This is a genomic window from Vibrio penaeicida (assembly GCF_002933855.1).
In the GTDB taxonomy this organism is placed as follows: domain Bacteria; phylum Pseudomonadota; class Gammaproteobacteria; order Enterobacterales; family Vibrionaceae; genus Vibrio; species Vibrio penaeicida_A.
This window is the reverse complement of record NZ_BFAQ01000022.1, coordinates 1-115,343: the sequence shown is the minus strand read 5'-3', so window position 1 is coordinate 115,343 and position 115,343 is coordinate 1. Positions and strand designations below refer to the sequence as shown.

Here is a 115,343-nt window from a genome sequence, read left to right as displayed (position 1 = left end):
AGTATACATTGTGAAAGTACCTTACTGCTTGCGTGTTTCGGAAGAAGTTAAAATCTACAAAAAACTGTTGGATCACAGTGAGCTTTCAAAAGCGCCATGTTCTCCAAGCACATTGGACATTTTGGCTCAATTCAGCATTCTTTCTCGTATGAAAGATCCAGAGAACTCATCCATTTTCTCGAAAATGCGTGTTTACGACGGTGAAACCCTGAAAGATACCGATCCAAAAGCAAAAAGCTACCAAGAGTACCGAGATTTTGCAGGTGTCGATGAAGGCATGTCGGGTCTTTCTACTCGTTTTGCATTCAAGATCCTTTCTCGCGTATTTAACTTCGATCAATCCGAAGTGGCGGCAAACCCTGTGCATCTTTTCTATGTTATTGAACAACAGGTAGAAAGAGAACAGTTCCCACAAGACATGGCAGAGCGTTACTTAGAGTTCTTGAAAGGCTATTTAGTACCTAAATATGTCGAGTTTATCGGTAAAGAAATTCAAACCGCTTACCTCGAATCCTACTCTGAGTACGGTCAGAACATCTTCGACCGTTATGTCACCTATGCCGATTTCTGGATTCAAGATCAAGAATATCGCGATCCGGAAACAGGGCAGTTATTCGACCGTGCCGCTCTTAATAATGAGCTAGAGAAAATTGAGAAAACGGCAGGTATCAGTAATCCGAAAGATTTCCGAAACGAGATCGTTAACTTCGTATTACGTGCTCGTGCAAACAACAAAGGGCAAAACCCCGTTTGGACCAGTTACGAGAAACTCAGAACGGTCATCGAGAAGAAAATGTTCTCGAATACGGAAGAACTGCTTCCTGTTATTTCCTTCAATGCGAAAACTTCAACTGATGATCAGAAAAAACACGACGACTTTGTCGCTCGTATGATGGAGAAAGGCTACACCAAGAAACAAGTTAGATTGTTGTCGGAATGGTACCTACGAGTACGTAAATCCTCTTAGTACCAAGTGTCTTAGATATGGGGACTGGCAGATATTGCCAGTCACTCATGACACACAGTTCGACACTTTGACGTTTCAGAGGGACTAACGTATGGCGCAATTTATCGACAGAAGGCTCAATGGCAAGAATAAGAGCACAGTCAACAGACAACGCTTTTTACGCCGCCATAAAGAGCAAATTAAGGAATCGGTAGCCGATGCCGTGAATCGCCGATCTATCACCAATACAGAGACAGGTGAAGATATATCGATTCCACATAAAGACATCAAAGAGCCAATTTTTCATCAAGGACAAGGAGGCGTCAGAGAACGCGTTCATCCAGGCAATGATCAATTCATCACTGGAGATAAAATTGAGCGACCAAAAGGCGGTCAAGGAGGCGGCTCTGGCGAAGGTGATGCAAGTGCTGATGGCGAAGGCCAAGACGACTTTGTTTTTCAGATCTCAAAAGACGAATATCTCGATATTCTATTTGAAGATCTGGAGTTACCTAACCTTCAAAAAAACCAAATCAATAAGATCACAGAATGGAAAACCCATAGAGCTGGTTTCCAAACAGCAGGCATTCCAGCCAACATCAGTGTGGTGCGCTCTCTTCAACAATCACTTGCAAGAAGAACAGCATTAACCGCGGGCAAAAAGCGCCTACTGACAGAGCTGGAAGAAGAGTTAGAGCGAATTGAAAACAATGAACCCGCTCAGCCTTTAGAGGAGAAGAAACTTCAAGAGGAAATCATAGAACTTCGCCAGCGTATTGCGCGCGTTCCGTTTATTGATACTTTTGATTTACGTTTCAAAAATTACGAAAAGCGCCCTATTCCTTCGAGCCAAGCAGTCATGTTCTGTTTGATGGATGTGTCAGGCTCTATGGACCAAGCAACGAAAGACATCGCAAAACGCTTTTATGTGCTTTTATATTTATTCTTAACAAGAACTTACGAGAACGTCGAAGTCGTCTTCATACGCCACCATACTCAAGCGAAAGAAGTCGATGAACATGAGTTTTTCTATTCGCAGGAAACGGGCGGCACCATCGTATCCAGCGCTTTGAAATTGATGAATGAAATCGTAAAAGACAGATACCCAACTAACGAGTGGAATATCTACGCAGCACAAGCTTCAGATGGGGATAACTGGGCAGATGATTCCCCTCGTTGTAAAGAGCTATTGGTGAACAATATTTTACCTGAATGTCAATATTACTCCTATATCGAAATAACAAGAAGAACCCACCAAACCTTATGGCATGAATACCAAAAACTCGAAGAAGCATTCGACAATTTTGCCATGAAAAATATTCGTACTGTGGATGATATTTTCCCAGTATTTAGGGAACTGTTTCAAAAAGAAACGGCATAGGGAGGCGCGCTATGGCGACTAAAGCAGCTAAAAAAACAGCGACAAACAGCAAGCGCTTGCCAGATGGTCCGGATTGGACATTCGAGCTTCTGGAGCGTTACCACAAAGAAATCAAAAGGGTAGCCGAACACTATCGATTAGACACCTACCCTAACCAAATTGAAGTGATCACAGCGGAACAAATGATGGACGCATACTCAAGCATTGGTATGCCCATTAACTATAACCATTGGTCATTTGGTAAAAAATTTATCCAAACCGAGCAAAATTACAAACACGGTCAGATGGGTCTTGCGTATGAAATTGTCATTAACTCAGACCCATGTATTGCGTACCTAATGGAAGAGAACACCGTAACTATGCAAGCCTTGGTTATGGCTCACGCTTGCTATGGTCACAACTCTTTCTTCAAAGGCAATTACTTGTTCCAAACTTGGACGGACGCAAGCTCCATTGTCGATTACCTATTATTCGCTAGAAACTACATTACCGAGTGTGAAGAAAAGCACGGCGTAGAAGAGGTTGAACAACTCTTGGATTCCTGCCATGCGCTGATGAATTTCGGTGTCGATCGATACAAACGCCCAGAAAAAATCTCCATTGTGGAGGAAAAGGCGCGGCAAGAAGCTCGTGAGGAATACCTTCAATCTCAAGTTAACGAGCTTTGGAAAACGGTTCCTAAAAGTGAGGAGAAGGAACAATCTCAAAAAATTCGTTTCCCAACGGAACCTCAAGAAAATATCTTGTACTTCATTGAGAAACACGCCCCACTTCTAGAGCCTTGGCAGAGAGAGATAGTACGTATTGTCAGAAAAGTCAGCCAGTACTTCTACCCTCAGAAACAAACACAAGTCATGAACGAAGGTTGGGCAACATTCTGGCACTATTCCATACTGAATCATTTGTACGATGAAGGTTTGGTGTCTGAGAAGTTTATGCTTGAGTTTTTGCATAGCCACACCAATGTTGTCGCCCAGCCTCCATACAACAGCCCTTACTTTAGTGGCATCAATCCCTATGCGCTGGGTTTTGCTATGTTCCAAGACATTCGTAGAATGTGTGAAGACCCAACCGATGAAGACAGGGAGTGGTTCCCAGATATCGCAGGCGCAGACTGGCTGGATACATTACACTTTGCCATGGCAAACTTTAAAGATGAAAGCTTCATCAGCCAATACTTGTCGCCTAAGTTAATGCGTGACTTTAAACTCTTTGCTATTAGCGACGACGACAGAAAAAACCACATAGAAGTCAGTGCAATACACGATGAAGTAGGTTATCGCCAAATCAGGGAAAAACTGGCAGCACAGTATAATTTAAGTAACTTAGAGCCAAACATTCAGGTGTGGAATGTAGACGTACGCGGCGATCGTTCGTTGATCTTGCAATATGTCCCTCACGATAGGATTCCATTAGGCGACAGCCATCAAGAAGTATTGAAACACCTTTATAGGCTTTGGGGATTTGATGTCATTTTGGAGCAACGGAATGAATCTGGAAGAAAAGAGATTCTAGGCAGTTGCCCTGAGCGTGAAGACTACAACTCCGAAATCTAAGCCAATAACTCGAACTTACCAACCCTCCTATTTGCCCACGAAGTCTGTGGGCTTTTTTGTGTCTAGAAAAAGAAAAGCCAGCTTAACAAAGCTGGCTGAATTGTTGCGGAATTTTAAGTTACTTAAACACAAACTCGATTGTTTTGGCTTTTGGTCCCTTAGATGAAACCGTCATCTCAATGTTATCAATGGTGTAGATACCATCAGTAAATAGAGACTTATCCGTTTTTAGTGAATGAAGGTTGTTTGGGGTTGAGAACGAATAGTCATTAGGGATAATAATGACCGTTTCATCTCCATTTGTGGAAACGGATGCCAAAGTTATACCCGTTCCAAACTCTGGAGTACCTGGCGCGCTCAGCTTAAGATCATTAACAAGTGTCGGGCTTTCCATCATCCAGTCAAATCGGTTATTTTCCGTATTAAACCACAGCCAAAAATGACCGTTCTTGGTATTCAAATGAATCAATTGCAAAGTATTTTTAGTTGGTTCGAACCCATTGAGCACAAGCGTTTTAGATCCGTTCACTACAGAAACTTTACTTGAATTTACTCGACCTAGTCGATACTGAAAGTATGGTAATACTTCTTGACCAATTTCGCCTTTTCCGCCCATTACGCCGTTGTATACGCCATAATTGAATGCTGAATATTTATCGAACTCTTTATGAATTTTTTCCATTACCTCTTTGTTTAATTTTTCAGTTTTATTCCAATCGCAAGATTGACCAAAATTAAACGGGTTACCATTATTTGAGAAATGCTTGTAGGAGCAAGGAGAGACAGACGCATGCCCCAAACCTAAGCCGTGTAAATATTCATGCGCAAACAAAACCTGATCAGGCGACAAACTCTTGTTTTCGCTGTCCAGACCAAGTGTAGAAACGCGTGATTGACTTGCGAGGTCACTGTTGATTAAAAAGCGATTTTTAAGAACAGTTCCATCCTGTAGAGTAACTGTCTCATAGATGTTTCCATAGTTGCTCAAACCTGGGTTGTTCTTTGCAATGTAAACAAATGCCAATTGGTCATACTGAGTTATATCAAGCTTAGAACCATCTTCAGCAAGTATCGATTGGTAAAAAATTTGGTCTTTATAAGGCAGTAGAACTTTATTGCCATTGTTTGTCTCTAGACCTGTCACTTTCAGTTCAGCAGCGACAGTTAACTTCACATCTTTTGCTAAGGTCGATTCTAGATACTTATCAACGTTTGACTGCTCACCAAATCTAGCAACAACTTCTTGGCGGATGCTATTCGACGGCAGTGTATAACCATCAACAACAACAGGGATAACCGCTATGTTGATTTGTGGTTTGGTCACGCGGCATATCATACGAATGCGGTCATCATCAGAACGATACACTTCCGTTAGTGCCGATTTCACATCACCAGCGCAATTTGAAAAATCATGGACAGTGTTTGATGTTGTTATAGACGAGCACTGCTTTATGTCTGCTTTCAAGCTTGCACTCATCGAATCTGGCGCATTACTTAAAATTGCATCTAGTGCATCAGATGGAGACTTACCTGCTATAAATTTCTGGATGTCAGTATCTAATACGACACTTTCCAATATCTGTTGCTGAGGCAAAAATGCCATATGTTCAGGTAAGTGCCATTCGCCGCACTCAGGGGCAGAATTCACCTGTTTTTTGTATGCTTCAGCATCAAATGCTACAGGCTTATTATTGGTTGGAGTCGTCGGTGATGTTATTGGGGGCGTCGGTAAAATAGGCGATGATGCGCTAGAATCTTTGTTACAACCAGAAATCATAACGGTAAAAGCAGAGACCACTGCCATAGTCATCAGGGAACGATTAAATTTCATAAATTTTACTCAAAGCGATCAGATGAAATGGTTATTTTTAGGCAGATTTCAGTTCCCTTGATTGAGCTGCAAGCGCATATTACCAATTAACGCCCCAACCAAATGTAAGGTCGTGTAAGCATCGTATTTCTATTTACTTTGAATATTATCTCTTTAACTCATAAGTTATTAATATAAAAAGCCAGCAACCTTTCGTCGCTGGCTTACAAATTTCACTTCTCAGTTCAAACTTTTAAACTATTTAATGCTTTCCCAAGCTTTTGAGTCCACATCATTTTGCTTGTAAGCAACGTCTGACAAAACCAGTTCATTGATCGCTCTTAAGGTTTTCTTTTCTTCTTCATCCGTAATATTTGATTCAGTGTGTACTATGTGATTGTTTGAATCGGAAGAGTCTGTGATCGTGAATGAGCCAAAATCTGGTGAGATAACAAACGATGTTGGGTTGTATAGACCACTACCATTAAGGACATCGTTCAACCCGAACTGACCTATTAGGTTCATTAGCTTTATGCCATTGAGGTCGGTCGAACTTGTTGAAGCATTTCGACCCACTACGATCCCATTGTCAGTATCAAATAAGTCTATTGTGGCTCCTGATGCACGGTACTCAACCAGATGAACCTTGTCTGTTTCGCTAATAAAGCCAGGAGCAAGTTTTCCAGCTTTTTCAATTGCAGTGCCAGCTGAATATTCAAGCACACCATCAGCAGTGCGTTTTGCCTCAATTTTAAATAACTCACTGTCAGAGCCGCACTGCTTACAAGATACATTACTCGTAAATTCGTTGGTCGAACCGTTTACCTCGTCACTCACACGGTATCTTTTAAAAATGCCATCTTCTGGAACCCCTTCCGAGTTAGACTGATAGAAAGTAAACGTTTCATAATTAGCCTTAAAGCTAGGCTCTTCGTGAATACTGTTTTCAAAGATGTAAACCAGCTCACCCTGTGAATTACCTACTTCAGGCGAATAAGCAATGATATTACTTGGCAAAGATTTGTAATCCGCTTGAGAGCCTGATTTCTTAAGGTTGCCTACCCAGGAGCTTGCTAGTCCGCAATCGTCCCCAGATACCGGAGCATGGATAACATCAACAATAACAGAATCAAAATCGTATTTAGCTGAAGCCCCATACTTGGTCACGATGTCGTCTATCCCAGGCCAGTTTTTTGCTTCAATTCCTTGTGCTGAACAAAAGGTCAGTGATTCGTTTACGATCCTCTTGGTATCTTCGTTATCTGCAAGGTAATCAATAACCAATCCAACCTCATTAAACGCATCGGCCAAGTCCTGACGTTGCTCATCAGTGTATTTTGTCTCTTTATAAGCGATTTCTAGCTGTTTTTTCAGTTCGATTGGGGTAGCTTTGTGGCTATTTACACTCAAAATATCCATGTACAGTGCTGCAGAAGAGAAAAATGAGGCCTGAAGCTTCGCCATGATCATCTCATCAATGCTCTCTTCCATCGCAGTATTGACTTTGTAAGCCCCAGCATATAAATCAGTTGCATTTGCTTGGTAAGCCGTCATTCCGCAGGCTACTAAAGCGGAAACCATTAGAGTATTCTTAATTTTCATAATCATCTTCCTTATCGCAGCTTACTACTTAGACTGTTGTTTCTTTTTCACAGCACTGAACTTGCTGGGTACTGATATCGATAGACTTGTCTTTCCTACCGGTAAATTGATAACGGATTCAATCGCATCCGATCCGAGAGTTTTACCGTCCGATTTAAGCAATGAAAGTTTTTGTTCTAGATCTGAGTTTTTAGGAGCAATTGTCGATACTTTTGGCGCAGTGGTTTTAGGGGCTACACTCTTAGTCGTTTCGTTTTTAGCGCTAAAACAACCTGCAAGTAGAAAAACTGAGATTATTGGGACTATTGTCGCTAGATTTCGTTTCATACCTTTCTCCTCATGAGCACTTCACATTTGAGCTATATGAAAAACAAAAACCTGACTCTATTGACGTCTTGGCTGCTTATCATTTCTCGTCTTGAAATCAATCTAATCGATTGCGCTCACCAATTACATTGATGAGATTAAACAAATCAGGTCAAATAGTTAGGCATGAGGGTTTGCAAGGTGTCCAAGGTTGTAGGAATTTTCAAAGCCGTGATTTTTACATTTATTAACTTGAGCTTTATAGGAATAATTTTTCTCGCAAACTGACTCGATAAGCTGGAAGCAATACGAAATATCAAGTTGTGTTTATTTATTACTAAGGTCAAACCTGTTTATAATGGCGCGTTGTTGTCCTTTAGGTTAATTACTGAAGGTAAATCCAGATTGGTGATAAAAATATGAGCGCTTCAAACGCCCCTCGCACAGAAAGCCAAAATCGTCGTGATCTTCCTAATATGATCACATGTTTATTGCCTGCTTATAATGAAGCAGAGAATCTTCCGCATGTCGTGCCAGAAACATACAATTACTTGAAGCAGTTTTGCCAAGAAGTTGAAATTCTAATTGTTGACGATGGCAGTGCAGATAACACGGTAAGCGTCGCTCAAGAGCTTGCAAATAGTTACCCCGTTTCTGTTGTCAAGTTATCCAGAAATTTTGGTAAAGAAATTGCTCTTAGCGCGGGTTTGGATAATGCCCGTGGTGATGTGGTCGTTATCATGGATTCGGATGGCCAACACCCGTTACCTGTCATCGAACAGTTTATTGAGCATTGGCGTGAAGGTTTCGATATGGTCTACGGGGTTAGAGCGAACAGAGACGACGAATCTTTTGCGAAAAGAGCGTTCACTAAAGTCTATTACGGGCTTTTAAACCGAATCTCCGATGTAGATATCCACCCTGACGCGGGTGACTTCAGGTTGTTAAGCCGAAACGTTGTTAATGCTTTAGTTTCATTACCTGAACGGACCCGAATGATGAAAGGTCTGTACGCGTGGGTTGGCTTTAAAAGTAAAGCTGTATCGTTTGATGTAGAAGAGCGATTGAGCGGAACCAGTACCTTTCGATTCAGAGATCTCACTTCCCTTGCGATAACCGGATTAACGTCATTCAGTAGCATCCCTCTAAAAATATGGATGGTGGTTGGTGCGATGATCTCTGCGATGTCGTTTGGGTATGGAATGTTAGTACTGCTTCGTACCCTTTTCTTTGGGACAGATGTTCCCGGTTGGCCATCTCTGATTGTCTCTATTTTCTTCTTAGGAGGCATTCAACTGCTGTCTATCGGGATCATGGGTGACTACCTAGCCCGGGTGTTCTCAGAAGTTAAAAAGCGCCCTCTCTATATTGTTGAAGAGTACCAAAAAAGCGTAGATAAAGGTGCAGATAGAAACGATACTGCCGATAAGTCTGAAGACGAAAAAGTAGAAAAATAATTAATGAAGAACATCATAGTTTGCGCAGACGATTATGGCATGTCTCAGGAAGTTGACGACGCCATTCTAGAGTTAATTGAGAAAAAACGTATCTCTGCCACCAGTTGCATGACACTAATGCCGAGTTGGAAAGCGTCTGCGAATCGATTGAAAGAGCTTGAAGGACAAGCGGCTTTCGGCTTGCATTTCGATTTGGGTCACGTTGCAAGCTTAGGTAAGTTAATGCTGAGTGCAGTACTGCGCACGTTGGATAAGTCAGCCATTGAAACAACACTTAATCAGCAGCTGGATAACTTTGAAAACGAAATGGGCAGAGCACCAGACTACATTGATGGTCACCAGCACATTCACGCATTTCCTGTCATCCGTGACGTTTTAGCCTCCGTCGTTAACCAACGCTACGCAGTTGAGACTCCATGGATTAGAAGACCATCAGTACCGCTAACAGGACACGACTCCGCTTTAAAAGCCGTCGTGATACAAGGGTTGAATTTGGGTTTTGATTCAGTCATAGGTAAACACACCAATGCGCAAACCAATTCCAGTTTTGCTGGCTTATATTCCATTAGCGAAACGGCAAACTTTCCTGAGCTAATGGAAGGTTGGGTCAACAATCTCGATAATCACGGATTAATTATGTGTCACCCAGCCGTAGAAGGGGCAAACGTGGAGCACAGTTTAGCGAGGATTAAGGAATATGATTACCTTCGAAGTGATCGTTACATCTCGCACCTAGAAGCAAATAATGTAACGCTTGTTACTCACCCAGAATAAAAAATAGCAGCGATTTAGCTGCTATTTTTTTAAACGCTGAAGTAGTCTAACGAGAAAGTAGTTTTCTAACCACTTCTAAATCTTCTGGAGTATCGACCCCTGCTGCGGGTGTTTCTTTGGCAACTTCAACGTGGATCTTCTCACCGTACCAAAGCACTCTCAATTGCTCTAAACATTCGATTCGCTCTAGCGCGCTCGGTTCCCAGTTAATATAGGTTTTAATAAACCCAGCTCGATACGCATAAATCCCAATATGACGCTGTAATGGCTGATGAATAGACGGATCTGGTTTAGAAAAGTCATCTCTATCCCAAGGGATCGAAGCACGGCTAAAATACAGTGCGTACCCTTTTTCATCCGTCACTACTTTCACTACATTAGGGTTAAACACTTCATTTGCATCTTCAATTTCCACCGAAAGTGTTGCCATAGGCGCCTTGCTTTGCTGAAGGTTGTGCGCAACTTGCGAAATGATAGATGGGGGAATCAAAGGCTCGTCGCCTTGCACATTAACGATAATGTGCTCAGGCGGAATATTCATTAAGTCAACCACTTCTGCCAAGCGCTCAGTACCCGATTCATGCTTATCTGATGTCATGCAAACCGTCGCACCGAATCCTTCAGCCGCTTCTTTAACACGCTTGTCATCGGTAGCAATAATGACTTTTTCAGCACCAGCTTGAATGGCTTGAAGGTAAACCCATTCAATCATAGGTTTACCCGCTATATCCGCAAGAGGTTTACCCGGTAATCTCGTCGATTGGTATCGAGCAGGAATGACAACCGTAAATGCCATTTACTTTCCCTCATCCATTGAAATACTACGAGCTTCCGGCTCAAGCAGAACAGGAATGCCTTCTTTAATTGGGTAAGCAAGGCGGTCGATTTTACAGATAAGTTCTTGCTTATCTTTATCAAAAGTCAGTTTACCTTTGCATACAGGGCACGCCACAATCTCAAGCAGTCGATGATCCATATTCTTTCATTACCTCATTTATTCTTTGTAATATCTTATCAGTATCTTGTGCAGGCAGGGTTGCAGAGACCGGTAGATACCACCAGTTATCCTTTGCAAAAGGCAGACATTTGACGGCATCTTTTTCTGTCATAATAAGCGGCTTACCTGCCATTTCAATGGCACTAATCTGTTGTTCCGTCATTGCCTGATGATCAGCAAAACCATGTTCCGCCAAAACATTCAATCCCATACTCTTCAAGGATTCGAAAAAGCGAGGAGGATGACCAATTCCTGCCATTGCTACCGCACTTTCAAGTTCAATGGCACTTCTCTGTTCATTCGTTACCAAGTTGATGGCTTTTGAAGGCTCTAGAGTCATTGGAAACTCGTTTGCAAGAGCACTGCCACCGTTGGTGATAACGAAGTCCACTTCATCTATACGTGAAACAGGCTCACGCAGTGGTCCCATAGGGATAAGTTTCTCATTTCCCATACGCCTGACACCATCGACAACAACAATTTCAATGTCTCTGTTCAATGCGTAGTGCTGCAAACCATCGTCAGTGACAACAATATCGACCCCTGAATCCAAGAGTGCTTTTACAGCATTACTTCGATTCGGATCGACGACGACAGGGGCATTTGTACGACGATGGATTAAAAGAGGCTCATCTCCACAATGTTCTGGGCTAGAATCCAGCGTTACCGAAAGCGGATAGCTTGGCGCTTTAGCTCCATAGCCTCGTGACACCACCCCAGGCTTAAGCCCTTCAGCTTGTAACATTTCCACAAGCCATACCACAACAGGTGTTTTGCCATTCCCACCAGCGGTAATGTTACCAACGACGACGACGGGAATGGGGGCCTGATAACGTGTTTTTTTTTGATTCAAGAAATCTTGTTTACGCTTTGTACTTACAAAACCAAACAAGAGGCTAAGCGGCCACAATATGGGCCAAAGCAAAAAGCTCAGCCAATGTCGCTCAAACCAGATCTTTTCTACCATCAATTTGACTCACTAAATTGAATTGAGTAAAGCGAAGCATAAGCGCCGTCTTCTGACATCAATGCATCGTGCTGACCACGCTCTATCACTTTCCCATCTTCAATAACTAATATCTCATCGGCATTTTCAATGGTAGACAAACGATGCGCAATCACCAAGACCGTCTTGTCTTTTTGCAATACATCCAGCGCAGCTTGAATTGCGCGTTCAGATTCAGTATCCAAAGCGGATGTGGCTTCATCAAGAATCAGAACAGGAGCATCACGCAGCAATGCACGTGCAATGGCGAGCCTTTGCCTCTGCCCACCAGATAGAGTCGTGCCATTTTCGCCGATCACCGTGTCGTACCCGTTATCAAGTGCCTCGATAAACTCATGTGCATACGCTAACTTCGCCGCTTCAATGATTTGTTCTTTTGTAAACTTATCTTCTGCGGCATAAGCGATGTTGTTTGCAACCGTGTCGTTAAACAGGTGAACATGCTGAGACACGATACCAAAATGAGTGCGAAGATTCTGTAAGTCATAATCGCGTACATCATGTCCATCAAGGGCAATTGATCCGGAATCTAAGTTATAGAAACGCGTAAATAGGCTCGCTATCGTGCTCTTTCCAGAACCAGAGCGGCCTACCAATGCCACCGTTTTCCCCGAAGGTATATTGAAACTGACATCACGTAACGCAGGGGTATCTTTTGTAGGATACGTAAAGATGGCGTTTCGGACTTCAACATCGCCTTTCACCTTTTCTTTAACTAACTTCCCTTCATCATTTTCTGTTGGCATATCCATCAGGCTAAACAAAGTTTGGCAAGCCGCCATGCCGCGTTGGAAGTCTGACATAACCGAAGTTAACCCGCGAAGAGGTCGAAGCATACTTAACATCGCAGAGAAGACGACTGTAAATGTACCCGCAGTCAACTCTGCACGAATAGAATCAACAGAAGCTAGGAACAAGACAGTAACCAACGCAGAAGATCCGATCATTTGCACCACGGGACTAGAGAGTTGAGAGACTACAACCATCTTCATATTTTGCTGACGCATCGCATTGCTGACGTGATTAAATCGCTCTTCTTCTACCGGTTGACCACCATAACTTAATACAACTTTATGTCCATTCAACATCTGCTCTGAAGAAGAGGTGAGGTTCCCCATCTCAGTCTGCATATTTTTAGAAATTTTGCGGAATCGACGAGACACAACACCAATCGCGATTGCAACAATAGGTCCTACAACCAACAGTACTAAAGAGAGCTGCCAGCTGCTCCATACCATTAAACCAATAAGCCCTAGTAAACTAGCCGTTTCGCGGACGATATTGACCAAAGCTTGACTCGTTGCCCCTGCTACTTGCTCCGTATCATAGGTAATGCGAGAAAGTAGTCGACCAGTAGACTCCCTGTCGAAAAAGGAGACTGGCATTTGCATGAAATGATTAAACACCTGCCGGCGAAGTTTCATTACCACATTATTGGAAACCCAGCTCATAAAATACGCTGACACAAACCCACTTCCGCCACGGACGATCATCAACACTAGAATGATGATTGGCATTGTGCGTAAAAATTCAGAGTCTGACTGACCAAAGCCTTCATCTAGTAAAGGCTTAAGCAAAGAGAGCATGTATGTATCGCTGAGCGCATTAATCACCAATGCAATAATTGCGACAACAATACCGGCTTTGTATGAGGAAATATAAGGCCATAAGCGCTTAAAGGTTTGAAAGGTCGATTGATCTATTTCTTGCGACATAAGAAAGGTCATTGTCAAAAAATTCCGCTTATTCTACTCCTTTCCTTACTATCTGCCTATACCAGCGAGGGGAATGTTCAGCTCTAGCGGTTTCAATCGTCCATTTGTCTTCGAAAATATGGATAGAAATTTGCCCTTCCTCCCCCGTATCCATCCATTTTATGCCTTTTGATTCGTACACTTTGCGGACTTGCGCCGAAGGCAAATTCCATCGATTCCCTTTTGCCAGCGAGGCAATAGCGATATCTGGGGCGACATGGTCAACAAACAAACTTTTAGACGACGAGCTTGACCCATGGTGAGGAACGATAAGAATATCTGAAGCTAAGTGATCACCTTGTTGAGATAATATAAACTCGCTGATGGCATCAATATCACCCGTTAACAACATCGATGTTTTGCCATCGTTTACCCTAATCACGCATGAGTGAGGGTTGTACGCTCGACGCGTTAACCGAGGAGGCCACATCGCCTCAAAACGCAGCCCCTGCCAATACCATTGCTCCCCTCGAACACAAGGCTGATAGCCCTCAATACTTTGGCTCGCTCTGCGCCAAATCGGTTGCAATGCCGATTCAACATAGTCTTTTCCACCAGCATGATCGGCATCTAGGTGGCTGAGAACCAAACCATCTAAGTGATTAATTCCTCGATTCTTCAGTACTGGGTGAATAACGCTTTTCGCATAGCTCCCTCCTTCCCACCCCATTCCGGTGTCATACAACATAGCGTTATCATTTTTCTCAATAAGTACCGCCAATCCATGACCTACATCCAACATATCCACTCGCCATATTGGCTTGGGTTCGTTTGGAAAACCCCATAACATCATCACAGCTAAAAACACCACAGGAATGGCTGAGCGAAATTGGACAGACAAAACGAATAAAGTGACCAAAACAAAAGCGAGAAAGGTATAACGAGAGGAAAGAGATAGCCAACCATATTCTCCCCATTCTAAAGACCAAATAATCGGACTAAGTGACCAATCCGCAACTTGCCAAAACGGATAAGCGAGATTTGGTGAAATCGCGGTGAACAACAAAGCAAGGCTAACAAAAGGTAAGGTCACCAAACTTACTAACGGTAAAAAGATAAAGTTGTATATAGGTGAAAGTACGCTGAATCCTGAAAATACAAAAATCGAAACGGGCGCAAGTGCGATGAGCAACCAAAATTGCATTTCAAGCAAAAAACGGGCTTTTTGCCATTTATTACTTTGTTCTGAACGCCTTAGACCAATAAAGATAAAAATCACTGAAACAGCAGAAAACGAAAGCCAGAAGCTGGCTGAAAGTACGGCAAACGGGTCCAGTAATAAAAGAATTGAACAAACAATCAGTAGCAGACGCCAATTGCTAAAATGAACACCCACTAGTTTCACGACGATGAGAATAATACACGCGACAAGTGCACGCTGAGTCGGTATAGAGAAACCAGCTAAGCTGGCGTAGATTGACGCAACTATAAGCCCGGCTACAATCGGTAGCCACACTCTCACTGAAGGTAGTGGCAGAACAAGTGCAATAACTCGACCAAAAAACCACCCTAGTCCAAATATCAAACCAATATGCAATCCCGAAATCGCCATCAAATGAAGAAGGCCACTGCTTTGTAGGTGCCGCCAATCTGAATCCGTTAAACCTCGCCTGTCTCCAAAACTGAGCGCGAGCAGATAGGGTGCACTTTTGAAATCGTGTACGAAATTCAAAACACGGCTGTGAAGGCTTTGTCTATAATCAGTGGTGTTGTAAAGAAGTGTCGCTTGCTTAACCACCGCTTTCCCATGCCAGCGATTCGCTACGTAGTGTTTTTCTTGGTCTCTGCCTGCTTCATTTAACCGACCATAAACCGGTTTGAGGGCGGCATCTAAGGTTAAAAATTGACCCAGCAACGGTGGCTCGCCATCCATAGACCAAATAACTCTAACGGTCGGTCGGAGCAAATATGGAATTTTCCTGCCGTTAAGTTGATGCACCACAAAAGACGCTTCATATCCATGACTTATTTGTTTAAAAAAGCTGTCAATCTGCCCAGTTATGGTACTATTCTGACCTTCAGAAAAAAGCAAACGTTGCTGGTGTTGAAATAGGTTGGAATGGACGACTACCACTATTAAACCGAGCAACATGCCTTTCAGGCAATCAGCATAAGGTCTATTCCAAACGAGCAAGCATAGGATAATTGCAGGAAAGACCCAGATAACACTCGGCATTACTGTCCAAAGTGCGGATGAAGCAATCAATGTCGTGAAAGAAGTTAGTGTCCAGTTAGATAAGTGAGTTTTCATATCCTATGCCAAAAAAACTAATCCGACGTTTCTTGCCCGATCACGAATTAATCAAACGTCAAAAAGCCCTTAAAATCTTTGGCAACGTTCTATATAACCCAAACTTGTGGTGCCTAAATCGTCGTTCTGCCGCTGGTGCATTTGCCGTTGGTTTGTTTATGGCATTTGTTCCACTCCCTAGCCAAATGATCATGGCAGCCGGTCTTGCTATTGCTTGCGGAGTGAATCTGCCACTTTCTGTCGCGCTCGTTTGGGTCAGCAACCCTATTACCATGCCCGTTTTGTTCTACTTCGCTTATAAAGTAGGCGCTGTAGTTATGTCTGTTCCACCGCAAACCTTTCACTTTGAGCTGTCTTGGGATTTTATTGTTGCTCAAATGTCGACCATCGGTCCCCCGTTCATTCTTGGGTGCGCTATCTGCGGCGTAGTCAGTGCCATGGCAGGCTACTTTGGCATACGCGGGATTTGGCGTTACTCCGTTGTCCGTAGCTGGCAAAAACGTGGAGTGCGAGTACGTTAGAGGATTTTTCTAACCGCAAGTAACTGGAAGTCTAACGCTCCGAGCCGATATACAACTAAATGTAATCACGCTGTTTCTCATAATCAGATTTAGTTACTACCATCAAAAAAGGGCTCACATTGAGCCCTTTTAAGTTCGTCACTTTCCAATTCAAATCGGGTTATTTACCACTTAACACTTTCGCTGGGTTTGTTTGACTGGCCCTAGATGCAGGATAAAGCGTAGCGAATAGGCTTAAGATAACTGCGGTGCCAGAAACCAGCGCTACGTCTTGCCAAATAATCTCGGAGGGTAAGAAGTCGATAAAATAGATATCTCCCGACAAAAATTGATGACCAACGAGACTTTCAAGCCCTTTAATTAAAACAGTCAAATTACTCGAAACGAGCACCCCTAAAGCACTGCCAGCAAGACTTCCCGTTATTCCAGAAAATACCCCTTGCCAAACAAAAGTACGACGAATAAGCCCATCCGTCGCGCCCATCGTTTTTAGAATGGCAATTTCTGAAAGCCTGTCTTTTACCGCCATCATCAAAGTGGACACGATATTGAAACAAGCAACGCTGATCACTAATACCATTACTAGGTACATGATGGTTCTAACCAATTGTATATCTCGGTACAAGAATCCAAATTTTTGTTGCCAGCTTTTTAGATACACCTTTACTTGCAACGTGTTACCCGCTTCACGCACAATCGTTTGGGCATTAAGGACATCGGTCGTTTTAATGGAAACGCCCGTTACGCCTTCTGTAATATCAGAGTACTTTTGCGCATCTTCCAAAGGCAGTAATACCAGCCCATGATCGATTTGGCCACCTAAAGACAAAAGCCCAACGATTTTCAGGCGAACACGCTTTGGAGAGCGTACTTTCAGTGAATTACTCGTTTGAGGAATCAACAAAGTAATGCTCTCGCCGAGCGTTACCCCAAGGTGATCCGCAATCCCCTTTCCTAATATCACTTGATTACTGCCGGAGCGAAAATTCTGCCAGGCTTCCTCACCAATGTACTCAGATAGGTTCGACACTCGTGATTCCAATTGAGGGTCGACACCTCTTATCTCCACTGCCTTTAGTGTTTGCCCTTTCTCCGCTAAACCAGTTAGCCGAATATAGGGCGCAGCCGCGATCACTTTTTCATGCTCTTCTGCTGTTCTCGCAACAGTTTGCCAATCTGAAATAGGGGCATTAAACCCTTCAAGCTCACCATGAGGAATAACCGCAAGCACACGGTTTTCAAGTTCGCGCTCAAAACCGTTCATTGCAGATAAACCGATAAGCACAACAGCCACACCGACAGCAATACCAATCGTAGAAGACAAAGAGATAAACGAAACTAATTTGTTCCGCTGTTTTGCACGGCTAAAGCGGCTTCCAATCAGTAAGGAAAGAGAAAACATCTGGTCAGCCTCTTAGTGCGCGGCACGCATTTCATTTTCGTGAACTAATAACCCATCTTGCATGTGCAGCTTTCGATCCATCTTGTCAGCAAGTTCATTGTCATGGGTAACAACAAGAAATGCCGTACCAGACTCTCGATTTAATTCACGCATAAGGTCATAAATAGCCAAAGCCGTAGTGTGGTCTAGATTACCAGTTGGCTCATCGGCAAGTACCAGAGCAGGCTCATTCACTAAAGCCCTAGCGATAGCCACTCTTTGCCGCTCACCACCAGAAAGTTCAGCAGGTCGGTGCGCCAACCTATGTGCTAACCCTACTTTAGTGAGCAAGCTCTCTGCTTTTGATTTTGCCTGCTTTGGAGATGAACCGCCAATCATAAGAGGCATAGCGACGTTTTCAACGGCGGTAAAATCAGCTAGAAGGTGATGAAATTGATACACAAAACCAATGTGTTGATTGCGCAGCTTCGCTTGCTGATTGCTCGATAACGCCTTTAGGCTTTGCTCTTGAAACGACACTTCTCCCTCAGAAGCATCATCTAGTGCTCCTAAAACGTGCAATAACGTGCTTTTTCCAGAACCCGAAGACCCCACAATAGAAACCAGCTCTCCTGCGTCCAACGCAAAGCTCACTCCTTTTAGAACTTCGGTTTCTACACTCCCTTCGCGATAGGTTTTACAGACAGAATCACAAAGAAGTAATTTACTCATAACGAAGTGCCTCAGCAGGTTTGACGGACGAAGCCCGATAAGAAGGATACAACGTGGCAACAATACTCAATGCCACTGCAAGTATGATGATGGTGAAAACTTGCGAATAATTGATAAGAACGGGCAGTTCACCGCCGACGGCAAACAAACTCAAGTTAAACGTTTCTAATACACCGTTTATGTTTGTCGCAAGCGCTACGCCTAACAAGCCCCCCACCAAAGAGCCAATAATTCCGCTACTCGCACCTTGTACAACAAACACGGTCATTACCTGAAAATTGGATAAACCCTGCGTTTTTAGAATGGCGACTTCAGCTTGCTTCTCCATTACCACCATAATCAACGCAGAAATAATATTAAATGCCGCAACAGCAACAATAAGCCCTAGCATCAGACCCATCATATTTTTTTCCATCTTAACGGCTTGGAATAGCTCACCTCTTTGCTCGCGCCAATCGCTCCATTTCCACCCACTGGGTAGAGAGACCGAGGCGTATTCAGACACAATGAATGGGTCATCAAAAGTCAGTCTCCAACCCGTAATCGTGTCGGAAGAATATCGAAGCAATCGACCTGCATCATTAATATTTGCGACCATCAACTGCGCATCTACATCGGAGCCCGTATTGAATACGCCGGCTACGGTAAAGTTTCTCTGGCTCGGAATTCGTCCTAAAGGTGTAAATCGGCTTGCACCTGTCACCATTATCCTCACTTTATCGCCAATTCTCGCTTTTAACTGACGAGCCAAGGTATGACCCAAAAACACTCTGTATTCACCCTGCTCCAGCTGGTCTAGCTTTCCACCAAGCAAATGTTTCCCTATTGGGTCATTTAACGCAGGATCAATGCCTAAAAGCATACCAGCACTTAATTGAACTGGGCTTTGTATAACCGCTTCAGACCGAACAATAGGGGAAGGTTTGGAAGAAAATGAATACTGAGAAAGAAATTCTGGTGGCACATCAGTTCTTACCGTTTTTCCGGAATCCTGACTAATAACAACATGAGGTAATACACCCAAGATTCGCCCTTTGAGTTGCCCTTCAAATCCGTTCATTACGGATGTGACCGTAATTAGCGCCAGGACACCAATCGTTATGCCAGCTGTCGACATAAAAGAAACAAAGCGACTGAAGCGATCTCCTGACCTTCCGCGCAAATAGCGCAACCCGATGTAAATTGAAATGGGATGGAACATATTAAGGGAACCTTGATAAATCTCTGGTCGGTAATGTAACGAGAAAGACACTGATTTAGTAGTCTTTACTGAGAATTGCAGAACTAAATTGACGAAAAAACGACATATACGAGGGGTTTTCTTGATTCATACGCCTACATGACGATAATCAAAAGGTTAACAGAAAGGAATTGCAGTATGAGCCAGCAAGAGTATTTTACCGTCCAACATGGTCTATCAGTCAACATCGAGCCGCTAGATTCCGAATTCATTCTTCCGGATTTAGAGCAGTTTGTTACTGAGATTCCGGCGCCTTTCTTGGTCGCAAGCGAATTCAGTTCTCTCGATACCGTAACAGAAAAGGCCATAGGCGAATTACGCAGTAGCGACTTGTCTCATGTTGTTCAATTGTTGGAAACTCAGAACAGTAAGCTGAACTTATTGCTTACTTATATGCTTTCTCAACAAAATGACCCTGCATTCAGCCATACCACGACTTCTTTTGGCGCTAGCCAGTTCACATACTTTTCTAATAATGCATTACCAATAGGGCGTCAGGTACGGACCAAAATTTTTCTGGAGTTTCCAGCCGCAGCCATTTACTGTTATGGCGAAGTCGTGGAATGTGAAGAGAGCGAACAATCCAATAAAATCACGATATCATTCTCTCTCTTGCGTGAAGAAGATCAAGATTTGCTGATCAAAGCCGCGCTTCATCAACAACAAAAACTACTCAGACAACGTTCACTGGAACGCGACCGAAAATAAACGTTATGCCTAATTCAAATCTTCTTTCTCTGGCGTTACCAAGTAACGCGGGAGATAAAAAGCACGTCGGTAACCTTAAAGGTTCGGCGCTGTCGATCGCAATCGCACAGCTTGCAGAGCAACATCAAGGGCACCTATTACTTGTTGTCCCTGACCCTCAATTAGCGCTCAAGCTTTCAGCGGAAGTCGAGCAATTTTCACAGCGAGATGTTCACCTGTTTCCAGATTGGGAAACATTGCCTTATGATAATTTTTCACCGCATCAGGACATCATCTCTGACAGGATTGCGCACCTTTATCAGATGCCGAGCCAAAGCGATGGCATCGCCGTCATCCCAGTAAGTACCCTGCTCCAACGTCAGTCTCCCCGTAGTTTCTTACTCCAGCACACCTTAATGGTGAAGAGTGGAGATAATTATTCACTGGATGCGTTGCGCCTTCAATTGGAGAAATCTGGCTATAGGCATGTAGACCAAGTGTTTGGTCCGGGTGAATACGCAAGCCGTGGCTCAATCATCGACTTATACCCAACCGGAGCAAGTGACCCTTATCGAATTGATTTTTTCGATGACGAAATAGACAGTATTCGTACTTTCGATCCTGAAAATCAACGTTCGATCGACGATATCCAAGAGATTCGACTGCTGCCTGCTCACGAATTCCCTACCACCGAACAAGCCATTGAAGACTTTCGTGGGCGTTGGCGCCAAAAATTTGAAGCGCGCCGAGAACCCGAATCCATTTATATGCAAATCAGTAAAGGGACATGGCCAGCAGGTATTGAATATTGGCAACCGTTGTTCTTTGAAGAAACAGAGACGCTGTTCGACTACCTTCCTGACAATACGCTACTTGTTACGGTCGGTGACTTAGACAGTGCGGTAGACACATTTCTAACGGATGTGGATTACCGATTTGATCAACGTAAAATAGATCCACTTCGTCCTTTGCTTGAGCCTGAAACTCTGTGGCTTAAAAAAGATGAATTGTACGCTCGCTTCAAGTCACTGCCTCAATCGCTACTTAGTATCGAAGCCATTTCAGAAAAAGCAGGTCGTTCAAACGAAAACATATGCGCCCTGCCTGAATTGCACGTTCAGCACCAACACAAAGAACCTATGGCATTGCTTCGCCAGTTCATCGAACAATTCAGCGGTCAAGTTGTGTTTTCGGTTGAATCCGAAGGTAGACGCGAAGCTTTGTTAGAACTGCTGCAGCGAATCAAGCTAAAACCCGTCGAGCATAATCACCTCAATCATGCCATCGAGTCTAAAGACAAAACCACGTTGATTCTCGGTGCTGCCGAGCATGGTTTTATCCATGAATCCGCAAATCTCGCGATAATTTGTGAGAGTGATTTACTCGGTGACCGAGTGATTCAAAGGCGTAAAAAAGATCGTAAGGCAGTAAATTCCGATACCGTTATTCGCCATTTGGCGGAGCTGAAACCGGGACAGCCCGTCGTTCACTTAGACCACGGCATTGGTCGTTATACCGGGCTTCAAACGCTTGAAGCGGGTGGAATGCAAACTGAATACGTAACGCTCGAATATCAAAACGGGGCAAAACTTTACGTTCCTGTGTCTTCACTTAATCTTATCAGCCGTTATTCAGGTGGCGCAGAAGACAGTGCACCTCTGCACAAGCTTGGCGGCGAAGCGTGGGCAAAAGCACGAAGAAAAGCAGCGGAAAAAGTTCGAGATGTTGCCGCTGAATTATTAGACGTTTACGCCAAACGAGAACTCAAACCCGGATTCAAATTCAAACTGGATCGAGAACAATACGCCACCTTCAAAGCGAGCTTTCCTTTTGAAGAAACCGATGATCAGGCCATGGCAATTAACGCCGTTTTATCAGACATGTGCCAAGCAAAAGCGATGGACAGATTGGTGTGTGGCGATGTGGGCTTCGGAAAAACGGAAGTGGCGATGCGCGCTGCATTTGTCTCTACCGACAACAGCAAGCAAGTCGCGGTGTTAGTTCCTACCACATTGTTAGCCCAACAGCACTTTGAAAACTTCCGAGACCGATTTGCTAACCTCCCTATTCGCGTGGAAGTACTGTCTCGCTTCAAATCAGCCAAAGAGCAAAAGCAAATACTTGCCGATGTCAAAGATGGCAAAGTCGATATCATTATTGGCACTCACAAACTCTTACAAAACGACATCAAATTCCGAGACTTGGGATTACTCGTTGTCGACGAAGAGCATCGCTTTGGTGTGCGTCAAAAAGAAAAAGTAAAATCCATGCGTGCCGATGTGGATATATTAACGCTTACCGCAACGCCTATTCCTCGAACTCTGAATATGGCAATGAGTGGCATGCGTGATCTTTCTATCATTGCAACCCCACCTGCGCGCAGACTGGCGATTAAAACGTTTGTTCGTGAACGAGAAGATAGCGTGACGCGGGAAGCGGTACTACGTGAGATTATGCGTGGTGGTCAGGTTTACTTCCTACACAATCAGGTTGAAACCATCGATAAGGTCGCAGCTGATCTTGAAAAGCTGATTCCAGAAGCTCGAATTACCGTCGCTCATGGTCAAATGAGAGAAAGAGAGCTGGAACGCATCATGAATGATTTCTATCATCAGCGTTTCAATCTTCTCGTCTGTACGACCATCATCGAAACGGGGATCGATGTACCAACGGCAAACACCATAATCATGGATAGAGCAGACAATCTTGGCTTGGCACAGTTGCACCAATTAAGGGGACGCGTTGGTCGTTCACACCATCAAGCCTACGCCTATTTGCTCACACCACATCCAAAAGCCATGACAAAGGATGCCATTAAACGGTTGGACGCAATTGCATCACTTGAAGACTTGGGTGCAGGCTTTACACTCGCTACGCACGACCTAGAAATTCGTGGTGCGGGTGAGCTCTTAGGTGATGATCAGAGTGGTCAGATTCAATCCGTTGGTTTTACCCTTTACATGGAAATGCTAGAGCAAGCAGTAGAAGCACTAAAAGAAGGGAAAGAGCCATCTCTGGATGAACTTCTCCGAGATCAAACCGAAGTGGAACTGCGCTTACCCGCACTATTACCTGATGAATACATTCCCGACATCAACACACGTTTATCGATGTACAAACGCATTGCTAGTGTGAGCACAGAGAATGAATTGGCAGAAATGAAAGTCGAGCTCATCGATAGATTTGGCACGCTTCCAGATGCCGCTAAAAATTTACTTGCGATAAGCGAGGTGAAGCTGACAGCTGGCAAGATGCACATCAAGAAAATCGAAGCACATGCTAAAGGTGGATTTATTGAATTTTATCCTACCGCTGACATTAACCCTGCATTTCTTGTTAAATTGCTGCAATCAGCACCGCAAAAATATGGAATGGAAGGTCCAACCAAGCTGAAGTTTGCGATACCATTAACAGATCGCCGTGAAAGAGTACGTTTTATTAACGACTTACTTCAACAGTTTGCAGAGAATCGCCTGCCAAGTTAAACCGTAATTTGGTACGCTTACCGAATGCCTATTTACAGCCAAAGAGTGGCATACCGCCGCTCTTATCTGACGGAGCAACAATGAAAAAACTGATCCCATTACTGCTGTGCCTGTTTTCATTTGAATCTATGGCAGCCCGACAATTTGATATAGAGGTCATTTTGTTTAAACGCGCAGTGGATCCCGAAATTCTGAACGAAGCTTGGCCAAATCAAAACCCACAAATAGCTTTAGAGGGTGCTTATTCTTTCCAAGATTCAGAGGGCATGCGTCGTAAAGGTGCCACCTTGCTACCCAAATCAAGCTATGCTCTCAACGCCCAATACAATGCATTAAGAAAACACGCTGCATTTACCCCTCTCCTTCATGTCGCGTGGCGACAAGGAGACCTAGGCAGTCACAGCGCACCAGTATTTCGCATCAACGCAGGTAAAGATTATTCTCAACAGTTCGATGAAACAGGCAAAGCCCGTACTAAAAACCAGTTGGTTGCAGATTTAGGTGATGGAATTACCGAAGAAACCAATTTCCAACCAAACTACGAACTGGAAGGAAAACTCCAAGTTTACGTACAGCACTACCTGTTTGCAGACATTAAACTTGATTTAAAAAAGCCCAGTATTCGTGATGTAGCATTTGAAGAAAAAACTTTAGAGCTAACACCCGAAGAAGGCAACGATACTGTTCAGATCGGTAATTTGGAGTCTGTCTCCCCAACATTGCAAGTTGAAGAATTTCTTAAACCTTACCGCATGGACCAGAAGCGACGTATGCGCAGCAGTGAAACCCATTATTTGGATCACCCATTAATGGGCATGATTATTCAAGTCCGTCGTGTTAATTAGATCATTTGGTCTGTACTGACTATGCACTTTTCACCTGATTTTTGCATCATCACCAAACGGCTCGAACTTCGTTTGATTAAAAATGAAGAAGTCGGGTCGTTTACGCAAGCAATTCAAACCTCCCCATCTCTCCATCAATGGCTAGACTGGTGCGACAGCGATTTTTCAACTGAAGACGGTTACGACTTCCTCATAGCCAATCGACTTAACTGGTTAAAAGGTCTGGCGTTTGGCTTCGGTGTTTTTGATAGAGAGACTAACCAATTTATGGGTATGGTCGCTCTAACTGAACGCTATTTGTCTTTCAACATGGGATGTTTGGGCTATTGGATTTCTGATTCATACCAACATCAAGGCTATGGAAAGGAAGCGCTAGAGGCTTTAATTGAATGCTGCTTTAGTAAGATGAAACTGACTCGGCTTGAAATTGTGTGTGACCCTGAAAACATCATCAGTCATAAAATTGCTGAAAAATGCGGAGCCATCTGTGAAGGAATGGCACGAAACCGTTTCGTTCATAACGGGAAACCCAAAGATGGCATCGTTTATTCGATTATTCCTGAATAACGATGTTTCCTGAGTATTCGTCGCACCTGAGAATGGTCGTACTCATGAAGGGGAAGCGTAAAAACAAGATGGATTTCAAACAGAAAGGGCTCATACGAGCCCTTTTAATTGATTAGCAATAAACACCGTATTTAGTGCAATTTTAAGTTTGGACGCAACACGCGGTTTATTCGACCAACGAGCATCATAAGACCCGTTTTAACAACGCCATGTAGCGCCATTTGGTGCATTCTATACAATGATATGTAAACCACTCTGGCAATCCGACCTTCGACCATCATGGAGCCTTTTGTAAGGTTCCCCATCAAACTGCCAACAGTAGAGAATCGGCTTAGCGAAACAAGTGAGCCATGATCCTTGTAGATATAGGGTTTGATTTCTCGTCCGTTTAATTTGGCAACAATGTTAGTAAACGCCTGACTCGCCATTTGGTGAGCAGCTTGCGCACGTGGTGGCACAAATTTCCCATCAGCTTGAGTACATTGTGCAAGATCACCGATAACAAAAATGTCATCATCACGCGTGGTTTGTAGAGTATCTTTAACAACCAGTTGATTTATGCGGTTTGTTTCCAATCCAGCAATATCTTTAATAAAGTCAGGGGCTTTGATTCCCGCAGCCCAAACCATAATTTGAGCATGAATTTTCTCGCCATCTTTAGTCGTCAAGCCTTCTTCATCGGCTTGAGTTACCATGGTTGCTGTGCGTACATTAACACCAAGTTTCGTTAATTCTTGGTGTGCAGCGCTGGAAATACGAGGTGGTAGTGCAGGAAGAATCCGCTCACCCGCTTCAACAAGGTTTACATTGAGTTTGCTAGAGTCCAAATCCCCAAAACCGTAGGTTCTGAGTTCTTTGACAGCATTGTGAAGCTCGGCAGAAAGCTCGACACCTGTTGCACCCGCTCCAACAATCGCGATATCAACTGTGCCTTGGCCGTTTTTCGCATGCAATTTCAAGAACTCATTGTTCATTTCAGTGCGGAAACGATGAGCTTGCTCTGGACTATCAAGGAAAATACAGTTGTCTCGAACACCTGGAGTGTTGAAATCATTGGAAGTAGAACCGATAGCCATAACAAGAATATCGTATTCCAGTTCTCGCTCCGGCATCAAAAGCTCATCTTGCTCGTCGCGAAGTTCAGTCAAGAAGATAACCTTACGCTCTCGATCAATGTCTTTTAAGCTTCCCATTTGAAAATCAAAATGATGATTTTTAGCATGCGCTCGGTAGCTCAAAGCATCGACACCTTCATCCAAAGAACCCGTTGCCACTTCATGCAACAAAGGTTTCCACAAATGACTGGCTTTACGGTCAACCAAAGTAACGTTTGCACGCCCTTTTCGACCCAAAGTCCGTCCTAGCTTGGTTGCAAGTTCAAGTCCACCTGCGCCACCGCCTACAACTATAATACGCGTCACAACGACACTCCTATGTAATATGAAAAATATTTGCTCCCGCCGATTAAACAGCCAAAGCATTGAATTCTTTTGAGCTTGCATTGAAGCTTCATATCAACGAAGTGAAGGGAAACCTAAGGAATCACTATTTGGATCAAAGTGTGCTCTAGCACATACATATTGGGCAAGTTTCTTACTCGCTCTCAAATTTTTTTGATATTTATCAAAAATATCTTCAAAAATCATTATAAAGCCCCGCACCAACTTGGCAACTTATGTTTGTAAGAAATCCTTTGTTTTCAGACTAATTGATGAGTTTTTGAACCATTAAATGTCATCCTTTATGTGGTAGCACCGCCATAGGAGTTGGCTAGGATTCAAAGTATTAAGGCTTTACTTACCGTTGGATAATATAGAGGAAGGAAACTTAAGTGAGCATTAACTTAATATATCGATGTTTTCGTTTAACCTTTACACTCGCGCCCTATAAAAAGCTTCTATAGGGTAGGCAACAAATTTGAGCATTCCAGAGTTTATACAAGTTGAGTACGAAAATGCAGCGAGGGTTTACTCTCCTCGAAATGATTGTTGTCATCGCGATTTTAGGTGTTCTCGCATCAGTAGCGACGCCTAGATTCATAGAAGTCATTGATACATCAAAAACAAGTGTCATTGAAAGCGCTGGCAGTGCTGTACGCAGCGCGAACACATTTGTACGAGGCATCGCCCTTACAGAGAATATTCATTTACGATCCGACGCAACAATCGAGGTTGAAGGAAAAGAGCTTCTTATTACAAAAGGGAATATTGTCACAACTTCCGATAACTTAAAAAACGCTATCGATACATCGATCACAATGACGGATTACATCCCTAGAAGAGAGATCAACGGTAAGAATGGAGTCATCTTCCATTTTGGGCTGAAAGACGACAACGTCGATAGTATTAGGGCAAAAGGGTGCTATCTAGATGTAAGGAATAACTCGCTAGGTTATATTGAATACTCATCAAAGACTTGCAAAAACGATATGAATTGAGACTCAAACCATCAACGATCAGTTCTAAGAAATGCCACTTTTGAAGTGGCATTTTTTGCAAGATATATCTAACGGTTATTGGCATTTAAATACATGACTTACCGCGAAATTTCGTCGAGTTAATATTCAGCTTTGACTTAGTTCTTTAAACTTCTTCATCATCTGTAAGTGTTGAGAGATTTTTTTGAACTTGTGGGTTTCAGACTCATCCCAAACGACTTGATAATACGGTGCAAGCTCGTCAGCCGAGAGTTGGTTGTTTCGGATTTCATCTTCTCGTGACAGTATCACAAGGCAATTATCTTTATTTTTTGCTCTGAATTTCTCTACGCATTTAGTCGCGATGTCTTCATACTCTTCAGGGCGGTCAATACGACCTTGCATATTGTCTTCTGGGTGTAAATTAGGGTTAAAAATGACTTGTTTAATACCAGACAAGAAACCAATACGCTCAGACCAATATCCACCTAGCCCTACCCCACAAATCAGCGGGTTTGGATCGGAAGACATTTCCATTGCTTTGTGAACTTCTTTTAATAAATGCTGCATGTCATGCTTGGGGTGCAAAGTACTGTAATTTACAAATCGAATGTCATCGTCAATAAACTGAAGTTGAAGTACTTTCTCGTGATTTCCGGGGCTAGTTGAGTCAAAGCCGTGCAAGTAGATAATCATGGAACCTCCTAAGGTGCCATTTCATGTTGTTATTCAACAAATCTACCACGAACACTAGGGTTTTAAAGAATCAATAAAAGGGAATGTTTAGGAAAGTGATCTTTCTAGCAGTTTTATACTAAACCGTCTTCAATGCGCTTGCGCTCAATTAAGCGTTTTCAACAACTCCATTTTCATTTGCTGGAATCGCTCAAGATACAAATCGTCGCCCCACAACTGGTAACCTATTTTATACCACAACATCCCTAACAGTCGGATTTTAGGTAACCACAATTCTACATTCTGTTGCCACTCCCCCATATCGGACAAATCGATCCCACGATAATGGCAATACATTGCAACCGCTATTTCCGAGCTAAGACTGGAAACTTCAATCGTCATTGCAAGATCCATCCTAGGGTCACCAATAGCCGAATATTCCCAATCGATGACACCTATCCCATCGCGCGTTCGAATTAAGTTGTAAGCACCTAAATCCAAATGACATAACGTTTTTAATGATTCAGGTAAATACAGTGGCTCACGATGTTTCTTATAAAGCCTAACCAAGTCTTCATCTTTCTGTTCATTAGCAACTTGCATCCACAAATGATCGACTTTTTCGGAAAACAGCAGCTTTTGAATCGGCTTGTTGTTTATCTGAACGTTATGAATCGTTGCAAGGGTGAACAAGAGCTCATCTTGAGAAATCTGATCGCCGACTGGTTGCCCGTCGATCCAATTGACGAGTAATCCACGTTCATTATTTAGAACTGGATTTGGTGAGAATTGATAAGGAACAAGCGCCATTAGAAGATAGTATTCGTTCGCTCGTGAAATACCAAAAACTGAAGTGCTTTTTGAAATAGGTCGCCATACATATTGACGATCCTGGTGGGATATTTTCCAGCATCGATTACTAAGCCCACCAGAGAGAAGTTCCATCTCTTCTGGTGGGTCAGGAAAATAGTCGGTAAGTGATACTAAGGAATCATCGAGTTGAATTGCCTCTTGCCATCCCATTTTTGCCACTTAACACTACCCCTTCACTTAATGTTTATAGATCTAAAGCTTATAGATCTAAAGCTTAAAGACCTAGGAAGCTCTTAGATTTTTGCTTACGGATTTCAGTTTCGTCAGCCCATTCAATTAGACCAGTTTCTAAATCCATCAAGCGCATTGTCATTTTGTAGTAAACGTCTTGGTCGCTTCCTGCGTTCTTAACGATACTTGCTAGGTTTCCGTACAGCATGTACTGAGCACCCACCATTTTACCAAACTGGATAGCGCTGCTTTGATTAACGAGCTCGTCATTGTTTTGGAAGTTCAGTTGCTCACGTACCGATTCAACCCGGTCCATATCAACGAAACGGAACTTACCAGAATTCAGCATTTTAGTACTGATTGAATCTGTGATGGATTCTGTATCAATATGCTCACTGGTTTTGTTCTTGATTCGCTCTACAAAAACAATTGGACGGCTCTCACGAGTGATTGCCGCTACAGAACCTGACATAAGCATACTGTCTACCATTTGACCTGCAATTGTTTGTAAGTCAGTAGAACCAAAATCTATAGTGGTCGTTTCAACAGCTTGAGCGTCACCATAAGACACTTGGTTTGAACAACCACCCAAAATTGCAGCGAGTCCAAGTAGGGCAATAGCACTTTTTTTCATAATGTTTCCTTAGTTATTAGCTTGGCGAATTTGAACACGGTATTGAGTCGCATTAGGGTTCACAGAGACTTCTGAAATCGAAATCGTCTCAAAACCTCTAACGATGACCTTGCGCCAAGCGCCAGGTTTACTGTTTACTTCTAAGCCTTTGTCATCATACCAATAAAAGCGATATTGCACGTGCTGGTCGCCTTTGTATTGGCTAGCCAGACGAACAATGCCACGCGCGTGACCATTCACTTCATCTGTATCAATATTGTCGATATCTAAACGACCGCCTAACGCGTTGTCGTTCATAATCACTCTTTGTGATTGCCCATCGATACTCAAGCCAGCGGTAGGTGCCTGAGCACAACCGAACGCTGCAATCGCAGACAATAATACAATCGATAATCTTTTCATTAGATAGCCCCTAATTGTTTGTGCCACACTGACGATCCTGTCCCTTGTCGTGATACCCAAACCAAAGTAGTTTGTCCGGCTTTAACATTGAAAGTATAGTTTTGACCGTTCACAACGAGAGTATGTTCCCCTGAATTCACTTGTTGACTGCTACTGTACACCTTGGCAGGCAATGTTTGCCAACTGCGGGTGTCTGCTTGCTCTGTAAGTGCATTCCAAATACTGAATAATGCGTTACCGACATCATCACCTTTTGCAGCTTCTCTTCTAAGCTGATCTTTTGCAACAACTCGCAACGCTTGACGAATCACAATGCTTGGCATCCGCTCGTTAAGGTTGTTTTGTGCCATTAGATTGACGTCCACTAACTCCGAGCCATTTAAAGACCGACCATTTAGCATCAAACTTGCCGATGGGTAATTTTCAATATTCGGGTAATAAGGTAACGCCAAACTATAGATTGATGTCAGGTCATCTCTAGAACTGTATATGGGTAAAGAAAAGTTCCAAGAATCCATCGCTTTCACGATACGTTGCTCATCTAAAACAATCACTCTACCTTTGTCTTTTGGTGGTTTAGAGTATTTGCCGTAGCGCGCTTCGTACGTTTTTAAATCTTGCCTCATGCCGAGTTTATGACCTACTCGCAACACACCATCAATGACCTCTTCATTCTCAGGCATAACCGCTAATGCACGCTTGTAGTCAATATAAGCACTGTTTAAATCATTATCTGTTTCATAAAGTAACGCTGACAAATAAAGTAAGTAACCATTTTGAACAGCTTGAAGCGTTTTACCTGCGTCTGGATATTTAGCCATGATTGAGGCAATGTTTGGCGAGACACCTTGTTGTGTTGCTGATTCTTGCGCCGATTCGAGTTCAGACTGCCTGCGTTTTTTGGCTTGCTCTTGAACTTGATTGGCTCTGCGCATTTCAACGAGAGCACCAGATAAGTCATTTTTTTTAAGGTAATTCAGCCCTAAATATAAATGTAAAAAGCCCAATTCGTAGTCTGCTGGTTCATAGGTCGTAAGATTGTCATTTGTGGCCAATGCCCCTACCGATGAAGCCGTCTCACTGACAGAAATGGTTGCCCTATCGTTTAATACTTTTACCGCGTTATCACTCACTTGCAGAAACGATAAGCTTTGTGGGTAGTCTTCTGCCAAAAAAGACACCCTGCCTTTTTCCATATTATCCAAAATCGGACCGGCAATATCGTGAGTTAGACTGGCTTGAGCTTCAAGATAATTTCCGTTGCGAACAGCAAAATAGACTTCTTGTGTTTGCGCACTGTAATGGCTAAACAGGTTTCCGGCAGACATCGTCGCACAAGCACTCAAAAGAGCACTTGAGCCAATAACTGCCGCTTTCTGGATTAAACTTGTTTTTCGAACAAAAAACACTCCGGCCCCTAACGTTTGCTTTGTTTTTTAATAGACGATGAATACTATCAAATCCATCTTAATTAGCTGATAAGCATAGGGCCAAGTGGTTGCCCACCAACCAAATGCATGTGTATATGGTATACCTCTTGGCCGCCATGAGCGTTGCAGTTCACAATGAGGCGGTAGCCATCTTGTGCCACGCCTTCTTGCTCTGCGATTTTTCTCGCTGCGGTAAACATACGCCCCATCATAGCTTCATCTTCAGCTTCTACGTCATTCGTGGTGGGGATAAGTTTGTTGGGGATGATAAGAATGTGCTTAGGAGCGCGAGGGTTAATGTCACGAAACGCAGTTACCATATCGTCTTGGAATACAATATCTGCTGGAATTTCTTTATTGATAATCTTTGTAAATATGGTTTCTTCAGCCATGATCGCGAGCTCCTGAGTGATTGACCGCAGTAATGAACACTAAGTACATACAATATCTTTTTGATATAGATACAATAGTATGGCGGAACCCAATACATATAACAATAAAAAACACTGTACATAACACACACATTATATAGTACGCCGTAGTTACAATTTTGTTACCTAAAATGCTTCTGAATCCATATCACATACGGAAACTTTAAAGCTCGTCAAAGTAAAATCTTGATACTCGTCGTAAAATGCCTCGGCAACATTTATTTATTTTTTGGCTCAGTCGATACCTCAATTAGATAAATAATTGTAGGTTCTGACACTTTTCGAGCCTTTTTTGATCTGGGAGAGAACGTATGAAGGGTTCAGTCATACGGCGCATGTATGCGGGCTTTGCACTCATTGTAGTGCTCTTCATTGCAACCATCACTATCATGATGGGTGGAATGGAAAAAATACACACCAACTTCGAGACGGTTTCAAATACGTCTCTACCTTTAGTTTCAATGTCTAACCAAACAAGTGTAAGGTTACTTTCTGCTGATAAAGCATTTAAGGATTTCCTGACCACACAAAGTCAATCTCGAATGGATAGCTCCAAAACAGCGTTCATCGAGTCTCAAAATAGTTTTCAAGAAGCTCTGATTGCTTTGGAAGAAGCCAGCCGTTCTATTCCTGAAATCGCTCCAAGAATTGAGGAGTTACGTCAGATGGAAGGTCAATATTTTGAGGAAGCCATCGAAGCGATGGACAACTACAAAGCCATGTTTTCTGCTCAAGAAGATGTACAAAAATCATCTCGCAACTTCCAAAGATTGCACACAGAGCTCAGCGTTCGCATGAAGGAGTACGTAAATAAGCAAGATAACATCGCCGTAAAAGTCATGTCGGGGAGTTATTTCGATAAATTGAAAGATTCTCAAACTGTCACGTCTGATGCGCTTGCAAGCAGTGATGCGGAATTTGTGAAAGCAGCCGTAAACAAGAATAAAAAGGCCGTGACTCATTTAAATTACGCATACCGTGGACTGGTTAATCAACTTCCATCTTTAAAAGAAGTCTTCGATGAGTCCGTTAACCAGTTTACTCGCGATGTAGGAAAAGCGGGTGGCGTATTGGATCAGCACTATACCTATTTAGTTGCACGTCAAAAGCTCTACGACAACATTGCTAACTTAGCCATTAAAGTAGATGACTCAATGAAGTTACTTGAATCATTCAACGAAACCGCTTCAAACCAGCTTGGAAAGTCGCTTGAGGAAGCGGGAACAGTGTACGAAGAAGGTTATATTAAGGCTATCGGTATCGGTGTGATTGTATGTGCAATCGCTCTTGGAATTGGCTACCACGTTGCACACAGTGTTCGTGAACCACTAACGCGAATATTGGCAACATTAGAAAGCCTCACAGATGGAGATATGACGAAACGGATTGATATTCGCTACAACAACGAATTCAGCCGAGTAAGCCGTCATATCAACTCACTGGCCGACAATCTTCACGACATTTTGAGAGAGCTCAATGAAGCAGCCGATGAGCTAACCGAAGTTGCGTCTGCGAATAGAAGCACTTCAGTGGGAGCCCAAAGCCAACTCAATACCCAGCGAGAGCAAACCGCAGGGGTCGCCACCGCGATGACGGAAATGGAGCACTCCGTTACCGAAGTTGCACAAAGCGCGCAAAGCTCGTCTGATATGGTTCATAAAGTAGAGTCTGCATCGGAATCTGGCAGAAAGATAATGAATGCGAATATTTCAACGATCAATCAGCTTGAAACCCGATTAAATGATTCAGTTAATGCCGTTTCTCAACTTCAACAAATGAGCAGTGAGATTGGCTCTATATTGGATGTTATTCGAAGTATTGCAGAGCAAACCAACTTGCTTGCATTAAATGCAGCCATTGAGGCCGCTCGCGCTGGAGAACAGGGTCGTGGTTTTGCCGTTGTTGCGGATGAAGTTAGGGTGCTAGCTCAAAAAACAACGCACTCCACCAGTGAAATTGAAAGCATGATCAGTAACCTCCAAAGCAGTTCTCAATCAGCTAATCAAGTAATAAAAAGCTGCATGAGTGATATGGAGCAATCTGTTACTCAGGCCTCCGATGCGAACAGCGCTATGGAAGAAATTCAGGCTCTGATTTTAGAGATTAGCCATATGAGTAATCACATTTCGCAGGCGGCAGCAGAGCAACAAGCGACATCCGGTAGTATTGCTCGAAGCTTAAACGGCATTAACAACATAGCGAATCAAAGCTATGAAGCGATGTCCGAAATTGCTACGGTAAGCCAAGACCTAACACGTCTTTCCAGTCAGCAGGGTGATATTGTTCACCGCTTTAAGCTTTAAGCCTAGCATTCAAATAAACAACGTCTAGCCCACTTTCAAAGTGGGCTTGCTTCCTCACCAAAAACCGTTGCATCATTTAACACGTCAGCGACACATGTGAACAGTTCTTGTTTTCTACTCTCGGTTTTATGCCCACATTTTAAAGATGCGGTTTTCCACGCATAGCTCTTGTTATTTATTTACCCCATCCCCATAACTTAATTACTTGCTGATTTTTCAACTCTCATTTTCCAGCAGGTCCGTTTATTGAGGACATGAAATGGCCGTACATGTAGGTATTATCGATCAAGATCCTGTGCGACTGGTGACGCCACTTTTGGATCACAGAACAGTAAGTACGCATATCGTATTCATTGGCGATAAGAATCAAGAATCAATGTACCAAAGACTCTACTCGATACTAGCGCCTAGAGGCATAACTTCCGAATTTTATGAAATCCCGAGTGCGGTTAACACGTCAAAAATTAAAAAATCCATTCAAGCGCTTGCGGAAGATTTACAAAGTCGAAATGTAGAAGTAAAGCTCAATGCCAGTTGTGGTTTGAGGCATCGATTGTTGTCTGTTTACGAGGTATTTCGCACTTATCACTGGCCAATATTTGTGGTTGAACCTTTTAGTGACAAGCTTTGCTGGCTATATCCTGACGGGCGCGAAGATGCTCAAGTGCAAGATCATATAAAAATTGAAGATTACCTCACCATTTTTGGGGCTAGAAGCGAGTTTTCCGAACAAGTCATTCCCGAGCAACTGGATCAAAAACTCTATCAATTAGGTGAACGCTGGGCTGGAAATGCTCTTGAACTTGGTCCAGGTCTGGCTACTCTCAACTACCTCGCGACAACCTGTCGTAAAGAACAGAAACTGGATGTATCACTGACTGAAAAGCAACAAGGTTACCGAGAACTGGACATGCTCATCTCTGATCTTGTTGATACTGAACTGGCTACCTATGAAAATGGAATCTTAACGTTCGCCAACGAAGACGCACGGCGCTTTTCAAATGGTGAGTGGTTGGAAAACCTAGTACATAGCACTGTAAAGCAAATTCAAGACGAACTCCCTACCATTCAAGATCGCTCATTGAACGTTCAGGTCTATCGCCAATTGGGTGAAAAAGAAGTACGGAATGAATTAGATGTCGCGACAGTCGTCAATAACAAGCTACACATTATTGAATGTAAAACGAAAGGCATGAGAGACGACGGAGACGACACGCTTTACAAGTTGGAATCACTCCGAGATTTACTGGGAGGCTTGCAAGCCCGTGCTATGTTGGTGAGCTTCCGCCCGCTTCGTCACAATGACATTACTCGCGCCGAGGATTTAGGGCTGGCGTTAATTGGACCCGATGAATTAAAAGATCTAAAGTCAAACCTCGCTCATTGGTTTAAAGATGCTGGCGGGCACGAAGATTTAGACTAAAGCTCACTAAGCCTCTCTCCCAATACTCAAAAAGGGCATCAGTGATGCCCTTTTTCGTTTCTTGTGTTAGCTGGTTTTACAACATTTTACGTGCAGCTTCGACCACAATTTTGATCGATTTCGCTTCTGTCTCTTTCAATGTGCTGTGGTCAGGTGTTTCTTTTTGAGTACGGTTAATAATAACGCCTGCGACACAGCCCGCTTTAAGCCCAGAACTCGCACACATGGTTAGCAATGTTGCAGATTCCATTTCAAAGTTTAGAACCCCCATGTCCTGCCACTCTTGCATTGAACCTTGGAAACGCTTAACAACACGGCCAGAAAACGTATCGTAGCGCTCTTGACCTGGGTAAAAAGTGTCACTTGATGCCGTTACACCTGTATGCGCAGTTGCACCAGCTTCAACAACCGCTTCTTTCATCGCTGTCGCAATATCAAAGTCTGCTACAGCTGGGAATTCCATTGGTGCAAAGTGAAGGCTAGCACCGTCTAAGCGAACAGACCCAGTGGTTACGATCATATCGCCCACATTCACATGTGGTTGAATAGCACCAGTAGTACCTACACGTAAGAAGGTACGGACACCCAGTTGAGCTAGCTCTTCAACAGCAATAGACGTTGAAGGGCCGCCGATACCTGTAGAACAAACAACAACAGGCTTTCCATCTAATTCTGCACGGTACAACGTATATTCACGGTGGCTTGCCAAAAATATAGGGTTTTCCATTTGCTCAGCAATTTTTTGAACTCGAGCAGGATCACCTGGGATGATAGCCAATGTAGAACCAGCAAGATCTTCTTTGGTAACACCTAGGTGAAATACAGCTTCAGACATAAAGGACTCCTTTGTTGTCGTTTTGTTTCTGTCACCCCAATAAATTATAAAAGGAATTCTATCCTTCACTTTATTTTTTTACTTTCTCCAGAAAAAAGGAGAACAAGCCGAGCTCATTTGAGTTCAGCTTGATAAAAGCTTTGAGGTAGTTAGATTGATTAATGGGTACAGAATTACTGTAACTGACTAAAAGCCAACAATTGGTGATCAAATTCACGAATTCATTTAGCAAATATCAGTAAATTTCACATTTAATCGATTTGCATCACACTTAAGTGCAAATTCGCATGAGATTTACCGAACAAGAGCCAAATTCGGTTGCCGCATAGTTTCATATTTTGAGTACTCAATCTTTGGCAGACAAGGTCATCTATACCCAAATGACCTCAAGATACTTGGGTATAGAGCACTTAATAAGGCAGAAAAAGGATGGTTCAAGCAACAAACCATCCTTAAAAGTTATGAATTGAATATACATCTAGACGTGGGAACTAGATCAAAATCGAAGTATCCGGACGCCCCTTCTTGAGCTCCCTCAAGCCTGGGGTTTGAACCGCAGCAGACGCAACGCATTTAATGTCACCAATGCCGTTGCTCCACTGTCAGCAAGCACAGCAACCCAAAGACCAGTAATACCCAACAAGCTAGTAACCAAAAAGATGCCTTTAAGCCCTAACGCCAGAGCCACATTTTGCTGGATGTTTCTTAACGTAGCTCTAGATAGCTCAATCATTGCAGGTAACTCTACCAGTCGGCTATGAGTTAAAGCAGCGTCCGCTGTTTCAAGGGCAACATCCGTTCCACCTCCCATGGCAATACCGACCGATGCGGCCTTCATGGCTGGCGCATCGTTAATACCATCTCCAACCATTGCGGTATTTTTTTGAGAAGCCATTTGGTTCACATAGGTCACTTTATCGGCAGGCAACAAACTCGCTTTGTAATCCATCGATACTTGTTGTGCCATCTCCTTTGCAGCCAATGGATTGTCACCGGTTAGCATTATGGAATCGATACCAAGGCTTTTTAGCTTCTGAATGGCTTCAGCTGCATCGGAGCGAAGCGTATCTTGCCACGCAACTAACCCTTCGAGCACATCGTCAACAATGACCAAAACAACTGTTTTTCCCTTGGACTCGAGGGATTCCACCCGCTCTCTATCGATTTCAGTGACAGTACCTTGAAACTTGGAAGGCGAAATCAATGATAAAGATTTTCCATCCACAATACCTGTTATCCCACTTCCCACCAGCGCTTGCTTATTTTCAGCTTCTGGCAGTGCTATACCGACGGCTTCCGCTTTCTTTACTAACGATTTTGCCAATGGGTGTGATGACCCTACTTCCACCGCAGCGGCGTCTCTAAGAAGAAATTCCTCTGAACGCTCATTTAAAGAAATAATATCGGTCACTTCGGGTTTACCTTGGGTCAGCGTACCCGTTTTATCGAACGCTATCGACTCAATATTTCCGAGTTGTTCGAGAGCGGCTCCCCCTTTGATAAGCGCGCCACGTTTGGCTGCGGTCGCCAAGCCCGACGTAATAGCCGCTGGCGTTGAAATAACCAAAGCACAAGGGCATGCAATCAACAATAAAGCTAATCCGCGATACACCCAAGTTTCCCATGGCTGCGAGAATAATAGGGGTGGCGTAATAATGACCAACAGCGAAACCAGCATCATCAATGGCGTATACCAACGGCTGAATTTATCTAGAAAACGTTCCAGAGGCGCTTTTTGGGATTCTGCTTCTTCAATTAAGTGAAGGATACGGTCTATCGCATTTTCGCCTTGTGCGGATGTAATGGTTAGCCTAATCACTTTGTCGGCAACAACCGATCCTGCCATCACCTGCTCGCCTGCCTGCTTTTCGACGGGAACCGACTCGCCAGTCAGCGCACTTTCGTCAATACTGGCACTGCTACTTAACAACTTTCCATCAGCAGGTAAGCGGTCGCCTGGTGCGACTTCGATAACATCCCCAATGACCAACTCAGCCGCTGCCACTTCAACACGAGTATTGCCCTCAATGCGAGTCGTGGTTTCAGGGACTAATGCCATGAGAGATTGCACCCCGCTTCTCGCTCTAGAAGCGGCATAAGCTTCCAGCCTTTCTCCGAGTAAGAAAAGCAGCAATACCATCGCCGCTTCCACGGTTTCGCCGAGATACAGGGCACCAATTGCGGCGACACTCATCAACGTCTCTATAGCAAAAGGTGTCCCACTTCTTGCTAATTGGAAAGCTTTTTTAGCGACTGGATAAAGACCAGCAAGGCAAACCAGCGTAAACAGCCACGAGGCTATCACCGGAGAAAATTGATTGATAACGGCTGACACCGCCATTGCGCTGGATAGTGAAATAATGTTGAGGTTGCTTTTAAAAAGCGTTAACCATTTGTTTTCATCTGCAATGGATGGTTTGGAATTTTGAGGTTGTTCGAATTGAAAACCAGCTTTGAGAACAGCTTGCTCTACCAATGCTAAGGTTTCTGTTTGTGAATATTGCACCACCAGTTTCTCTGTGGCGAATAGAACCTTTGCTTGTGAAACATCAGAAAGTGAAGATACCGCATTTTCAACTTTTCGAGCGCATGACGGGCAATCCATACCCAATATTTTCCAACTGCCAGAAAGTGTATCACCTTCTGGCAGCCGCTCACTTTCCTCTTCTATCGAAGAAATTTCGCCTCCACCAGAACACGTATCGCTATCGCAACAGTGTCCAATTTTGGTATTGCTGTCTAAAGGCGCGATAGGAGCGCAACTGCTAATAGACAGACTAGAAGCAGTATTTTTGTTACTGCAGCCTTCGTGTTTTATGCACATAGTCATTATCCTTTTTATCGTTTGTACCCAATAGCTCATGGCAAATTCTTTGGGCTCGCATATGAACAGTAGGTCGTATGCATTAACTGATATTGACTATACACCTTGGAGTCGAGTCTAAGGTCAAGCTTATTTTTGGCAAAGGTTGTTTTTGTGAAAATTACCTCAAACGACTGAACACAGTTTGTTGATCCAATTGCAATTGATACGATTCGTATTCCATTCCGGCATCAAAAATGTATTCCGTAACCAGCCTACGAGCACAGTCGACCAATTCTTTTCCATTCCACGGTTTTTCAAAATAGCTTTCTATGCGCGCTTTATTAATGGCGCTGATGGTGTCTTGGTGCGTGGCTTGCCCCGTGAGAAGGACTTTTTTAGTATGAGTGAATCGTCTATCCTCAGATATCTCGGTGAGTAACTCGACACCCGATTTTCCTGGCATTACGTGATCAGAAATGATCAGTGCGATGTGCTCTCCTTGCGCATCCAAATCATCGATGAGTTCAAGCGCCTCTTCAGCTGATTCGCAATCTTCTATCTCTAACCATTCCTCCAACGGTGTGAGGTCTTGCAATACGGCACTCAATACTTCTCGTTGGTCATCCACGCATATGATATTAATTTTTTCCATTGCCAACCTCCATGGGTAGTTTGATTCTGAAAATGGTTTTTTCAGGGTCACTTTTTACCACTACCGTTCCCTGATAACGGCTCACAATTCGTTTCACTATTGAAAGCCCTAGCCCTAAACCAAACGACAAACCGCCTTTCTTGGTCGTGAAGTTAGGTTGAAATATTTTCCTACGGATACTCTCTTCTATTTCTGGTCCGTTGTTGGCGATCGTTACCTTAATATGAGCGTCGCTTACACGAGTTATAATATCGATTCCAGGATTATCGGTAGGCGCTAATGCATCACAAGCGTTCTTAAGTATGTTTGCCCAAACTTGAACCAACTCACTTTCACTTCCGGCGATCACCGCTGTCGCAGCTGGGCTAAAACGGACATCTATTCTGCGCAAGTCATTTTGTAGTAAGGCAAGTGCTTTATGAATACTTTCGTTCACGTCAACGGGCTCGCTGACTTCAGAGTCTCCCCTTCCAAGCTGCTTGACCGATTTAACAATACTAACCGCATGGCGTGATGCGACTCTCATGTCATGTAAGTCGCGTCCGACTCCCCAATATTTCACCGCCTCTTCCGGTGTATTGAGCCAATCTTGTGTTAAGTCGTTAACTGACAGAGCTCTAGCCAAGGATTTCGCGAGCTTTCTATCAACGCCGTGTTTGTCAATAATCTCATTTGCCCGTGCTCGAACTTCTGCAGAGCCAACGGATTGACCTTTCATTAATCCTGCATCGACAAATTGGCTGGCACCGGGATGCAGCTCTTCTAGCAAGGCGAGAATCACATCTTGCATGCGTTCTGTTTTGCTGCTTAATACACCCACCGCATTATTCAACTCATGAGAAATCCCCGCGGCTAACTGACCCAATGTCGTCATCTGCTCGGCGGTATGAAGTTTGGTAAGCGCCTGTTCTTTCTCTACTGATTCCTGCATTGCTCGCTTCTGACGACGAGACAGTTCATTCAATATTACGGGCGTGAATTGTTGTGTTAATGAACCTAAACTGTCCTCGTCTATCGCGCGCGTATCGTTGTCAATCCAAGCCAACACACTTGGGGAGCTAGAAACAACGCTGGACGAAGCCAGATAGTTGCCAGAAAAAAAACTATGAACACCAATAAATGCCCCTTCTGAGGCACTAAAAACTCTCGTATTTGCACTGCTCTCTGCAGTAGATACCGAACCCTCTAATTCTCCGGAAACCACGTAAAAAAGCCTGCGGTTTTCTTCACCTTGTACCAATAAAGGTTCGCCTGCTTCTAAAGATAGATAGCATTGAGGGTTAGAGAAATAATGTTCAACAATCTTTTCAACACTGTTGCTCATCGACTTATCCTATGTGCCCAGTTGCATTAAGAATCCAAACCAACACAAAGCTTAGTAAAACACCGACGACTCCAAGGATAACGCCTACTTTCGCCATTTGGCGGCTCTCGACATTTCCTGTCGCATGAGCCAACGCATTGGGAGGTGTGCTAATAGGCAGAGACATGCCGAGCGATGCGGCGAAAGTGACAACAAGTATGAGTGTCACCTCCCCTCCTAGCGGTGCTAACGAGGTCATGGACATCCCTAATGCAGCCATGATTGGCATAAGCAAGTTTGCCGTCGCGGTATGAGACATAAAGTTAGCCATTAACAAACATAAGAAGGCAGCCCCAACAAGCACCACATATGGGGAAAACTCATCAAATGGAATACTGTGCACAACCAAACGCGCTAACCCTGTTTTATCGAGTGCAAGACCCAGCGCAATACCACCAGACACTAACCACAGTACATCCCAAGAAATCTTCTTGAGATCTTCTTTATTAATGATTCCAGTTAAAGAGAATACAGCGACAGGAATGAGTGCCACGGTATAGGAATTCATCCCGTGGGACGACCCCATTAACCATAGTAGAATGGTCAACGCGAACACTATGTAAACGGTTATGGCTTTGGGCGTTTTAAGGAATTTCCCTTTAATGTTCAGGTTAATCTTCTTTTCACTTGCGGGGTAAAACCGACCGATTACCACCCATGCTAGCGCCATCATGACAATCACAAATGGCACACCGAATACCATCCATTCGCCAAAAGCAATCACGTTATCACCAGTAAGGTACTTCAAAGCAATGGCGTTGGGTGGCGTACCAATGGGGGTACCAATTCCACCAATATTTGCAGCAACGGGGATGGACAAAGCAAAGGCGATTCTACCCGGGTCTTTAGGACCGAAGACTGCAATTACCGGAGCTAAAATAGATAACATCATGGCTGTTGTCGCGGTATTAGACATGAACATGGAAAAAACGCCAGTGATCAACATAAGCCCTAACATAACGTTATTCGGGCTGCTGCCGAATGGTTTGAGCAGTACACGTGCCAGATTCACATCTAATCGATATTTTGTTGCAGCCATCGCCAAAAAGAAACCACCAAGAAACAGCATGATAATTGGGCTAGCAAACGTTGCCATGATATCGCTGTGTTTAAGCAGTTCACCAAAATGCGGCTGATCTTGATCCACTCGGAAAAAGATGAGCCCCTTATCAGAAAGCAACAACAACTCCAGCACAATAATGACGACCGAAGTGGCGTAAATCGGAATGGGTTCAAACACCCAGCATAATGCGGCAAGTAAAAAAATAGCAACCACACGTTGCTGAAGTATGGTCATTCCTTCAAATGGAAATGCCGTCAAAGGCAACATCCAAACAAGGAGAGGAATAAAAAGTGGAACGAAATACTTGATGTACTGACGCATATGACGACTGTGCTTCCTTATACTGCGGATGTTCATATTATCCGCGATATAAGGAAGCCAGCTCATGGCGTTAGATCAATGAATATGCAAACTTATTTGTTAAGGTCCTTAGACCCTAGCCAAATTTGCAGATTACACCTCTGGTATGTGCGAGTTACGTTGTGGAGTCGCCTTCGCCATTTCACAAACGGGTTTCTGAGCGGTGACTTCTTCCATCATCACTGGGTCACAATTGCAAAATGGCGCCATATTAACGGTAGTTGTTGCCGGATCGATTTCCTCTGGGATAGGCTCAGGCTCTGATTTTTGCGACGCAAACATCGATTGAACATGGTGCTGTAATACACCGATACCCAATATGCCAAATACAACGGCACCCACCGCTTGCCCATACAACACACCTAATGCCCCAAACCATTCTGCACCTAAGTAAACAAATGGAATTGTCCCTAAGGTTGCTTTACCTAAATTCAAAGCAGTTGAATAAATCGGTTTTCCCAAATTATTGAACGAAGTATTGGCAACAAACAGAGCTCCATTAAAGACAAAGCTAAGCGACACTACGGTACAGAATGCGGCAACAATGATTTGCGCATCACCAGTGAGGCTAAATCCAGAAATGATGAAGCCTTGTACAAGATACAAAATTCCGGACACCAACAGGCAATAAACAGTGACAAATAGCAAAGAATTACGTAGCGTATCTCGCACTCTATCGACTCTATCTGCTCCGTAATTTTGCCCAATGATCGGCCCAACGGCACCCGACAGAGCAAAAATCACCGCAAATGCGACAGGTATGACACGGCCTATCACGGCAAACCCCGCCACATAATCTTCACCAAACTGTGCAATATTGGCGGTGACAACAGCATTCCCAATTGGCGTTGCAGTATTTGTGATAACGGCAGGGAGAGCGATAGTTAAAATTGTTCGTAAGTCCTTTCCAATCTCGGATATATTTGGCCACTTCACCAGTTTATGCACCTTAATTAAAGGTGCTAACGAAACATATAACACAGTAAATCGCGCTACAACGGAAGCAGCGGCAGCACCTTCTACGTTCCAATCGAAGCCAAAAATAAAAATAGGATCTAATATCGCATTCACTATGCCGCCAGATAGCGTTGCCCACATGCTTCGCTTTGCATCGCCGCTTGCACGCAAACCTGCCCCGCTAGCCATTGCCAACGCTAAAAATGGGCTGCTTGGCAACATAATCTGCAAATACGCCTTCGCACGTTCCAGCGCCATGCCCTTTGCACCCACAGCACTGAGCAACTCATCCAAATACGCGTACATGAACAAGGTAACGACCAGCGTTATAAAGAAAGAAATCACCAGCGTATTACTAGCAAGCCTTACTGCCTTTTCGTGCTGCTTAGCCCCCAAAGCTTTCGATACCAACGCCCCCATCGCAATGGAAGAGCCAATAGAGACCGATGTAGAGAAAAACAGTAATGTTCCGGCAAACCCAACTGCAGCAGCTAGCTCAACTTGCCCCAACATACTGATAAATAACATGTCGAGAAGATCGACCGCAAACAATGCCAATAAACCCACAGAGCCTGCACCAGACATAGTAAGTATGTGCTTCATCGTTGAGCCAGTTACAAACTTAGCTTCTCCCTCTGCCATATTGACACCTTTATTATTTATTCTCGGTAGGAAACAATAACAAAAAAGGCGCAACATGCGCCTTAATAATTTACTTCATTATCGAGGTTTCACTCACGGGATAGCTCACACACACGGAATAGATTAAACCGGATGTTGGAAACAATCTTTTAAGTTAACTCCAATGGCTTTAAGCACTTCGGTTCGTGTAATGATCCCTAGGAATTTTCCATCAACATTAACAACCGGATAAACTTTGGGTTTTCCAACTTTCATCATATCAGCCAGTTCAATTACGGACATTTCAGGTGTCACCGTAAGCACATCTGAACTCATGCAATCTCCGACTATATGTGTATCTTGGCAGTAGTAACTAACCTTTACGAGCTTATCGAGCAAATCTTGTTCAGAAAGGAATCCGATGACCTGTTTTCGCTCATCAATAACGGGGCCGCCCATATGCTTTGAGCTCATTACCTTATCGAGTGCTGCGGTCAAAGACATGTCCTTAGAAAAGGTAACTGCATGGTGCACCATGTAATCTTTCACTTTTAATGATTCCATCTTCGCTCCTTATATGTCCCTAAGCGCAGTTAACCTAGGTAACATTTGCTCTTAAAATCCAAATGTATCTCCACCCACCACTACGAGACGTTAAACTGCTCTTTTTGTGCGGGTATAGTTCAAGTGTCGTCCAATTTCTTGTATTTACTAAATGGAATTCAACTATTTTATTAATAGGTGCCACCTATCTCACTATTAATACGTTTCCGTTCTAGATAAATCGTGAGACCGCACTCAAAAATACTCTACTTTCATAATGAGCAACATTACTTCCATATCAATACCTTGCTTAAGGGTATCTAGCGCCCTTTAACGCGCTCATCTCAAGGCTTCAAGACAATAACTCACTTAATAAACATTCACTTAAAAAAAATCGAGTTAACTCATTAAAATCTATTACACTTTTTAATAGCGCTCATAAAGATTAACGATATGACTAGGCGTAAGAAAATTTGAACTTTGTTCCAGCTTTCTCTCGCCCTGCTAATGAAATCAATTTTGTGGTCGAAAGAGATCCTCTAAACCTTAGTGATAATTAAGTTACTAAGTTATCACTCTAGCGTAAACGAACAATACGGATATGCATATTGGTGCGCCATCTTTATGTTTTTTATACTAAAGCATCAATATAGGTGTATCACTATTGACGATTCGAACAAAAAAACAAAGGTGTGAGGACTTTTTGGTTAGCTTGGAACCTATAACACGCTAGCATAATGACAAGTCAACGTAACTTCCTGAAATAGCTGGAAGTGATGTAAGGGATTATCCACGGACATGAGGTCTATGCGAAAAGAATTTGTATCCATAGCCAGTAAAGTTGCAACACAAGTTAAGAAACCTCTTCTTTGGCTTACGTTGGCAGCATTGCTCATGCTTTCTGTCACCAGTTACTACTTATCGCTAACTGAGATGAAAAAAAACGCGTACTCACGCGTTAATTCAGTTGAGCGCTCTACTGCTTCTGCTATTTACAACTTCGATTTTGAACAGCTTTCTGCTATCACCGCTACTTTCGACAACGACCATCTTTTTCTGCATTTTTCTATTTGGTCTGAAGGTGAAATGCTCGCTCAAACTCGCGAGCTTGACGTCCCAACAAAAGAGCTAATATGGAACGAATGGGAACACAAATTTCCACTAAACTACGTCAATACCTATGGCGAGGAAATGAGCGTGGGCCATATAGAGGCTTATGTAAACCCTGAGTACTTGCTGAACTTCTTTGCGCTATCCATTTCTATCTTCCTTGCTTCACTCCTTCTGATATCTCTGTCGATACTCATTATAGTTAGGCGCTCATTCCATAAAACAGTCGCGCATCGACTTAAACATCTCTCTTCTCAATTTAACCTTCAAAGAGAGCAAAACGAATACGAGCACTTAACAAAAATTGAAGACTATCCCCAAAAAGAGCGAGATGAAATTTCCGATCTAGTGGATGCTTACAACCTTTCCTCGCTCCATGCTGCTCGATATATAGAGGCCATAAACAAAAACAACGAGTTATTAACGACTTTGGCACAAAAAGATCCGTTAACGGGTAACCTTAACCGCCAAGCCTTTTTAGAAAATATGAATAAGACGCTAGAAAAGCTCGGTACCTACGGAACCCTTGTCAGGATCAATATCCTCAACTTTTCTTCGATAAACCTTAAATACGGGCAACAGCACGGTGATGACATTCTCAAGAGGACCAGCCTTGCTCTTACTCAACACAGCCCGGCAAACGCGTCGGTATGCCGATTGGGAGGCGATGACTTCTTTCTATTTCTTCCTGCTTTTGAGCCTTCGGATAGCAAGTCAATCTTCACAAGTATACAAGACAGCCTCACCCCTTTAGATGTTAGCATTAACATCGGTATATCTAGGCATCCCGAGGACGCATCAGAAGCGGAGCTTCTCATACATTGTGCGGAAATTGCTCTACTTGAAGCCACAGAGCTCAAGCTGGATTACTGTGAATACCATGAGCAATTCGAAAGTGCTCTTAAGCACACGATATACATTGATTCTTTTATCGAAGAGCTTATTGCCACCCAAAAATTCCACATGCACTACCAGCCTCAGATGCACCTTACAACATTTGACATCTTTGGTGCCGAATCGCTGCTCCGGCTAGAAGAAAACGATCAATCTTCTCCTTGGGAAGTCATAACCCGAGCAGAAAAAACAGGAACCATGCATGCGCTTACGTTAGCGATTATCGAAAAAGTCTTTAAAGATTGGCAGCACTCGATCCACACTTGCCCAAACAGTTTCACGCTTTCTATTAATATTTCTCCTCTTTCGTTAAGCAAGGTTCACTTTTCTCAAAAATTGCTGTCATTAGCGAGCCGCTACAATTTTCCGCTAAACAAACTTGTTTTGGAATTGACCGAATTAGCAAAAGTGCAGCAGCAAAAAGAAGTGAATGACAACCTTCAACACCTTAGAGCAAGTGGGGTGAGATTTTCTTTGGATGATTTTGGTACTGGCTTTTCTTCGCTGGAATACTTACTCAGCTACGGTTTTGATGAAATAAAAATCGACCGAAAATTTGTTATGGATTTAGACAAGAGAGAAGAATCGATTCAAATCATTAAAGTCATCAATTTCTTGTGCCAAACATTAGGTATGCAAGCTATCGCTGAAGGGATTGAAACAGAGGAAGAAGAACGTACATTGCAACGGCTTGGGGTAACAATTGGACAAGGCTTTCGCTACTCCAGAGCGCTCCCAATCAGTCAATTAATGGACTACGTATCACAACGCAAAAATATGGAGCTAAAACGGTCGTTAAATTAATGAGAAAGTCATTAAAGCGAAGCCGGTGTCTGCCGATAAACCTGAAGGTATCGATAAAATTGTTCCCAGTAACAATGCATGGCGACCTATATAGTAAATTTCTCATTTCCTAAGTATTAACTATAATGTCAGTGTATTACTGGGCTTCGCAAAGTCTTAACTCTAGGAAAAGATTTAACCCAAGGAATTATTGCCAACACTGCTTTCTGATGTCGCTAGGTACATTTCCTAGCAAATCTCGTGGAATCTAGCACCTTGAGGTTACTTGGGTATATACTAAAATAAACATCAATAACTGCCTGTCAGTCATAACTTGAAATGTGGTATCTATGAGTAACAACCTTAACAGTACGGTTTTAACCGAAAGTGGTACAAATGAGCTTGAAATTATAGAATTTCATCTACAGAAACAACTTCCAGACGGTACAACTAAAACCTGCTATTACGGTATTAACGTTGCGAAAGTTCGCGAAGTAATTCAGGTTCCAGAGACAACGGATTACCCTAATGCTCAGCCTCATATGGTTGGTGTGTTTTCTTCTCGAGAAAAGCTAACGCCTTTGGTTGATTTAGCAGGGTGGTTAGGCGTACCAACGAAACCCGATCTCGAACGCAAATTTGTCATTGTTACGGACTTTAACCGAATGACTAACGGTTTTTTGATCGACAGCATAAGCCGAATTCATCGAATTTCCTGGGAAGATGTTGAATCACCAAGTCAGTTCTTAGAAGCAGGCGAAAATGATTGTGTTGTTGCCGTTGTTCGACAAGAAGGCAACTTGATCATGATTTTGGATTTCGAGAAAATCATCGCTGATATCAACCCAGAACTGAGTATGGAAAAATACGATGTCACTATAGATAAGAGTGTTGATCTAAACCAGAGAATGGTTACCAAGCGTCAAGCTCGCACGGTTATGGTTGTTGATGATTCCGCGTTTATCCGTAGCCTAATTGAAAATACACTCCGCTCCGCAGGGTACAATATAATTACCTGTAAAGACGGAGGGGAAGCTCTGGATAAACTGACGGAGTTCGAAGCGTTATCTAAAAAAGAAGACGTCCCCGTTAGCGAATTTGTTGATGCTGTTGTTACCGATGTAGAAATGCCTCGTATGGATGGTATGCACCTGCTTAAAAGGCTACGAGACAATGATACATACAGCGCGATGCCAATTGTTATGTTTTCCTCTTTAATGAGTGATGACAACCGTGAGAAAGCATTACAGCTAGGTGCAAACGATACGATAACCAAACCTGAAATTGGCCGTATGATCACAATGATGGACCAATACATCTTCGTATAACGAACATTTCATCGATTGACTAAAGCTGCTTATAAAGCAGCTTTTTTTATTCAAACAAGCACCTAATTAATCTTTCCAAACATCTGAACAATGAAGCCTATAAAACGTCAAAAGCCCTAAGTGATATCACTTAGGGCTTTACTTTTTTAACTTTAAGTCTTTAAGAGAAAGTACTTAAGAAACTAACAAGCTTATACTTTAAAACGTCCCACAAGGTTATCTAAGCGCTCACATTGAATAGCTAAGTTCTTAGAAGAATCATTGGCATCTTCCACCACATGAACGATCTGCTGGCTGTTATCAGCAATTCGCTGAATATTGCTGTTCACATCTTCACTAACCGTCGTTTGCTCAAATGCTGCCGTTGCAATCTGAGAGTTCATTTCATTGATGATTGAAATTGAACGACTGATTTCATTCAAAGAATTCGATGCTGTATTCGCCTTCTCAATGGTGCGCTCACCACCTTGTTGGCTAGACTCCATTGCGGTTACCGCCTCTTTTGCACCTGCCTGCAATTTCTCGATCATAACCTGAATTTCACCAGTGCTATCTTGAGTTTTGCTAGCCAATGCACGAACTTCATCAGCAACAACTGCGAAGCCACGCCCTTGCTCACCCGCTCGTGCCGCTTCAATCGCAGCGTTGAGTGCCAGTAAGTTTGTTTGCTCGGCAATGCCACGAATAACATCCAGAATAGAGGCGATGTTAGACACATCTGAATCAAGCGTATGTATCACTGTACCTGCGTGTTCAAGTTCGTTTGCCAGCCCTTGAATAGATGCAACGGTTTGCGTAAGAACACCTGCTGCTTGCTGAACTTCCGAATGTCCGGCTTCACTTGCACTCGCCGCTTCTTGAGCGTTCTGGCTTACACTTTCGCTTGTGGCTCGCATTTCATTAATTGCTGCGGCGACCATTTCGCTTTCTTGTTGTTGGGAAGTCACGCCCGTAACCACATTTCCAGTGATTTGATTAAATTGATTCATCTCGTTGCGCACGTGATGAGTGGCATCAACAACTTCACCAATAGTGGATTGTAAAGATTGAACAAACGTATTGAAATTTCGACCTAGCTCCCCTATTTCATCAGAAGACTCAACTTCCACGCGTTTAGTTAAATCACCTTCACCCGATGCAATTTCCGCCATGTTTTCATTCAACCGGCGAATCGGTGCAATAATCCAACCCGATAGCAGCCAAGTTAAGAAAGCACCAATCAGAATCGCTAATCCACTGCCCACTTCAAGTGCCAGTTCCGAACTGCTTGCCGCCTCATTGGCTTCTGTTCGAAGGTCTGCTTGCACACTTTCAATCGTTTTACGAACCGATTTAAGCTCCTTGCGCATAATCGCAAAATCACTCATTAAACCAGCTTGGTTTTGGCTAAACAGCGCTTGAGCTTGCTGTGGGTCAGCAAACATAGTCTCGTATTTACCAATCCAGCTCTCTGTTGCTTTGATGAGCTGATCAATGCTTGCTTTCGAGCTAGATGGCAATATTTCTCCATCTACTAAGCTATAGAGGCTTTTTAAACGAGGTAGCGCTTTATAGGCATTATCTTCGAACTCGAACTTTTGCTTTTTAATTTCTTCCTGATCACCATTGGCTAGCATCAAACCCTGCGCCGCCGAGATCACTTGGTAGAGATCACGATAGGCATCTTCAAGTTTTTCCAATACGGGTTGAATATCGTTATTCAAGGTGTCATTTGCTCGGCTTTGCGCACCAAACAATTGGACGTTGTATAACGTGATTGAGGAGAATAAAAGAATCATTACCGTAACAGGTAACGCCATTTTCATTCTTAAAGAGAGGTTAGATAACCAATTCATACTTCACCTACATATAGAGTAAAAACTCTAAAAATTAATATCACATACCCGCACAGAAACCTGTTAAACGGAGGTAACGAAATTCTATATAAGCGTACCGCTTACCAACGTCACCAGAGTCAAATTAGCACCTCAAGACTATGATTAAATTGAGTTACTTTTGACCCGTATTACCTTTCCCCTTTTACCGTAGAAAAGCAGCCAAACGTTTGCTTTGAATTTATAACAAACATTTATATAACAATAAGTTAAAGACCGATTTTCGCTCTTTCCGTATGGGTGTACTAAATACCACTTATTTTAATTTTAAACAACATTTTTTATATGGAGATTAGAATTAACTAATATAGATTCTAGCTCTCAAACCTGGATGATTATCTTTAAATAGAAGCTGTGCCTGATGTTGTCGGACAACTGCATCAACGAGCGCTAAACCTATTCCATTTCCGATTTCACTTCGGCTTTTATCTGCTCTAAACAAAGGCTCGCAAACATGAGGCTTATCGGTATCAGAGATCCCTATTCCCGAATCACTGACAACAACACCTAGACTGTCGACAATCACCTCGATCCGACCATGCTCTGGAGTGTACTTCACCGCATTTTCTACCAAGTTAAATAGTGCTCGGAACATCAGAGAGCGATCACCAATAAGTTGGCATTGGCCATCTTGTCGCAGGGTCATTATTTGCTGTTTTTGTTCAGCGAGCGGTATCAAAAACTCAGTCACATCATGGGCAATTTTGCTCAAGTCAACGACATCGTCACTGATAACCATTTGCCCACTGTTTAAGCGTGCAATCTCCAACATACTGTTAAAAAGGGCGAGCAACATATCCAACTCGTCTTGGCAAGCCATTAACTTATGAAGTTCAGGTTCTGCCAAATTTTCAGAGTTGGAAAGCTCTTCGAGTCTCAATTTTAAGCGAGCCATAGGCGTTCGCATATCGTGTGCCATACCAATTGAGAGAGTTTTGAGAGTCTCTTCATTCTTTTCCATCTGCTCTATCATAAAATTGAGATGTATTGCCAAAATATCGAATTCATCATCACTGGTCGAAACGGGCAATTTCACCTTTTTTTCACCACAGAGAAAGCGATTCATCGCGTGATTGACTCTATGCAGCTTGCGTAATATCACGATGGCGAATGTCGCGGCACCGATAAACATCAATGTAACGGGTATTAAAACGCCAGAAACAATCATCGGAACCACTTGAGAGCGATACGATTGCAACAGCTCGGGTTTGATGCCTATTTCTAGCGTACGTCCATCAAAAAGGATGACTTGGTTATGGGTCACTTTTTTCCGAACAACTGGGTATGAGGGTGGAATGGAGATGCGATTGATGTGATAGATGAAAGGACTTTCAGATTCGCGTTTTCTAAGAATCAATCTTTCGACTTCGCCAACACCTCGGAGGTTAGCTTCGTCAAATTCCTGAATTTCATCACGAAGTTGTTTTGTTAATTGTTGTCGATGAAATGATTCTGAATGAACAAATACTTGATGGACAAATAATGAGTAGAGCAGAGCAATGGATATTACGAGTAGGAGTAAAATTTTAAAGACTGAGGAACGTGTAAGATCATGATCAACAGCGAAGGACATAACCTGCTCCCCTAACAGTATGGAGTAGATTTGTTCCGCCAACTTCGTCTAGCTTTTTACGAAGATTGGCAATGTGCACATCGATTACGTTAGTTCTAGGATCAAAATGATAATGCCAGATCGCCTCAAACAAACGCATTCTAGAAATGACCTGTTCTTCGTTTTCCATGAAATACTGAAGTAACTGAAACTCTTTAGGTTGCAAGTGCAGTTCGTTATCAAGAAAAGTAACCCGATGCGCTTTCAAGTCCAATTTAAGACCTTCATATTCCAAATAGCTAAGAACCTGAGTCACGGGTTTGTGGCGACGCACGATGATATCAGTACGAGCAATCAATTCTGCGAGGGCAAAAGGTTTCGTTAAGTAGTCATCACTGCCTGCTTGCAAGCCACTAACTCTGTCTTCAACGCTGTCCATTGCACTTAAAATTAAAACGGGCACATTCACTTCGGTTGCTCTTATCGCTGCAAGAACCTTCATGCCATCTAATGCGGGTAACATCCGATCGAGAATAATCATTTGATACTCGCAGCTGACGGCCATCATCAAACCTTCTTGACCATCTCCTGCTTCATCAACGATATAACCGTGTTCGCGCAGCCCTTGAGAAACAAATTCTCTTGTTGTTGCGTCATCCTCAATCACTAGAATTTTCATGTAGTTAGCCTCTAAATCTGACGTATGAATAGTATCAGACAGAGAATGGAAAAATCTTGTTGCATACCAAAGAATGCGGTTTATGTAGAAGACCGAGAATTAAAATGGGATAGAAAACGTTGAAGGACGGAGGCAATAATCCGCACCAGATAATATCTAACTTATTGAAACTTAATATCTAAACCTTTCTATTACCAACCTAGCTAACTAGTAAGGGGATACCGCACGGAAAATCATTAAACATCATTAATGTGAATAGTTGTGAAGTGTGGGTTGGGCGTTTTTGCACTCATTGTATGTATATCATCAAGCCGTACAGCTGTTTCGTTGGCATCAGTCTCATCTACGACCCAGTGTGTGAGAATCAAATACTCCACGCGATCAGCACCAATTTTTGTATTGTGAGCTACCCCCTCTATTTGTTCGCCAGACAACATATCTAAGCTCACTTTCAATTTGAATAGGCATGCCAGCTCAATGAAGTCGTATTTATCGCAACTGATCATATCGAATCCACTCCTTATACATTCTGCACTTGGGTTGAATTAATCATGGCATAAAACGTAGAGAATAAAACAAGAAAACCGCCTAAATAGGCGGCTTTCAAAGTATTAGTGTCAAAGTATTGAAATAAAGTTAGCGTTCCCAGTATGCCTCTTCCAAACTATCTTCACGCTCTGGAAGGCCTCGCGATAAACGAGGTGAATGTTGAACCAAGACTTCGTAACTTGCGCGGTTCGAATATTTACATACCTGAGAGAAAGAAGAATACGTTAAGTACGGGTACTGATGTTTACTTGAATTCGGCACGTTTTCTTTATGGTAACGGTTAGCTGCCATGTCGTGTAACAGCGCTGAAAGAGCTGCATCGCCTGCACCATTTGTATTTTTTATTTTCTCTGGACCACCCATATAAGGCGCAATGTGCGAATACACCTTAATAGGGTTTGCGGTATTGGCTTTTAGAACTGGTCGGCTAAATTCGTAGCGGTTGAACTCTGCAATAGCCCCAGGTAGCAGCGGAAGTGACGTTTCTCGCTTTGCTGTATCTTCGGCAAACCCCGCCATGTACAATCCAACTGGGCCCGCGGTGCATAGCACTAAATCCACCCAATCAAGTGTTTTATCGGAGGCTAAAAGCGGATCGCTTTCCCCCGTTAACGCTTCCGCTTCATCTTCATTCATCGCCACGACCGATACGTGATCGTGCAAAAATGTTTGCCAAAACTCAGGGTCGTCTTGAATAACGTATTTTGTTCCCAAAGTAAGCACAACGGGCACATCGTATTTTTTCGCGTATTCAATAGCCTGCATTGTTGCTTCAGGCATAGGGTCGCCCGGCTTGCATCGCACAAGGTAGGCAGTAAGAACCAGTGCAGAAGCTTTCTTGAAAATGGTTTCTGGGATGTTATCCGGCTTTAGCTGATTCATATGACCTTCACTGATTGCAAAGGTACGTTCACCATCTTCACTGATCAAAGCGAAGCAGCGACCAATGGCACCGTTCACTCCTTGTAAATAATTAAGATCCATCCGGCTAGATGTATTGCATAGGTATCGATACCCGTAACTACCGATCTTGATATCTTGGCTCATTACCCCTAATAGGATGGATTTGTCGTCTGCAAGAACCGAGTAATTGTGCAAAGTATTTCCAATCGTTCCACCAGCAAACTCATTGGTGACCAACCCTTGATCTTTTAGCTCGTTGTACAAACTCTCTGCGGTTTCATCGTCTATAACCAGTGAGTGTCCCTTACTCAAAGAAAATTTTTCGATAAATTCATCGCTCACTTTGGCTTCAATATCCACGAGAGTCTGATCGATACCAACAATGTGAGTACGTGCCATTTTTTTGCTTTCTTGTGCTTGTGTCACCAATGGATCACGCGCATGCACTGGAAAGTAATGTTTAGATTTTCTTTGACCGGGAAACTTCATAATCAATAAAACTTATTAAGGGACAAGTTGGGAGCGCGATTGTAGCTCGCATGTTAATGAGCGGCAATATCACCAAAAAAGGCAAACGTTTGCTCTTTGATTTAAAGAACTTTATACCGATTTAGCTCAATTTCCAGTTTAGCTTTCTTTTTTGCTTTTCTTAAATCAGCGAACCAAATTGAGTTTATATAAAAGTATAGGTCATCTTCCATTCTGAATCGTTTAGTCGATAAAAAAGCCAATTGATTCCTCAACTGGCTTTTAGTGGGTAATTGAATAGATTCCAAAAAATCTCTTTATTGATTCCCTATCGCTCTTTAGTGTATGGCTTGGCAATCGCTTTAGGAGCAACGGCTTTTCCGATGAAGCCAGCTAAGAGAACAACGGTTAAAACGTAAGGCAACGCAGAGAATACTTGAGTTGGAAGTACACCAACAAGTGGGATTTCCACACCTTGCATGCGTGTTTCTAGTGCCGATAAGAAACCGAACAGTAAACAGGCGAAAAACGCTGCTTTAGGATGCCATTTACCAAATATCACCGCCGCTAATGCAATGTAACCTTGCCCTGCTGTCATTTCTTTACCAAAGCCCGCGTTCTGGGCAGTAGAAAGATAAGCACCGGCTAATCCACACAGCACACCTGTCACGAGTACGGCTCTAAAGCGTAACGAGAATACTGAAATACCCGCCGTATCTACAGCATTAGGTTCTTCACCAACCGCACGCACGCGTAAGCCGAAGCGAGTTCTAAACAATACCCACCAAGTCGCAATAACCGCAACAAACGCGAGGTAGACAAGAATGTTATGCCCAGAAATCAGTTCAGAGTAAATCGGACCAATAACAGGAACATTTTCGCCTAACCACTCAGCGCCAGGTAAGTCAATAGGTAAGAAACGTTGATCGTTATGCAGCGTTGGGGTTTGACCGCCTCTAGAGAACCACGCATGCCCTAGGGTTATCGTCATTCCGGATGCAAAAAAGTTGATCGCCAAACCTGAAATGATTTGATCACCCTTCTGAATGATTGAGGCATAACCATGAACAAGTGCCAATAGAACAGACGCACCAATACCTGCCAACAATCCCAACCACGGCGAACCAAGTGCATAAGCCGTTGCCGCAGCAACAAACGCAGAGAACAACATCTTGCCTTCGAGGCCAATATCAGCAATACCAGAACGCTCTGAAAATATCCCAGCCATGGCTGCAAATATAAGCGGCACTGCCAAACGGATAGTCGAATCAAAAGTGGACAATAGCCAGTTAAAAATTTCCATCGTCACACCTCCTATGCTTTCGCTTGACGAGTAAAGAGCCGCTCTACTGGCTCGCGAATAAGTCTATCCATCGCACCTGTAAAGAAGATAACCAAGCCTTGGATAACCATGATGAGTTCAGGGTTCAAGCTCGGCATTTCAAATTGCAGCTCGGTTCCGCCTTGATACAAAGCACCAAACAGAATCGCAGCAATAATGATTCCAACAGGGTGATTTCGCCCCATAAGCGCCACAGCGATGCCTATAAATCCAAAGCCACCGGTGAAGTTTAGAATTAGGCGGTTATGCGCACCAAACACTTCGTTAACGGCCATCATGCCCGCTAAACCACCAGATATGGTCATCGCGATAATGATGATTCTCTTTGCATTAATACCTGCATATTCCGCAGCAGACGCATTTTGCCCAACGACACGGATGGCATAGCCCAAACGAGAGCGGAACAATAACAGCCATACTAACCACGCCATGACTAGCGCGATAAGCAGCGATGGGTTAAGTAGGGAAAATGGCAATTCAAACCCGTTTGCAGCACCCCATTCATGCAGCTTCGGGAAGACCGCCTCAGGGTTGAAATAACGTGAATCTGTCGAGTTACCACCATATTTAGCAATATGCTCGACCAATGCGTACCCCATTACCGAAAACGCGATAAAGTTGAACATAATGGTGGTAACAACAATGTGCGATCCACGCTTAGCTTGTAGGTAACCTGGGACTGCGCCCCAAAGCGCACCAAAGGCCGCAGCAACGATAATCGCGAGCGGAGCCATCAACCAGACGGACAAAATGCCATCAAGCAACAACATTAGTATGCCGATGCCTAAACCGGCTATATACGCTTGCCCTTCACCACCGATATTGAATAAGCCAGCGTGAAAAGCGACAGCCACGGCAAGACCCGTGAAAATAAAGTTTGTAGAATAGTAAAGCGTGTTACTTAAACCACCATATTCAAGGTTAGTCGCCCCTTTAATCATCACAGAGAATGCCGCAATAGGGCTTTCTCCAACCAATAACACGACGAGGCTAGATACCACCAAAGCGAGAATCAACTGAAGCAGCGGAACCAGCGCTACATTTACCCATCCAGGTACGGTCTTGTTCATTATGCTTCTCCTTCAGCACTGGCATTGGCCATGAGCAAACCAAGACCTTTCTCGTCGGTTTCGCTCGCTTTAACTTCACCCGAAATCTCACCGTCGACCATTACGATAATTCGGTCAGACAGAGACATTATTTCGTCCAGCTCGGTGGAAACAAGAAGTACCGCAGCGCCGTTATCTCTGGCTGCAATGATGTTTTTATGAATAAATTCGATAGCACCAATATCAACACCACGTGTTGGTTGACCAACCAAAATAACATCTGGATGTTTAAGCATCTCACGCGCAATAATCAGCTTCTGTTGATTACCACCGGAAAAGTTAGCACTTTTAAGATGTGGATCGACGGGTCTTACGTCATATTGCTCCATCATGTCGCGTGTCGCGCCATCAATGGCATTCAAATCAAGAAGTTTGGAGCCGTATTCTTCATTGTGATGAAAACCAAGAATGGCATTTTCTGCCGCAGGCATTGTTTTCACCAACCCCTGCTTGATACGGTCTTCCGGTATGTGACCAATACTCAGTTCACGCATAAGTGCAGCATCACGGGTCGCAGACGAAGTAAATTGGTGCGAACCTTTGGAAGTCGAAACCCTAAGCTCGCCTTCTTGAGGCACCAACGTGCCGGAAAGTACATGAAGAAGCTCGGACTGACCATTACCAGAAACACCTGCCACTCCAAGGATTTCTCCTGCTTTGACATGGAAGTTAAGGTTTTTGAGACGCTTGACGCCACGGTCATCAAAATAGCTGACGTCTTTCACTTCAATGCGCGTTTCTTCCGGCTTTGCTTCTGATTTATCGACATTGAGAAGAACTTTACGACCAACCATTAATTCAGCAAGTTCTTGCGGATTGGTTTCAGCTGTCTGTCGATACGCTACCATTTCACCTGCTCGCATAACGGACACATTATCCGTTACCGACATAATTTCTTTTAGCTTATGGGTGATCAATATGATGGTGACACCCTGCTCTTTTAAGGTGCGTAAAATATCAAAAAGCTGTTCGGTTTCTTGTGGTGTAAGAACCCCTGTAGGTTCATCCAAGATAAGAATACGCGCACCACGATACAGTGCTTTTAATATCTCGACTCGTTGTTGTAAACCAACCGGCAACGAGGAAACCAGCGCATGGTTATCAACTTCTAGACCGTACTTAGTTTCAATTTCATGTAATGCCTGTTCAGCATCTTTTGCGCTATGGGAAATCAAGCTGTGGCTTTCAGCTCCAAGCATGATGTTCTCTATAACGGTAAAGGTTTCTACTAACATGAAATGCTGGTGAACCATTCCGATTCCAAGATCGATGGCGTCTTGAGAGTTTTTTATGGCGACTTGCTTTCCATCAACGTGAATGGATCCCGAATCCGCCTCATAAAAGCCGTACAAGATCGACATTAACGTCGATTTACCTGCACCGTTCTCCCCCACAATGCCGTGAATGGTGCCTGGCTGGACAGCAAAATTAATATCTTTATTTGCCCAAACCGCGCCAAAGCGCTTATTAACGAGTTTTAACTCAATGGCAGGACTGCTCATTCTCTCTCCCTGAGTGACTGAATGAATCGATAACTAACGTTGGTTTTTGTGTATCTTTGCAACGACAAATATTTAGACTTTAAGATTATAAATGCGATTTTTGAAAAGCTCGTTGAATTCAATTCATCGAATTATTTCTTCATTTTCTATCGCTTATTCTCGCAATATAATCCAGCAACATCTGCCACCGCACCACCAGTATTGACAATTATATTTATATTCAATACTTGGGGTTCAGAAAATAAAAAACCGGACACAGATCAGCCATGTCCGGCATTTCTTACTAGTATATTAGTAAGTACAAGCGCTATTTGAGAAGTAATCGTGAACAACAACTTTACCCGCGATAATGTCGTCACGGATTTGTTCTACTTTCGACGCCATGTCTGGACCAATTAGGCTGCCATTGTGCTCATCAAGAGCCCACGCTACACCTTCTTCTTTCAGGCCTAGAGATTGAACACCTGAAGTAAATTTACCTGCGTAAGCATCCATAAATGCATCTTTAACAGCAACATCCACACGCTTAACCATAGACGTTAGCATCACGCCAGGGTGAAGGTGGTTTTGGTTTGAATCTACGCCGATCGCGTATTTTTTCTCATCAACTGCGGCTTGATAAACACCAACGCCAGTACCACCAGCAGCTGCGTAAACAACGTCAACACCTTGGTCGAACTGAGACTTAGCCAGTTCAGCACCTTTCGTTGGGTTGTTCCATGCTGCAGGCGTAGAACCTGTCATGTTTTGCACAACTTTCGTGTCTTTGCTGATGTATTTCGCACCTTGCTCATAACCACAAGCAAACTTACGAATAAGAGGGATATCCATACCGCCTACAAAGCCAACAGCGTTTGATTCACTCTTCATTGCCGCTAGAGCACCTACAAGGAAAGAACCTTCGTGTTCTTTAAACACAACACTACGAACGTTTGGAAGGTCTACCACTGAATCGATAATAACGAAATTCGTTTTTGGAAATTGCTTCGCTACTTTTTCAACGATAGGTGCTTGCTGGAAACCAACTGCCACAATAGGATCATGACCACGTTGAGCCAAACGCAACATTGCTTGCTCACGTTGTGCTTCGTTAGTGATTTCAAACTCACCGTACTTAATTCCTGTGTCCTTCTTAAATGCTTCCGCACCATTGTAAGCCGCTTGGTTGAAAGATTTATCAAATTTACCGCCCATATCAAAGATCACTGACGGTTTAAAATCTGCTGCTTGAGAAGCAAAAGTTGCTAGTCCAAGCGCTACACCTACCGCGACTGACTTAAAGGTCATCATCCAATTTCTCCATGTCATTTGGTATAAAGTAGTAAAATTAGCACCTATCCCCAATTACCTGTGTAATTATCGCCCAATTTTTTACAGATTCTTGACATGATTCACGACTGTGAAGAAGAACATATTCAATTCGAACAATAGTTAATCGTTTGCATCATTATTTTGAGCACAATTCTTGTATACAAAACCAACAATTTGTTCACAAGTTGCAACATTCACTAGGATATTTCGCATGGAAAACAAAAGGTAAAGCGTGCTCCTTTTGACGATTTTATCAGCTCAATTCGCCCTTTGAGGTATTGAGTAACCAAAATATAGGCGACATGTAATCCGAGCCCGACGAATCCCTGACTCCTCTCCGTAGTAATGAAAGGTTCAAATAATGTTTCCTCTACATCAGAAGAAACACCACGCCCATCATCACTGTAATCCACTTCTAATTGCCCATTATTGTGACGTACATTGACCCATATTTCCCCATGATTGTCTCCAGAAAAGCCGTGGTGATAGGTATTGGTAACCAGCTTTTGTAGAACATCATGAACAATCCAAGTGTTGAGTTTGACTGTAAGTGCGGGATCGCACTCCACTTTGAAGCTCACCCCTAGCTCTTCCCTTGTTGCGACCGACTCCAAACCTTCTGTCATAAAACGCCCAACGTTCACTGGTTGAACTCGGGTTTCGGCACCGACGGCGTCCAATTCCCTAAATGAATCGATCAAGCGAGATTGCTTCGATGTATTGTTAAGGCCAATCGTGGTGAAATCACGTATAGATTCTAACGTTGAGACCATATTGCTCTTAGAAAGAGCACCGCTTTCAATCGAATTTTCTAACGTATCAATGGTGTCTCTTATAGCTGAAAATGTACTGATACAATTCCCTATAGGCGTATTCATTTCATGAGCCACACCAGACACTAACTTAGCCAATGAGGCCATTTTCTCAGATTCCACCAACTTATTTTGCGTGCTTCTAAGCTGAATTAGCGCATCTGTCTTTTCTTGAACTAAATTCTCAAGCTCTCTTTTAGATTGGCTAATACTCAAATGATTTTGCACGCGAGCAATCAGCTCTTTCTTTTGAAAAGGTTTACTTATGTAATCCACTGCGCCAGAAGAGAAGGCTTTTTCTTTCGCATCTTGGTCTGTTAACGCTGTAAGAAAAATGATTGGAATATCAACGAATTCAGGGTTGCTGTTAAGAATTTGGCAGACTTCAAAACCATTCATCTCAGGCATATTTACGTCCAAAAGAATCAACGAAGGCTTGATTCTCTCTACCCGATTTAATGCAGTTCTACCATTATTTGCAGTGGCAATCTTATAACCCAGCTCTCTTAAAAAGCCGGAAGCGACACCTAAATTTGATGGGCTATCGTCCACTATAAGTATTGAAATATCATGGTCGCTCATTAATGTAATCATCCACCATATCGATTATTTTCTGATCATCAAACTCGTGAGCGAATTTAACGACGCGTTCTGTAAACTCTGGGAAATCATTTGCAAGAGGCTGCACCATATCTTGGATGTCATCTATAAACCCATCGACAGCTAATGTTCGAATATTGGAAAGCACTTCCCCACTAGGTACTCTTATTTCCCCTTCTACTTCAATAGATTGTGATTGCAATGCTACTGCGCCATTCCCCACCCTACTCACATTAGTATAGGCAAGGAATTTCTTAAGCTCCTCTATAAGACTATCTCTATCAACAGGTTTCGTGATACAGCCTTCACAATGCTTTATGTGACTTTCGAGTGATTCCGACAATGCAGACGCCGTCACGGCAATAATTGGTATATCCTGATAGCGAGTATCATTTTTCAATATTTCAGATGCTTCTCGACCATCCATATTGGGCATTTTTATATCCATCAAAATCAAGTCGGGCGCGCACTTCTCTACCCTTTCTAGCATTTGGATGCCATCATCGGCATAGTCAATCGTGAATGGGAAATCCGTTAAAAACTGAGCCAGAATTTCTTGGTTATAATCCACGTCATCCGCTATCAAAATTTTGGCAGGTTCAAATGAAACAATGAGGTTTTCATCTACAGGGGTTGCCTCTCCTTCAATCGCTTTAGCTGGCTTAACCAATGGCAGAGTCACACTGAACGTTGTACCTGAACCAAATTCGCTAGAGACCGAAATTTGTCCTCCCAGTAATTCAATGATTTGTTTACTAATGGCAAGCCCTAAACCTGTTCCACCAAAGCGGCTTTCCGTTGCTTCTGCCTGCTCAAATGATCCAAATATTTTGTCTATCTGGTCTTTTTTAATCCCTATCCCTGTATCTTCTATCTCAAATTCCAGCCTAAAGTCTTCTTCGACAGGAACAGCTCGAGCCGTGACTTTTACAAAACCTTGCGTGGTGAACTTTACGGCATTACCAATCAGGTTGATGAAGACCTGCCGTAATCGGTTTTCATCCATAAGCAGACTTTCGGGCATACCTTTTTCGATTTCATAGATAAGCGCAAGATTACTACTGGTCGCCTTGTGGTCGAACATATCGTGCAATTCTTCAAACATTTTGGACACTGATGTAGGCGCCATATGAAATTCAAGTTTACCGGCTTCCACTTTTGACAAATCCAAAACATCATTAATAAGATGAAGAAGCGCTTTGCCTGATGTTCTGATTTTATTGATGAAGTTGAGCTTTTTAGGGTTAGCTTCTTCTGAATGAAGAATTTCAGAAAATCCAAGGATCGCATTCATCGGAGTGCGGATTTCATGGGACATATTGGCCAAAAACTCAGACTTGGCTTGGTTCGCTTTTTCAGCGCCTTCTTTGGCTTTCTCCATTTCATTAACCGCATGACGCAATTCTTCCGTTCTTAACATCACCCGGTCTTCTAATTCTTCATTGAGCTTTCTAACTTTTCTTTCTGCAACATCTCGCTCCTGAATCTTTAGATTCAGCTCGGTGATGTTGTCTTTTATGGCACTTTGCATGAAGTAAAAATTACGGGCTAATTCACCGAATTCGTCACGTCGGGTGATATTGATTTTGTGATTGATGTTACCGTTAGCAATCGCACTAAAGTCTTTAATTAGCTGGGAAATCGGCTCAATGAAAGAGCGCGCCATTAAGATAGCAATCGCTGCAGCAAGCAGGACTAAAACCAAACCAGAAACGATCAGCAATACGGCAACACGCTTGGTGGCGTCCTCTATGACTTGTTGAGAAATAGAGGTAACCAAATACCCAAGCACAACACCTTTATCTTTAATGGTGGATGCAAGACCCGTGTGAGTCTGCCCATCAATATCTTTAAGGTCTAACTGCTTTTTCCCTGTACCAATTCGAATATCGTCTTCAAGTTTTGTAAACAAATTAGAGCCGTCTATTCGATTTCTAGATTCATCGTATAAGGTGATTTCTACCCCTAAGTCCACTTCCTGAATCGCCAAGTCAAAATCCCAACTCCTTTGCAATACCAACACACCGCCGTTATCAAGTTCGAAGCTGTAGCTAATACCTATACTGCCGTCCGACAATGTCGTTAATTCTGTTCGAGCAGATCCAACAAATTTCTTCGGAAAGTTAAGAATGGGTTCGATGTTTTTTTTACGTAAAAAGTTACGCGAGTCCCAACGAATCAATGTGGTTTCATTGATGATGAGCCCATCTAATTGACCATTGAATTGCGCGTAGAGATAGTTGACGTTTTCATCAAATACTGGGGAAGAAGAATTAGGATCAGCCGGTAGGTAAATCGCATAGCTGGAAATATCATAAAGACGAGAAAACTCAAGTAAGTACTCCCGAACATCTGGGTAGAAAGTGAGTACGCCAATAAAATCTTCAGCCGTAAAAATACTACCTCGCTCCACACCCATTAAGAATTGTGTAGATCCACTATTGCGAAAGGCTTCATATTGGCGATGAATATGAGGAAAGTCATCTGAAATTCGTCTTTGCAGAGAGCTTGTGGCGTTATGCAAACGCGCCTCATTTTGACGATTAATCTCACTTCTCATCAGCACATTGGAAGCGACAATCGAAAGGACGATTGTGAGCGCGACCAATAGCGGAGTAAAAACAAAAAGTTTGGTTTTAAAGGTCATTTAGCCTTCCAGCTATTTACTAGATTTTTTCGTAAAAAATGAGCAACATTTTCTTGATTGACGACGACCGCACCAATGTTCACTACTTCAGGAAGCAGCGTGATGCCAATGGATGAGATATCATTAGCTACTGGAATGTCATCATCTATTCGGTTGTGATAATCCTCCAATAGGGAAATAGAGAGATAACTCATCATTGCCGTTTTCGCTACGATAGAAGAATCAATCACACCGCTTTCTATAAATTCGAGAACCGTGTCTTCCCGATCATGGACTACTATTGCCAAATCTTTGTCCATTAATCCTAGCTGGCCTATCGCATTTCCTATCCCTACACCAGAGCTGGAATTCAGTCCTATTAACCCACTAAGATCGGGATGGTCACGTAATAGCTTCATGGTGACTTGACTCGCTTGATCGGTATTGGTTTTGTCGTCCACTTCAGCAACGATTTCCCATTCCGTATCTTTTAAGCCATCGATGACACCTTGTTTTTTTAAGGCTGTATTACTGGCTAAATTAAGAACTAAACCGAGCTTACCTTTATTACCACCAATACGTACGAGCTCACGGGCTGTTAAGAGACCTGCCTGATAGTTATCCAACCCAATATAGGTATTGGCATTGTGGTTTTCAGGTGCCGCTTCAATAGCTATGACTTCGATGCCTTTCTTTCTTGCTTCCACTATTAATGGCACGACATTATCCACCCAAAGAGGGACGATAATACCGTCAGGGTTGGCGGCAATGGCGGTTTCCATTGCTTTATATTGAGCATCCCAATCCGGTCCTTGGGGTCCAAGCGTGGCAATATTCACATTCAGTTTCTTGCTGGCGTATTTAAAGCCTAACTTGATATCACGGACATAGGGGTGAGCTAAAAAAGCGCCTACAAAATAATAGGTTCGTTTATTATTTTCTTCTGCAATTGCACTGGGGATAGAAAAGACAAGCAAAAGAGCAGGCGCTATGAGAACTCGCGCCACGGCTTGTTTAAAGAGAGCTATTAGCATAGTAAATTCCATCTCAATCATACCTTTCATTCAGTATAGACAGTCATCACGCATTATGTGTAAATTACCAATAGATTGAATACGTTGAGCCGTAAAGAAAAAAACATCACGTACGGCTGAACGACTTTCACTGTTTATCAGAGACAAAAAAAATATCAGGGATAAAAAAACCCGCTTAGTTAAGCGGGTTTTGAACAAAAAGCGACGTGATTTATTTCACTAAGCCCGCTTCTTTGTAGTATTTAGCTGCACCAGCATGAAGAGGCGCAGACAGACCATCTTTTGCCATTTCTTCTTTTTTCAAGTTGTTGAATGCAGGGTGAAGGCGTTTAAAGGTATCGAAGTTTTCGAATACCGCTTTCACGATTTCATATACCACTTTCTCTTTTACATCAGTAGAGCTTACGAACGTTGCACCAACACCGAATGTTTGTACATCTTCCGCATTGCCGCGGTACATACCACCAGGGATGGTTGCTACGCGGTAGAAGCTGTTATCTGCAATAAGTTTCGCCACAGTAGGACCACTTACTTCTACAATCACACTGTCACAAGAAGTTGTCGCTTCTTTGATTGCACCACTTGGGTGACCAACTGTGTAGATCATTGCATCAATTTTGTTGTCACAAAGTGCTTTAGACTGCTCAGAAGCTTTCAGTTCTGAAGCAAGTTTAAAGTCTTTCATTGTCCAACCTAGCTCGCCCATTAGTACTTCCATCGTACCGCGCTGACCTGAGCCTGGGTTACCGATGTTTACTCGTTTACCTTTTAGATCTTCAAATGTCTTAATGCCTGCATCTGCACGCGCTACGACAGTAAACGGTTCTGGGTGTACAGAAAATACAGCACGAAGATCCTTAAATGGTCCTTTGTCCTCAAACTTACTTGAACCATTATATGCATGATACTGCCAATCTGATTGAGCAATACCCAAATCCAATTCGCCAGCACGAATCGTGTTGATGTTATAAACCGAACCACCAGTACTCTCTACAGAACAGCGAATACCATGGTCTTTGCGCCCTTTATTCACCAGACGACAAATAGCGCCTCCCGTTGGGTAGTAAACACCTGTTACGCCACCTGTACCAATAGTTACAAAGTCATCAGCTGCGTTCGCGGTTGTTGCTAAACCCAATGCACCAGTCAACCCCATCACAACACAAGCCGTTTTCAAGAACGTCATATCCCTTTCCTTCTGTTGGTTAGCATGCACACACATGCGTTTCTGTCTCTGGAAACATAGTTCCGTTTACGTAAGTTTTACAACTTTAACAAATAACATAGTCTAATTTAGTATGCGAAATTTTCATCGTAAAACATGAAGTTATTCATCACATCTCAATATTGACTCAAATTTTCTAGCATTGATCACATTCACGTTGAGTGCGTTCGCTTGCTGTACAAGTTGAGCGACTTGATACTCGTTTCCCGGAGACAATTCTCCATTTGGTAAAAAATGATTATTTTCAAACCCAACCCGTGCATCTCCACCTAATAACATAGCAGAGATAAGGCATTGCTGTTCCAATCGCCCAAAAGCGCACACTCCCCAAGCAATATCCGAACTCAGAAGTTGCGGAGTCAGCATGGGCAGTAGATCGGCGGGATGAGATTCCAAATGTTTGTGGTAGCGTCCAAGAACGATCAACAAATGCTGGTTCGTATTGGGGATAACCTGCCGGTTAAGCAGATCAAAATAACGAGTGAGATCATTAAGATCATAAACAATCCACTGTATCAAAATGTTTTGTTGATTGGCTAAGTGGAAAAAATCTCGGGCTGTCGCTTCAGATGTTTTGTCTGGAATCAGCTCTTTAATTGCACACGACACCGCTGGCGGACGAACTTTTTCAATCAAGGTCATTTGTTCGAGTGGAGAAAACTGCCCAACGGCTTCTGTGGTTAATTGAATCAGAATTTGATTCCCCATTTCCGCCTTGAGATCAGAAAGCAGAGCGGAGTTTTCTCGTATCCCAAGTGTATGCTTTCCTTCTAACGTGCGAGCGTGCACATGTGCCATCGCTGCGCCTGCTTGCGCGCAGGCTTTCACATCTTTCACAACGTCTTCTATAGATATGGGGATATTAGGGTGATCCACCTTCATCTTTCGTGCACCATTTGGAGCAACGATTATGGCTGGCATACTGCCTCCAAAGAAAATAGTCGGCTAAAGGTTACTTGCAGTTTTTCGACTAACTCCGAGATCTGCGATGGTGTCATGATGAAGTGAGGTGCTAATAATACATGGTGGCCATTTTGACCATCAATCGTACCTTTCATTGGGTAACACATTAACCCTTCCTCCATCGCCAATTGCTTCACTTTCTTTTCCAGTTGGCTATTTGAAGAAAAAGGCGTTTTCGTCTGTTTATCTTCTACAAATTCAATACCTATAAACAATCCTCGTCCCCTAATATCACCTATATTCGGGTGATGACTAAACGCTTCATTCAGCTTTTTGAAAAGCAAATCACTGATGGAATGAACGTCTGAAATCCGGTTTCCTTCAACTATTTCATTGATTGTCGCTAATGCAGCAGCACAAGCCATTGGGTGTGCATTAAACGTATGCCCATGTTGAAAATAACCGGAACCATTGGCGATGGTTCTGTAGAGTTGGCTACTCACGATGGCTGCACCGATGGGTTGATACCCCCCTCCGAGCCCTTTTGCAACGGTCACAATATCGGGCACGATATCTTCTTGTTCAAACGCAAAGAATGACCCTGTCCTACCGACCCCACACATCACTTCATCTAATATCAGTAACACATCATATTGACTACAAATTTCACGTATACGAGCAAGGTATCCTTCTACGGGAACTAATGCACCCGCCGTCGCCCCTACGACTGTTTCAGCAACAAACGCCATCACGTTGTCTGCGCCTACTTCAAGTATCTTACTTTCAAGTTCATTTGCTACGCGTTGCCCATATTCAAATTCGGATTCACTTTCAAGCTTGTCTCGATATGGATAACACGGGGAAATATGATGAGTCGTTTTCAGCAACGGTCGAAATGGAGCTCGACGCCATTCATTGCCACCCACGCCAAGTGCACCTAACGTATTCCCGTGATAGCTTTGTTGGCGAGCAATAAACTGAGACTTACTCCCCTGACCTTTTTCAAGATAGTATTGGCGGGCAAGCTTCAGTGCCGATTCGACAGCCTCCGATCCACCACTGACGAGATAAACATGGTTAAGTGGATTCGGGCTCAAAGACACAAGTGTGTCAGCCAATTTTTCCGCGACATCAGTTGTAAAGAAACCACTATGAGCAAATGGCAGTACTTCCATTTGTCGCATCATTGCATTCTTAATTTTCTGGTTGTTATGACCGAGGTTAGAGACAGCCGCTCCCCCGCATGCGTCTAAATAACGCTTGCCATTTTGGTCATAAAGGTAAATGCCTTGCCCATTTTTCACTACAGGAGGTACATGGTGGCAATGTCGATGAATGAGATGAGTCATGGCGAATCCTTATGTGCCTTATTCCGATTGCTTAACGTCCGATCAATTAGTAACCAAGATAAAGCTTTGCGATTTATCAACAAGCGAATTATTCTCACCAGTATGAGCAAATGGAATAGTAGTGAATTACCATTAAACTCTAAAACAAGCGAGAGATGTTCACCCAAACGGAATGTAACCATCATGCAATTGACCAAACACCTCCCCTCTAGCCGAGCGCTTCAAGCCTTTATTGTTGCTGCAAGGTGCCTCAACTTTTCAGAGGCAGCCAAACAGCTATACGTTACCCAAGGGGCAATAAGTAAACAAATTCACTCGCTTGAATCTCAGCTTGGGCAAGCCTTATTTATTCGGAAGGGAAGTGGGCTGGCACTGACAGAAGCAGGGAACCAGTACCTCAGTAAAGTCGTACCAGGATTAGAAGCCATTCAAGCAGCCAGTGCCGAATTGCAGCAAACCCATTCAGAGACGAACTTACTGCAACTAAACGTCTCCCCTTCTGTTGCCAACCTTTGGCTACTGCCAGAAATAGACAAGTTTCTAGCACAAAATCAACGCTTAAAAATATCGGTGAACACCGGAGATGGTCGGCTACCCAAGGGAGGAATAGATGCTGATGTTTCAATACGTTGCCTACCAATAGCAAAACACTATGAGCATTCGGAATGGCTATTTCAAGAAAAGCTCATCTTAGTTGCCAATCCAAGTGTTGGAAATCTCAGCTCGATAGATGAAGTACTCAGCTTACCTCTACTTCCCCAATCTACCCGCCCGCAGCTTTGGGAGCTAATGCTGAACAAAAGCCAAACTCACATTTCACCAAATTACTACCCAGTCGCATTTGAACATTTTTATATGTCTTTACCCTTGCTAGCACGGAACTGTGGAATCGCCCTTTTACCAGATTTTATGGTGAGAAAAGAACTCCATTCTGGAGCACTCATCAACCCGTTCCATCTGAGCTTAAACAGCTCTTATGGTTACTACTTGATTTGCCCCAGTTATAAGTTGAGTGAGCCCCACATAGCCTCATTCACTCATTGGGTTCGCTCATTGGAGCGCTGAAATGGGTGTGCCGTATAGCGTATTTTTTGGATAAATGAAGAAGTAATTAAAACTAACTTCATTTTAACTTTTCATTTTCATATATAGATCAACATTACGTACCGTTTACATTCATATCAGTTACATTTCCGCTGCCTTGTGATCCGAATCTGAAGATATTTTCAGTTTACCGCACTTAAGACCGATATATTTATAAGGAATGGTTGCATATTAATTTAAATAACCACTCCTCTAACAATAAATGCACTGGTTCACACTAGATGAGACATAGAATTTCACGGTGTGCGAAAACAGATAAACGTCAATTGGCAGAAATTATGAGCATAACAGCGCGGCTAAAAGCGTGGGCGTCAAATAACGTCCCCCTGATATTTTCGATAATCCGTTTTATTCAACCCAATGTTCTTTATAAGAACTACGCACTGATCACCCGATTCAAAGACGTTCAAGAAGCACTGTCTCGTCCTAATGAGTTAGGTGTAACTTACGCCGATAAGATGCGAGTTATCACCGACGGCAGTAACTTCTTCTTAGGAATGAATGACATTCCAGACTACACAAGAGATGTTTCTAACATGCGATTGGCTGTTAGACGTGACGATCTAGATAAAATCGTAGCGCCACTAACGGATAAACTCGCCAAGAAAATTATGGAAAGCAGCACAGGGAAAATTGAGCTAGTCTCAGAGCTGACCAGTGTTGTGCCATGTCAATTCACCGCCGAATACCTAGGCGTTTCTGGGATTGAGCCAGAAAAGTTATTCAATTGGACTTGTAACCTTTTTCAGTACCTATTCTATCCCGATTGCCCGAAAGATATTGAAGAGGCAGCAATACGCGACGCCGCTAGCTTACGCACTCATATTGACCTCTTAATCGAAGAGCGAAGACTGCTGCCTTCCAGTGAACGAAATAAAAAAGACGATATTTTAGAACGATGCTTGAAGCTACAAGAATCTGGAACACCAGGAATGACAGATTACGATATTCGTAATAACTTAATCGGGATAATCATAGGCTTAGTCCCTACTACCTCTAAATGTGCCATTCTAGTTTTAGATTACTTGTTAGATAACAAAGCGCTTTTTATCAAAGCACAGCGGGCTGCACATTTAGACGACATGCACACGTTGGAACAATTTGTTCTGGAAACACTGCGTTTCAAATCCTTTGGTGCTGGTCTTTTTCGCATTGCTAATTGCGATTACACAATAGCGCAAGGCACATGGCGTTCTAAGAAGATAAAGAAAGGCACACAAGTTTTTGTTGCTACGCAATCTGCGATGCTAGATGGGCGCGACTTACCTCACCCCAAATCATTTAAGTTAGATCGCCCAAGGCACGTTTACATGCATTTTGGTTACGGTATGCATACCTGCTTCGGTCAATACATTAACCTAATCCAAATCCCTAATATTCTGAAAGCAATCTTGAAGTCGGATCATGTTCTCAGAGCCGAAGGCGAACTTGGTTTAGTTCAATACCGAGAACCCTATCCGGTAAGTCTAACGATCACACACGAGCAATTATCCCGTCACACCGATGAGACATCACCGGATACGACAATAGAGAAACCATCAAAAGTCGCATAATCAACAAGTCTACCGGTCTGCCTAAAGGCACCAGTAGACAATAATAAAATCCATCACTTTATACAGGAATGTGGTATGTCAAATATTGCGGGTAAGGCGTATGCCATGAACGTAGTTACACCAATAAAATGGTACTGGCGCTGGCTAAACAAATTTATATTTTGGACAGTTAACTCTGGAGCCATGAAATTAGTCGGAGCGTCTTTAAATGGGTTAACCACACTTTCTCTGATTCATTACGCTCGGTGGGCGATCGTTAAACCAAGTGAATTTCCTAGGCTTTCAGAATCACAGCCCAAAGAAACCATTAAGTACAGCTACATGTTCTTCTTTAGCAATTTTAATGGCAGTTGGGCTCAATACGTTGACTCATTCCATAGCGCGATTCCATCTGGTTTGGATCTATTTTGGAAAAACAACGTGAAATACCCTGGCTCGGTGCCATTGCAACCCTTCCACGACTACATTACATCAAACCAAGTATGGACAAACCACTACTACAGCGCCTACCCAATGGCAGCATCGAACGACGTGAAATCTGGGCAACACATTCGAAGTTCACTCTCAGAATTCATTAAGGAAACGCCAGCCAATGAATCAGCGGACGATTTTCAAAAGCGTTACGACGCATTGACTCTTTCGCTACAAGATCACATTGGAATGATGGCACCTTCTCCAATCGTCAGCCTTTCTGCAGAAGCCGTAGAAAAGCGCCTTGCTAAAGCCAGTTAAAGAGAGAGGAATAGATCATGTCTAATACCAGTGGTAACGCGTACGGCTTAACAGCATTGTGTCCAATCATCAATGGGTGCAAAGACGACACCTCATACAGTGCAATACTTCGAGATCATCTGCATGCTCTCCCGCTAGATAGGTTCAGCCCTATGGCGAAGGTACCCAATACTTATTTAGCCCGCTTTTACGTGCTCTCGGATGTTTTTTATCAAGGTCACCCTGCTAGAGAAGAACACTTGCAGTCTCAATACCTCGTTTTCAGTAGCAATTTTTATGGCGATCTGGACTCCTATCTCTACGATATGTGGCAACACGCTGAAGGGGATGTTAAAAAAATCTGGCAACACTGTGTTGCTTTTGACCAAGTAAACAACGCAGACCAATTCATCGAATACGTTAAAAAATGCCAAATCGATAACCAGCTCTTTTTTAATGGCTCAAACGACTTATCCCTAAAGGCTCAACTGAAAAGCCTATTTTTGAAGCAAGAGTTTTCTCGCTTTGTTTACGCAAACCAAGGTAAGCCAGCGCACGAAATTCAAAAATTATTTCGAGAGTTTGAACGTGCTATAGACATCGACAACCTTTCATCTCCTAGCTGGAGTGCCGGAGCGAGCAGCCTAGAAGAAGTCGCAACAACTGCACATATCTATACCCAAAACAGCGCATCTTCTGTCGCTGAAAGCAAACCATCATTGGAGACAGAATAATGTCAGATACGCCTTCCACTGCCGCAATAGATCTCCACGATATCCAAGGCAACATTATCAAGGGTTATGGACGATTTGGTTATCCGCACGCACGCTATCTATTTTTGTCGGTAAGAAAAGAAGCCGATGCAAGACGATTTTTAAGACAAATAACCAATAAAGTCACAACCTCTGTTCCATGGGGACAAACAGGTCCAAACCAAGAGCCAGTCTCTAAGCCTTTAGCGACCACCAATGTGGGCTTTACGTACAACGGGTTAAAAGCGATCGGTGTGCCACAGCAATCACTTCAGTCTTTTCCAAAAGCTTTTGCGATGGGTATGCCGGCTAGGAAGGACATACTTGGAGACGACCTATCAAGCGCGCCCGAACATTGGGATCCTATATGGCATTCGCCGGAAAAAGTGCATCTTTGGTTATCAATAAATGGACAAACCCAAGCAGACATTGAGATTCGCTACAAAGAATTGCTTAGGTTGATAGAAATATGCAATGCAGGCGTAGAGTTGTTGCAAGGGCACCGTGCTGGAAATGGAGCGCTACTTCCTTACCAAGACGCTGCGGCTTTAAAAGAAAATGAAAAAGTAACGCCAAAAGAACACTTTGGCTATGTAGACGGTATTAGCGATCCATTCTTCAAAGGCACAGGCGCGCCGGCCGAACGCGTCCTCGGTGCCGGAAAGCCAACAGGGAAAGACCCATCTAAGATGGAAGGTTGGGAGCCACTGGAAACGGGCGAATTTATACTTGGGCATCGAGACGAATCGTTTGAATACCCTAAAGCCCCAACACCACCGCTATTGGCTAAAAATGGCACTTTTATGGTGTATCGAAAGCTTCATCAAAACGTTGAATCTTTCAAGCGTTATAGTGAAGAAATCGGCAAAGATTTTGAAGGTGGAAGTGAGGCGCTATCAGCGAAATTTGTTGGTCGTTGGAAGAATGGTGCCCCCATCGCCTCTTTCCCTACTCAGCAGGAGGCTGACGCCTTTCATAATAAATTACGCAAAGCGCAGAAAGACGCAAAAGAAAACCCAACGACTGAAAACAAAGCAAAGTACCTTGAATTAAAACAGCAGCTTACAGCTTTCAATTATCATGACGACATAAAAGGCTCAGCATGCCCTATGGGCTCACACGTTCGCAGAGCCAACCCGCGAGGTGCTCTCGAATACGGTGTAAAAGATGCGTTCAATACGCCAGGTGCATTGGTGAATCGCCGACGTATCCTTCGCCGTGGTCTGCCTTATGGCACCGTAAGTGAATCGCCTGAAGATTCCGGCAATCAAGGCATTATATTCATGGCTTTAAATGCCGATATCGAGCGCCAATTCGAGTTTGTTCAGCAGCAATGGATGAACTACGGCAACGATTTTAAACGCTCCAACGAAAAAGACCCAATCATCGGCAATATGTCTAATAAACCTGATATTTCAGCGGATGGCAGCATGCTCATTCAAGGAAATGAACAAACCGGCAAGAAGCCATTTTTCTGCTCTCATATTCCAAGATTCGTTGAAACACGAGGTGGTGATTACTTCTTCATCCCAAGCCTCACTGCACTGCGCATGTTAGCAGAAGGCATTATCGACCCGACTTAGGGTCTTGTGACCTAGTACGTGTAACAAGACAAGGACGTCATATGGCTGATCAAATAACTAAGCACAACCATTACCTCTATCAAGTTGTGCTACCGGAAGAATTGAAACACGTATTGCAAAGAAAGGTAATAAACAGAGATGGTCAGACATTAGAGCGCTCCCCCCGCTCGTTGCCTGATTTTGAACAGACGCTGATACCTTGGGATCAGCGTTCTGTTCCTCTTAATCAAACCATCGAGTCTCTTGCAGATAAAAATCAGGAACAAAAGTGGAATGAGGACTCAAGTATTCTTCACCCAGGTTTGGTGGGATTATGCTTTTCTGGTGGTGGGATTCGTTCTGCTACTTTTAACCTCGGCGTCATTCAAGCATTCAAAAAGAGCGGTCTGCTCAACAACGTTGATTATCTCTCGACAGTGTCAGGCGGTGGCTACATTGGAGCAGCATTTTCAAGCGCGATGGCAGGAGCGGTGACAAACGAGCAGTACGCCGATAAAAAAACAGAAGCCATAGATGCTCTTTTTACCCATGAGCAAGGCGATGTAGAGCCTAGCGAGTTCCGTCATTTGAGAAACAATTCGAATTATATGGCTCCCAATGGTGGTCTAGACACGATACGTGTTCCTGCCATTTTTCTTCGAGGCATCGTACTTAACGCCTTAGTTGTTCTGCCATATTTACTAATTTTTGCCATGGTAATGGCATTTCTCTCGACATCACCGCTTGGCTTTTATAGCGATTATGCCTCGTGGTTAGAACACATTGGTTTGGGTTCGCACTTCCCCATTACCAAATCACTCATGTTGCTTTTGTTACTAAACTATATTGGTTCGGCGTTAACAACAAACGTCACTGAAAACCTAGCGTCCTCAAACAACCAGTCTTGGATTTGGCGAGACAGAATCACCTCTGCAATCGCCATTAACGTCGCGGCAATATTCGGCAGCGTCATCCTTGAAGCCCAACCCTTGGCACTTGAATGGTATCAAACGCTTGCCGTTTGGGGGGTATCGTTACACCAAATGGGTATTAATGGCTTGGCTATCGCTATTGCATGCAGTTTACTTCTAGCAAAAGTCATTTCAAATCTAAGTAAAATCAGCAATCAACTTGTTGTAGGGTTTATCGGCTTTTCCGCTATTTTCGCTTGCTGGGTAGTGGTATTGGATGTAACTGACTCACTCCTAACCCAAGAGACAAGCTATTTCGCAATAGTGTCGCTATCAATAGCGCTCATGCTTCTTAATCAGTTTACTGGCAGTGCCAACTTTACCGCTGTTAATCGATTTTATCGCGATAGGTTAAGCCTTGCGTACCTGTTTAAAAAACAGAGCCCTTTCCCTCATGCCCCCATCATTCATACCGACAAACTAAAGCTCTCAGAATTGGATAGCGAATATGCGCCTTACTCTCTGATCAACTGTACGCTAAATGGCGGGCAAAGCGTCAACGCCTATAAAAAAGACCGATTGGGCGAAAACTTCATCTTCTCCAAATGCTTTAGCGGAAGCAATAAAACGGGTTTTTGTAAGACTCAAGATCTTGAAGTATCTCAGCCCAGTATTAACCTCGGCACCGCCACAGCAATATCAGGAGCAGCTGTTGCTCCAAATATGGGGCGAAACACCGTCAAGCCTCTCGTATTCTTGCTGGCAATGCTCAATATTCGTTATGACTACTGGGTAAAGAACCCATCTAAAGTCCATATCCAGAAACCGAGCTCTTCCCTTTCTTGGTGGAAGAAGCTGCTGAGAAATGACCGCGTAGGTCCTTCTTACTTTCTCAGAGAACTGTTGGGCAATATCAATACCAGCCAGAACTACATCAACTTATCTGATGGCGGTCATTTCGAAAACCTAGGGCTCTACGAATTGGTACGCCGTGAATGCAGGCTTATTGTTATATCCGATGCAGAGGCAGATTCGGACGGGACGTTTACAGGTTTGATGGACGCCATACGAATGATTCAAACCGATTTTGGTATCAAAATCACGATGACTGGGCTAGACGAGATAAGGCAGAAAAATCAAGCTCATGCCCATGGAGAAATCCACTATAGGAATGGGCGAATCGGCAAAATCCTTTACATAAAATCAGTCATGACCAACCCAGAAGATACGATGTCTACCGACGTTCAAAGCAACGAAGACTATTTCGATAAATATCGGTACATCGCCAACTATCAGTCCAAAAACCCAGAGTTTCCTAACCAATCTTCTGGAGACCAATTCTTCGATGAAGCGCAATTTGAAGCCTATCGCGCACTTGGGTATCAGGTGGCATTTCAAACCCTATTCAATCAAGAACAAAGCATTTCAGAATCAGAAGGTTCCTTCTCTAACAGACGAAGCGCCTAAACTAACTTACGGATAAGTGATGTAAACATGAATAATAAAAAATCGATAAACAACGTCAAATTCAAGCTCAATAAAGTGGTGTCCTATTCGCTTCTATCTTCAGCCATCGCTGTATTGCCCATCAACAATGCGTTGGCGAATGGCTATCACTTTTTGCACCAAAGTGCAGAGGGCTTGGGGAGTGCGTATTCAACCAACGGGACAGGCGCTAATGATATCAGCGCCATGTTTTCAAACCCTGCCTCGATTGCACGGTTTGATGGAACACGCTTTTCCATTGGAGCGGTATTAGATATGCCGACATCCAAGCTAAAAAATGCCAGCGCAACCGCACCATATACATCTGGAACCGTCGACGTTTCAGGGTATCCAGCTGAACCAGAACAACCCATAGATACCGCCTATGGAAGCGCAATGTACTTTACCCATGAATACCAGCCAGGATTAGTGCTTGGACTGAGCATTGGTGCGCCCTACGCTTACGTTTCCGATTACCCCGACACAGCCGTTTCTCGTTACACTGCCACCAAAACCGCGTTATTCGCTTACAACGTAAGCCCAACGGTCGCATGGAAAATGAATGATCAATGGTCTTTTGGCGCAGCGGTCAATCTCCAATATTACACGGTAGAACTCGGCACGATGGTCGCAACATCCACCACATCTCCAAGTGTTGATACCGATGTAACAAGCACCATAACAGGTAAAGATCTCGCCTTCGGGTTTTCATTGGGAACCGAATACCAGATGACCGAAAACACTCGATTTGGATTGTCTTATCGCTCCAAGATTTCACATTCATTCAACGGCGATGTCGAACTTACTGGCTCATCAGCCAACTACGCGGCCTTGGTTAGCGCCGCTGCATCTCTAGGCGTCACCATCAGCAGCCCAACAGGTAGCGCTCAGTTTGATATAGATACACCTTCGATGTTGCAAGTTGGCGTATTGCACAAGTTAACTGAAGATTTCGAACTGTATGGTAACGCCAATCGATTTGGCTGGAGTGCATTCACAGACACCACCGTCACTTACGGAAACGGTTTGGCGGATACGATAGTAGACAACAATTGGCACGACAGCTGGTTCGTCGCTATTGGGATGGGCTATCAATACAACCAAGACATAAAACTGCGTACTGGTTTCGCATACGATTGGAATCCTACGCCAGCTGATGCTGTCAGCCCGCGAGCGCCAAATAATGATCGCTGGAATGTTGGCTTGGGGATGAGTTATCAATACAACGAAAACGTCAAACTAGATGTAGGTTATCAGTACATCAAATTTACCCCAGTCACGATTGATCTCGAAGGTGGAAACAACATTCCCCGTGGCACGTTGTCGGCTGATCTGGATCTCTATGCACATATATTTATGGCACAGTTAAATTACACGTTCTAGGAAGGTGCACTATGGATATACCGCACACCGAAAATCTAGAAAAACAACAACCAGCAATGGCAACCAACAGTGGCTTTTTAGATCAGTTGGAACACGAATGTGAAGCCCTTGCGCACTATGCATTTTCGAAAGGGATAACCGTTCCAGGAAATTTAATGCAATTGTTGAACTCTGGCTTATCAAAGGAGCAAGATATTCGCGCGCATCAAGTAACCGATATCTATAATCAACTCTCGGAGCTAGTAGCACCAGCAAAACCACAAACCATACTCTTGATGTACGATGAAAACAAAAAGGCCCCTCCTTTTTTGTTTTTGGGCAGCGTGCCATTGATCCGCAGAATGATGGCAGTTGCCCTCATTTCTCTTTTTTCATTGATTGGGCTTAGCCTCTCAGGTGCAATTAACAATGAAAATATGGTCGCCAGCATGTTTGATTTACAAGGAACTGATTTGCTCTTTGTTCAAGCCATTCTACTGGCTGCTTCTGCGATTGGGGCTTCCTTTGCTGGGCTGTTTAAAGCCAATAGCTTTGTCACCCAAGGCGTATATGACCCAAAACACGAAAGTTCATACTGGGTTCGATTTGTGGTGGGATTAATATCGGGTATTACATTAACTCAGCTTATCCCGATCAATTTAGACGCGGTTGCACAATCGACGACAGACATGATAACCGTCGATACCAATTCAGAGGCAAATCATGCTGCTATTCGTATAACAACCGCTTTACTCGGGGGGTTCTCTGCAAACTTGGTGTACAACTTACTAGACAGAATCGTTGAAACCTTAAAATCCTTTATTACTCCTAAAAAAGTACAAAACCCAGCAGTACTGAGGCAGCAGTTAGAAAATCAATACCGGAAAGAGAAACTTCAATTTGTTACTCAACTGTCGCAAGAGCTTTTGCTCATAAAACAAGAATTGGCTAGTGATGACGAGATGTGCAAAGACAAAATGCAAAAAAGGCTAACCCAATATTTGGACATTCTCGTCAATGGTGAAAAAAGCATACCGACTAAAAAATAACCCATATTCAGCCAGTTATAATGAGCGTAATCTCAATGATGGCAAGTGTTCAAAAAGCGAGACGATTTTTCATCATTTTACATTTACAATTTGAAATAGAATGGTGTATCGTACAAAAATAGTTACAAAATATCGCTTTTATGCACCTTTGCTTGCAAAACTAACCGACGACAGGTCGGTCTCTGACACCGTCAGAAAACTAGAAATAGCAACACTATAAAAATCAATATCTATAAAAACCAAGATACATTAATGTCAAATCCCCAGCACTAAGCTGGGGATTTTTTTGAAATCAAATTATTCAATGACTTTAGGCTGGCTTGAAAACGTACCTGTACCGTCTTTACGAAGTTCGATGAATGCATCGCTGTCTCCATGTGAACAGGCATAACGTGAGCCTTGCTCTGACTCCGACATCAAATCGCAGCTTTCCTGTACTGATCCTGTATCTTGTGGGTCATATTCGAACGTTGCCATAACAACATTCGTGTCCAAATCGTGTTTTTCTTGGATATTAATGGCAGATTTAGGTAGAAAAGCCGGAAGCCAGCCTTGCTCGATAATACCGGAGGCTTCCATTTCTTGGTAGTTTTCAAACTTAGTGCTTACGCTGTCGCCAAAAATGCCTGCCCATAATTGAGTTGAAACCAGAAGTGCCAAAGGCACAATTATGTTGCGTATTTTCATAACGTTTATCCTTTCATTTTAAATTCCAAATTCCCCGTACAGCAGGTTTGTTTTATAAAATGAAGGTGCAACCTTTGTCATAGCAACGTCATGGGTAGGTAAAGGTTTCTAACGCAGGTTTAAGCTAAGTTTTCTATCCAGTTCGAAAGCTGTTTTGCCTGATCGATTGCATTGAAATGTTTTAGTACCCTATCTCTTGCGGCACGCCCCATTTGGGCTCTCTCTTCAAACGAAAGTTGAGCAAACTCCGAGATTTTCTGTGATAGCTCAGCCACATTTTTTTCCGGAACCAAGTATCCCGTCTCTGGAGTAACTATTTCTTTGCACCCCATAATGTCTGAACAAATCACAGGCGTCCCCACCGCCATTGCCTCTTTCAAAACCAACGGTCCGGTATCGACACACCCCGTATCAGAAAAACAAAATGGCGCGACCAAACAATCATAATCAGCTAAGTTATCTTTCACCCAATGATGGGGTTGAGGTCCTAAAAAGCGAACGTAATCATTAAGTCCAAGGCGATTGACTTGAGCTTCCAGCTCTCCTCTCATTTCCCCACCTCCAATAATATCTAAGCTGATATTGTAGTGATGGATCAAAGGAAGAAGAGCCTCAATTAAGTAATGGATACCTTTCGTTACTACTAACCTACCCAAAAACACCAATCGAACTTGCTCTGTGGGAGACTTTTCTTGCATCACAAATCGCTCTGTCTTTACTCCACAGTGCAGCAGTTTTATGTTTCCCGTCGCCATATTGTCGAAATCACGCTGCATGTCTTTGCAAACGGCAACCACAAAATCACTGGCTTCTATCTTTCTGTCAATATCGAGCGGGAACTCATATACATCATGTCCATGTCCAACAAAAGAACAACCGATGTTCAATATTTTGGCCGCGACAATGGCATGCGCAGTGGTATGCTGACAGAAATGCGCATGAACGTGGTCGACACCCTTTTCTGCCAGCTGCAGAGCCAATTTAGCACCATAATAATAGAGTGATTTTTTAGGCATACCATTTTGGGTCATGACAAATTGTAGCGCCTTTATTCCCCCGACCAACGAAGCGTATCTCAACATCCTTTTCGGGACATCTTTGCCTATGGTCACAACATCATAATCAAACACCTTGTCCGAGCGTTCTTTTTCGAAAGTAAACACGCAGACTTGATGGCCACATGCTTGAATAGAATCCACTTCGGTTTGGATGAACGTTTCACTCAGTACTGGGTAAGTAGGAGTAATAAAAGCGACTTTCTTCATAATCAAAATCTCACTCAATGTGTCTTTCAACAGAAAGAGCAAGATATACGCCAATTTTAATTACACTGAAAATCAACATATTAGCTTAACCACCATACATTTTAATAAAGAGCTTTCTTATGACTTCTCAATATGAAAACCAATATGACTAAGTCAGCTAATTTTCCCCACCAGCCACACTATTTGATTCCCAGTAGATTTTTAATACCTATTTTTCAAACAGTTAAGATTTGGCATGTTTTCTGCCTAGATATAGAACTGCATCCTAAGGTGTCGCCCTACGAGATTCGATTGATTGGCAGTTAGATCTAAGTTGAAAATCTCATCGCCTTAAATCAGAACAAAAGGCAGAAAAATATGAAAGCACTGGCACAGTCGGCATATTACGCCATTGGCATCATTATGATGAAAGGCGTTTCTCTTATGATGATCCCATATCTCACAAGAAAGCTCTCCGTCGCGGAATATGGCTCTCTAGAGATACTGCTTCTGTTAGCCGATGTCGGAACCATTATGTTCAGCTTCGGCATCATAAACGCAATGTATCGGTATGTCGGGACCGCAGAAGGTGAACACAAACGCGCGCTCATTTCGAACTGTTTTACTCTCAGTGCTCTTTTTAGTGGCATTGGAGCGTTTATTATCTTCATCACGCTCCCTTTACTGACTCGCGCTTTGCCCGCGACATTCGAAAGCTATCAAATCCTAATGCTTGCTGTTCCTATATTGTTGGATGGATTGATTACCATTCCAATGACTCTTTTACGAATGAACGATCTCGCAAAGCGATTTTGTGTATTAAACGTATTGAAAGCGCTAGGGCAAGCGTTGATGACGTTCATCTTGCTTGAAGCGGGCTATGGCATTGACGCTGTCTTAATTTCTTGCATGGTATCGAGCTTGCTATTGATGATGTGTTTGCTCAGGTATCAAAAACAAGAAATGGGGGCCTTTGGTCAGTTGAAATACTCAAAAATGCTATTGAAATTCGCCTTGCCGACGTTAGGTGGATTCTTGTCTATCTATATGATTACAGGATTAGATCGTTGGCTACTTGCAAGTTTTATTGGTGTTGAAGAACTCGCAGTGTATGCCATTGCGGTGAAGTTTGCGTTAATTTTAGGGCTCGCTCTCGAACCCTACGCTTTATGGTGGTTTCCGAATCGAATCGCATTGCTACAGCAACATAATGGCAAACAAATATGTGCTGATAATGCGATGCTTGGCACTAACTTAGGCATTTATTTGGGGATGATCATGATACTAACCGTACCTGGTTTTATCACCCTAGCGTTACCACCTGATTATCATATGTCGGCCACGCTTGTAGTGGGCTTAATTGTAGTGAACATGATTAAAACTGCTGGAGAATACTTGAACTTAGGCTGCTTTAGCGGGGATTCTAGCCAAGCACAAATGTGGATCCAGTGTGCCTGCGCGGTATTTGCTGTAATTGGCTACTTTTGGTTTGTTCCACAATTTGGCGTCATCGCGGTTATTACTGTTCTTGGAGGGGCTTATTTTATCCGCTTAGTCATGCTCTACTACGTCAGCCAACAGAAAGAGCGCCTACCTTATCGACACGCCAACTGGATCAAAAGTATCTTGTTAGCGCTCACCGCATGGCAACTACATCAATGGCTTAATGCATCCATCACTTTTGTTCCGAGCATAGTGTTAGGCATTATCGTTTCGGTGTTTGCAACCATTGGGTTCTTGCTATTAGGTATTATCCCTATTCCTGAGTCATTCAAAATCAAGTTGAGCAATTTTGTGAAGTCTCATATGCCTACGGCGCACTAATGATAATCAATCGCTATCTAAATGTGAGATTTGCTGATATTACCCGTGCTCTGACGTCACGTTCCAGATAAACTCAATAATTAGGATCTGTTGATCTTCCGCGGTTAAATTTTGTTCGAGTTCTATGCCTTTTAATCGCGGCGCAAGGTGTGACGCCTAGTCATTCTAAGCAAATACCTTGCAACAAAGAGTAAAAGGTATAGAGCGGGGACGCCTAGTCGAACCCTTTGGGCAGCAAAGCAATTGTAAGCGTTATTCGATAGAGAGTTTATGAATCAGTCTTCACCATTACCTTTCCTGATTGCAGGCCCCATGCTCAGAAAAGCCACATCTAGTGAATTGGTTTTTTGGGTAGTTACCACAGAGCCACTATCTGGTCACTTTCAGCTTTATCACCAAGGCTCAGACAAAGCGTTTTTTTCTCATGATTTAGACCAGTGTCAGCCTATTCAAGTTGGTACACGTGCCTTTGTAACCCTTGCTCACTTTCACGGCAATTTCCCTGTAGACCAATGCCTTGAATACGAATTTATTTCCCAGAAAGGTAACTTCATCGAATTGTGCCCTCACTTACTCTATGAAGAAGAAAAAAGACTCTCGATAAAAATACCTTCTACCGCCAATTACATTTTGCATGGTTCATGTCGAAATCCACACCACAATGGAAAAGACGCACTGATCGCAGCGGACGACAAGATTGCCAAACAACCTTGGGACGAGCGCCCAGACATGCTGTTAATGGCTGGCGATCAGATCTACGCCGATCATGTAGCGGGTCCAATGCTGAGCGCCATAGTGCAAGTAATAGATTTGCTAGGGCTACCTAATGAAACGTTCAACGATGCCAAGATTACATCGACTGTGGATTTACACGCTCATGCTGATTGCTTTTATGGTCGCGAAGACTTGTTACCGAGCTACCAAGAAGAAAAAAGAGGGTTATTTGCTTTTATGCCTTCAATGCCTTCTCCGGTTTTCAGTTCTCGGGATTGCGGCAATCATTTGATCAGCTTTTCAGAATTCTTCGCTATGTACTTGCTGGTATGGTCACCACAACTATGGAAGCACGTTGCTTATTCGTGCGCACCAGAAGCGTTGGCCAGCAAGCTCAAAACTCGATGGGAAACGGAAAATACCCAAATAGCCCAGTTCATTGAAGGGTTGCCATTTGCCCATAGGCTATTCGCACATTTACCCACCTATATGATCTTTGACGACCACGATGTTACAGATGACTGGAACCTGACCATCGGTTGGGAAAAAGCAGCGTACAACAATGCCTTTTCCAAAAGAATCATCGGTAATGGTTTATTGAGTTACTGGCTTTGTCAGGGTTGGGGGAACGAGCCGACTCATTTCAACTCAGAATTTTTGGCATTAGCCAATGCATTTTTTGATTCACCAAACACACAGAATCAAGAGGCTTTCATACAGCATTTGTACCAATTCGAGAAATGGCACTACACCATACATACCTCGCCTAAGGTAGTGGTTTTGGATACCCGAACTCGCCGCTGGCGCTCTGAATCGAAAATGAACAAACCTTCTGGGCTGATGGACTGGGAAGCGTTAATTGAGTTTCAACAAGAATTAATGCATCAAGACAAAGTTGTTGTTGTTTCTGCTGCGCCAATGTTTGGCGTGAAATTTATCGAAGCACTACAAAAAGCAGCGACCATGATAGGTCAGCCTTTAATGATCGATGCTGAAAACTGGATGGCACACCCCGGCAGTGCAAACACGTTACTCAGTATTTTCACTCACACAAAAACGCCTACCCATTTTGTTATCTTGTCGGGAGATGTTCACTATTCTTTCGCCTACGACATCAAGCTACGATTTCGAAAGTGCAGCCCGAACATCCACCAAATTACATGCAGTGGCATCAAAGCTCAGTTTCCAGAGCCTCTTCTTGGCTTCTGCGATCATGCGGATCGATTGCTTTATTCTCCTCGCTCTCCACTGAACTTTTTCACCAAGCGAAAGCGTTTGAAAGTCCAAAAACGCAGCCCAAATGTCGAAGGGTCTCGAAGACTGGTCAACGCCACAGCTATTGGTGAAATAAAGCTAGATGTGAAAGGAAAACCAGAGCGGATCTCTATTCTCACAGGGGAAGGCAGCGAAATCGATTTTCTTCCTCTCAAGCCGCAGCAGTAAGCAGCTTATCTTCACTTTTTAAAATAAATTTGTTCCTTTTCTTTGGTGAGTGCGTCTTTACCTATTATGCGCAGTGTATTTACTGCGCTTTATAAGGAGAAAGCACATGAGCATCAAAGAAACCAACAATATCTACCATAAAGATATGTTCAATCGCCGCGGGTTTTTAAAAGGGTTTGGCGCAGCAACACTTTCCGCAACTGCACTCACCATGATGAGTGGCTGCTATTCCGCCCAAGCCAATCATCACGGTAAAAAAGCACTCTCAGATAACGCAATACAAGGTGACATCGTCATTTTAAATACTGCAATTGAGGCAGAGCAAGAAGCTGTTGCCGCTTATCAACTTGGTGCGGAAAGTCAGTTACTAAACAAAGACCTATTAAACGTTGCCGTTCAGTTTCAAGGGCATCATAAAGAACATATTGAATTGCTTGCCTCTGTGGTAACGCAGTTAGGTGGAACACCATCTGAACCCCTCAATCAATATCAATTTCCAGTCGAGAAATTAAAACAACCTTCGGATGTTCTTATGTTTGCTGCACAACTGGAAAGAGGTGCCGTGAGTGCCTATGCCGGAGCTATTCCACTTTTTGATAATCGCGACTTTTCCAAAGCGGCTGCAAGCATTTTGGCTGACGAAGCCATGCATTGGGCGATTTTAAGAAACGCATTGGGGTTAGACCCAGTGCCAGGCGCCTTTTTTTCCTAACCCGCAATTGTTGTCGACAACAAAGCTAATGTTAGCAAAGCGATTTTTACTAATGGCTTTGCTCATTCAACTCAATTGAGGAATAAAAATGCACCATCTTTATCTATTCTTTATTGGATTAGGTTTTATACCCTATTCACAATCCAGCACGGTTGCTCAAGGAGAGCATCTTTACCAAAGCTGTGTTGGGTGCCATTCTCCATCTTATAACCGAACGGGACCTAAGCACTGCTTCTTATTTGGAAGAAAAGTTGGCACTCAAAAAAATTATCGGTACAGCAAAGCAATGATTGAGTCGGACTGGGTTTGGAATGAAGAAACACTCAATCGTTTCCTTGAAGATCCAAGAAAAGCGATTCCAGCGACTAAAATGACAGTAGTAGGCATAAAAAACCAAACACAACGAATCGCCATTATCGCCTATTTAAAAACGCTGGATCAGCACTCAGAAGAATGCGAGGGGTTACACGATGACAGATAATACACTCACGTCCTACTCCGATCTGGCACTCATTGAACTCACTCTCGCGCGTAACAACCAAGCGGCAGAAGTACTCATCCGCCGCTATAACCAACTGCTGTTTCGTATCGCTCGTGGATTCACGAACAATACTGATGACGCCATGGACATTGTTCAAGAAGCGCATCTGCGTGCATTGCAGAGTTTATCTTCGTTTCGTGGTCCAACGGGATACGCGGGCTGGCTCTCCGTCATCACTCGAAATGTCGCGTTAAATCGCCTGAGATCAGAGCAAAGACTTGAGTATTATGGCGATCGAGAAATACCAACCGAGCAATTTCATCAATCTGTTTCGGAGCCCGTGATGAACCAGAACATACTTCAACTCCTTGAAAATGAAATTGACCAACTACCACTTAACTACCGTTCGGTGTTCATTTTACGCTGTGTACAGGGGTTATCATCTAACGAAACTGCGCACTCTTTAGGGCTCGATGTCACGGTAGTTAAAACGCGATACCGGAGAGCGCGAATGCAATTGCAATCACAAATTCGAATTCATATGGAACAAGAGTCGATGTCGCTCTACGAATTTGCCGGTGACCGATGCGATGCTATTACCCATCGCGTTTTAACCGAATGGAACAAACAATGAATCGGCTAAGATCATTCTTGGGAATCTAAAGATAAAGGTGAAGAGAGTAACTGCATAATAAACGCATGGACTTGTTGAGTATAAGGAGAGTCGTCGCCTAATTTCACGTTGAGCTTACGGTGAGAAAGCTCGACAGGAAGCACTTTTGCATAACCTCCAAGAAGATTGACCTTCTTTACGAATACCTCCGTTTGTTGGCAGGAATCTTGTTTTCGCGTTGAAGAACACACGGCGAGAAACGGAGGAATCGAAGATTGCAGTTGCAGCAACGGCGAAGCTAATTGCCAAGTTTTTTGGTCTTCACCAAATGCTTTTTCGTAAAAGTGATTCACTCTATCTGCAGACATGATTGTGACAATGTCATACGCCGCAGTATCAAGTGACACTGTACCAAGCCAAGGTTTCGCACCTCGTTGAGTAATGAGTTCTGGCTGGACGGAAACTAAAGAAATTAGATGTCCACCAGCTGAATGCCCCATAAGAATGAACTTATGCCGACTGCCACCCCATTTTGTAGCGTTGTTCTGTGCAAATATTAACGCGTCTCTCACATCTTGAGCCTGAGCCAATGGTGGGGTTTCCGGCAACATTCTGTAATTCACCGAAATAAGAACAAACCCTTCTTTTACCCACTTCTCTATTTTGGATTTCACTTGCGAGCGAGCACCCTTATCGCCAATTCTCCATGCGCCACCGTGGACAAAAAAGATCACCGGAGCGTCTTTAGCGAATTGCGGAAAGTATACGTCTAACTTTTGCTTCTTGTGCGCGCCATAGGCGATATCGCGAAAGGTGTTGTGGTCGGTGGATGCGAGAGCAATCGTACTGATCGGTAACGAAATCAACACTACCCAAAATACGCGTATAAATGAGAACATAACCACCCTATTCAAAGTGAATTACATCAAGCTTAGTTCTCAGTACATTGAACCTCAAGAACACTGGGTAAAATGATTTCTTCAGCTATTTGAGCGACATTTTCATAATGTATTGAGGACCGGCAGGACCGCCGTGGTAAAGCTCGCCGTTGTCTTTAAAGCCATTGAGCTCATAACAACGATAAGCACTTGGGTTTTTGCAATTTACCGTAAGATAAATGAATTCAAACGTCTCATAATACTGCTGCAAATAGGAATGAAGCGCAGCCACGGCTTGTTTGCCATAGCCACTTCCTTGGTAACGTGCATCAACAAAGAAAGCTCTTAGCCCTAGCGCTCCACGAACAGCAAAGTCGTACTGCTCACCGTAGGTCGTATCGACAAGAAAGAACCCAACCACCTTATCGCTTTCATTCACCATCACATGCGGGTGTACTTTGTTATCTACGTTCACCAAAATCTCTTCCATTGTACCAACAAACTTTAACTGCTCTTCTGCGACATGCAGCTCGGATACCTGATTCAAATGTTGTGAGCTCATTGGCTGTAGGTTAATCATCTTGGCTTCCTTTCCTCTTTTCCCATTCTGAACGTAACATAGCGTAGATAACGGTATCCCACCAACGTTCTTTAAAGTATCGGTGTTCAATAAGCTGAGCTTCCTTTCTCATCCCAAATTGGCGACACATTGCTATCGCGGCTTTGTTCGCGCCGATCGTTTCTGCATACAAACGATGAACCGCCAGCTTTTCAAACCCAAATTCAGCGATTGCTTCCGCCGCTTCTTGCGCATACCCAGCTCCTTGAAACTCACGCGCAACACCGCAACCCATAGAAGCTTGTTGGTCGGCTTCCAATCGAATGCCACACGTGCCAATTACTTCACCCGTTTGCCGTAAAACAATGGCGAGCTGATATTTACTTCGTGGTAATTCATCCGCTTGCTCAATAAAAAGGTTAACCAAAAGCTCAGCCTTCTCTATCGAACAATCGTCTTCATCATAAAAGCGCTGATATTTTGAGTCTTGAGTCAATTTGATGTACGAGGAAATATCTTGGGTCTCAAAGTCCCTTAATATCAGTCGCTCCGTAACAACTTCAAACACTTCCCTGTCCATTTTGTATTGCTCTCTCCCTATAATTGAAGCTAGCGCGACTATACAAAAGGGAATGATAACGCGCTACTCATATGTTTATTTACTTAAGCTGTTACGTGCAAAAGAATCAGTATTTGAAAGCCGGATCTACCGTTAACACAATTTTGCCAACTGCTTGGAACGTTTCAATTCTCTCGTGGGCAGTTTGAATGTCATCCAGCGGATAAATTGTGTCTATTGGCGTAAGCAAAGAACCCGAGCTCACCAGCGACAAGACCGCTTCCAAAGATTCTCGGTTTGGCATGACCATCATATGTGTAAATTCAATTTCTGCTTGTTGCGCCTGAGCTGCAGGGATCTCGTCAAAGGTGGACACAACTTTTCCTCCTTGCTTAACCGCATGAAGGGTACGACGAAGCAGGTCACCGCCTGTCTTTGCTACTAAGGCGATATCGAAACGGGCTGTGCCACTCCAATTAGGATCCGTTTCTGTATACACCTCATCTGCCCCAAAGGATCGTACATAGTCGTGCTTATGTGCAGATGATGTTGCAACAACATGCGCTCCCGCTGATTTCGCTATTTGAATAGCAAAACTCCCAACCGCACCAGACGCATTATGAATCAAAACTTTTTCGCCTTGCTTCAAACCCGCAATATCATGCAACCCCTGATATGCGGTCATCGATGCAAGAGGTAAAGCAGCCGCTTCCAAAAAGCTCATCTTTTCTGGCTTAATCGATACAATATCTGCATCGGTTACGATGTATTCCGCATTAGTACCTTGCTCTCCGATAGCGGTATACGCCATCACCTTGTCGCCTACCTTGAACTCCGTAACACCTGCTCCGACTTCTTCGATAATACCGGAACAATCCCAGCCAAGAATGAGTGGCAAAGTATGCATACCACTATCTTTCAACATCCCATTACGAATATGAAAGTCCACTGGGTTAACGCCGCTCGCGACGACTTTTATTAACACCTTTCCAGCTTGAACTTGTGGTTTTTCAATCTCGCCAACCACTAACTGATCTTTGTTTCCATATTGATTAATAAATACTGCTTTCATCTTTTTTTCCTTATGATTTGAGAACAGCTTCAGTATTACGCAATCAATTCATTCCCAATAATGCATAGGTAGTATAATTTACATTCCCTAGGGGAATGAATTGAGAATGGAACAGTGCCAAGACCGGATTTAAATCTTATATTGATCTTCGATGCCATAATGAAAGAGCAATCCATTACGATTGCAGCAGAGCAGCTAGCGATGACCCAACCTTCGGTTTCTAAAGCGGTATCTCGAATGCGCTATATCTGGAAAGATCCCCTGTTTGTTAAAAAAGGGCGAGGTATTCAACCCACTCCATTTGCGGTCAATCTATGGGAAACCATTGCCGCCCCTATCAAACAGATCGAACAAGTAGTAACACCGCAAACATTTGACCCAATGTATACACGAACACAGCTTCGTGTGGCACTGACAGACGGTGTCAGTTATCTGTTTTGGCCTCATTTAAGACGTGTGATTGAACAAAGGGCAAAAGCCATTGATTTGTATGCCGTGCCATTTAGGGGAGATGGCGAACAATTGCTCCTTGATGCGCAAGTTGATTTGGTTTTAGATTATTACCCCACATCGCACCCACACATTCACTCAAAGCTTATATTTGATAATCACTTTACCTGTGTGATGCCACCATCACACCCGAGGGCAAAGGACAACATTTCACTTGAAACATTCTGCACTGAAGAGCACCTACTGGTCTCTTTATCGGGGGATCCGAAAGGCATTGTTGATAGCCGTTTAAAAGAAATGAACCTGTCTAGGCGTGTCGCCATTACAGTTAACAGCTTTTCTAGCGCAATCCATTTACTCAAACAATCAAACTTAATAAGCGTGATGCCACGTTCCGTAGTTTGCGGAGACATACAAGCCGGTACACTCATCGAAAAACCATTGCCGTTAGTTGTTCCGCCTGCACCTATTTCAATCGCTTGGCATAAAAGAAGCACTAACAGCCAAGCGCTTAAGTGGCTTATTAATGAAGTTCACACCTGCCTATCGGAGCAGAGTGAAGTGTTTAACTGGATGCCAGTAACACCAAAATGAAACAAAGGTATCCATTCTCTGTATTCCTCGCTATTCTCCTTGCCTTCTGACAATAAGGGATTGAATATGCGCAGAAACACATCACTTAATCGCTGGATTGCCATTCCAAAACAAAAACCCAATGCCCCGTTACGCTTAATCTGTCTGCCTTATGCCGGAGGTAACGCAAACTCATTTTTTCCCTATAGTTCGTTGCCGGAACTGAATGCCGAAATTTGTGCGGTACAGTTACCGGGTAAAGGCAGCCGATTAAATGAACCACAGTATCAAAGCATGGATGCCTTAGTGGAGGATTTAGCGGAAGCATTAGCCCCTATCATCGACAAACCTTATGTTATTTGGGGACACAGCTTTGGCTCACGAATTGGTTTTGAGCTGATCCGATATTTCAAAAAGCATAGAATGCCGATGCCTGTGCATTTCATTCCAGCGGCATCAAGAGCGCCCCATGAATTGAATACGAAAAACCCGATGCACGGACTATCAGATGAAGGTTTTAAAACAAGGTTAAAGGAAATGGGTGGAACACCAGACGATATTATTGAGCATGATGAACTCATGTCCATACTATTGCCTGGCTTGAAAGCGGATTTTAAGCTTGCCGAAACGCACAAAGTTAGTGCTATTGAACAACTCAACATTCCCGTCACCCTAATGGGTGGCACAATTGATACCATCATTCCACCTGATTCGTTGCCGAACTGGCAGGCACACTTTTGTGGCGACTTTGAATTGGAGATGATAGAAGGCGACCACTTCTTTATCGACAAGCAATTTGAGTCTGTAAGCAAAAAGCTTGTCGGTATCATTCAGTGTCTTACTGAAAAAGAACGGGTTTAGCTCAACCAGCAATCTGACTTCGTTTTACTTAAAATGCGATCCCAGCGAATGTTGACCCCGTATTGACCCAATGTTTTTATCGACGTCAGAATACAATCGCATGGAAAATGAGCAGGTAGCGCTATATCTTCTGACAAAATATCCGGCAGCAATGGAAACGCACATAAACTATCGTTCCTTTGCTGCTCAACGAGCCTTGACATGCTTTCACCAAGACCAATTTCAATCAGCATACAACTTCCTAAATCTTCAGAGACACATTGTAGCCCTTTTGCCAATTGAACCGTTTGTTGAATCTGACTCGCCCAGTATTGCGAATGTTCAACATCTCCCTGCTGGGCCCAACGTCCTGTTATGGTGGAAACAAAAGGTGTATGAATCGGGTAGCTAGGTATCCCGTCGATATAAGCGCCGAGCGTTTTGGATACATCTGTCATCAAATTGGAATGCAACGCATACCTTTGAGAAACGTACTCCCCAGCTTCTGTGCTTTCAAGGTATTGCTCTAGCCAATGACTTAGAGGCTCAGCACCTCCTGAAACAACGCATCGATGCGGAGCACTCACATAGGAAAGGGAGATCTTTTGATCGGAACTAGGATGCGCCACGTTCCATTCTTCTAGCCATCCTACGACCTCTGCTTTTCCCTTAGGAACAGCAAACATTACGCCAGCTTGCGCATCATCCATCAGCCGTTGGCGAGAGCAAACCATGGCAAGTGCATCTTCAATATTTAGTAATCCACTTATACAGCCTGCTACGTATTCACCGAGGCTGTCACCGATAAGCGCATCAGGCTTAACTCCCCAATAAATAAGAGTTGAGGCCAGAGCATATTCAAATACAAAGAGCTGTACCTGGCTTACAGGCTGTTTGCTGTGTACCTGACACTCACTAAAGAAGAATTCTGTTTGGTCAGCTAAGTGCACATCAATTTGTGTGAGACGCCAAAGACACTCTTCCACTCTTTCGTGAAAAAAATCAAAGTTCTCGTACAAAGATCTCGCGCAACGATGAGGTTGCTCCTCAAGGCCGCTAAACATAAAAACAACAGCAGGATTGGATCTTGAGTGTGTTGCCCCCCCTCCCATGCCCTCTTGAGAGTGATAGAAGTGGCTGGGTTCATAGCTTGGTGTTTTTGTGTTTCCCAGACCTGTTATTGGGCTATTTGCTTTTGAGCTATCTGTTCTTGAGCTATCTGTTCTTAAGCCATATTTTATTGAGCTGCTTGTTATTGAGCCATCTTGTTGCATAAAGAGTGTTTTTGCTACTTGATTATCCAACTTAAAATCTTGACGTTTTTCTGGATGAAACATTGTTTTCGCTCCTTGAATGGAACTACGAGTCTGACGTGGAAAAAGTGACTAATAGCTGTCCGAAATACGGAACACCTGAAAAATTCAGATCGTTATTCCAGATTTTTTATAGTGTATTGATTGATTAAGGAAATTGACGTCGAATCAACGAAAGTCATACCCATTTGTATTAATTTGAAAGATTTTCGTGCACAAAGCTTACTGCTCAGCTTTTGCCATTTTATTTTGGGAATATTTTTAAATAGCGCAGTACATTCAATTATTTATAAATTTAAAATAATCACTAGATGCAAATATGGACATGGAGTGTTGCAATTTTGAATGCAAATAGCTTTTCTCACTTAAAAAGAATGGCGATGTTCGCAGCGATTGTCGAAGCTGGGAGCTTTTCCGAAGCGGCTAGAAAACTGAAAACGGATCGATCCAAACTCAGTAAGCAATTGTCAGAGTTGGAAGCCCAGTTAGGTTCTCGCTTAATACAGCGTTCCACCAGAAAGCTTTCGGTGACAAGAGAAGGACAGAAGGTTTACCAAGAAGTTAAGCAATTACCTTACTTGTTTGACCATATTGAGTCCATCATTGCGCCCAAAGAGGTGTCGGGGCGAGTATCGTTAACAATGACTTACGATATCGCTCTGAATCAGGTCTTACCTATCCTAGAAGAATTCAGAGAGACATACCCTGAGGTGGAGCTTGATTTGGTCCTGAATGACCACAAATCCGACATAGTGGCAGAAAACATCGATTTGGCATTACGTGTTGGTAGCCCGCAAGACAGTTCTTTGATAGCTCGACAGATGTTCGAGCAAAGTGCCCACCTATTTGCCAGCCCTGAGTACATTGCAAAGAATGGGATGCCTAACACAGCGGAGGAATTGGAGTCACATTATTGGGTTCTGCTTGAACAGCAATCAGCCAGTAACAACTTACAAAAGCTCTATTGCGACGGAAAGATGGTCGCAATTGCGCCGAAGAATTATCACTGCTGTAATTCTCCGCTAGTGATGCAAAAGCTCACCTTGATGGGCGTCGGAGTAGGATTATTAATACCTTGTACCGTACAAAAGGAGATCGATGCTGGTGAATTGATTCAGGTAGCGTGTGGCATTAGAAGTGAACCCAAGATTTTTAACCTCGTCTATCCTTCAAGGAAACAAATTCCAGCAAGGATCAGGCATTTAATAGACTTTCTTCTTGCCGCCGATATTTTTTCGGGCATGTCGTACAAGAGTTGTTGAGTCAGTTGACGCATATGTTAATAAATCGAATTTAATGCTCTCTAAAATGCCATAGGTATTGATGCATATTCTTTAACAATTTTGATACCTATATCATTTAAATATACATTCTAGAAACTATTAATATGACTCAACCAAAACCAATTAGAGCAATATTTAACCAGAAGCGTTTTACTCAGTTATAAAGCCAAACGACCCCAAACAAACAATACTGTCTATTCTTTTTCCTAAATTCCCCAATGAATAATTTAGCAAATAGTAATTTAATGCAATTTGTAACAATAGACACACTATTATTGTGTCTATAAGGGAAATCAAATTAACATATACAGTTTTTAACGATTAGTAACAGTTGGAAATAACCCATAAGAAATGACTATTTAGATACTATTTCACATTATTGTTAAAGCGTACTCGAGAGAGTTCGAAAGCAACTTGAAATTTTACTGTATTACTATACCCACAAAAAAATCAAGTCTAATCACCTCGCAAACCTTTACCCTACTGGATGCATGGATAAATCACAAAGAACAACTCGACATCAAACCTTAAAGAAAAAAACCAGTATGGTTTCTCGATTTCTTTGCTTATTAAATGGTCAATAATAATAAGGCTAGCCGTAAGGAAATATGACCACCGATCGCCAACCTATTAACCACTAATTAAATATGGTTAATAACCACAAAAGAGCCCGTGATAAAGTTATTCTCACAAAGAAATAAGGGGTATTGGATGGCTTATATATAATTCGCTCTGTAAAACAGGTTACTGTTGACCTAGGTCTTGCTCTACCTCATTTCTTGGAAAAATGAAATTAATATTTTTGTAATTTATACATAGATTGAAATTTACAGTTCTGAACAAGTTAAAGCTTGCTAATTTAACAATTTGGTACTTTAATTCACGCTTTAGTATCTAAGTTCTAATATCACCGCATTTTGTAGGTTAATTGTTTCAATTGATAATGAATTGTTAACAAAAGTTTTCCTTTTTGTTTGACGTCATTTCACGTGCAATTTTCTTCAAATTGAAGTGATTGATCTATGTATCTGGATACTTCGTAATGAAATTATTGTCTTTGAATTTATTCTGGTTGTGAGTTCCAGGGAGGACAAATGAAAATAAAATGTAACATAAAAGTTGCATTAATATTAACATCAGTCGTTGGGCTGATTTTATTAGGCGTACTATTCTTCGGTAGTAACATGGTGTTATTCGATCCTAAGGGGCCTGTTGGTCAAGCTCAGGAATCGTTGATTATCACTTCTGTTTTACTCATGGCCATCATCATTGTTCCGGTGTTGTTCATGTGCGTGTACTTCCCATACAAGTACCGCTCCTCTAACAAAGAGGCCGAGTACAAACCAAATTGGGAGCATTCCACTAAAATCGAAGTGATAGTCTGGGCTGTTCCTTGTCTTATCATTTTGGCATTGGGTTGGATTACTTATGAAACGTCCCACTCTCTTGATCCACGCCGTGAAATCGAGTCAGACAAGACACCTCTAACTATCCAAGTCGTTTCCATGAACTGGAAATGGTTGTTCATCTACCCTGAACAACAAATTGCAACAGTAAATGAAGTTGCTTTCCCAGCTGATCGTCCTGTGGAGTTTCTCGTTACTTCTGACACCACTATGAATTCGTTTTTTATTCCTCAGCTTGGTAGCCAAATCTACGCAATGGCTGGAATGGAAAACCGCGTCAACTTGATGGCTTCAGAAGAAGGCGTCTACCGTGGTATGTCTGCTAACTACAGCGGTTTCGGTTTCGCGAACATGCACTTTAAGGCTCATGCCGTTAGTGAGTCTGGTTTTGACGAATGGGTGAACAAAGTGAAATTGTCCGAGCGAGTGCTGAATGACACTAGCTACGACGCTTTGACTGCTAATGCAAAAGAGCAGATCAAAAAATACCACCCTGTGACCTACTACTCTTCTGTCGATCCACTGCGATTCAAAGATATCATCGAGAAACATTCAGGAGCTCAAAATGGCCTATAAAGGCGACGTACATGCCGAACCTGATTTAATATTCGGAAAACTAAACTGGGACGTCATTCCGTACACTGACCCAGTTATTTTGCCCGTTATGATTGCCGCGATCCTTGGTGGTCTCGGTCTGCTAGGTTTGATTACCTACATGGGTAAATGGAAATACTTGTGGGCTGAATGGTTAACTTCTGTTGACCACAAGAAAATTGGTATCATGTACATCATCGTTGCGTTAGTCATGATGGTTCGGGGGTTCTCCGACGCCATATTGATGCGTTCGCAGCAAGCATTAGCTACGGTAGATGCCTCCTACCTGCCCCCCGAACACTACGACCAAATATTTACGGCTCACGGCGTAATCATGATTTTCTTCGTGGCCATGCCTTTGGTTGTGGGTTTGATGAACGTTGTTGTGCCTCTTCAAATTGGTGCACGAGACGTTGCTTTCCCATTCCTAAACTCCTTGAGTTTCTGGCTATTCGTTGTAGGTGCAATCCTAATCAACCTTTCTTTGTTCGTTGGTGAATTCGCTTCGACAGGTTGGTTGGCATATCCGCCTCTTTCAGGAATGGAATACAGCCCATGGGTTGGTGTGGATTATTGGCTCTGGTCGCTCCAGATTTCTGGTATCGGTACGCTTCTAACAGGTGTTAACTTCGTTGTTACTATCTTGCGTATGCGTGCTCCAGGCATGAAGCTGATGCAAATGCCAGTATTCACATGGACTTCTTTGTGTGCCAACGCACTCATCATCGTTGCTTTCCCTATTCTTACCGTTACGCTGACACTTCTGACTCTTGACCGTTACATTGGTACGCATTTCTTTACCAATGATATGGGCGGCAACCAGATGATGTACGTGAACTTGATTTGGGCATGGGGTCACCCTGAGGTATACATTCTGGTTCTACCAGCATTTGGTATCTTCTCTGAAATCTGTGCAACGTTCTCTCGTAAACGACTATTTGGTTACACGTCTCTTGTATGGGCGACGGCAGTAATCATGGTTCTTTCGTTTGTCGTATGGCTACACCACTTCTTTACCATGGGGGCTGGGGCAAGTGTTAACGCCTTCTTCGGAATAGCCACCATGATAATATCCATACCCACCGGGGTTAAGATATTTAACTGGCTCTTCACCATGTACAAAGGGCGTGTTGAATTCACGGCAAGTATGTGGTGGACCATGGCGTTCCTTGTTACCTTCACCATTGGTGGTATGACAGGTGTAATGCTAGCGGTGCCTGCTGCAAACTTTGTACTGCACAACAGCTTGTTCGTAATCGCTCACTTCCACAATGTAATCATTGGTGGTGCGGTATTCGGTTACTTTGCTGGCTTTACATACTGGTTCCCTAAAGCAACTGGCTTCAAACTGAACGAGAAGTGGGGCAAGGTTTCTTGTGCACTTTGGACTATCGGTTTCTTCGTTGCATTTATGCCGGTATACGTGCTTGGTTTCAACGGTATGACTCGCCGTCTAAATGCGACAGACAACCCAGAATGGGCACCATTGCTTATGATTGCTGCATTCGGTGTTGCCATCATCGCAGCTGGTATTGCCGCTCAGTTCTACCAAGTCTTCATCAGTATTCGTGACCGTAAGCAAAATATGGACGAAACAGGTGACCCTTGGAATGGTCGTACTCTTGAGTGGGCGACGTCTTCTCCACCTCCATTCTATAACTTTGCAACTCTGCCAAAAATTCATGACAGAGACGAGCACCACTACCGCAAAGAACATGGAATGGCGTATCAAAAACCTGACCGCTACAAGCGAATCCACATGCCAAGTAACACTTGGGCAGGTGTTGTAATCAGCTTCTTCTCGCTGATTATGGGCTTCGCATTTGTATGGCATATCTGGTGGATGGTAGTTGTTGGCTTCCTTGGCATGATCGTGTCTTGGATCGTATACAGCTTCCAGCGCAATAAAGATTACTACGTTGAGGTTTCTGAAGTTGAGGCTATTGAAGGCCCTCATCTAGACAAGGTTTATCAGGAACGCCCTGAATTTAACCCTGCGTCGAAAGAAACTGACACGAAACCTGCATCCCCAGCGGTTTAAGGATTTAGGAGATAATATGACTGCACATGATAAATCAGTGCTGGACAACGGTGGTCACAACGATCATGGTCACGATGATCATGACCACCATGATTACGCTGGTGACACAATCTTTGGCTTTTGGATTTATATCCTAAGCGACTGTTTGTTATTCGGTACGTTGTTTGCCACATTTGCTGTTTTCTCAAATAGCTTTGCGGGCATTGTAGAACCAAGTGAATTATTCAACCTGTGGTTTGTAGCAGGCGGTACCGCTTTGCTACTGCTCAGTAGTTTCACCTTCGGTATGGGTATGCTGAAAGCAAAAGAACGTGATGCGAAAGGCATGTGGTTCTGGCTTTGGACAACCTTTGCTTTGGGTCTGGGCTTCTTGATTATGGAACTTTATGAGTTCCATCACTTCAGCGCAGCAGGTGCTACGTTTGACAGCAGTGCTTACTGGTCGTCTTTCTACGCACTAGTAGCAACACACGGTTTGCACGTATTCGCTGGTTTGATTTGGATGATCGTTTTATATTTCCACTTTAAACGAGATGGCTTTACTGAAGACAACGAAGCACGTCTGTCTTGCTTAAGCTTGTTCTGGCACTTCCTGGATGTTATCTGGATTTGTGTGTTTAGTGTGGTTTATCTAATGGGAGTGATGTAATGGCACAGACTGCAGAACATGGTCATGGCGGTCAAGCACATGGCAGCGTTAAAGAATATGTGATGGGCCTTATTTATTCCGTCTTACTAACAGTGATCCCATTCGCTATGGTGATGATGGATATAGGCTCTCCACAGTTGAAAATCGGTGTTATCTTAATCTGTGCCGTTGCGCAAATTTTGGTTCAGCTGGTGTTCTTCTTGCATATGAATACCTCTTCCGAGCAGATGTGGAACACTACCTCGGCAGTATTCGTTGTCGTCTTAGTTGCCATCATATTAATTGGTTCGCTTTGGATTATGGAACACCTGAACCACAATATGTTGATGGGTCACTAATCGGAATACATAATGATTTCGAACTATTTACAACTCACTAAACCTGGCATTATCCGCGGCAACCTAGTTGCTGCGGCTGGTGGCTTCTTTCTGGCCTCTCAAGGCCAGATTGACTGGTCCCTTTTCCTTGCCGTGTGTTTAGGCACTACGTTCATCGTTGCGTCAGGCTGCGTTTTCAATAACTTCATCGATAAAGACATCGATGCCAAAATGAAACGCACTTGCCAACGTGAGCTGGTACAAAAAGTCGTCCCAGTGTCCCATGCATTAGCTTGGGCTACTATTCTGGGTATTGCAGGGTTTTCTACTCTATTTTTCTTCACCTCTATGGTCGCTTTCTGGTTTGGTGTTCTAGGGTTCGTTGTGTACGTCGGCTTTTACAGCCTTTACTACAAACGACACTCTGTACACGGAACGCTAATTGGTGGCTTGTCTGGTGCTTGTCCTCCGGTCATTGGGTATTGCGCGGTAACCAACCAATTGGATCTTGGTGCTGCAATTGTATTCCTTACCTTTTGTATTTGGCAGATACCGCATTCATACGCGATCGCCATTTATCGCTTTGACGATTACAAAGCGGCGTCGATTCCTGTATTGCCGATTAAAGAGGGCGTAGATAAAGCACGTACCCACATCATGGGTTATATCGTTGCTTTTGCCATCGCTTCTTTAGCACTAACTTACTTAGGTTACGCTGGTAGCTGGTATGCGTTAGGTATGGGTCTGGTCAGCATGTACTGGTTGTACTTAGCAAAAGTGAGTTTTCAAAAAATGCCAACCGAGCAATGGGGTAAGCAACAAATGCTGTTCTCTATCGTTTGTATTATGGTGTTCTGCATTTTGATTTCTATCGACTTCTCTCCGTCAGAAATCCATGAAACTCAACAAGCATCGGTGAACATACTTCAACTCAAGGAATTCATCTAATGATTCGAAACCCAGTGAAGATAGTTTTAGCATTGGGTGTCCTTGCTCTGGCAGGTATTCTTGCACTCTATGTGGACAATACAACGCTCCCTATAGGAGAGAAGCCTCGCCAGTTCAAAGACTTAGGTGGAAAATTTCACTTAAACAGTGCTAGCGGCTCTGTCGACCTTGACGAATACAAAGACAAAGTCGTTGTTTTATACTTTGGTTACCTAAATTGTGCCGAAGTTTGCCCTTCATCAATGGGGGTAATGTCTGCATCGTTCAAATATCTATCTGAAGAGATATACGATAAAACTCAAGGGTTCTTTGTTAGCGTTGATCCAGAGCGAGACGACTTAGAATCAATTAATGAGTTTGCACAGTACTTCGACAAACAAATTTTGGGTTTAACCGGTACAGAAGAAGAAATTCAAGCCATTACGGATCAATACGGTGTTTACATTGATCTGGTTGATATGTCTTCGTCTGAACTTGCCTATACAGTAGATCACGCTTCCCGGTTTTACATCATTGACCCGAACGGTCAGCTTGTTGACTCTCTAAGCCACAGCACCACTCCTATAGAGCTGGCAGCTCGTATTGAGCGAGCGCTGGAAGAGTACAATTCAAATACCGGAAATGCTTCATGAAATTAGCCAAAATTGGCATTGTGTGTTTTATCGCATTTTTGCTGGCTTTTTCCGTCGCCTACTACGAAAAAACCAAAAAGCCTTTCTATCAGCCGGATCCTTTACCATCGAGTGAAGTTCAGCGCTTAACGGACAAGGCTTACGTCGATTACGCTCGAATCAAAGCCACAATTCCAGGCATTAAAGTGACATCCGGTTATCTGAACATCACAAACAAAGGTGCAGATACAATTCGCTTTACGCACGTCGAGACCGATGCTGCGAAGCATACTGAATTTCACCGTATGTTCTTACGCGACAGCCGAATGGCAATGCGAAAAATAGAGGTAATTGAAGTCAAACCTGACGAGACTTTCAAGTTAGAACCCAACGGATATCACTTAATGCTAATGGGATTAACTCAGCGTTTTAAAGCGGGTGAAACCATAAAAGTCACATTGATACGTGATAACGGAGAGCGCTATACTCTCGACTTTCCTGTTATGGCTGTCAAAGCAAAATAGTTTGAAGATACATCTGAATACCAAGGAGCATGCATGAAACCTACGTTAGTTCTGCTTTCTGGATCGCTCGTGTTTTCCCCTGCTCTCGTTGCAGAAGAAGCACCTGTGACGACATCAATGGACATCATTGCAACCGAGCAAGCTCTACCATGTGCAGAAGAATTGCGAGAACTTGCGCGCTCCAGTTTGAAAAAGAACCCACACCGTATGCTTGCATACAAAAACGATTCTACCGATATACATTTGTTCAATGCTTTGGCAGTGACCAACTACCGCGATAGAGACAGCCACGTGACGTTCCACGGCATAAAAAATGCCAACGGCACCTGTGATACATCGGTAACCGAAAGCTATGTATTACAAACGCCTTGCGCAGATGCGCGTCACGAAGCGTTTAGTAAGTGGGACTTCCAAGGTAAGCTCACAGATAGAACACTAGTACTCAACAGTAAACGAGTTGCTGGGAAACAAGCATTTCTAACCGATCAATTTACAACACTGTGCTTAGTCACCACTCGACAACTGGTGGAAAACTAAGCCAAAGGCAAACGCATCTTCCCTTTACAGAGCTCTAAGCACAATTAATCTTATAGCTCTGTAAACTTTCCTTCTGCTTACATTCAAAATAAGTCTTTTAAAACATACCATTAGATTCAATCAGAGTTATAAACCTTTCACATCAAGTTCGCACGTCACTTTGCAAGCTCCTATGTCTTCCCTACACGTAAGAGATCACCTATTTAGATTTTCCTTATTTTCTTTAATATCAATTGGTTAACCACGTTATCATGACAGAAAGGAAGTCAGGCAAAAGGTCTTTATGTTATTGATTTATAAGAATTTAATTCCTTAACTGTATGTTTTTAGCTTATTTACGCAATAGAGTTTCTGGATCGCTTTCAAACTATTGAAAAACAAAGCAATATATCTAAAGTAAACCTATTCACATCAAAATCACTCTATCTTGTTGTTTTTATATGTAAATATTAGGTTCAAGGTTGAGATTTATACCGCCAAGGTCAATATCCCACAGAATTACAAGTTTTAGCTGTATTGAAGAAGTGATTGTTGAAGCCGATAATACTTGAGTTGGGAACATTCCCGAATGGAATGAAAGTCCCCTACTTTCCCTTCAACTCCTTAATCAATCTGGGGTTATACCCCACCCAAAGCCAGAACTCTGTTTCTGGCTTTTTAACGCGATATAAACAACGAATAACAAAATATTGGCCACATTTGAGCTTTGAAATAAATTTAATGACTAGATTTATTAGTAATTTCTTCGAGTATCAATGGCAACAAATTTGACTGTATATTTAGTGTCAGCTTTCAGCTACACTTCTCCGCTTTGCTGAAATGCTAGAAAAGTAAAGTCGTGTGAATAGCCCTCGATTCTCATCGATCTTGAGCTAGCACATATCCGACATTAAGCTGGAACAGAAAACGCGATATTGTGTATCCGTCGCGGCGGAAAACGCATAGAAAGAACAAAGATTTATATCGATACATTGGAATCAAAAGCGAAACTTCAATCCCAAAATATGACAAACAGCCGCTACTACCCACCTATATCATCACTATTTTTCTTGATGTTTTGCCTAGCTTACGCGCAAGGGTTTTACACGCTTGTAGAAAGCTCAGTGTGGGTAGGTTTTTTTCTCACGCTCGCACTACCAGTTTTATTTTGGTCATTCGTAAAGCCCGTCAACAATGCACGTGAACTCAAACGTATTTTCTTGCTAGAAACCAGCTTTAACGTACTCTGCTTTTTGCTATTAACAGAAATTATTGGTTTAGGTAGTTTCGACATCGGCATGAAAGTATTCATCATTGCCCATACTGTTGGCTTTTTGTATGTGCAGTGGAAAAAGCAAGCTCATTCTTCGTTTTTCTTGTCGGCGTATCTCGCCATATCCATCTACCTCTGGCTCGCTAGCGGAAAAGAAACATACCTGAATGAGAGCGGTTCTATCATACTTTTTGGTACAAGTGTGCCTTGGCAGCTCATCGTACTTTACTGCGCATGGGTACTGCAGATGTTACTCGTGGAATATAAGTGGGTGCTCCCTAAGCTCACCTTACTTATCACCCAAACAGCTTCGATTGCTATCGCCATTTACGCAGACGATTTCTTCCATGCTCGAATTGTCACCTCTAGCCATTTGATGTTCCTAAGCTTATGTTTTCACATGAAAGACAGAGATTGGGGAGGGCATAATTTTATGGTGGCACCCACACTATCCAAGCACATTATCAAACCGCAAGTTCAGTATGGTTTGACCGCCACATTAGTTGTTATCTCAGGTTGCACGTCATTTAGCTTATTCTTTTGGCGCTAGTATTTTCTAACTTCCTTGAAGAAGTTTTTAAGGCAGTCACCACGCTCCAAGTCCATTTATATTCCAGCGTTTTCCTCTACATTTATCTTTTTTAAAATCCCTTATTGAGTTTATTGATAATAGTTATCATTTCTGTTAGTGTTTTTGGCAGTTACACTAACGGAATAAAATAATGAAAAAATATACTGTATTAGCCATTTCAACTGCATTACTTGCTTCTGGTACGACCAATGCGGAAGTTATGTTTAAAGACAGCCGCGGGAAAGAAATTACGCTTGATAACTCTCCAGAAAGAGTAGTCGCCATCGCAAGTTCAGCCCCTATCATTTACAGCGCTGTTACTTTACAGCCACAAACCATTATCAACATCACAGAAAAATCTCAAAAGAGCATCAATAACGGTCTGTATTCTGAGTTTTTCCCACACTTCAAAACCGTTCAAGCTGACGCTGCTAAAGATAAATTTGTACCTAATGTCGAAGCTATCCTGAAAAATAACCCAGACATCATTTTCCAGTGGGAATACGATCCAAAGCTAAGTGAACCACTTGAACGAGTTGGTTTAACCGTCGCAACATGGGGTTGCTGCAGCAATACCGATAGAGAAAATACGGTAAGAATGTCTGGGGAAATTTCTGGGCAAGTAGAGCGTGCAAACATGATCATTGATATTGCTCGGAATTCGAACAAAGACCTCAAAGATACGCTGAGCTCGGTAACCGAAAAAGCCTACCCAAGTATGATCGAAATTGACAAGTTGGGGCAAGATATTCGAATTGTTGCAAACAACTCTACCGACCACAGAATCGCAGGCGTTAACAATGTTGGTCATGACGACAGTGCGGAATGGTGGAAAACCATAAACCTTGAGCAAATGTATATTTGGAATCCATCCGTCATTGTAATTCCAGCTTGGGCTGAAGAATTAACACCAAAAGATTTCTACTCAAACGAGTTACTTGCGGATATCGACGCGATTCAGAAAAAGCAGGTCTACAAAGTACCTTTGTTCAATCGCTCTCCAGATGCTTCTGAAGCCTACCTAACAATGCAATGGCTTGCTCAAATTGCCCATCCGAACGAATTCAAAGCCTCCGAGTTTTCGAATAAAGTAAGAAATGCATACAAGACCATTTACGGTGTGGACATTACAGAAGAGCAATACACGCAAATCATGCAAATGGATCAGAATAAAGTAAGTAGCGGATACGAAACAAAATTTGGTCTTAAGTAATGCATGTAACTGCTAACTATCAGGTAACAAGAGATAAAGCGATTTACGCTTTGATTATCGTTTTATTCTTTTTAACCCTATATTCAGCAACGCTTGGTCGCTACGAGATCAGCTTGTCGAAAGTAATGATGATTCTTGTGGACAACCTTATTCCTGCCAACGACATTGATTGGTCACCTATTGAGCAGCGGATTGTAGAACTGATTCGCATGCCCAGAATCCTAGCTGCGGTGCTTATCGGAATTGGGCTCTCTGTGTCCGGTGTGGCGGCTCAAGGGCTGTTTAGAAATCCATTGGTCGATTCCAGTATTATAGGAGTAACATCAGGCGCTGCATTTGGTGGCACTCTGGCGATCCTCTTATTTGAAAATACCTTCATCACTCTCTTACTTGCTTTCGTATTTGGAATGATGAGCGTATTCGCTGTGATGTTATTGGCAAGAGTGAATGGCAGAACATCTATTCTCTCGCTTGTTCTTGTTGGCGTGATCATCTCTACGTTTTTTGGTGCAGCAATATCCATCATTAAACTGTTGGCGGATCCGTTTTCCAAGTTACCTTCCATTACCTATTGGTTAATGGGAAGCATCGCGTCCGTCGGTTATGACTCGTTAGCGTTGCTTGCCATTACAGTCATCCCAGCCTCAATTATGATTTACATGCTTCGCTTTCAGATGAACATCATTTCGATGGGGGAAGAAAGAGCAAAAGCCCTTGGCTCTCCATTCAATAAGATTAGGTGGATCATTCTAGTCGCGATGGCAGTTATCTCGTCCGGAGTAGTTGCGACCGCCGGTGCAATAGGCTGGGTGGGCTTAATCATCCCTCATATTGCGAGATTCTTAGCTGGAGCCAATCATGTTCGATTGATACCCATTTCAGCCCTAATTGGCGCGATTTTCATGCTGATTATCGACAATACAGCGCGAACGGTTTCCGATGCGGAAATTCCTATTGGGATCATGACATCATTAATCGGTGTTCCTCTTTTCGCCTTTATATTGCGTAAAGCACATTCAAGCAGTGGGTGGAACAATGATTAGCCTGCATAACCTCGCTTTAAGAGCCGGAGAGAACATCATCCTCCGAGATTATGATTTCAATATCAACAAAGGAGATGTTCTAGCCATAATGGGCGCGAATGGCGTAGGAAAAACCACACTATTGAATGCACTGATTGGCAACAATACGCCAGTATCTGGTGAAGTGAGTCGTTCTGGCGTTATTGGTTACGTGCCTCAACTTTTTGACATGCCTTTTAGTTATTCGGTGTTAGATATTGTACTGATGGGGCGGGCGAGATATCTCGGCTTAACAGGATCTCCCAGTAGGCAAGATTTTGAATTAGCCCATCAATATCTAGAGATGATGCAAATTCATCACCTTCACGAGCGAAACTTCAATCAGCTGAGTGGTGGGCAAAAGCAATTGGTCATGATTGCTCAGGCATTAACGTCTGAATGCGATATTTTAATCTTGGACGAGCCTTGCTCTGCTTTGGATTATCACAACCAAGCTATTGTGTTGAGCAAAATTCGTTTACTCAATAATCAGATGAGAATGACCATAGTGTACAGCACGCATATGCCTCAGCATGCCCTCGAAACGGCATCTCATGTTTTGCTAATGAGCGGTCAAGATAACTATCTGTATGGGCGAACCACCGAGATCCTAACGTCGAGAAACCTGACTGATCTTTATGGTATCAATGTGGATAACGCAATATTCCAATCAGACGACTCTGTCACCCTCGCTCCTCGATTCGAGATGTAATTTATGATGAAAAAAATTGGCTACATTACGTGGGGTTGCGGTTCTCAAGTGTTGTCCTTCCGAGACTATGCTCATTGGATGGATGACATGATCTACCTGCAAGATCTTCCGCACACCGATCTCACTCAATATGCCGCAATAATCATTGCTTGCCACACCAACGGGTCCCAATTGGAAGCGCATGCGCAGCAAATCAACGATTATGTTGAGTCTGGTGGTTTTTTGATTGCATTTCCTGTTAAGAACATCGACAAATGGTTAACCGCAGTTGATGTAACATGGGAAAACAAGCGAATCAAAGACTGGCTTTGGTGGACAAAGCCCAACGGTCACATAGAACTTTATTTGCCCTCTCCTGAACATAATCTGTTTGATTTTGTGTCGTTAGACGATATGAAATGGCATTGGCACGGCGTTTTTAATGCCAACCATTCTGGCGTCTCCCTTCTCAACTTGGAACAAGATGAAGGCTCGGTGATGGTTGATTTTCCAGATCTTCCCAATGGTGGCCGAGTACTTCTTACAACACTTGATCCGCATAGCCATAACGGCCAGAGATTTATGCCCGCAGCAAAAAGACTGATCGATGGCTTTTACCCTTGGCTTAATCGAGAGTTGGGTAATGATAGGGGCCAGCTCCCTGAATTTACCGTCACTTATTTATCAAGCTCCGATATAGAAACAGAAAATGAACCTCCTTATTTGCAAAGCACATTTGTAGGTTCGACAGGCTGTATTCGCTTTCAGTCTATTTACGAACTGGACTGCTCAGTTTGGGAAAGTGACGTTCTAGTCGTGCCTAGAATCAGTGACCAGTTTTATTTGAAATCACTGCAGCAGTCCTTTATGGAGTATCTGAAAAAAGGAGGACAGCTCGTTATCAACTCGGAAGTCGTGATTGAATGGCTCCCAATACTTAAACCTTTTAAGACGGTTTCTCCAAGACCATTTAGCAACTTAAAAGTTCGTGTCGCAAATGACCCATATGGGTTCTTTAGCAATATGCCTGACGACTTTGACGGCTGGGAAGGTATTTTTGGTCAGTACAGTCGGGGTTACTCCGAAATGCCTGATGATGCAATTGCCCTGACGCACGTAGGTACTGAAAAGGATCCTAAACCTGCGGATTGGTTGTGGCAATTCCCAACAGACGACGGACGAGGCGGAAAAGTAGTGCTTCATAATGGAGATGATTATCACCGCTACCCTGATCACGGTCCATTTCAAAATGGGCTGCTAAAAGAGATTTGCGTTGGTCTTATTCGACATAGAAATCATGCCATTGTGAATGTTTAGAGCATACCAATAAAAACAGCCCCACATTAGTGTGGGGCTTAGCTTTATCAAATCTAAAGCAGTCTTAAAACTAAGGCTTGCTCAAAGGGTCTTTAGGATCACTTCCTGCTTGGTATTCTTGCAGGTTAGTCGCGCCATCACTGTCTGTATCCAAAGCAGCATCTAGTGCCGAAAGATCATTCAAGCCGTGTTGATTTTCAAAGGCTTGAGACATGCCATCGCTGTCTAAATCCGCAATGTAATTAAATGAAGCGTTCAGACCGATGTTGTAGTAAACCGTACCGCGATTCGCGAAATCCGCATGGTACATTTCTAAACGAGCACGAATCGGCTTCTTAAAATCATTGCTTTCTTCAAAGTTCACTTGCTGAGAGCGTTCACATCCGTAAACACCAATTTGCTTGTTGGTCGCATCATACAATCGGATCCGGCAGTTAAGCGCCGAGCTTATATCGGAGCGTGGCATGATAACAAACGACTTCAACGTATCGTATGGTGTTGCAGCATTGAAGTACGTAGTTTTGTTAACGCGACCTTGCAGGCTAACACTGCCCGAGAAAGTTCCTGGTGCGTACTTGTAGTTAGGAGAGACAACTTCAGGTGCACCCACAGACAATGCGTACGATTCCGTCGTTGCTGCGGCAGAGGCATTGGCTGTAACGCGTACTAACATACGCTCTTGATTTGCTAGCCCTAAAATCAAGTGTTCTACCCCACCTTGGTATTCCACCCACGTTGGAGAATTCACGCGCAATACTTCGAGTTTCCAGCTATTTGGTGCCAATTGGTCATCAAGGAATAGCTTAATACCATCGGTACTGGTTGCTTCATACAAGTAGTAGTCGGCATCTATTCCTGTATCCATGTTAGCGGTTACGCTGTGCCATCCCTCAGAAAATGGTGTAGAGGTTTCGAACGTGTCGTTTATTTCGTGTTCATCAAAATGCTTCGTCGTAATGGAACCGAACAAAATGGCATCGTTGGTTGCTTTAGTAGCAGTAATTTGCCAGTAGTACTCGCCAGCTTGGTTCAAGCTGTGCAGAACTTCGCTCCCCTTTCCTGCCACAACAGATTCAGCTCCAACTTGTTTAAACTGACCATTAATATGGTGATAAAGCTTTAACGAAGCATCCGTCACATCATCCAGCTGATTCATAATGCTGGTGATCTTGGTAGGCTCAGCGACTGAAAAGTGAACACAAACGCCGCTACCAGTATTCAATGTGGCATTGTAAGACGTATCAAGTCGAATGGTCTGACAAACAGGTTTATAGGCTGCTTCAGCTGAACCAGTCGCAAATGCACTAGCATTAAGCTGCTGAGGAATGGGTTCTGCCTGAATGGTATCTCCGACCTGTCCGATAGGTAAAAATGAGGTTGCCAACGCCGACATGAGAACTGCATTTATCATAGTTATTTCCATCTTTTATACAATTAAGCACATATGTAATAAAAATGGATAAATCACGCACTCTCTAATTCTTTACTGTTGCTTCATTGTCACAATTTAAAAATCAAATCCGACCAGTTCATCACACTAAAAATCGATCACAACCTTGCTATCAAAAACTGCTCTTCAAATATGTATCAGAATATTTCACTACTAAGTGAAATATCACTATTTATCCGGACACGTATTTCATTTCTAATCAGCTCAAAATCTTTCAAACCACAATGGCAAAGCTTTTCAATTCACAGTTGCCCCTTTATGCTTTGTGGTTCTTAGTTCTAAGGAAAAGTTAAAAGCCCAAACATTTTGGTTTGGGCATTGAGAGGTAAAAACGAGTTTGTTGAGAGTGATGTTTTAATGAGGATCGGTTTCAAACACTTTTGCGCCTTCATGAATTAGCTGCCAAGAAGGTTTTGTAGCAGCGTGTTCATGAAACAGAACCTTAAGGTTTGGATCGGAATCCAAAACATTGGCTACAACGGGAAACTCGTTCTCATTCGATAAGACTTCGCCGAGGCTAGAACCACACTTGCGGCAAAAACATCGCTTATAAACAAAAGGCGGCTTAGGAGCATATTCAACTACCTCCTCTTTGCCTGATACCCATTCAAAACTCGCCTTTTCCACCATAAAGAACTCCGATGCGCCTAATTTTCGGCAACGGCTGCAATGACAAATACCAAGAAACTTCGGCTTCGAGTGAAGTACAAATTTGACGGTTCCACAACAACAGCTTCCCTGAATCATTTGAGCCTTCCTTTTTTATAAGAGAACGGAAGGCTAATGGTGTCATACAACCCCGACAAAACCTGTCAGGAGAGGTGGGGGAATGATTGGGATGAGGCAGCTAAGATTGAGAATAAAAACCTAACAGCGCGGCTAATTCAAAATGTGGTTTTCATTCTTTTATCTATCGACATTCAACATGAGCTCTAACACCAATAATTGGTATTTATCGAGTACCTCTTCATACTCGACTTCGGAGCGAAGTGATTCATTTAACGCAGCGCGCAGTGCCTTCATTTCTTCTGGTGAGTAAGAATCTAGAACATTTATGTTTTTGATTTCATCAATACTCATGTCGTAGTAGTCGATTTTCTCATCAATCTGATCCAATAGAATCTGATATCGTCGATTGTGAGCATGCCACTCTGCGTCTATCAGCTTACTTTTCATTAACTGAAGTCGAGCACGATTTGTCGCCATTTTCCCAGCCAACGAGACTTTCAAATCTAATATGGGTAACGAATCTTGAGTGTCCTGCTCTCGCTCTGCTACAAAATACCTCCCTAAGGAAACTAAGACCAATAGTGTTACCCCATAAATAAGAATAACTTTATATAACAAAGGTAGGCTATTACCACGATACCGACGTAATATCGCTGTCCCTTTCTTTTGCTTTCGATTTTGTGACCCATTTGTTTTGTCACTCATTTTCATCGCCTCAGGTACGGAAATGTCGTAAGAACACATTCAAGGAGTAGTTCGTCTGATTGTGCAAACAAGTCGGACACTGGTCGTCCGCCTTTAACGGCTAAATCGCTCATGGCGGTTTGACGCTGTTTGGTGGAAAGACCTTGTGTGTTCAGCGTCACTAGAATGACTCGGGATTTTGAATACATTTCGAGCAAGTGAATTTCATCATACAACCCAAAATCTGGTACCGGATTAAGACCACATCTTGGAGCTGGCTTAGGGGTATGGTTAAGAATGATGGCACTCGGGTTAGCACCGCAGATAATGGCAGCGCTAGTATAAAAAGAGGGAGCTCGAAACATTCCGTGCCCTTCCACGATAAAGAGATCTGGGCACTCAGCAACGTGAGCTTCCAAAATAACGTTCTCAAGCTCCCCCGCGTAAAACTTAGGGGGAACAAATTCAAGCGCAGCACCGTAGAAAGTGCCATGTGTTAACCCCACTTGACTCGTTGCAATTTTCGTAACGTTCAAGCCATATTCAGTCAATACTTTTGCCAACGTATTGGCGGTTGAGAGGCGGCTGATTGCCGAGTCGTCTCCCATGATGACAATTCGCGGTGAGGAAACTTCTTTTATTTGGTTGGTAAAACGGTGAAATGGCTCGCCTGAATACAAAAAACTCCAGTCTCTTATTTGCACTTGATATTTTTTGCATGCCTCAACAATGACAGGATCTTGATTGAGTGTCTCGTGCCCGCCATGAATGATATGAATGCCGTATTCAATAGCCGTTAATATTACTTGCCTTTCCTGTTCACTGATAACCTTACCCGAGGCATACCAACCGAACACTAGAAAATCTGGGGTATTGTCCGAGTACAGGAGTGCAGCCGTCAGATCTCGGCATATTGGAATGCCATTTGCCACACCAAATAGCACCACACCACTATCTTGTGCCGCCTTTGTGCTGTCAATAACCGCAAGCACTTCAAAATGCGCACTCGCAACAATAAGCCCGTTGGCGAGGTGGCATATATCATCTCCAAAGTGACCTTCACAATAAATGATCGCCGTTTGTATTCGCTCGTCTTCCGGCTCTATAAAAAATGAAAAATCTGATCCAACGAGATAATCACTCCCGTTGCCTTTTTCATTACCGCAACTAATAGCATCCTTGTCTAAGTTACGCATATTGTCACCCAGCAAACTGTTCGTTTAGCAGGACATTAGCCAACAACTTACAACACTTTTTGTCCACACTAAAAATATGGAGATAGTATGCTAGCACAGCCATTGCGTGCCGCATATACACCTCTAATGCTAATAATTATCATTGTGAACAAACCCACATTTCTGACCAAAATAGCTCAAATCCGACTTAGTCAGTAAGACTAAGGGATGAGAAAAGCACTTCTACCGTCGGATTTCGCACGGGTTGTGGTAGGCGCACAATATTCAACCTGCCCCCTATATGTATCAATGCTTAGGGGGCATCCCCTCCCTTTGATAGATACCACAATTGGCGATATACATGAGGTTTATTATGCAACTAATCATGATAATGAGAACGTTATACGGTTGGCTCACTGACGTTCGACCCAAAATACGCTCTCTGAGATACCGTATGCTCTTTTGTTTTTTTTTATCACTGCCTATGGCAGCGGTTGGGGTCACTTGGCAAGACATCGAAAACGACGCGGTCACACCTGAGAATGTGTTGATGTATGGCATGGGACCCAAAGCACAACGGTACAGCCCTTTAACCGACATTCACGTTGGAAACGTCAACAAGCTTACTCCTGCTTGGTCTTTTTCTTTTGGCGATGAAAAGCAACGCGGTCAAGAAACCCAAGCTCTGGTATACGATGGGATCATTTATGTTACCGCCTCTTACTCACGAATTTTTGCGTTAGATGCCGCGACGGGTAAAAAAATTTGGAGCTACGCACATCGGCTTCCTGAAGGAATTCGACCTTGTTGTGACGTAGTCAATCGAGGTGCTGCTATTTTTGGTGACAAAGTCTTTTTTGGTACGTTAGATGCAGGAATGGTCGCTTTGAATAGAAAGAGTGGCAAAGTGGTCTGGAAAGTCCGGTTTGAAGACTACAAAGCAGGCTATACGATGACAGGTGCGCCAACGATTGTTAAAGACAAAAAAACAGGCACCATACTTCTCATTCATGGCTCGTCTGGGGATGAATTTGGTGTTGTTGGAAAACTTTATGCGCGTGATCCTAATACTGGCAAAGAGATCTGGATGCGACCCTTTGTCGAAGGGCATATGGGTAGACTCAACGGTAAGGAAAGTACACCGACAGGTGATGCAAATGCCCCTTCATGGCCGCGGGATAAAGACGGCAACCTCGTTGAGGCATGGCATCATGGAGGCGGTGCACCTTGGCAAAGTGCCAGCTATGACGTAGAAACCAACACCATCATCATTGGAGCAGGCAACCCTGCACCATGGAATACGTGGAAACGCACATCAGAAGGCGGAAATCCTCGTGATTACGACAACCTTTACACGTCCGGTCAAGTTGGTGTCGACCCTACGACAGGTGAAGTGAAATGGTTTTATCAACATACCCCGAACGATGCATGGGACTTTTCTGGTAATAACGAATTGATTTTATTTGAATACCAAGAAGAAGGGAAAACAGTCAAAGCAACCGCTCACGCTGACAGAAATGGCTTTTTTTATGTCGTAGATCGTAAAGATGGCGGTTTTATTCGCGCCTTTCCTTTCGTAGACAACATCACATGGGCTACCCATATTGATAAGACAGGACGTCCTGCGGAAGTTGAAGGGCAGCGCCCCCCAAAACCCGCACAAGGAGAACGGCAAGGCAAAGCCATCGAAGTCTCGCCTCCGTTTTTGGGTGGTAAAAACTGGAATCCTATGGCGTACAGTCAAGATACTGGATGGTTTTATATTCCAGGTAATCACTGGAAAGAAGACTATTGGACAGAGCATGTCACCTACAAAAAAGGCGCGGCTTATCTAGGACAGGGATTTCGGATCAAGAAAATGTACGATGATCATGTGGGTATCTTTCGGGCGATGGACCCCCTCACTGGAGGTATCAAATGGGAGCATAAAGAACCGCTGCCACTTTGGGCGGGCGTGTTAGCCACCAAAGGCAATTTGGTATTTACTGGTACTGGTGATGGGTACCTAAAAGCCTTCAACGCCAAAACAGGGCAGGAGCTTTGGAAGTTCCAAACGGGATCCGGCATCATCTCTTGCCCTGTGACTTGGACGCTAAACGGTAAGCAATATATCGGTGTTGCGTCTGGCTATGGGGGTGCTGTTCCTTTGTGGGGAGGAGATATGGCGGAATTGACTAAACCAGTGCCTCAAGGAGGGAGCTTCTGGGTTTTCGAAATACCGGATTGGGCTAACTGATATGTGGCCTAGTGCTCATTACTTACTCTTATGGAGGGACTCATATGCGTATTTTCCTATGTTTACTTAGTTTGATAAACATTACATATGCGATCGCTCAAGAATCCCCCTTCCCTACTGTTAATGGCTGCGTTATGAAGCCCTATACTCAATGTGTGGAGATGGACTTTAGCGGTCAAGATTTGTCCAACTTGGATCTCACTGGCGCTGATTTTCAACATTCTAATTTTAGAGGTGCGAATCTAAGCCACTCCATTTTAAAAAATGCCAATTTAAAGAAAGCCGACTTTACCGAAGCAAAGCTGTTTAGAGCCGACCTTCGTCACGCCAATGCAAGGTTAGCCAAGTTTGATAGAGCCAAGATGAAAGCGATAAAAGGCTGGGCGATGTTTGC

The 115,343-nt window shown here is 43.2% G+C and carries 97 protein-coding genes (1 of these 97 running past the window's edge); 46 read left to right on the top strand and 51 right to left on the bottom strand.

Annotated features, from left to right (window positions below; translation table 11 throughout):
* The 3 genes from VPNCDNU1_RS13170 to VPNCDNU1_RS13160 form a co-directional block, all read left to right on the top strand.
* Positions 1-967, top strand: the 3' end of a protein-coding gene (locus VPNCDNU1_RS13170; RefSeq protein ID WP_101114959.1) for a PrkA family serine protein kinase. The gene continues 968 nt to the left of window position 1, outside the view; only the last 967 of its 1,935 coding nucleotides appear in the window; the start codon falls outside the window, past its left edge; its stop codon occupies positions 965-967.
* Between the two features lie 91 nt (positions 968-1,058).
* Positions 1,059-2,327, top strand: a complete 1,269-nt coding sequence (locus VPNCDNU1_RS13165) for a YeaH/YhbH family protein (protein ID WP_104400736.1) — start codon at positions 1,059-1,061, stop codon at positions 2,325-2,327.
* A gap of 11 nt (positions 2,328-2,338) precedes the next feature.
* A complete protein-coding gene (locus tag VPNCDNU1_RS13160) occupies positions 2,339-3,883 on the top strand; it encodes a SpoVR family protein (protein ID WP_104400735.1) in 1,545 nt (514 codons plus the stop codon).
* 118 nt (positions 3,884-4,001) lie between these two features.
* On the opposite strand, the gene VPNCDNU1_RS13155 is transcribed toward VPNCDNU1_RS13160, so the two are convergent.
* The 3 genes from VPNCDNU1_RS13155 to VPNCDNU1_RS13145 all read right to left on the bottom strand — a co-directional run bounded on the left by VPNCDNU1_RS13155 (position 4,002) and on the right by VPNCDNU1_RS13145 (position 7,622).
* Complete coding sequence (locus tag VPNCDNU1_RS13155) at positions 4,002-5,714, bottom strand: hypothetical protein (protein ID WP_104400734.1); 1,713 nt, start codon at positions 5,712-5,714, stop codon at positions 4,002-4,004.
* A 237-nt stretch (positions 5,715-5,951) separates the two neighbouring features.
* Complete coding sequence (locus VPNCDNU1_RS13150) at positions 5,952-7,295, bottom strand: hypothetical protein (RefSeq protein ID WP_104400733.1); 1,344 nt, start codon at positions 7,293-7,295, stop codon at positions 5,952-5,954.
* A gap of 24 nt (positions 7,296-7,319) precedes the next feature.
* Positions 7,320-7,622 carry a hypothetical protein gene (locus VPNCDNU1_RS13145; protein ID WP_104400732.1) on the bottom strand — a complete coding sequence of 101 codons (303 nt, stop codon included), beginning with the start codon at positions 7,620-7,622 and terminating at the stop codon, positions 7,320-7,322.
* A 398-nt stretch (positions 7,623-8,020) separates the two neighbouring features.
* Between VPNCDNU1_RS13145 and VPNCDNU1_RS13140 the strand changes: the two genes are divergently transcribed.
* Together VPNCDNU1_RS13140 and VPNCDNU1_RS13135 are read left to right on the top strand one after the other, a co-directional pair.
* A complete protein-coding gene (locus VPNCDNU1_RS13140) occupies positions 8,021-9,058 on the top strand; it encodes a glycosyltransferase family 2 protein (protein ID WP_237324132.1) in 1,038 nt (345 codons plus the stop codon).
* 3 nt (positions 9,059-9,061) lie between these two features.
* A complete protein-coding gene (locus tag VPNCDNU1_RS13135) occupies positions 9,062-9,832 on the top strand; it encodes a ChbG/HpnK family deacetylase (RefSeq protein WP_104400730.1) in 771 nt (256 codons plus the stop codon).
* Between the two features lie 46 nt (positions 9,833-9,878).
* Here the strand turns inward: VPNCDNU1_RS13135 and kdsB are convergent, their stop codons facing one another.
* Genes kdsB through VPNCDNU1_RS13110 form a run of 5 tightly spaced genes read right to left on the bottom strand, consistent with a single transcriptional unit; the run spans position 9,879 to position 15,840 of the window.
* Complete coding sequence (kdsB, locus tag VPNCDNU1_RS13130) at positions 9,879-10,628, bottom strand: 3-deoxy-manno-octulosonate cytidylyltransferase (protein ID WP_104400729.1); 750 nt, start codon at positions 10,626-10,628, stop codon at positions 9,879-9,881.
* Positions 10,629-10,808: a Trm112 family protein gene (locus tag VPNCDNU1_RS13125; protein ID WP_101114950.1), complete on the bottom strand. Its 180-nt coding sequence runs from the start codon at positions 10,806-10,808 to the stop codon at positions 10,629-10,631.
* The gene (lpxK, locus tag VPNCDNU1_RS13120; protein WP_104400728.1) at positions 10,789-11,796 is read right to left on the bottom strand and encodes a tetraacyldisaccharide 4'-kinase; all 1,008 of its coding nucleotides are present in this window, start codon (positions 11,794-11,796) and stop codon (positions 10,789-10,791) included. The genes VPNCDNU1_RS13125 and lpxK overlap by 20 nt, the downstream gene beginning before the upstream one ends.
* Positions 11,796-13,550, bottom strand: a complete 1,755-nt coding sequence (gene msbA / locus VPNCDNU1_RS13115) for a lipid A ABC transporter ATP-binding protein/permease MsbA (RefSeq protein WP_104400777.1) — start codon at positions 13,548-13,550, stop codon at positions 11,796-11,798. Before msbA ends, lpxK begins: the two co-directional genes overlap by 1 nt.
* A 28-nt stretch (positions 13,551-13,578) precedes the next feature.
* Positions 13,579-15,840, bottom strand: a complete 2,262-nt coding sequence (locus VPNCDNU1_RS13110; protein ID WP_104400727.1) for a DNA internalization-related competence protein ComEC/Rec2 — start codon at positions 15,838-15,840, stop codon at positions 13,579-13,581.
* Between the two features lie 5 nt (positions 15,841-15,845).
* On the opposite strand from VPNCDNU1_RS13110, the gene VPNCDNU1_RS13105 reads away from it, so the two are divergent.
* Positions 15,846-16,361 carry a DUF2062 domain-containing protein gene (locus VPNCDNU1_RS13105; RefSeq protein ID WP_101114947.1) on the top strand — a complete coding sequence of 172 codons (516 nt, stop codon included), beginning with the start codon at positions 15,846-15,848 and terminating at the stop codon, positions 16,359-16,361.
* Between the two features lie 160 nt (positions 16,362-16,521).
* Here the strand turns inward: VPNCDNU1_RS13105 and lolE are convergent, their stop codons facing one another.
* From lolE to lolC, 3 genes are read right to left on the bottom strand one after another with little or no spacing between them, the layout of a single operon-like run.
* Entirely contained in the window at positions 16,522-17,763 is a 1,242-nt protein-coding gene (lolE, locus tag VPNCDNU1_RS13100; protein ID WP_104400726.1) for a lipoprotein-releasing ABC transporter permease subunit LolE, read from the bottom strand.
* A 12-nt stretch (positions 17,764-17,775) separates the two neighbouring features.
* Positions 17,776-18,474, bottom strand: a complete 699-nt coding sequence (lolD, locus tag VPNCDNU1_RS13095) for a lipoprotein-releasing ABC transporter ATP-binding protein LolD (protein ID WP_104400725.1) — start codon at positions 18,472-18,474, stop codon at positions 17,776-17,778.
* Positions 18,467-19,675 (bottom strand): lipoprotein-releasing ABC transporter permease subunit LolC, encoded by a 1,209-nt coding sequence (gene lolC / locus VPNCDNU1_RS13090; RefSeq protein WP_104400724.1) that lies wholly within the window; start codon positions 19,673-19,675, stop codon positions 18,467-18,469. Before lolC ends, lolD begins: the two co-directional genes overlap by 8 nt.
* 177 nt (positions 19,676-19,852) lie before the next feature.
* On the opposite strand from lolC, the gene VPNCDNU1_RS13085 reads away from it, so the two are divergent.
* The 4 genes from VPNCDNU1_RS13085 to VPNCDNU1_RS13070 all read left to right on the top strand — a co-directional run bounded on the left by VPNCDNU1_RS13085 (position 19,853) and on the right by VPNCDNU1_RS13070 (position 25,298).
* Positions 19,853-20,422 carry a PilZ domain-containing protein gene (locus VPNCDNU1_RS13085; protein ID WP_104400723.1) on the top strand — a complete coding sequence of 190 codons (570 nt, stop codon included), beginning with the start codon at positions 19,853-19,855 and terminating at the stop codon, positions 20,420-20,422.
* Positions 20,423-20,427: 5 nt separating this feature from the next.
* A complete protein-coding gene (gene mfd, locus VPNCDNU1_RS13080) occupies positions 20,428-23,886 on the top strand; it encodes a transcription-repair coupling factor (RefSeq protein WP_104400722.1) in 3,459 nt (1,152 codons plus the stop codon).
* A gap of 80 nt (positions 23,887-23,966) precedes the next feature.
* Positions 23,967-24,731, top strand: coding sequence for a peptidoglycan binding protein CsiV (locus VPNCDNU1_RS13075; protein ID WP_104400721.1), 765 nt, complete (start codon positions 23,967-23,969; stop codon positions 24,729-24,731).
* A gap of 21 nt (positions 24,732-24,752) precedes the next feature.
* Complete coding sequence (locus VPNCDNU1_RS13070) at positions 24,753-25,298, top strand: GNAT family N-acetyltransferase (RefSeq protein WP_104400720.1); 546 nt, start codon at positions 24,753-24,755, stop codon at positions 25,296-25,298.
* 131 nt (positions 25,299-25,429) lie between these two features.
* Here the strand turns inward: VPNCDNU1_RS13070 and VPNCDNU1_RS13065 are convergent, their stop codons facing one another.
* On the bottom strand, positions 25,430-26,719 hold the full coding sequence (locus tag VPNCDNU1_RS13065; protein ID WP_104400719.1) for an NAD(P)/FAD-dependent oxidoreductase: 1,290 nt from the start codon (positions 26,717-26,719) through the stop codon (positions 25,430-25,432).
* Positions 26,720-27,252: 533 nt separating this feature from the next.
* On the opposite strand from VPNCDNU1_RS13065, the gene VPNCDNU1_RS13060 reads away from it, so the two are divergent.
* On the top strand, positions 27,253-27,735 hold the full coding sequence (locus VPNCDNU1_RS13060) for a type II secretion system protein (protein ID WP_104400718.1): 483 nt from the start codon (positions 27,253-27,255) through the stop codon (positions 27,733-27,735).
* Between the two features lie 126 nt (positions 27,736-27,861).
* On the opposite strand, the gene ycfP is transcribed toward VPNCDNU1_RS13060, so the two are convergent.
* The 6 genes from ycfP to hinT form a co-directional block, all read right to left on the bottom strand.
* Positions 27,862-28,410 (bottom strand): alpha/beta hydrolase YcfP, encoded by a 549-nt coding sequence (gene ycfP / locus VPNCDNU1_RS13055; RefSeq protein WP_104400717.1) that lies wholly within the window; start codon positions 28,408-28,410, stop codon positions 27,862-27,864.
* A gap of 144 nt (positions 28,411-28,554) precedes the next feature.
* The gene (locus VPNCDNU1_RS13050; protein WP_104400716.1) at positions 28,555-29,412 is read right to left on the bottom strand and encodes a phosphotransferase; all 858 of its coding nucleotides are present in this window, start codon (positions 29,410-29,412) and stop codon (positions 28,555-28,557) included.
* 64 nt (positions 29,413-29,476) lie between these two features.
* The gene (gene lpoB / locus VPNCDNU1_RS13045; RefSeq protein ID WP_101115468.1) at positions 29,477-30,067 is read right to left on the bottom strand and encodes a penicillin-binding protein activator LpoB; all 591 of its coding nucleotides are present in this window, start codon (positions 30,065-30,067) and stop codon (positions 29,477-29,479) included.
* Positions 30,068-30,076: 9 nt separating this feature from the next.
* Positions 30,077-30,469, bottom strand: coding sequence for a YcfL family protein (locus VPNCDNU1_RS13040; protein WP_104400715.1), 393 nt, complete (start codon positions 30,467-30,469; stop codon positions 30,077-30,079).
* The gene (locus VPNCDNU1_RS13035) at positions 30,469-31,797 is read right to left on the bottom strand and encodes a COG3014 family protein (protein ID WP_104400776.1); all 1,329 of its coding nucleotides are present in this window, start codon (positions 31,795-31,797) and stop codon (positions 30,469-30,471) included. Before VPNCDNU1_RS13035 ends, VPNCDNU1_RS13040 begins: the two co-directional genes overlap by 1 nt.
* Before the next feature lie 143 nt (positions 31,798-31,940).
* Positions 31,941-32,291 carry a purine nucleoside phosphoramidase gene (gene hinT, locus VPNCDNU1_RS13030; protein WP_104400714.1) on the bottom strand — a complete coding sequence of 117 codons (351 nt, stop codon included), beginning with the start codon at positions 32,289-32,291 and terminating at the stop codon, positions 31,941-31,943.
* Positions 32,292-32,641: 350 nt separating this feature from the next.
* On the opposite strand from hinT, the gene VPNCDNU1_RS13025 reads away from it, so the two are divergent.
* Entirely contained in the window at positions 32,642-34,633 is a 1,992-nt protein-coding gene (locus VPNCDNU1_RS13025; protein ID WP_104400713.1) for a methyl-accepting chemotaxis protein, read from the top strand.
* 259 nt (positions 34,634-34,892) lie between these two features.
* A complete protein-coding gene (locus tag VPNCDNU1_RS13020; RefSeq protein ID WP_104400712.1) occupies positions 34,893-36,056 on the top strand; it encodes a DUF1887 family protein in 1,164 nt (387 codons plus the stop codon).
* A 76-nt stretch (positions 36,057-36,132) separates the two neighbouring features.
* On the opposite strand, the gene udp is transcribed toward VPNCDNU1_RS13020, so the two are convergent.
* From udp to VPNCDNU1_RS12985, 7 genes are all read right to left on the bottom strand, one after another.
* On the bottom strand, positions 36,133-36,891 hold the full coding sequence (gene udp, locus VPNCDNU1_RS13015; RefSeq protein ID WP_104400711.1) for a uridine phosphorylase: 759 nt from the start codon (positions 36,889-36,891) through the stop codon (positions 36,133-36,135).
* Positions 36,892-37,426: 535 nt separating this feature from the next.
* Positions 37,427-39,715 carry a zinc/cadmium/mercury/lead-transporting ATPase gene (locus VPNCDNU1_RS13010; protein ID WP_104400710.1) on the bottom strand — a complete coding sequence of 763 codons (2,289 nt, stop codon included), beginning with the start codon at positions 39,713-39,715 and terminating at the stop codon, positions 37,427-37,429.
* A gap of 160 nt (positions 39,716-39,875) precedes the next feature.
* Entirely contained in the window at positions 39,876-40,349 is a 474-nt protein-coding gene (locus tag VPNCDNU1_RS13005) for a response regulator (protein WP_104400709.1), read from the bottom strand.
* A complete protein-coding gene (locus tag VPNCDNU1_RS13000; RefSeq protein WP_104400708.1) occupies positions 40,336-41,673 on the bottom strand; it encodes an ATP-binding protein in 1,338 nt (445 codons plus the stop codon). The genes VPNCDNU1_RS13005 and VPNCDNU1_RS13000 overlap by 14 nt, the downstream gene beginning before the upstream one ends.
* 4 nt (positions 41,674-41,677) lie before the next feature.
* The gene (locus VPNCDNU1_RS12995; protein WP_104400707.1) at positions 41,678-43,096 is read right to left on the bottom strand and encodes an SLC13 family permease; all 1,419 of its coding nucleotides are present in this window, start codon (positions 43,094-43,096) and stop codon (positions 41,678-41,680) included.
* Positions 43,097-43,228: 132 nt separating this feature from the next.
* Positions 43,229-44,734 (bottom strand): MATE family efflux transporter, encoded by a 1,506-nt coding sequence (locus VPNCDNU1_RS12990; protein ID WP_104400706.1) that lies wholly within the window; start codon positions 44,732-44,734, stop codon positions 43,229-43,231.
* A 123-nt stretch (positions 44,735-44,857) separates the two neighbouring features.
* Complete coding sequence (locus VPNCDNU1_RS12985; protein WP_104400705.1) at positions 44,858-45,277, bottom strand: CBS domain-containing protein; 420 nt, start codon at positions 45,275-45,277, stop codon at positions 44,858-44,860.
* A 786-nt stretch (positions 45,278-46,063) separates the two neighbouring features.
* Between VPNCDNU1_RS12985 and VPNCDNU1_RS12980 the strand changes: the two genes are divergently transcribed.
* The gene (locus VPNCDNU1_RS12980) at positions 46,064-48,064 is read left to right on the top strand and encodes a bifunctional diguanylate cyclase/phosphodiesterase (protein WP_167404787.1); all 2,001 of its coding nucleotides are present in this window, start codon (positions 46,064-46,066) and stop codon (positions 48,062-48,064) included.
* A 329-nt stretch (positions 48,065-48,393) separates the two neighbouring features.
* Entirely contained in the window at positions 48,394-49,371 is a 978-nt protein-coding gene (locus VPNCDNU1_RS12975; protein ID WP_104400703.1) for a chemotaxis protein CheV, read from the top strand.
* Positions 49,372-49,562: 191 nt separating this feature from the next.
* Here the strand turns inward: VPNCDNU1_RS12975 and VPNCDNU1_RS12970 are convergent, their stop codons facing one another.
* The 15 genes from VPNCDNU1_RS12970 to VPNCDNU1_RS12895 all read right to left on the bottom strand — a co-directional run bounded on the left by VPNCDNU1_RS12970 (position 49,563) and on the right by VPNCDNU1_RS12895 (position 69,209).
* Positions 49,563-51,206 carry a methyl-accepting chemotaxis protein gene (locus tag VPNCDNU1_RS12970; protein WP_104400702.1) on the bottom strand — a complete coding sequence of 548 codons (1,644 nt, stop codon included), beginning with the start codon at positions 51,204-51,206 and terminating at the stop codon, positions 49,563-49,565.
* A 337-nt stretch (positions 51,207-51,543) separates the two neighbouring features.
* Positions 51,544-52,818: a sensor histidine kinase gene (locus tag VPNCDNU1_RS12965; RefSeq protein WP_104400701.1), complete on the bottom strand. Its 1,275-nt coding sequence runs from the start codon at positions 52,816-52,818 to the stop codon at positions 51,544-51,546.
* Positions 52,802-53,476 carry a response regulator transcription factor gene (locus tag VPNCDNU1_RS12960; RefSeq protein WP_101115219.1) on the bottom strand — a complete coding sequence of 225 codons (675 nt, stop codon included), beginning with the start codon at positions 53,474-53,476 and terminating at the stop codon, positions 52,802-52,804. Before VPNCDNU1_RS12960 ends, VPNCDNU1_RS12965 begins: the two co-directional genes overlap by 17 nt.
* Before the next feature lie 236 nt (positions 53,477-53,712).
* Complete coding sequence (locus tag VPNCDNU1_RS12955; RefSeq protein ID WP_104400700.1) at positions 53,713-53,982, bottom strand: Rho-binding antiterminator; 270 nt, start codon at positions 53,980-53,982, stop codon at positions 53,713-53,715.
* A 130-nt stretch (positions 53,983-54,112) separates the two neighbouring features.
* Positions 54,113-55,417, bottom strand: coding sequence for an inosine/guanosine kinase (locus tag VPNCDNU1_RS12950; RefSeq protein WP_104400699.1), 1,305 nt, complete (start codon positions 55,415-55,417; stop codon positions 54,113-54,115).
* Positions 55,418-55,724: 307 nt separating this feature from the next.
* Positions 55,725-56,699 (bottom strand): ABC transporter permease, encoded by a 975-nt coding sequence (locus VPNCDNU1_RS12940; protein WP_104400697.1) that lies wholly within the window; start codon positions 56,697-56,699, stop codon positions 55,725-55,727.
* An 11-nt stretch (positions 56,700-56,710) separates the two neighbouring features.
* On the bottom strand, positions 56,711-57,808 hold the full coding sequence (locus VPNCDNU1_RS12935) for an ABC transporter permease (protein WP_104400696.1): 1,098 nt from the start codon (positions 57,806-57,808) through the stop codon (positions 56,711-56,713).
* Positions 57,808-59,349: an ABC transporter ATP-binding protein gene (locus VPNCDNU1_RS12930; RefSeq protein ID WP_104400695.1), complete on the bottom strand. Its 1,542-nt coding sequence runs from the start codon at positions 59,347-59,349 to the stop codon at positions 57,808-57,810. The genes VPNCDNU1_RS12935 and VPNCDNU1_RS12930 overlap by 1 nt, the downstream gene beginning before the upstream one ends.
* 291 nt (positions 59,350-59,640) lie before the next feature.
* A complete protein-coding gene (locus VPNCDNU1_RS12925) occupies positions 59,641-60,639 on the bottom strand; it encodes a BMP family lipoprotein (protein WP_101115212.1) in 999 nt (332 codons plus the stop codon).
* Between the two features lie 218 nt (positions 60,640-60,857).
* Positions 60,858-62,054, bottom strand: a complete 1,197-nt coding sequence (locus VPNCDNU1_RS12920) for a hybrid sensor histidine kinase/response regulator (RefSeq protein ID WP_167404786.1) — start codon at positions 62,052-62,054, stop codon at positions 60,858-60,860.
* Positions 62,041-64,719, bottom strand: coding sequence for an ATP-binding protein (locus tag VPNCDNU1_RS12915; protein ID WP_104400693.1), 2,679 nt, complete (start codon positions 64,717-64,719; stop codon positions 62,041-62,043). The genes VPNCDNU1_RS12920 and VPNCDNU1_RS12915 overlap by 14 nt, the downstream gene beginning before the upstream one ends.
* Positions 64,716-65,732, bottom strand: coding sequence for a substrate-binding domain-containing protein (locus VPNCDNU1_RS12910; RefSeq protein ID WP_167404785.1), 1,017 nt, complete (start codon positions 65,730-65,732; stop codon positions 64,716-64,718). Before VPNCDNU1_RS12910 ends, VPNCDNU1_RS12915 begins: the two co-directional genes overlap by 4 nt.
* 211 nt (positions 65,733-65,943) lie before the next feature.
* Entirely contained in the window at positions 65,944-66,918 is a 975-nt protein-coding gene (locus VPNCDNU1_RS12905; protein ID WP_371410793.1) for a TAXI family TRAP transporter solute-binding subunit, read from the bottom strand.
* A gap of 141 nt (positions 66,919-67,059) precedes the next feature.
* Positions 67,060-67,878: a 3-keto-5-aminohexanoate cleavage protein gene (locus tag VPNCDNU1_RS12900; RefSeq protein ID WP_104400691.1), complete on the bottom strand. Its 819-nt coding sequence runs from the start codon at positions 67,876-67,878 to the stop codon at positions 67,060-67,062.
* Positions 67,866-69,209 (bottom strand): aspartate aminotransferase family protein, encoded by a 1,344-nt coding sequence (locus VPNCDNU1_RS12895; RefSeq protein WP_104400690.1) that lies wholly within the window; start codon positions 69,207-69,209, stop codon positions 67,866-67,868. The genes VPNCDNU1_RS12900 and VPNCDNU1_RS12895 overlap by 13 nt, the downstream gene beginning before the upstream one ends.
* 183 nt (positions 69,210-69,392) lie before the next feature.
* On the opposite strand from VPNCDNU1_RS12895, the gene VPNCDNU1_RS12890 reads away from it, so the two are divergent.
* From VPNCDNU1_RS12890 to VPNCDNU1_RS12855, 8 genes are all read left to right on the top strand, one after another.
* Positions 69,393-70,274, top strand: coding sequence for a LysR family transcriptional regulator (locus VPNCDNU1_RS12890; RefSeq protein ID WP_167404784.1), 882 nt, complete (start codon positions 69,393-69,395; stop codon positions 70,272-70,274).
* Positions 70,275-70,591: 317 nt separating this feature from the next.
* Positions 70,592-71,866, top strand: coding sequence for a cytochrome P450 (locus tag VPNCDNU1_RS12885; protein ID WP_167404783.1), 1,275 nt, complete (start codon positions 70,592-70,594; stop codon positions 71,864-71,866).
* A gap of 75 nt (positions 71,867-71,941) precedes the next feature.
* Entirely contained in the window at positions 71,942-72,598 is a 657-nt protein-coding gene (locus VPNCDNU1_RS12880; protein ID WP_104400687.1) for a hypothetical protein, read from the top strand.
* Positions 72,599-72,615: 17 nt separating this feature from the next.
* Positions 72,616-73,311, top strand: a complete 696-nt coding sequence (locus VPNCDNU1_RS12875; protein WP_104400686.1) for a hypothetical protein — start codon at positions 72,616-72,618, stop codon at positions 73,309-73,311.
* Positions 73,311-74,912, top strand: coding sequence for a Dyp-type peroxidase (locus VPNCDNU1_RS12870; RefSeq protein WP_104400685.1), 1,602 nt, complete (start codon positions 73,311-73,313; stop codon positions 74,910-74,912). The genes VPNCDNU1_RS12875 and VPNCDNU1_RS12870 overlap by 1 nt, the downstream gene beginning before the upstream one ends.
* 41 nt (positions 74,913-74,953) lie before the next feature.
* Entirely contained in the window at positions 74,954-77,269 is a 2,316-nt protein-coding gene (locus tag VPNCDNU1_RS12865) for a patatin-like phospholipase family protein (protein WP_104400684.1), read from the top strand.
* 27 nt (positions 77,270-77,296) lie between these two features.
* Positions 77,297-78,670 carry an OmpP1/FadL family transporter gene (locus VPNCDNU1_RS12860; protein ID WP_104400683.1) on the top strand — a complete coding sequence of 458 codons (1,374 nt, stop codon included), beginning with the start codon at positions 77,297-77,299 and terminating at the stop codon, positions 78,668-78,670.
* Positions 78,671-78,681: 11 nt separating this feature from the next.
* Entirely contained in the window at positions 78,682-79,698 is a 1,017-nt protein-coding gene (locus VPNCDNU1_RS12855; RefSeq protein ID WP_104400682.1) for a hypothetical protein, read from the top strand.
* A 297-nt stretch (positions 79,699-79,995) separates the two neighbouring features.
* On the opposite strand, the gene VPNCDNU1_RS12850 is transcribed toward VPNCDNU1_RS12855, so the two are convergent.
* Together VPNCDNU1_RS12850 and VPNCDNU1_RS12845 are read right to left on the bottom strand one after the other, a co-directional pair.
* Positions 79,996-80,385: a hypothetical protein gene (locus tag VPNCDNU1_RS12850; protein WP_104400681.1), complete on the bottom strand. Its 390-nt coding sequence runs from the start codon at positions 80,383-80,385 to the stop codon at positions 79,996-79,998.
* A gap of 119 nt (positions 80,386-80,504) precedes the next feature.
* Positions 80,505-81,650, bottom strand: coding sequence for a glycosyltransferase family 4 protein (locus VPNCDNU1_RS12845; protein WP_104400680.1), 1,146 nt, complete (start codon positions 81,648-81,650; stop codon positions 80,505-80,507).
* A gap of 357 nt (positions 81,651-82,007) precedes the next feature.
* Between VPNCDNU1_RS12845 and VPNCDNU1_RS12840 the strand changes: the two genes are divergently transcribed.
* The 5 genes from VPNCDNU1_RS12840 (at position 82,008) to VPNCDNU1_RS12820 (ending at position 87,437) form a co-directional block, all read left to right on the top strand.
* Positions 82,008-83,453: a lipopolysaccharide biosynthesis protein gene (locus tag VPNCDNU1_RS12840; protein ID WP_104400679.1), complete on the top strand. Its 1,446-nt coding sequence runs from the start codon at positions 82,008-82,010 to the stop codon at positions 83,451-83,453.
* A gap of 270 nt (positions 83,454-83,723) precedes the next feature.
* On the top strand, positions 83,724-85,610 hold the full coding sequence (locus tag VPNCDNU1_RS12835; RefSeq protein WP_104400678.1) for a hypothetical protein: 1,887 nt from the start codon (positions 83,724-83,726) through the stop codon (positions 85,608-85,610).
* A 106-nt stretch (positions 85,611-85,716) separates the two neighbouring features.
* Positions 85,717-86,322, top strand: coding sequence for a ferritin-like domain-containing protein (locus VPNCDNU1_RS12830; RefSeq protein WP_104400677.1), 606 nt, complete (start codon positions 85,717-85,719; stop codon positions 86,320-86,322).
* A gap of 88 nt (positions 86,323-86,410) precedes the next feature.
* The gene (locus VPNCDNU1_RS12825) at positions 86,411-86,803 is read left to right on the top strand and encodes a c-type cytochrome (protein ID WP_104400676.1); all 393 of its coding nucleotides are present in this window, start codon (positions 86,411-86,413) and stop codon (positions 86,801-86,803) included.
* A complete protein-coding gene (locus tag VPNCDNU1_RS12820; protein WP_104400675.1) occupies positions 86,793-87,437 on the top strand; it encodes a sigma-70 family RNA polymerase sigma factor in 645 nt (214 codons plus the stop codon). Before VPNCDNU1_RS12825 ends, VPNCDNU1_RS12820 begins: the two co-directional genes overlap by 11 nt.
* 11 nt (positions 87,438-87,448) lie before the next feature.
* Here VPNCDNU1_RS12820 and VPNCDNU1_RS12815 read toward each other — a convergent pair whose 3' ends face one another.
* The 4 genes from VPNCDNU1_RS12815 to VPNCDNU1_RS12800 form a co-directional block, all read right to left on the bottom strand.
* Entirely contained in the window at positions 87,449-88,315 is an 867-nt protein-coding gene (locus VPNCDNU1_RS12815) for an alpha/beta hydrolase (protein ID WP_104400674.1), read from the bottom strand.
* A gap of 85 nt (positions 88,316-88,400) precedes the next feature.
* Complete coding sequence (locus tag VPNCDNU1_RS12810; protein ID WP_104400673.1) at positions 88,401-88,874, bottom strand: GNAT family N-acetyltransferase; 474 nt, start codon at positions 88,872-88,874, stop codon at positions 88,401-88,403.
* Positions 88,867-89,433 carry a GNAT family N-acetyltransferase gene (locus VPNCDNU1_RS12805; protein WP_104400672.1) on the bottom strand — a complete coding sequence of 189 codons (567 nt, stop codon included), beginning with the start codon at positions 89,431-89,433 and terminating at the stop codon, positions 88,867-88,869. Before VPNCDNU1_RS12805 ends, VPNCDNU1_RS12810 begins: the two co-directional genes overlap by 8 nt.
* Before the next feature lie 106 nt (positions 89,434-89,539).
* A complete protein-coding gene (locus VPNCDNU1_RS12800) occupies positions 89,540-90,484 on the bottom strand; it encodes an NADP-dependent oxidoreductase (RefSeq protein WP_104400671.1) in 945 nt (314 codons plus the stop codon).
* Positions 90,485-90,598: 114 nt separating this feature from the next.
* Here VPNCDNU1_RS12800 and VPNCDNU1_RS12795 point away from each other — a divergent pair, with 114 nt between their 5' ends.
* Together VPNCDNU1_RS12795 and VPNCDNU1_RS12790 are read left to right on the top strand one after the other, a co-directional pair.
* Complete coding sequence (locus VPNCDNU1_RS12795) at positions 90,599-91,528, top strand: LysR family transcriptional regulator (protein WP_104400670.1); 930 nt, start codon at positions 90,599-90,601, stop codon at positions 91,526-91,528.
* A 66-nt stretch (positions 91,529-91,594) separates the two neighbouring features.
* The gene (locus VPNCDNU1_RS12790) at positions 91,595-92,368 is read left to right on the top strand and encodes a thioesterase II family protein (protein ID WP_104400669.1); all 774 of its coding nucleotides are present in this window, start codon (positions 91,595-91,597) and stop codon (positions 92,366-92,368) included.
* Here VPNCDNU1_RS12790 and VPNCDNU1_RS12785 read toward each other — a convergent pair.
* Entirely contained in the window at positions 92,365-93,684 is a 1,320-nt protein-coding gene (locus VPNCDNU1_RS12785) for an acyltransferase domain-containing protein (protein WP_104400668.1), read from the bottom strand. The genes VPNCDNU1_RS12790 and VPNCDNU1_RS12785 overlap by 4 nt on opposite strands.
* 287 nt (positions 93,685-93,971) lie before the next feature.
* On the opposite strand from VPNCDNU1_RS12785, the gene VPNCDNU1_RS12780 reads away from it, so the two are divergent.
* The 14 genes from VPNCDNU1_RS12780 (at position 93,972) to VPNCDNU1_RS12715 (ending at position 108,675) form a co-directional block, all read left to right on the top strand.
* Positions 93,972-94,922 (top strand): LysR family transcriptional regulator, encoded by a 951-nt coding sequence (locus tag VPNCDNU1_RS12780; protein ID WP_272897575.1) that lies wholly within the window; start codon positions 93,972-93,974, stop codon positions 94,920-94,922.
* A 1,115-nt stretch (positions 94,923-96,037) separates the two neighbouring features.
* Entirely contained in the window at positions 96,038-96,925 is an 888-nt protein-coding gene (gene cyoA, locus VPNCDNU1_RS12775) for a ubiquinol oxidase subunit II (protein WP_104400666.1), read from the top strand.
* Between the two features lie 28 nt (positions 96,926-96,953).
* Entirely contained in the window at positions 96,954-98,984 is a 2,031-nt protein-coding gene (cyoB, locus tag VPNCDNU1_RS12770) for a cytochrome o ubiquinol oxidase subunit I (RefSeq protein ID WP_201797035.1), read from the top strand.
* 16 nt (positions 98,985-99,000) lie between these two features.
* Positions 99,001-99,633 carry a cytochrome o ubiquinol oxidase subunit III gene (gene cyoC, locus VPNCDNU1_RS12765; protein ID WP_104400665.1) on the top strand — a complete coding sequence of 211 codons (633 nt, stop codon included), beginning with the start codon at positions 99,001-99,003 and terminating at the stop codon, positions 99,631-99,633.
* Positions 99,633-99,971, top strand: a complete 339-nt coding sequence (gene cyoD / locus VPNCDNU1_RS12760) for a cytochrome o ubiquinol oxidase subunit IV (protein ID WP_101115180.1) — start codon at positions 99,633-99,635, stop codon at positions 99,969-99,971. Before cyoC ends, cyoD begins: the two co-directional genes overlap by 1 nt.
* Positions 99,972-99,983: 12 nt before the next feature.
* A complete protein-coding gene (gene cyoE / locus VPNCDNU1_RS12755; protein ID WP_104400664.1) occupies positions 99,984-100,898 on the top strand; it encodes a heme o synthase in 915 nt (304 codons plus the stop codon).
* A complete protein-coding gene (locus tag VPNCDNU1_RS12750; RefSeq protein WP_104400663.1) occupies positions 100,898-101,530 on the top strand; it encodes an SCO family protein in 633 nt (210 codons plus the stop codon). The genes cyoE and VPNCDNU1_RS12750 overlap by 1 nt, the downstream gene beginning before the upstream one ends.
* Positions 101,527-102,033 (top strand): copper chaperone PCu(A)C, encoded by a 507-nt coding sequence (locus VPNCDNU1_RS12745; protein WP_104400662.1) that lies wholly within the window; start codon positions 101,527-101,529, stop codon positions 102,031-102,033. Before VPNCDNU1_RS12750 ends, VPNCDNU1_RS12745 begins: the two co-directional genes overlap by 4 nt.
* A gap of 33 nt (positions 102,034-102,066) precedes the next feature.
* Positions 102,067-102,570: a hypothetical protein gene (locus VPNCDNU1_RS12740; RefSeq protein WP_104400661.1), complete on the top strand. Its 504-nt coding sequence runs from the start codon at positions 102,067-102,069 to the stop codon at positions 102,568-102,570.
* A gap of 914 nt (positions 102,571-103,484) precedes the next feature.
* Positions 103,485-104,372, top strand: a complete 888-nt coding sequence (locus VPNCDNU1_RS12735; RefSeq protein WP_237324129.1) for a hypothetical protein — start codon at positions 103,485-103,487, stop codon at positions 104,370-104,372.
* 172 nt (positions 104,373-104,544) lie between these two features.
* Complete coding sequence (locus tag VPNCDNU1_RS12730) at positions 104,545-105,606, top strand: ABC transporter substrate-binding protein (RefSeq protein ID WP_104400659.1); 1,062 nt, start codon at positions 104,545-104,547, stop codon at positions 105,604-105,606.
* Entirely contained in the window at positions 105,606-106,649 is a 1,044-nt protein-coding gene (locus VPNCDNU1_RS12725) for a FecCD family ABC transporter permease (protein ID WP_104400658.1), read from the top strand. The genes VPNCDNU1_RS12730 and VPNCDNU1_RS12725 overlap by 1 nt, the downstream gene beginning before the upstream one ends.
* Positions 106,642-107,379, top strand: coding sequence for an ABC transporter ATP-binding protein (locus VPNCDNU1_RS12720; protein WP_104400657.1), 738 nt, complete (start codon positions 106,642-106,644; stop codon positions 107,377-107,379). Before VPNCDNU1_RS12725 ends, VPNCDNU1_RS12720 begins: the two co-directional genes overlap by 8 nt.
* A 3-nt stretch (positions 107,380-107,382) precedes the next feature.
* Entirely contained in the window at positions 107,383-108,675 is a 1,293-nt protein-coding gene (locus tag VPNCDNU1_RS12715; protein WP_104400656.1) for a hypothetical protein, read from the top strand.
* 70 nt (positions 108,676-108,745) lie between these two features.
* Here the strand turns inward: VPNCDNU1_RS12715 and VPNCDNU1_RS12710 are convergent, their stop codons facing one another.
* The 4 genes from VPNCDNU1_RS12710 to VPNCDNU1_RS12695 form a co-directional block, all read right to left on the bottom strand.
* The gene (locus VPNCDNU1_RS12710; RefSeq protein ID WP_104400655.1) at positions 108,746-110,086 is read right to left on the bottom strand and encodes a thrombospondin type 3 repeat-containing protein; all 1,341 of its coding nucleotides are present in this window, start codon (positions 110,084-110,086) and stop codon (positions 108,746-108,748) included.
* A 393-nt stretch (positions 110,087-110,479) separates the two neighbouring features.
* Positions 110,480-110,872, bottom strand: a complete 393-nt coding sequence (locus VPNCDNU1_RS12705) for a GFA family protein (RefSeq protein WP_104400654.1) — start codon at positions 110,870-110,872, stop codon at positions 110,480-110,482.
* Between the two features lie 159 nt (positions 110,873-111,031).
* Positions 111,032-111,559 (bottom strand): hypothetical protein, encoded by a 528-nt coding sequence (locus VPNCDNU1_RS12700; RefSeq protein WP_104400653.1) that lies wholly within the window; start codon positions 111,557-111,559, stop codon positions 111,032-111,034.
* Between the two features lie 2 nt (positions 111,560-111,561).
* Positions 111,562-112,734 (bottom strand): DUF1611 domain-containing protein, encoded by a 1,173-nt coding sequence (locus tag VPNCDNU1_RS12695; RefSeq protein WP_104400652.1) that lies wholly within the window; start codon positions 112,732-112,734, stop codon positions 111,562-111,564.
* A gap of 433 nt (positions 112,735-113,167) precedes the next feature.
* Between VPNCDNU1_RS12695 and VPNCDNU1_RS12690 the strand changes: the two genes are divergently transcribed.
* Complete coding sequence (locus VPNCDNU1_RS12690; protein WP_237324133.1) at positions 113,168-114,949, top strand: methanol/ethanol family PQQ-dependent dehydrogenase; 1,782 nt, start codon at positions 113,168-113,170, stop codon at positions 114,947-114,949.
* Between the two features lie 44 nt (positions 114,950-114,993).
* Positions 114,994-115,343: pentapeptide repeat-containing protein (locus VPNCDNU1_RS12685; RefSeq protein ID WP_145959455.1), on the top strand; the 350-nt coding region annotated here is incomplete at its 3' end.

Coding starts and splice junctions, on each gene's coding strand:
- VPNCDNU1_RS13165 (WP_104400736.1), top strand. CDS start 1,059: ATGGCGCAATTTATCGACAGAAGGCTCAATGGCAAGAATAAGAGCACA.
- VPNCDNU1_RS13160 (WP_104400735.1), top strand. CDS start 2,339: ATGGCGACTAAAGCAGCTAAAAAAACAGCGACAAACAGCAAGCGCTTG.
- VPNCDNU1_RS13155 (WP_104400734.1), bottom strand. CDS start 5,714: ATGAAATTTAATCGTTCCCTGATGACTATGGCAGTGGTCTCTGCTTTT.
- VPNCDNU1_RS13150 (WP_104400733.1), bottom strand. CDS start 7,295: ATGAAAATTAAGAATACTCTAATGGTTTCCGCTTTAGTAGCCTGCGGA.
- VPNCDNU1_RS13145 (WP_104400732.1), bottom strand. CDS start 7,622: ATGAAACGAAATCTAGCGACAATAGTCCCAATAATCTCAGTTTTTCTA.
- VPNCDNU1_RS13140 (WP_237324132.1), top strand. CDS start 8,021: ATGAGCGCTTCAAACGCCCCTCGCACAGAAAGCCAAAATCGTCGTGAT.
- VPNCDNU1_RS13135 (WP_104400730.1), top strand. CDS start 9,062: ATGAAGAACATCATAGTTTGCGCAGACGATTATGGCATGTCTCAGGAA.
- kdsB (WP_104400729.1), bottom strand. CDS start 10,628: ATGGCATTTACGGTTGTCATTCCTGCTCGATACCAATCGACGAGATTA.
- VPNCDNU1_RS13125 (WP_101114950.1), bottom strand. CDS start 10,808: ATGGATCATCGACTGCTTGAGATTGTGGCGTGCCCTGTATGCAAAGGT.
- lpxK (WP_104400728.1), bottom strand. CDS start 11,796: ATGGTAGAAAAGATCTGGTTTGAGCGACATTGGCTGAGCTTTTTGCTT.
- msbA (WP_104400777.1), bottom strand. CDS start 13,550: ATGTCGCAAGAAATAGATCAATCGACCTTTCAAACCTTTAAGCGCTTA.
- VPNCDNU1_RS13110 (WP_104400727.1), bottom strand. CDS start 15,840: ATGAAAACTCACTTATCTAACTGGACACTAACTTCTTTCACGACATTG.
- VPNCDNU1_RS13105 (WP_101114947.1), top strand. CDS start 15,846: ATGCCAAAAAAACTAATCCGACGTTTCTTGCCCGATCACGAATTAATC.
- lolE (WP_104400726.1), bottom strand. CDS start 17,763: ATGTTTTCTCTTTCCTTACTGATTGGAAGCCGCTTTAGCCGTGCAAAA.
- lolD (WP_104400725.1), bottom strand. CDS start 18,474: ATGAGTAAATTACTTCTTTGTGATTCTGTCTGTAAAACCTATCGCGAA.
- lolC (WP_104400724.1), bottom strand. CDS start 19,675: ATGTTCCATCCCATTTCAATTTACATCGGGTTGCGCTATTTGCGCGGA.
- VPNCDNU1_RS13085 (WP_104400723.1), top strand. CDS start 19,853: ATGAGCCAGCAAGAGTATTTTACCGTCCAACATGGTCTATCAGTCAAC.
- mfd (WP_104400722.1), top strand. CDS start 20,428: ATGCCTAATTCAAATCTTCTTTCTCTGGCGTTACCAAGTAACGCGGGA.
- VPNCDNU1_RS13075 (WP_104400721.1), top strand. CDS start 23,967: ATGAAAAAACTGATCCCATTACTGCTGTGCCTGTTTTCATTTGAATCT.
- VPNCDNU1_RS13070 (WP_104400720.1), top strand. CDS start 24,753: ATGCACTTTTCACCTGATTTTTGCATCATCACCAAACGGCTCGAACTT.
- VPNCDNU1_RS13060 (WP_104400718.1), top strand. CDS start 27,253: ATGCAGCGAGGGTTTACTCTCCTCGAAATGATTGTTGTCATCGCGATT.
- ycfP (WP_104400717.1), bottom strand. CDS start 28,410: ATGATTATCTACTTGCACGGCTTTGACTCAACTAGCCCCGGAAATCAC.
- VPNCDNU1_RS13050 (WP_104400716.1), bottom strand. CDS start 29,412: ATGGGATGGCAAGAGGCAATTCAACTCGATGATTCCTTAGTATCACTT.
- lpoB (WP_101115468.1), bottom strand. CDS start 30,067: ATGAAAAAAAGTGCTATTGCCCTACTTGGACTCGCTGCAATTTTGGGT.
- VPNCDNU1_RS13040 (WP_104400715.1), bottom strand. CDS start 30,469: ATGAAAAGATTATCGATTGTATTATTGTCTGCGATTGCAGCGTTCGGT.
- VPNCDNU1_RS13035 (WP_104400776.1), bottom strand. CDS start 31,797: ATGTCTGCCGGAAACCTGTTTAGCCATTACAGTGCGCAAACACAAGAA.
- hinT (WP_104400714.1), bottom strand. CDS start 32,291: ATGGCTGAAGAAACCATATTTACAAAGATTATCAATAAAGAAATTCCA.
- VPNCDNU1_RS13025 (WP_104400713.1), top strand. CDS start 32,642: ATGAAGGGTTCAGTCATACGGCGCATGTATGCGGGCTTTGCACTCATT.
- VPNCDNU1_RS13020 (WP_104400712.1), top strand. CDS start 34,893: ATGGCCGTACATGTAGGTATTATCGATCAAGATCCTGTGCGACTGGTG.
- udp (WP_104400711.1), bottom strand. CDS start 36,891: ATGTCTGAAGCTGTATTTCACCTAGGTGTTACCAAAGAAGATCTTGCT.
- VPNCDNU1_RS13010 (WP_104400710.1), bottom strand. CDS start 39,715: ATGTGCATAAAACACGAAGGCTGCAGTAACAAAAATACTGCTTCTAGT.
- VPNCDNU1_RS13005 (WP_104400709.1), bottom strand. CDS start 40,349: ATGGAAAAAATTAATATCATATGCGTGGATGACCAACGAGAAGTATTG.
- VPNCDNU1_RS13000 (WP_104400708.1), bottom strand. CDS start 41,673: ATGAGCAACAGTGTTGAAAAGATTGTTGAACATTATTTCTCTAACCCT.
- VPNCDNU1_RS12995 (WP_104400707.1), bottom strand. CDS start 43,096: ATGCGTCAGTACATCAAGTATTTCGTTCCACTTTTTATTCCTCTCCTT.
- VPNCDNU1_RS12990 (WP_104400706.1), bottom strand. CDS start 44,734: ATGGCAGAGGGAGAAGCTAAGTTTGTAACTGGCTCAACGATGAAGCAC.
- VPNCDNU1_RS12985 (WP_104400705.1), bottom strand. CDS start 45,277: ATGGAATCATTAAAAGTGAAAGATTACATGGTGCACCATGCAGTTACC.
- VPNCDNU1_RS12980 (WP_167404787.1), top strand. CDS start 46,064: ATGCGAAAAGAATTTGTATCCATAGCCAGTAAAGTTGCAACACAAGTT.
- VPNCDNU1_RS12975 (WP_104400703.1), top strand. CDS start 48,394: ATGAGTAACAACCTTAACAGTACGGTTTTAACCGAAAGTGGTACAAAT.
- VPNCDNU1_RS12970 (WP_104400702.1), bottom strand. CDS start 51,206: ATGAATTGGTTATCTAACCTCTCTTTAAGAATGAAAATGGCGTTACCT.
- VPNCDNU1_RS12965 (WP_104400701.1), bottom strand. CDS start 52,818: ATGTCCTTCGCTGTTGATCATGATCTTACACGTTCCTCAGTCTTTAAA.
- VPNCDNU1_RS12960 (WP_101115219.1), bottom strand. CDS start 53,476: ATGAAAATTCTAGTGATTGAGGATGACGCAACAACAAGAGAATTTGTT.
- VPNCDNU1_RS12955 (WP_104400700.1), bottom strand. CDS start 53,982: ATGATCAGTTGCGATAAATACGACTTCATTGAGCTGGCATGCCTATTC.
- VPNCDNU1_RS12950 (WP_104400699.1), bottom strand. CDS start 55,417: ATGAAGTTTCCCGGTCAAAGAAAATCTAAACATTACTTTCCAGTGCAT.
- VPNCDNU1_RS12940 (WP_104400697.1), bottom strand. CDS start 56,699: ATGGAAATTTTTAACTGGCTATTGTCCACTTTTGATTCGACTATCCGT.
- VPNCDNU1_RS12935 (WP_104400696.1), bottom strand. CDS start 57,808: ATGAACAAGACCGTACCTGGATGGGTAAATGTAGCGCTGGTTCCGCTG.
- VPNCDNU1_RS12930 (WP_104400695.1), bottom strand. CDS start 59,349: ATGAGCAGTCCTGCCATTGAGTTAAAACTCGTTAATAAGCGCTTTGGC.
- VPNCDNU1_RS12925 (WP_101115212.1), bottom strand. CDS start 60,639: ATGATGACCTTTAAGTCAGTCGCGGTAGGTGTAGCGCTTGGACTAGCA.
- VPNCDNU1_RS12920 (WP_167404786.1), bottom strand. CDS start 62,054: ATGAGCGACCATGATATTTCAATACTTATAGTGGACGATAGCCCATCA.
- VPNCDNU1_RS12915 (WP_104400693.1), bottom strand. CDS start 64,719: ATGACCTTTAAAACCAAACTTTTTGTTTTTACTCCGCTATTGGTCGCG.
- VPNCDNU1_RS12910 (WP_167404785.1), bottom strand. CDS start 65,732: ATGCTAATAGCTCTCTTTAAACAAGCCGTGGCGCGAGTTCTCATAGCG.
- VPNCDNU1_RS12905 (WP_371410793.1), bottom strand. CDS start 66,918: ATGACGTTCTTGAAAACGGCTTGTGTTGTGATGGGGTTGACTGGTGCA.
- VPNCDNU1_RS12900 (WP_104400691.1), bottom strand. CDS start 67,878: ATGCCAGCCATAATCGTTGCTCCAAATGGTGCACGAAAGATGAAGGTG.
- VPNCDNU1_RS12895 (WP_104400690.1), bottom strand. CDS start 69,209: ATGACTCATCTCATTCATCGACATTGCCACCATGTACCTCCTGTAGTG.
- VPNCDNU1_RS12890 (WP_167404784.1), top strand. CDS start 69,393: ATGCAATTGACCAAACACCTCCCCTCTAGCCGAGCGCTTCAAGCCTTT.
- VPNCDNU1_RS12885 (WP_167404783.1), top strand. CDS start 70,592: ATGAGCATAACAGCGCGGCTAAAAGCGTGGGCGTCAAATAACGTCCCC.
- VPNCDNU1_RS12880 (WP_104400687.1), top strand. CDS start 71,942: ATGTCAAATATTGCGGGTAAGGCGTATGCCATGAACGTAGTTACACCA.
- VPNCDNU1_RS12875 (WP_104400686.1), top strand. CDS start 72,616: ATGTCTAATACCAGTGGTAACGCGTACGGCTTAACAGCATTGTGTCCA.
- VPNCDNU1_RS12870 (WP_104400685.1), top strand. CDS start 73,311: ATGTCAGATACGCCTTCCACTGCCGCAATAGATCTCCACGATATCCAA.
- VPNCDNU1_RS12865 (WP_104400684.1), top strand. CDS start 74,954: ATGGCTGATCAAATAACTAAGCACAACCATTACCTCTATCAAGTTGTG.
- VPNCDNU1_RS12860 (WP_104400683.1), top strand. CDS start 77,297: ATGAATAATAAAAAATCGATAAACAACGTCAAATTCAAGCTCAATAAA.
- VPNCDNU1_RS12855 (WP_104400682.1), top strand. CDS start 78,682: ATGGATATACCGCACACCGAAAATCTAGAAAAACAACAACCAGCAATG.
- VPNCDNU1_RS12850 (WP_104400681.1), bottom strand. CDS start 80,385: ATGAAAATACGCAACATAATTGTGCCTTTGGCACTTCTGGTTTCAACT.
- VPNCDNU1_RS12845 (WP_104400680.1), bottom strand. CDS start 81,650: ATGAAGAAAGTCGCTTTTATTACTCCTACTTACCCAGTACTGAGTGAA.
- VPNCDNU1_RS12840 (WP_104400679.1), top strand. CDS start 82,008: ATGAAAGCACTGGCACAGTCGGCATATTACGCCATTGGCATCATTATG.
- VPNCDNU1_RS12835 (WP_104400678.1), top strand. CDS start 83,724: ATGAATCAGTCTTCACCATTACCTTTCCTGATTGCAGGCCCCATGCTC.
- VPNCDNU1_RS12830 (WP_104400677.1), top strand. CDS start 85,717: ATGAGCATCAAAGAAACCAACAATATCTACCATAAAGATATGTTCAAT.
- VPNCDNU1_RS12825 (WP_104400676.1), top strand. CDS start 86,411: ATGCACCATCTTTATCTATTCTTTATTGGATTAGGTTTTATACCCTAT.
- VPNCDNU1_RS12820 (WP_104400675.1), top strand. CDS start 86,793: ATGACAGATAATACACTCACGTCCTACTCCGATCTGGCACTCATTGAA.
- VPNCDNU1_RS12815 (WP_104400674.1), bottom strand. CDS start 88,315: ATGTTCTCATTTATACGCGTATTTTGGGTAGTGTTGATTTCGTTACCG.
- VPNCDNU1_RS12810 (WP_104400673.1), bottom strand. CDS start 88,874: ATGATTAACCTACAGCCAATGAGCTCACAACATTTGAATCAGGTATCC.
- VPNCDNU1_RS12805 (WP_104400672.1), bottom strand. CDS start 89,433: ATGGACAGGGAAGTGTTTGAAGTTGTTACGGAGCGACTGATATTAAGG.
- VPNCDNU1_RS12800 (WP_104400671.1), bottom strand. CDS start 90,484: ATGAAAGCAGTATTTATTAATCAATATGGAAACAAAGATCAGTTAGTG.
- VPNCDNU1_RS12790 (WP_104400669.1), top strand. CDS start 91,595: ATGCGCAGAAACACATCACTTAATCGCTGGATTGCCATTCCAAAACAA.
- VPNCDNU1_RS12785 (WP_104400668.1), bottom strand. CDS start 93,684: ATGTTTCATCCAGAAAAACGTCAAGATTTTAAGTTGGATAATCAAGTA.
- VPNCDNU1_RS12780 (WP_272897575.1), top strand. CDS start 93,972: ATGCAAATATGGACATGGAGTGTTGCAATTTTGAATGCAAATAGCTTT.
- cyoA (WP_104400666.1), top strand. CDS start 96,038: ATGAAAATAAAATGTAACATAAAAGTTGCATTAATATTAACATCAGTC.
- cyoC (WP_104400665.1), top strand. CDS start 99,001: ATGACTGCACATGATAAATCAGTGCTGGACAACGGTGGTCACAACGAT.
- cyoD (WP_101115180.1), top strand. CDS start 99,633: ATGGCACAGACTGCAGAACATGGTCATGGCGGTCAAGCACATGGCAGC.
- cyoE (WP_104400664.1), top strand. CDS start 99,984: ATGATTTCGAACTATTTACAACTCACTAAACCTGGCATTATCCGCGGC.
- VPNCDNU1_RS12750 (WP_104400663.1), top strand. CDS start 100,898: ATGATTCGAAACCCAGTGAAGATAGTTTTAGCATTGGGTGTCCTTGCT.
- VPNCDNU1_RS12745 (WP_104400662.1), top strand. CDS start 101,527: ATGAAATTAGCCAAAATTGGCATTGTGTGTTTTATCGCATTTTTGCTG.
- VPNCDNU1_RS12740 (WP_104400661.1), top strand. CDS start 102,067: ATGAAACCTACGTTAGTTCTGCTTTCTGGATCGCTCGTGTTTTCCCCT.
- VPNCDNU1_RS12730 (WP_104400659.1), top strand. CDS start 104,545: ATGAAAAAATATACTGTATTAGCCATTTCAACTGCATTACTTGCTTCT.
- VPNCDNU1_RS12725 (WP_104400658.1), top strand. CDS start 105,606: ATGCATGTAACTGCTAACTATCAGGTAACAAGAGATAAAGCGATTTAC.
- VPNCDNU1_RS12720 (WP_104400657.1), top strand. CDS start 106,642: ATGATTAGCCTGCATAACCTCGCTTTAAGAGCCGGAGAGAACATCATC.
- VPNCDNU1_RS12715 (WP_104400656.1), top strand. CDS start 107,383: ATGATGAAAAAAATTGGCTACATTACGTGGGGTTGCGGTTCTCAAGTG.
- VPNCDNU1_RS12710 (WP_104400655.1), bottom strand. CDS start 110,086: ATGATAAATGCAGTTCTCATGTCGGCGTTGGCAACCTCATTTTTACCT.
- VPNCDNU1_RS12705 (WP_104400654.1), bottom strand. CDS start 110,872: ATGATTCAGGGAAGCTGTTGTTGTGGAACCGTCAAATTTGTACTTCAC.
- VPNCDNU1_RS12700 (WP_104400653.1), bottom strand. CDS start 111,559: ATGAGTGACAAAACAAATGGGTCACAAAATCGAAAGCAAAAGAAAGGG.
- VPNCDNU1_RS12695 (WP_104400652.1), bottom strand. CDS start 112,734: ATGCGTAACTTAGACAAGGATGCTATTAGTTGCGGTAATGAAAAAGGC.
- VPNCDNU1_RS12690 (WP_237324133.1), top strand. CDS start 113,168: ATGCTCTTTTGTTTTTTTTTATCACTGCCTATGGCAGCGGTTGGGGTC.